Origin of the sequence: Microbispora amethystogenes (assembly GCF_016863015.1) — a bacterium.
GTDB lineage: Bacteria > Actinomycetota > Actinomycetes > Streptosporangiales > Streptosporangiaceae > Microbispora > Microbispora amethystogenes.
In genome coordinates, this window is the sequence record NZ_BOOB01000003.1 from 171,827 (window position 1) to 287,169 (window position 115,343).

Annotated in this window: 99 protein-coding genes and 1 tRNA gene (2 of these 100 running past the window's edge); 56 read left to right on the top strand and 44 right to left on the bottom strand. The window is 71.5% G+C overall.

What is annotated here, in order from left to right; genetic code table 11:
- Positions 1-158, bottom strand: the 5' end (the start) of a protein-coding gene (gene ileS, locus Mam01_RS01980; protein ID WP_204283652.1) for an isoleucine--tRNA ligase. Its footprint begins 3,016 nt before the window's first position; 158 of the gene's 3,174 nt are visible here — the first part of the coding sequence; its start codon is at positions 156-158; its stop codon lies off the left edge, out of view.
- 535 nt (positions 159-693) lie between these two features.
- Between ileS and Mam01_RS01985 the strand changes: the two genes are divergently transcribed.
- From Mam01_RS01985 to Mam01_RS01995, 3 genes are read left to right on the top strand one after another with little or no spacing between them, the layout of a single operon-like run.
- Positions 694-1,089 carry a TraR/DksA family transcriptional regulator gene (locus tag Mam01_RS01985; RefSeq protein WP_204283654.1) on the top strand — a complete coding sequence of 132 codons (396 nt, stop codon included), beginning with the start codon at positions 694-696 and terminating at the stop codon, positions 1,087-1,089.
- Positions 1,062-1,835 (top strand): signal peptidase II, encoded by a 774-nt coding sequence (gene lspA / locus Mam01_RS01990; RefSeq protein WP_204283656.1) that lies wholly within the window; start codon positions 1,062-1,064, stop codon positions 1,833-1,835. The genes Mam01_RS01985 and lspA overlap by 28 nt, the downstream gene beginning before the upstream one ends.
- A complete protein-coding gene (locus tag Mam01_RS01995) occupies positions 1,828-2,757 on the top strand; it encodes an RluA family pseudouridine synthase (protein WP_117410369.1) in 930 nt (309 codons plus the stop codon). Before lspA ends, Mam01_RS01995 begins: the two co-directional genes overlap by 8 nt.
- Before the next feature lie 126 nt (positions 2,758-2,883).
- Here the strand turns inward: Mam01_RS01995 and Mam01_RS02000 are convergent, their stop codons facing one another.
- Both Mam01_RS02000 and Mam01_RS02005 read right to left on the bottom strand, forming a co-directional pair.
- Positions 2,884-4,569 (bottom strand): serine/threonine-protein kinase, encoded by a 1,686-nt coding sequence (locus Mam01_RS02000; protein WP_204283658.1) that lies wholly within the window; start codon positions 4,567-4,569, stop codon positions 2,884-2,886.
- A 92-nt stretch (positions 4,570-4,661) separates the two neighbouring features.
- Positions 4,662-6,563 carry a serine/threonine-protein kinase gene (locus Mam01_RS02005; protein ID WP_204283660.1) on the bottom strand — a complete coding sequence of 634 codons (1,902 nt, stop codon included), beginning with the start codon at positions 6,561-6,563 and terminating at the stop codon, positions 4,662-4,664.
- Positions 6,564-6,947: 384 nt separating this feature from the next.
- Between Mam01_RS02005 and Mam01_RS02010 the strand changes: the two genes are divergently transcribed.
- Positions 6,948-9,788: a M14 family zinc carboxypeptidase gene (locus Mam01_RS02010; protein WP_204283662.1), complete on the top strand. Its 2,841-nt coding sequence runs from the start codon at positions 6,948-6,950 to the stop codon at positions 9,786-9,788.
- A 139-nt stretch (positions 9,789-9,927) separates the two neighbouring features.
- Positions 9,928-11,358, top strand: coding sequence for a M1 family metallopeptidase (locus Mam01_RS02015; protein ID WP_204283664.1), 1,431 nt, complete (start codon positions 9,928-9,930; stop codon positions 11,356-11,358).
- A gap of 6 nt (positions 11,359-11,364) precedes the next feature.
- Here Mam01_RS02015 and Mam01_RS02020 read toward each other — a convergent pair whose 3' ends face one another.
- The 5 genes from Mam01_RS02020 to Mam01_RS02040 form a co-directional block, all read right to left on the bottom strand.
- Positions 11,365-12,003: a response regulator gene (locus Mam01_RS02020; protein WP_150933100.1), complete on the bottom strand. Its 639-nt coding sequence runs from the start codon at positions 12,001-12,003 to the stop codon at positions 11,365-11,367.
- A complete protein-coding gene (locus Mam01_RS02025; RefSeq protein WP_204283666.1) occupies positions 12,000-13,151 on the bottom strand; it encodes a sensor histidine kinase in 1,152 nt (383 codons plus the stop codon). The genes Mam01_RS02020 and Mam01_RS02025 overlap by 4 nt, the downstream gene beginning before the upstream one ends.
- A 139-nt stretch (positions 13,152-13,290) precedes the next feature.
- The gene (locus tag Mam01_RS02030) at positions 13,291-15,135 is read right to left on the bottom strand and encodes a cellulose binding domain-containing protein (protein ID WP_239100960.1); all 1,845 of its coding nucleotides are present in this window, start codon (positions 15,133-15,135) and stop codon (positions 13,291-13,293) included.
- A gap of 167 nt (positions 15,136-15,302) precedes the next feature.
- Positions 15,303-15,638 (bottom strand): DUF2470 domain-containing protein, encoded by a 336-nt coding sequence (locus Mam01_RS02035; RefSeq protein WP_204283668.1) that lies wholly within the window; start codon positions 15,636-15,638, stop codon positions 15,303-15,305.
- Positions 15,614-16,009 carry a hypothetical protein gene (locus tag Mam01_RS02040; RefSeq protein WP_204283670.1) on the bottom strand — a complete coding sequence of 132 codons (396 nt, stop codon included), beginning with the start codon at positions 16,007-16,009 and terminating at the stop codon, positions 15,614-15,616. Before Mam01_RS02040 ends, Mam01_RS02035 begins: the two co-directional genes overlap by 25 nt.
- Positions 16,010-16,075: 66 nt before the next feature.
- On the opposite strand from Mam01_RS02040, the gene rpsD reads away from it, so the two are divergent.
- Positions 16,076-16,690, top strand: a complete 615-nt coding sequence (gene rpsD / locus Mam01_RS02045) for a 30S ribosomal protein S4 (RefSeq protein ID WP_204283672.1) — start codon at positions 16,076-16,078, stop codon at positions 16,688-16,690.
- A 44-nt stretch (positions 16,691-16,734) separates the two neighbouring features.
- Here rpsD and Mam01_RS02050 read toward each other — a convergent pair whose 3' ends face one another.
- The 6 genes from Mam01_RS02050 to Mam01_RS02075 form a co-directional block, all read right to left on the bottom strand.
- Positions 16,735-19,326, bottom strand: a complete 2,592-nt coding sequence (locus Mam01_RS02050; RefSeq protein WP_204283674.1) for an AIPR family protein — start codon at positions 19,324-19,326, stop codon at positions 16,735-16,737.
- Between the two features lie 68 nt (positions 19,327-19,394).
- Entirely contained in the window at positions 19,395-20,963 is a 1,569-nt protein-coding gene (locus tag Mam01_RS02055) for a class I SAM-dependent DNA methyltransferase (RefSeq protein WP_204283676.1), read from the bottom strand.
- Positions 20,960-22,438: a restriction endonuclease subunit S gene (locus tag Mam01_RS02060; RefSeq protein WP_204283678.1), complete on the bottom strand. Its 1,479-nt coding sequence runs from the start codon at positions 22,436-22,438 to the stop codon at positions 20,960-20,962. The genes Mam01_RS02055 and Mam01_RS02060 overlap by 4 nt, the downstream gene beginning before the upstream one ends.
- Positions 22,435-25,953: a DEAD/DEAH box helicase family protein gene (locus Mam01_RS02065; protein ID WP_204283680.1), complete on the bottom strand. Its 3,519-nt coding sequence runs from the start codon at positions 25,951-25,953 to the stop codon at positions 22,435-22,437. Before Mam01_RS02065 ends, Mam01_RS02060 begins: the two co-directional genes overlap by 4 nt.
- Before the next feature lie 167 nt (positions 25,954-26,120).
- Complete coding sequence (locus tag Mam01_RS02070) at positions 26,121-26,447, bottom strand: DUF6907 domain-containing protein (protein ID WP_204283682.1); 327 nt, start codon at positions 26,445-26,447, stop codon at positions 26,121-26,123.
- A complete protein-coding gene (locus Mam01_RS02075) occupies positions 26,444-26,662 on the bottom strand; it encodes a hypothetical protein (protein WP_204283684.1) in 219 nt (72 codons plus the stop codon). The genes Mam01_RS02070 and Mam01_RS02075 overlap by 4 nt, the downstream gene beginning before the upstream one ends.
- 179 nt (positions 26,663-26,841) lie before the next feature.
- Here Mam01_RS02075 and Mam01_RS02080 point away from each other — a divergent pair, with 179 nt between their 5' ends.
- Entirely contained in the window at positions 26,842-28,125 is a 1,284-nt protein-coding gene (locus tag Mam01_RS02080; protein ID WP_204283686.1) for a helix-turn-helix domain-containing protein, read from the top strand.
- Here Mam01_RS02080 and Mam01_RS02085 read toward each other — a convergent pair.
- Complete coding sequence (locus Mam01_RS02085) at positions 28,115-28,840, bottom strand: GNAT family N-acetyltransferase (RefSeq protein ID WP_204283688.1); 726 nt, start codon at positions 28,838-28,840, stop codon at positions 28,115-28,117. The two genes, Mam01_RS02080 and Mam01_RS02085, sit on opposite strands and share 11 nt — an antisense overlap.
- A 79-nt stretch (positions 28,841-28,919) precedes the next feature.
- Positions 28,920-29,723, bottom strand: a complete 804-nt coding sequence (locus Mam01_RS02090) for a PIG-L deacetylase family protein (protein ID WP_239100961.1) — start codon at positions 29,721-29,723, stop codon at positions 28,920-28,922.
- 56 nt (positions 29,724-29,779) lie between these two features.
- On the opposite strand from Mam01_RS02090, the gene Mam01_RS02095 reads away from it, so the two are divergent.
- Positions 29,780-30,553 carry a MerR family transcriptional regulator gene (locus Mam01_RS02095; RefSeq protein ID WP_204283690.1) on the top strand — a complete coding sequence of 258 codons (774 nt, stop codon included), beginning with the start codon at positions 29,780-29,782 and terminating at the stop codon, positions 30,551-30,553.
- 203 nt (positions 30,554-30,756) lie between these two features.
- Positions 30,757-31,248, top strand: coding sequence for a hypothetical protein (locus Mam01_RS02100; RefSeq protein WP_204283691.1), 492 nt, complete (start codon positions 30,757-30,759; stop codon positions 31,246-31,248).
- An 87-nt stretch (positions 31,249-31,335) separates the two neighbouring features.
- Here the strand turns inward: Mam01_RS02100 and Mam01_RS02105 are convergent, their stop codons facing one another.
- Positions 31,336-33,975 (bottom strand): serine/threonine protein kinase, encoded by a 2,640-nt coding sequence (locus Mam01_RS02105; protein ID WP_204283693.1) that lies wholly within the window; start codon positions 33,973-33,975, stop codon positions 31,336-31,338.
- A gap of 306 nt (positions 33,976-34,281) precedes the next feature.
- On the opposite strand from Mam01_RS02105, the gene Mam01_RS37580 reads away from it, so the two are divergent.
- Entirely contained in the window at positions 34,282-35,514 is a 1,233-nt protein-coding gene (locus tag Mam01_RS37580) for a chorismate mutase (RefSeq protein WP_373868674.1), read from the top strand.
- Between the two features lie 121 nt (positions 35,515-35,635).
- Here Mam01_RS37580 and Mam01_RS02115 read toward each other — a convergent pair whose 3' ends face one another.
- The 4 genes from Mam01_RS02115 to murA form a co-directional block, all read right to left on the bottom strand.
- Positions 35,636-38,128: a tetratricopeptide repeat protein gene (locus tag Mam01_RS02115; protein ID WP_204283695.1), complete on the bottom strand. Its 2,493-nt coding sequence runs from the start codon at positions 38,126-38,128 to the stop codon at positions 35,636-35,638.
- Between the two features lie 4 nt (positions 38,129-38,132).
- Positions 38,133-38,585: a hypothetical protein gene (locus Mam01_RS02120; RefSeq protein WP_204283697.1), complete on the bottom strand. Its 453-nt coding sequence runs from the start codon at positions 38,583-38,585 to the stop codon at positions 38,133-38,135.
- Positions 38,586-38,681: 96 nt separating this feature from the next.
- Positions 38,682-41,312: a transglycosylase domain-containing protein gene (locus Mam01_RS02125; protein ID WP_239100962.1), complete on the bottom strand. Its 2,631-nt coding sequence runs from the start codon at positions 41,310-41,312 to the stop codon at positions 38,682-38,684.
- A gap of 52 nt (positions 41,313-41,364) precedes the next feature.
- Positions 41,365-42,669 carry a UDP-N-acetylglucosamine 1-carboxyvinyltransferase gene (gene murA / locus Mam01_RS02130; protein ID WP_150933110.1) on the bottom strand — a complete coding sequence of 435 codons (1,305 nt, stop codon included), beginning with the start codon at positions 42,667-42,669 and terminating at the stop codon, positions 41,365-41,367.
- 99 nt (positions 42,670-42,768) lie between these two features.
- Between murA and Mam01_RS02135 the strand changes: the two genes are divergently transcribed.
- The gene (locus Mam01_RS02135) at positions 42,769-43,257 is read left to right on the top strand and encodes a hypothetical protein (RefSeq protein ID WP_204283699.1); all 489 of its coding nucleotides are present in this window, start codon (positions 42,769-42,771) and stop codon (positions 43,255-43,257) included.
- A 68-nt stretch (positions 43,258-43,325) separates the two neighbouring features.
- Positions 43,326-44,294, top strand: a complete 969-nt coding sequence (locus Mam01_RS02140; RefSeq protein WP_204283700.1) for an ArsR/SmtB family transcription factor — start codon at positions 43,326-43,328, stop codon at positions 44,292-44,294.
- Positions 44,295-44,320: 26 nt separating this feature from the next.
- Here the strand turns inward: Mam01_RS02140 and Mam01_RS02145 are convergent, their stop codons facing one another.
- The 5 genes from Mam01_RS02145 to Mam01_RS02165 form a co-directional block, all read right to left on the bottom strand.
- A complete protein-coding gene (locus Mam01_RS02145; protein ID WP_239100963.1) occupies positions 44,321-45,757 on the bottom strand; it encodes an amidase in 1,437 nt (478 codons plus the stop codon).
- Positions 45,758-45,833: 76 nt separating this feature from the next.
- Positions 45,834-46,331 (bottom strand): Cys-tRNA(Pro) deacylase, encoded by a 498-nt coding sequence (gene ybaK, locus Mam01_RS02150; RefSeq protein WP_150933113.1) that lies wholly within the window; start codon positions 46,329-46,331, stop codon positions 45,834-45,836.
- A 282-nt stretch (positions 46,332-46,613) separates the two neighbouring features.
- Positions 46,614-48,635 (bottom strand): HNH endonuclease signature motif containing protein, encoded by a 2,022-nt coding sequence (locus tag Mam01_RS02155; RefSeq protein ID WP_204283702.1) that lies wholly within the window; start codon positions 48,633-48,635, stop codon positions 46,614-46,616.
- Between the two features lie 872 nt (positions 48,636-49,507).
- Positions 49,508-50,221, bottom strand: a complete 714-nt coding sequence (locus Mam01_RS02160) for a maltokinase N-terminal cap-like domain-containing protein (protein ID WP_204283704.1) — start codon at positions 50,219-50,221, stop codon at positions 49,508-49,510.
- Between the two features lie 257 nt (positions 50,222-50,478).
- Complete coding sequence (locus Mam01_RS02165; RefSeq protein WP_204283706.1) at positions 50,479-51,243, bottom strand: DeoR/GlpR family DNA-binding transcription regulator; 765 nt, start codon at positions 51,241-51,243, stop codon at positions 50,479-50,481.
- A 213-nt stretch (positions 51,244-51,456) separates the two neighbouring features.
- On the opposite strand from Mam01_RS02165, the gene hisD reads away from it, so the two are divergent.
- The 10 genes from hisD to hisF all read left to right on the top strand — a co-directional run bounded on the left by hisD (position 51,457) and on the right by hisF (position 57,839).
- Positions 51,457-52,764 carry a histidinol dehydrogenase gene (hisD, locus tag Mam01_RS02170; protein ID WP_150933117.1) on the top strand — a complete coding sequence of 436 codons (1,308 nt, stop codon included), beginning with the start codon at positions 51,457-51,459 and terminating at the stop codon, positions 52,762-52,764.
- Entirely contained in the window at positions 52,761-53,837 is a 1,077-nt protein-coding gene (locus tag Mam01_RS02175) for a histidinol-phosphate transaminase (RefSeq protein WP_204283708.1), read from the top strand. The genes hisD and Mam01_RS02175 overlap by 4 nt, the downstream gene beginning before the upstream one ends.
- Entirely contained in the window at positions 53,834-54,439 is a 606-nt protein-coding gene (gene hisB / locus Mam01_RS02180; RefSeq protein ID WP_204283709.1) for an imidazoleglycerol-phosphate dehydratase HisB, read from the top strand. The genes Mam01_RS02175 and hisB overlap by 4 nt, the downstream gene beginning before the upstream one ends.
- Positions 54,439-54,591, top strand: coding sequence for a CG2302 family histidine operon protein (locus Mam01_RS02185; protein ID WP_204283711.1), 153 nt, complete (start codon positions 54,439-54,441; stop codon positions 54,589-54,591). The genes hisB and Mam01_RS02185 overlap by 1 nt, the downstream gene beginning before the upstream one ends.
- Entirely contained in the window at positions 54,588-55,220 is a 633-nt protein-coding gene (gene hisH, locus Mam01_RS02190) for an imidazole glycerol phosphate synthase subunit HisH (RefSeq protein WP_204283963.1), read from the top strand. Before Mam01_RS02185 ends, hisH begins: the two co-directional genes overlap by 4 nt.
- 61 nt (positions 55,221-55,281) lie before the next feature.
- Positions 55,282-55,419 carry a hypothetical protein gene (locus Mam01_RS02195; RefSeq protein WP_204283713.1) on the top strand — a complete coding sequence of 46 codons (138 nt, stop codon included), beginning with the start codon at positions 55,282-55,284 and terminating at the stop codon, positions 55,417-55,419.
- A gap of 68 nt (positions 55,420-55,487) precedes the next feature.
- Positions 55,488-55,850, top strand: coding sequence for a hypothetical protein (locus Mam01_RS02200; RefSeq protein WP_150933121.1), 363 nt, complete (start codon positions 55,488-55,490; stop codon positions 55,848-55,850).
- 4 nt (positions 55,851-55,854) lie between these two features.
- A complete protein-coding gene (priA, locus tag Mam01_RS02205) occupies positions 55,855-56,580 on the top strand; it encodes a bifunctional 1-(5-phosphoribosyl)-5-((5-phosphoribosylamino)methylideneamino)imidazole-4-carboxamide isomerase/phosphoribosylanthranilate isomerase PriA (RefSeq protein ID WP_150933122.1) in 726 nt (241 codons plus the stop codon).
- Positions 56,577-57,065 carry a RidA family protein gene (locus Mam01_RS02210; RefSeq protein ID WP_239100964.1) on the top strand — a complete coding sequence of 163 codons (489 nt, stop codon included), beginning with the start codon at positions 56,577-56,579 and terminating at the stop codon, positions 57,063-57,065. Before priA ends, Mam01_RS02210 begins: the two co-directional genes overlap by 4 nt.
- A 3-nt stretch (positions 57,066-57,068) precedes the next feature.
- The gene (gene hisF, locus Mam01_RS02215) at positions 57,069-57,839 is read left to right on the top strand and encodes an imidazole glycerol phosphate synthase subunit HisF (protein ID WP_204283715.1); all 771 of its coding nucleotides are present in this window, start codon (positions 57,069-57,071) and stop codon (positions 57,837-57,839) included.
- Positions 57,840-57,915: 76 nt separating this feature from the next.
- On the opposite strand, the gene Mam01_RS02220 is transcribed toward hisF, so the two are convergent.
- From Mam01_RS02220 to Mam01_RS02235, 4 genes are all read right to left on the bottom strand, one after another.
- A complete protein-coding gene (locus tag Mam01_RS02220) occupies positions 57,916-58,167 on the bottom strand; it encodes a hypothetical protein (RefSeq protein WP_204283717.1) in 252 nt (83 codons plus the stop codon).
- Positions 58,168-58,778: 611 nt separating this feature from the next.
- The gene (locus Mam01_RS02225; protein ID WP_165900427.1) at positions 58,779-58,946 is read right to left on the bottom strand and encodes a hypothetical protein; all 168 of its coding nucleotides are present in this window, start codon (positions 58,944-58,946) and stop codon (positions 58,779-58,781) included.
- A gap of 160 nt (positions 58,947-59,106) precedes the next feature.
- A complete protein-coding gene (locus tag Mam01_RS02230; protein WP_167521588.1) occupies positions 59,107-59,271 on the bottom strand; it encodes a hypothetical protein in 165 nt (54 codons plus the stop codon).
- Between the two features lie 91 nt (positions 59,272-59,362).
- Positions 59,363-59,998: a TIGR03085 family metal-binding protein gene (locus Mam01_RS02235; RefSeq protein ID WP_204283719.1), complete on the bottom strand. Its 636-nt coding sequence runs from the start codon at positions 59,996-59,998 to the stop codon at positions 59,363-59,365.
- Positions 59,999-60,317: 319 nt separating this feature from the next.
- On the opposite strand from Mam01_RS02235, the gene Mam01_RS02240 reads away from it, so the two are divergent.
- From Mam01_RS02240 to Mam01_RS02255, 5 genes are all read left to right on the top strand, one after another.
- Positions 60,318-62,096 (top strand): ABC transporter ATP-binding protein, encoded by a 1,779-nt coding sequence (locus Mam01_RS02240; RefSeq protein ID WP_239100990.1) that lies wholly within the window; start codon positions 60,318-60,320, stop codon positions 62,094-62,096.
- Between the two features lie 49 nt (positions 62,097-62,145).
- On the top strand, positions 62,146-63,966 hold the full coding sequence (locus Mam01_RS02245; RefSeq protein WP_204283723.1) for an ABC transporter ATP-binding protein: 1,821 nt from the start codon (positions 62,146-62,148) through the stop codon (positions 63,964-63,966).
- A gap of 67 nt (positions 63,967-64,033) precedes the next feature.
- Positions 64,034-66,085 (top strand): ATP-binding protein, encoded by a 2,052-nt coding sequence (locus tag Mam01_RS36250; RefSeq protein WP_239100965.1) that lies wholly within the window; start codon positions 64,034-64,036, stop codon positions 66,083-66,085.
- A complete protein-coding gene (locus Mam01_RS36255) occupies positions 66,049-66,729 on the top strand; it encodes a response regulator (protein WP_239100966.1) in 681 nt (226 codons plus the stop codon). The genes Mam01_RS36250 and Mam01_RS36255 overlap by 37 nt, the downstream gene beginning before the upstream one ends.
- A gap of 113 nt (positions 66,730-66,842) precedes the next feature.
- Positions 66,843-68,123, top strand: a complete 1,281-nt coding sequence (locus Mam01_RS02255) for an alpha/beta fold hydrolase (protein WP_204283725.1) — start codon at positions 66,843-66,845, stop codon at positions 68,121-68,123.
- On the opposite strand, the gene Mam01_RS02260 is transcribed toward Mam01_RS02255, so the two are convergent.
- Positions 68,124-68,330: a hypothetical protein gene (locus tag Mam01_RS02260; RefSeq protein WP_204283727.1), complete on the bottom strand. Its 207-nt coding sequence runs from the start codon at positions 68,328-68,330 to the stop codon at positions 68,124-68,126.
- 37 nt (positions 68,331-68,367) lie between these two features.
- Between Mam01_RS02260 and Mam01_RS02265 the strand changes: the two genes are divergently transcribed.
- The 11 genes from Mam01_RS02265 (at position 68,368) to Mam01_RS02315 (ending at position 76,389) form a co-directional block, all read left to right on the top strand.
- Positions 68,368-69,009: a PDC sensor domain-containing protein gene (locus tag Mam01_RS02265; protein ID WP_204283729.1), complete on the top strand. Its 642-nt coding sequence runs from the start codon at positions 68,368-68,370 to the stop codon at positions 69,007-69,009.
- A 41-nt stretch (positions 69,010-69,050) separates the two neighbouring features.
- Positions 69,051-69,410: a phosphoribosyl-AMP cyclohydrolase gene (hisI, locus tag Mam01_RS02270; protein ID WP_150933132.1), complete on the top strand. Its 360-nt coding sequence runs from the start codon at positions 69,051-69,053 to the stop codon at positions 69,408-69,410.
- Positions 69,407-70,084 carry a TIGR02234 family membrane protein gene (locus tag Mam01_RS02275; protein ID WP_204283731.1) on the top strand — a complete coding sequence of 226 codons (678 nt, stop codon included), beginning with the start codon at positions 69,407-69,409 and terminating at the stop codon, positions 70,082-70,084. The genes hisI and Mam01_RS02275 overlap by 4 nt, the downstream gene beginning before the upstream one ends.
- A gap of 150 nt (positions 70,085-70,234) precedes the next feature.
- On the top strand, positions 70,235-70,645 hold the full coding sequence (locus Mam01_RS02280; protein ID WP_191910042.1) for a DUF4190 domain-containing protein: 411 nt from the start codon (positions 70,235-70,237) through the stop codon (positions 70,643-70,645).
- Between the two features lie 58 nt (positions 70,646-70,703).
- Complete coding sequence (locus tag Mam01_RS02285; RefSeq protein WP_204283733.1) at positions 70,704-71,357, top strand: RDD family protein; 654 nt, start codon at positions 70,704-70,706, stop codon at positions 71,355-71,357.
- 17 nt (positions 71,358-71,374) lie between these two features.
- Positions 71,375-71,800: a DUF2752 domain-containing protein gene (locus tag Mam01_RS02290; protein WP_239100967.1), complete on the top strand. Its 426-nt coding sequence runs from the start codon at positions 71,375-71,377 to the stop codon at positions 71,798-71,800.
- Between the two features lie 157 nt (positions 71,801-71,957).
- Entirely contained in the window at positions 71,958-72,782 is an 825-nt protein-coding gene (gene trpC, locus Mam01_RS02295) for an indole-3-glycerol phosphate synthase TrpC (RefSeq protein WP_204283735.1), read from the top strand.
- 65 nt (positions 72,783-72,847) lie between these two features.
- Positions 72,848-74,053 carry a tryptophan synthase subunit beta gene (gene trpB, locus Mam01_RS02300; RefSeq protein ID WP_239100992.1) on the top strand — a complete coding sequence of 402 codons (1,206 nt, stop codon included), beginning with the start codon at positions 72,848-72,850 and terminating at the stop codon, positions 74,051-74,053.
- A 23-nt stretch (positions 74,054-74,076) separates the two neighbouring features.
- Positions 74,077-74,871, top strand: a complete 795-nt coding sequence (trpA, locus tag Mam01_RS02305; protein ID WP_150933139.1) for a tryptophan synthase subunit alpha — start codon at positions 74,077-74,079, stop codon at positions 74,869-74,871.
- A 138-nt stretch (positions 74,872-75,009) separates the two neighbouring features.
- Positions 75,010-75,579 carry a DoxX family protein gene (locus Mam01_RS02310; protein WP_204283739.1) on the top strand — a complete coding sequence of 190 codons (570 nt, stop codon included), beginning with the start codon at positions 75,010-75,012 and terminating at the stop codon, positions 75,577-75,579.
- Between the two features lie 60 nt (positions 75,580-75,639).
- Positions 75,640-76,389 (top strand): DsbA family protein, encoded by a 750-nt coding sequence (locus Mam01_RS02315; RefSeq protein ID WP_239100968.1) that lies wholly within the window; start codon positions 75,640-75,642, stop codon positions 76,387-76,389.
- A gap of 118 nt (positions 76,390-76,507) precedes the next feature.
- Here Mam01_RS02315 and Mam01_RS02320 read toward each other — a convergent pair whose 3' ends face one another.
- The gene (locus tag Mam01_RS02320; RefSeq protein WP_204283741.1) at positions 76,508-77,290 is read right to left on the bottom strand and encodes a phytanoyl-CoA dioxygenase family protein; all 783 of its coding nucleotides are present in this window, start codon (positions 77,288-77,290) and stop codon (positions 76,508-76,510) included.
- Between the two features lie 357 nt (positions 77,291-77,647).
- A complete protein-coding gene (locus Mam01_RS02325) occupies positions 77,648-77,974 on the bottom strand; it encodes a hypothetical protein (protein WP_191910043.1) in 327 nt (108 codons plus the stop codon).
- Positions 77,975-78,271: 297 nt separating this feature from the next.
- Here Mam01_RS02325 and Mam01_RS02330 point away from each other — a divergent pair, with 297 nt between their 5' ends.
- From Mam01_RS02330 to Mam01_RS02345, 4 genes are all read left to right on the top strand, one after another.
- Complete coding sequence (locus Mam01_RS02330) at positions 78,272-79,339, top strand: ADP-ribosylglycohydrolase family protein (RefSeq protein ID WP_204283743.1); 1,068 nt, start codon at positions 78,272-78,274, stop codon at positions 79,337-79,339.
- A gap of 223 nt (positions 79,340-79,562) precedes the next feature.
- Positions 79,563-80,666, top strand: coding sequence for a prolipoprotein diacylglyceryl transferase (lgt, locus tag Mam01_RS02335; RefSeq protein WP_204283745.1), 1,104 nt, complete (start codon positions 79,563-79,565; stop codon positions 80,664-80,666).
- Entirely contained in the window at positions 80,663-81,382 is a 720-nt protein-coding gene (locus Mam01_RS02340; RefSeq protein WP_150933145.1) for a VIT1/CCC1 transporter family protein, read from the top strand. Before lgt ends, Mam01_RS02340 begins: the two co-directional genes overlap by 4 nt.
- Entirely contained in the window at positions 81,379-82,302 is a 924-nt protein-coding gene (locus Mam01_RS02345) for a hypothetical protein (RefSeq protein WP_204283747.1), read from the top strand. Before Mam01_RS02340 ends, Mam01_RS02345 begins: the two co-directional genes overlap by 4 nt.
- Positions 82,303-82,473: 171 nt before the next feature.
- On the opposite strand, the gene Mam01_RS02350 is transcribed toward Mam01_RS02345, so the two are convergent.
- Positions 82,474-84,141 carry a bis-aminopropyl spermidine synthase family protein gene (locus Mam01_RS02350; protein WP_204283749.1) on the bottom strand — a complete coding sequence of 556 codons (1,668 nt, stop codon included), beginning with the start codon at positions 84,139-84,141 and terminating at the stop codon, positions 82,474-82,476.
- Between the two features lie 169 nt (positions 84,142-84,310).
- On the opposite strand from Mam01_RS02350, the gene gltB reads away from it, so the two are divergent.
- The 4 genes from gltB (at position 84,311) to Mam01_RS02370 (ending at position 92,864) form a co-directional block, all read left to right on the top strand.
- On the top strand, positions 84,311-88,837 hold the full coding sequence (gltB, locus tag Mam01_RS02355) for a glutamate synthase large subunit (RefSeq protein ID WP_204283751.1): 4,527 nt from the start codon (positions 84,311-84,313) through the stop codon (positions 88,835-88,837).
- 60 nt (positions 88,838-88,897) lie between these two features.
- Positions 88,898-90,382 (top strand): glutamate synthase subunit beta, encoded by a 1,485-nt coding sequence (locus Mam01_RS02360; protein WP_204283753.1) that lies wholly within the window; start codon positions 88,898-88,900, stop codon positions 90,380-90,382.
- Positions 90,383-90,608: 226 nt separating this feature from the next.
- Positions 90,609-92,345: a S8 family peptidase gene (locus Mam01_RS02365; RefSeq protein ID WP_239100969.1), complete on the top strand. Its 1,737-nt coding sequence runs from the start codon at positions 90,609-90,611 to the stop codon at positions 92,343-92,345.
- Between the two features lie 102 nt (positions 92,346-92,447).
- Complete coding sequence (locus Mam01_RS02370) at positions 92,448-92,864, top strand: DUF2784 domain-containing protein (protein ID WP_150933150.1); 417 nt, start codon at positions 92,448-92,450, stop codon at positions 92,862-92,864.
- On the opposite strand, the gene Mam01_RS02375 is transcribed toward Mam01_RS02370, so the two are convergent.
- Positions 92,788-93,537 carry a hypothetical protein gene (locus Mam01_RS02375; RefSeq protein WP_204283755.1) on the bottom strand — a complete coding sequence of 250 codons (750 nt, stop codon included), beginning with the start codon at positions 93,535-93,537 and terminating at the stop codon, positions 92,788-92,790. The genes Mam01_RS02370 and Mam01_RS02375 overlap by 77 nt on opposite strands.
- Positions 93,538-93,744: 207 nt before the next feature.
- Here Mam01_RS02375 and pyk point away from each other — a divergent pair, with 207 nt between their 5' ends.
- The 3 genes from pyk (at position 93,745) to Mam01_RS02390 (ending at position 99,015) form a co-directional block, all read left to right on the top strand.
- Entirely contained in the window at positions 93,745-95,178 is a 1,434-nt protein-coding gene (gene pyk, locus Mam01_RS02380) for a pyruvate kinase (RefSeq protein WP_150933152.1), read from the top strand.
- Between the two features lie 163 nt (positions 95,179-95,341).
- Positions 95,342-97,123 carry an ABC transporter ATP-binding protein gene (locus Mam01_RS02385; RefSeq protein ID WP_204283758.1) on the top strand — a complete coding sequence of 594 codons (1,782 nt, stop codon included), beginning with the start codon at positions 95,342-95,344 and terminating at the stop codon, positions 97,121-97,123.
- Positions 97,124-97,188: 65 nt separating this feature from the next.
- Positions 97,189-99,015, top strand: coding sequence for an ABC transporter ATP-binding protein (locus Mam01_RS02390; protein WP_204283760.1), 1,827 nt, complete (start codon positions 97,189-97,191; stop codon positions 99,013-99,015).
- A gap of 49 nt (positions 99,016-99,064) precedes the next feature.
- Here the strand turns inward: Mam01_RS02390 and Mam01_RS02395 are convergent, their stop codons facing one another.
- Both Mam01_RS02395 and Mam01_RS02400 read right to left on the bottom strand, forming a co-directional pair.
- The gene (locus Mam01_RS02395) at positions 99,065-99,832 is read right to left on the bottom strand and encodes a helix-turn-helix domain-containing protein (RefSeq protein WP_204283762.1); all 768 of its coding nucleotides are present in this window, start codon (positions 99,830-99,832) and stop codon (positions 99,065-99,067) included.
- Positions 99,833-99,882: 50 nt separating this feature from the next.
- Positions 99,883-99,965: transfer RNA gene (locus Mam01_RS02400), tRNA-Leu, on the bottom strand.
- A gap of 129 nt (positions 99,966-100,094) precedes the next feature.
- Here Mam01_RS02400 and Mam01_RS02405 point away from each other — a divergent pair.
- A complete protein-coding gene (locus Mam01_RS02405) occupies positions 100,095-100,673 on the top strand; it encodes an ANTAR domain-containing response regulator (RefSeq protein ID WP_150933387.1) in 579 nt (192 codons plus the stop codon).
- A gap of 211 nt (positions 100,674-100,884) precedes the next feature.
- Positions 100,885-102,183: an ABC transporter substrate-binding protein gene (locus Mam01_RS02410; protein WP_150933156.1), complete on the top strand. Its 1,299-nt coding sequence runs from the start codon at positions 100,885-100,887 to the stop codon at positions 102,181-102,183.
- A 57-nt stretch (positions 102,184-102,240) separates the two neighbouring features.
- On the opposite strand, the gene Mam01_RS02415 is transcribed toward Mam01_RS02410, so the two are convergent.
- The 6 genes from Mam01_RS02415 to Mam01_RS02440 form a co-directional block, all read right to left on the bottom strand.
- Positions 102,241-102,717 (bottom strand): hypothetical protein, encoded by a 477-nt coding sequence (locus Mam01_RS02415; protein WP_204283764.1) that lies wholly within the window; start codon positions 102,715-102,717, stop codon positions 102,241-102,243.
- A 120-nt stretch (positions 102,718-102,837) separates the two neighbouring features.
- Positions 102,838-103,758 carry an ABC transporter ATP-binding protein gene (locus Mam01_RS02420; protein ID WP_239100970.1) on the bottom strand — a complete coding sequence of 307 codons (921 nt, stop codon included), beginning with the start codon at positions 103,756-103,758 and terminating at the stop codon, positions 102,838-102,840.
- Positions 103,755-104,684: an ABC transporter ATP-binding protein gene (locus Mam01_RS02425; RefSeq protein ID WP_204283766.1), complete on the bottom strand. Its 930-nt coding sequence runs from the start codon at positions 104,682-104,684 to the stop codon at positions 103,755-103,757. Before Mam01_RS02425 ends, Mam01_RS02420 begins: the two co-directional genes overlap by 4 nt.
- Positions 104,674-105,663: a branched-chain amino acid ABC transporter permease gene (locus Mam01_RS02430; RefSeq protein ID WP_150933159.1), complete on the bottom strand. Its 990-nt coding sequence runs from the start codon at positions 105,661-105,663 to the stop codon at positions 104,674-104,676. The genes Mam01_RS02425 and Mam01_RS02430 overlap by 11 nt, the downstream gene beginning before the upstream one ends.
- A gap of 13 nt (positions 105,664-105,676) precedes the next feature.
- Complete coding sequence (locus tag Mam01_RS02435; RefSeq protein WP_225311317.1) at positions 105,677-106,831, bottom strand: branched-chain amino acid ABC transporter permease; 1,155 nt, start codon at positions 106,829-106,831, stop codon at positions 105,677-105,679.
- 588 nt (positions 106,832-107,419) lie between these two features.
- Entirely contained in the window at positions 107,420-107,794 is a 375-nt protein-coding gene (locus tag Mam01_RS02440) for a PaaI family thioesterase (protein ID WP_204283969.1), read from the bottom strand.
- 98 nt (positions 107,795-107,892) lie between these two features.
- Between Mam01_RS02440 and polA the strand changes: the two genes are divergently transcribed.
- Entirely contained in the window at positions 107,893-110,574 is a 2,682-nt protein-coding gene (gene polA, locus Mam01_RS02445) for a DNA polymerase I (RefSeq protein WP_204283768.1), read from the top strand.
- A 3-nt stretch (positions 110,575-110,577) separates the two neighbouring features.
- Here the strand turns inward: polA and Mam01_RS02450 are convergent, their stop codons facing one another.
- Positions 110,578-111,363: a DUF2127 domain-containing protein gene (locus Mam01_RS02450; protein WP_204283770.1), complete on the bottom strand. Its 786-nt coding sequence runs from the start codon at positions 111,361-111,363 to the stop codon at positions 110,578-110,580.
- Between the two features lie 74 nt (positions 111,364-111,437).
- Between Mam01_RS02450 and Mam01_RS02455 the strand changes: the two genes are divergently transcribed.
- The 4 genes from Mam01_RS02455 to coaE all read left to right on the top strand — a co-directional run.
- Positions 111,438-112,514 carry a polysaccharide deacetylase family protein gene (locus tag Mam01_RS02455; RefSeq protein ID WP_204283772.1) on the top strand — a complete coding sequence of 359 codons (1,077 nt, stop codon included), beginning with the start codon at positions 111,438-111,440 and terminating at the stop codon, positions 112,512-112,514.
- A 208-nt stretch (positions 112,515-112,722) separates the two neighbouring features.
- Complete coding sequence (gene rpsA, locus Mam01_RS02460; RefSeq protein ID WP_150933164.1) at positions 112,723-114,201, top strand: 30S ribosomal protein S1; 1,479 nt, start codon at positions 112,723-112,725, stop codon at positions 114,199-114,201.
- 160 nt (positions 114,202-114,361) lie between these two features.
- Positions 114,362-114,817, top strand: coding sequence for a GNAT family N-acetyltransferase (locus Mam01_RS02465; RefSeq protein WP_204283775.1), 456 nt, complete (start codon positions 114,362-114,364; stop codon positions 114,815-114,817).
- A 234-nt stretch (positions 114,818-115,051) separates the two neighbouring features.
- Positions 115,052-115,343: the 5' portion of a dephospho-CoA kinase gene (coaE, locus tag Mam01_RS02470; RefSeq protein ID WP_204283777.1), read on the top strand. The gene runs 314 nt beyond the window's last position; only the first 292 of its 606 coding nucleotides appear in the window; it begins with the start codon at positions 115,052-115,054; its stop codon lies off the right edge, out of view.

Here is a 115,343-nt window from a genome sequence, read left to right on the forward strand (position 1 = left end):
GTGGGCGGGCCCTCGTAGAACACCCAGGAGGGGCCGGCGGCGTTCTGTTCCAGGGATCGCTCGAAGATCTTCCCGTCCCGCCAGCGTTCGAGGACCTCTCGTTCGAGGGCCGGCAGGTCGACCTGCGCGGGAAGTGAGCGGAAGTAGTGGGAAGACATCGTCGGGTGTGACCCTCCACGCGGTGGCTGACAGTGCTGGTTCACGCGTGAAGGGACGAAGCCCGGGAAGGCTCCGCGGTACCACCCTTCTTGACGCCCGCTGCCGGACGCCCTCTCGTTTCGCTGCCGCTGCCGGTTCTACTCGGCCGAAGGCCTTTCTTCCGGCGGCTCCGGGGTGATCTTCTCGCCGCGGCCCGCCCCGGGCTCACACCGTCCCCGGGTCGCTGAGCGGGCGGATGCGGAGGTACTCGTCCCCATCAACGCCTTGCAGACTACGAGGATAACGCGGACCGGCCGTGCGGGCTTCCCGATATACGGGTGGAGACCGGCGACGGTGGGCGAGACCCGGGTGAGATCCGGCCTGAGGGGGGAATACGTCGGAGGAACATACGCGGACACCGGGAGGAACTGGCCGAACGTGCCATTCGGGTACGGATGGGGTAAAGGCCTCGGCGAGCCCGTTGCCGATTCGTTATCGGCGACCTATGCTTCCCAAACCTGGTCGAAGTGCTCCTGTGCGAAGGGGAGGCCCGCAATGACGATCCGCACGGCGAGAACCGCCATCAGTGACGACGTCTGGTCCGCCGAGGAGCTCGCCGGGGTCCGGGAGCGGCTGCGGCACGAGATCGAGGAGCTGCGCGCCGACATCGCCAGGGCAGAGGAGCAGCTCGCCTCGGGGGACGTGAGCCAGGGAGCGGGAGACGATCCGGCGGACGCCGGGGCCAAGACCTATGAGCGGGAGCGCGAGATCGCCCTTACCCTGAATGCGCGCGACCTGCTCGCGCAGAACGAGCGGGCGATCGCCCGCGTCGACGCAGGGACATACGGAGAGTGCGAATCGTGCCACAAGCCGATCGGCAAGGAGCGCCTGCGGGCGTTCCCGAGGGCGACGCTGTGCGTAGCGTGCAAGCAGCGGGAGGAGCGCCGCTGAGCGGCGCCGACCCGGCGAGGCCCAACCGGGCGCGGAGGATCGCCCTCCTCGTCGTCGTGGCCACGGTGATCTACGCGCTCGACCAGATCAGCAAGTTTCTCGTGGTGAAGTTCCTGGAGCACGAGGAGCCCCTGACCGTCGTCCCCGGCGCGCTCGTCCTGACCGTGATCCGCAACGCCGGCGCCGCCTTCAGCATCGGCACCGGCATGACGATCGTGTTCACGGTGATCGCGCTTACCGTCGTCGTCGCGATCGTCCGTACGGCCCGGCAGCTGCGCAGCCTGCCCTGGGCGATCACGCTCGGACTGCTGCTCGGTGGTGCCGTCGGCAACCTGACCGACCGCATCTTCCGGTCGCCGGCGCCGTTCCAGGGACACGTGGTCGACTTCATCCAGGTGTTCCCGGTCACCCGGTTCCCGGTGTTCAACGTCGCGGACTCGGCGATCGTCTGCGGCGGCGTGCTCGCGGTGTTCCTGGCCTGGCGCGGCTACCAGATCGACGGCACCCGCCAGATCGAGGAGGAGACCTCCGGGACCGGCGCGGAGCAGGGGGCTGCGGGCCGCAGCGTCGCGGAGCACGCCGCGGAGCCGTCCGGGAACGAGAGCCGCGAAGAGGTCCGTGCGGCGACCCAGGGCGAGAGCCGGGGCGAGGTCCTCGCGGACACCCGCGAACAGGCCCGGGAGCAGGTCCGGGAGCAGGTCCGGGAGCAGGCGGGGGACCGGTCGAGGGAGCGGGCCGATGGGTGACCGCCGCAGTCTGCCGGTGCCCGACGGGCTGGAGGGCGAGCGCCTCGACGCCGCCCTGGCCCGGTTGTTCGGCTTCTCCCGCACCCGCGCGGCCGAGTTGATCGCCGCCGGGGAGGTGCTGGTCGACGGCGCGGTCCCGGCGAAGTCCGACCGCGTCCACGCCGGGGCCTGGCTGGACGTCACGATCCCGCCGCCCCCCGCCGCCCCGATGCCCGTGGCCGAGCCCGTGCCCGGCATGACGATCCTGTACGAGGACGACGACGTCGTCGTGGTGAGCAAGCCGATCGGGGTGGCGGCGCACCCCACCGTCGGCTGGACCGGCCCCACCGTGATCGGCGGCCTGCTCGGCGGCGGCCATCGCGTCTCCACCAGCGGCGCGGCCGAGCGGCAGGGCATCGTCCACCGGCTCGACGCCAACACCACCGGCGTCATGGTCGTCGCCAAGAGCGAGCGGGCCTACACGCACCTCAAGCGGGCCTTCAAGGAACGGACGGTCGACAAGCGCTACCACGCGCTCGTCCAGGGGCACATGGACCCGCTGCGGGGTACGGTGGACGCCCCGATCGACCGGCACCCCTCAGGCGACGGACGCTTCGCGGTGGTGGCGGGGGGCAAGGACTCGGTCACCCACTACGACACGATCGAGGCGTTCCGGGCGGCGTCGCTGCTCGACATCAAGCTGGAGACCGGCCGGACCCACCAGATCCGGGTCCACATGGCCGCGCTCAGGCATCCGTGCGTGGGCGACCTGCTCTACGGCGCCGATCCCACCCTGGCCGCCCGCCTCGGCGTGCGCCGGCAGTGGCTGCACGCGGTGTCGCTGTCGTTCGAGCACCCGGCGACGGGGGAGTGGATGACGTTCACCAGCGACTACCCCGACGACCTGGGCCGCGCGCTGGAGATCCTCGGCGACGAGGGCTGACGCCGCCTCCAGGTCCCCCGTTCCGGCGAGCGAGGCGTCTCGCCGGGAGATGTCAGGTGCGGGGGACGTGCTGATCGATCAATGTCCGGGCGGCGGCCATGGCGCGCCCGGCGAGGCGTCCGGAAGTCAGGCGTCCCAGTCCGTCTCCGGCTGGGTGTAACCGTCCGGGAAGTCCCCGGAAACGTCGCCGGCCCCGGCCGCGTTGCCGTTACCGGTGCCCTTTCCGTTTCCCTGGTTTCCCGGGTTGCCCGTGCCCTGGTTTCCCTTGCCGGAGTTTCCAGAGGTTCCCGTGCCCTGGTTGCCCTTGCCGGTGGGCGGCTGGGCCGCGCCGGCGTTCGGGCCCTTGGCGGGCTTCCGCGTGCCGTGGCCCGCCTCGGCGGGCTTGCCTTTTGGGGCCTTGGCCTTATCGCCGGGCTTCGTCTGGCTCTTCGGCTTGGGCTTGTTCGCGGTGTTCGACCTTTCCGCGGACCTGCCGCCGTGGTTCTCCTGCGTCCGCCGCCCGTTCCCGCTGTAGGAGCCGCCCCTGGAGTTCGCCACCGGTCTGGTCGCCGTACGGCCGGAGGCGCCGTCCGTGGATCCGGAGGCCGCCGAGCCCCCGGCGTCGCCGGGCGCGGGCTTGGCGGTCTTGGTCGCGAAGACGGTCACGGTGGGCACGCTGACGACGGCGGCGGCCCGGGGGTCGCCCGCCGTCCGGGCGGTCGCGAAGGCCGCCGCGCCCGCGGCCACCCCGACCAGGGCGACGAGCGCGCCCGTTCCGACCGCCACCGCCCAGGGCCTGCGGCGCGGGTTCGCCGAGACCGTCGCGGAAGGCGGCGTGGGGGTGAAAGTGTGGCCGGTGACCGGTGCGGGGACGGACGCGGGCAGGGGCGTGGGGACGGACACGGGAACGGGGGTGGGCGCGGTCGCGCCGCCCTGGTCGAACATCGGCACGAACCGGGCGAGACGGGGCGCCTGCCGGGGACGCGGCACCACCGGGTCGGTCACCCGGCCGGTGGCCACCGCGTGCAGGTGCAGCACCGCCTGGTCGGCCGTCATCCTGAGATCGGGGTCCTTGACGAGGAGCCCCGCGATGACCTGGGCCAGCGGCCCGGCCCGGTGCAGCGGGCCCGCGTCCTCGTACATCACCGCGGCCAGCGTCGCGAGCGCGTGACCCCGGTTGAACGGCGAGCGCCCCTCCACGGCCAGGAACAACGTCACCCCGAGAGACCACAGGTCGGACGCCCGCTGCGCCTGCCGTCCCGCCGCCCGTTCGGGGGCGATGAACGCCGGCGTTCCGACGAGCATCCCGGTGCGCGTGACGGGGGAGTCGTCCTCCATCGCCGCGATGCCGAAGTCGGTCAGCACGACCCGGCCGTCCTCGGCGAGCAGGACGTTGTCGGGCTTGACGTCCCGGTGCAGCACTCCGTTCGCGTGGGCGACGCGCAGGCCGGCCAGCACCTGCGAGCCGATCTCCGCCACCCGACGTGGCGGGAGCGGCCCCTCCTCGCGGATCACCGATCCCAGCGTCCGGGACGGGACCAGTTCGAGCACGATCCAGGGGTAGCCGCCCTCCTCGAAGGCGTCGTACACCGCCGCCACGTTCGGATGGCTGAGCCGTCCGGCCGCCCGGGCCTCCCGGAAGGTCCGGACGGTGAAGACGTCCCGTTCGGTCCCGGTCATCTCGGCCGACTGGTGGAGCTCCTTGACGGCGACCTCGCGTTCGAGCACCTGGTCGACCGCTCGCCACACGGTGCCCATACCGCCCCGCCCCAGCGGCTCGATCAGGCGATAGCGTCCTGCCACGACACGTTCGGAGGTCTGCGCTTCAGCCATGGTTGTCGCGCTACCCCACTTGGGGGAACACATGCGACATCGTTACCGTTCTGGGACAAATGCGTTCCGGCCCGCACACGTCGGCTGGATCGTCAACTGGCCTGGAAGGTGCGGGCGAAGGCCTTGAAGTACGACAACCCGGAAGTCCAGCGGGTGTCCGCGACCTGCCAGTAGAGCATGATGCACCGGCCGTCGCCGAGCCGGAAGGCGCGGTCGAGCACCCGCACCTTCCCGGCGCTGACCATGTGGGTGAACTCCCAGTCGGCGGAGGGCACGCCCAGGTAGGTGCCCGGCGTGATGCCGATGCGTTCGTAGCCGCGCAGGTATCCCTTCTCGGTCGAGGCCTCCTCGACCGTGCGCACGGCGCTGACCGGGTCGTCGGTCTCCCAGGGGGTCAGGTCCACCTGGAGGTAGTCGCGGCCGTTCGGGGCGTGGAAGCGCACCCGCGTGGCCTCCCTGCCGTACGGGACCCAGCCGGAGGGCAGGGCGATCGAGAAGCCCAGCGGGTCGCGGTGGACCTTCCAGCCGGCGGGCAGCGTGGCGGGCGGACGCGGAGACGGCTTCGCGGACGGCTCCCGGGACGGCTCTGCTGACTGCTCGGGCGACGGAGGTCCGGAGGAGGTCCCGGTGTGGGGGCTCGGCTCGCCGGCGCCGTCCGACGTCGAGTCGCCCGCCGAGTCGCCAGTGGAGTCGCCCGTGGTGTCTCCGGTGGTGCCGTTCTCGGAGGCCGACGCGGAGTCCCGGACGGCCGGCCCCGTCGCGAGCTTCTGGTAGCCGAACCACCCGCCCGCGACGACGCCCACGAGCAGCACCGGGATCAGGACCAGCAGGGCCACTCTGCCCGCCGGGCCGCGCCGGGCGGGGGACTGCGGCGGAGAAGGGGGCAGGGAGTGCGGGGGGTGCGTGGAGGCGGCGCCGTACGCGCCGGAGCCGGGCTGCCCCGGACCCGGGGGCGCGCCGTGCCAGGACCCGCCGTACGGCTGGGCGCCGGGCGGTGTCTGCTGCCAGTGCGCACCGGACGGCTGCTGCGGCCCGGACGGGTTCGGCTGCCAGTGACTGCCACCCGGCGGTAGCGGAGATCCGGAGGGCGTCTGCTGCCAGGGACCGCCGGACGACTGCTGCGGGCCGGACGGGTTCGGGCGCCAGGAGCCGGGCGGAGGCGCGGCGGCCGCCGGTCCAGGGCCGGCCGCTATCGCGGCGTTGAGCAGGGCGGCGGTCTCGGCCGGGGAGATGCGGTGAGCGGGATCCTTCCGCAGCAGGCCTTCGAGCACGGGCGTGAGGGCCCCCGCCCGCAGGGGCGGCGCGGGATCGTCGTGCAGCACGGCGGCCATCGTGGCCACCGCCGAGTTGCGGTCGAACGGCGTCCTGCCCTCCACCGCGGCGTACAGCGTCGCGCCGAGGGACCACAGGTCGGACTCGGGGGTCGCGAGGTAGCCGTTGAGCCGCTCGGGCGGCAGGAACGCGGGAGTGCCGGTGATGCCCCCGGTCATGGTCAGCCCGGTCTCCTCCGGCATGGTCGCGATGCCGAAGTCGGTGAGCACGACCCGGGTCTCCCCGCTGAGCAGCACGTTCTCCGGCTTCACGTCCCGGTGCAGCACGCCGGCGGCGTGCGCGGTGCACAGCGCGTCGAGGACCTGCAGGCCGATGGCGGCCACCCGGTCGGGCGGAAGCGGGCCCTGGTCGCGCAGCACCTGGCCGAGGGAGAGCGACTGGACGAGCTGCATCACGATCCAGGGCCGGCCGTCCTCCTCGATGACGTCGTGCACGACGACGACGTTGGGATGGTCGATGCGGCCCGCCGCCCGCGCCTCGCGGATCGTCCGCCGGTTGAACGTGTCCCGGTCCTCTTCGGAGGTGGGATGGTAGAGCACCTCTTTCACGGCCACCGTGCGGGCGAGCAGGTCGTCATGGGCACGCCAGACGACGCCCATGCCCCCGCGGCCGATCGGTTCGAGCAGGCGATATCTGCCCGCCACCCGACGCTCCTCGTCCACCCGTCCCTCCTCGAAACCCCCTGAATGGTCCCACAGGCGGACGGCCGGCCGTTCGCCGTGCCGGAAATCCCCGGCACCGGAGGGCGCCGGGAGGACGGGCGGGGGTGGGGACGTGCGCACGCCGTGCCGCCGCCACCGCATGCCGGCGTGGGCGAACCCGATGCGCAGTCGTTATGGCGCGTTATAAAGGTGAATTTGGCCCTGTCTTATTGCGTTGACCTGCGAAAACGTCACATCTCACACTTTCTCTCGTTACATCGTGGCATTTTCGACACATCCTGCCACTCTTGTCCGGTCATTCCCCTCTAATACTGTCCGCAGTGACTTTGTCGTTTCCCGGACGGAACTCCCCCCGAGACATCCCGTCCCCCGCCTGGAGGCGAAATGCGGTTGCGCACGACCATGTGCGGAAGATCCCCCTATGGCATGGCGCTCGGCGCCGCGGTCCTGGTGTCGGCCGCGCTCGCGCTGACGCCGGTCCCGCCCGCGCAGGCCGATCCGGCCGCCGGAAAGAAACCCCCCGCGCCGTGCGGTGATTCGAGCGCGCACCTGGACACGGTGCCCACCCCCGAACAGTTCTTCGGCTTCCCGCTGGGCAAGGGACAGCCCCGGGTGCTCACGACCGAAGAGATCACGAAATATGTGGAGGCCGTCGGGCGCGCCTCCGACCGGGTGGTCACCGGCACGATGGCGCGCAGCGTGTCCGGCCAGGGCCTGCCCTACGCCATCGTGTCCGACGCCCACCACGTGGTCCCGGGACAGCTGAAGAAGATCACCGATCAGATCCGCTCGCTGCGCGACCCGAGGACGCTGCGGGCGGACAAGGCCGCGCGGATCGCCGAGGAGGCGCCCGCCATCGTCTGGATCGCGGGCAACGTCCACGGCGGTGAGAAGAGCGGCGCCGACGCGGCGCTCAAGACCCTGTACGAACTGGCCGCCGGCCTGTCCTGCGACGTGGTCAAGCGCAACGACAACCTGCTCACGGTCATCGTGCCCACCCAGAACCCGGACGGCCGCGACGCGAACCGCAGGCAGAACGACTTCGGGTTCGACCTCAACCGGGACTGGTTCGCCCGCACCCAGCCGGAGACCGACGCGAAGATCGACATGCTGCGGGCGTACCCGCCGCAGGTCTTCGTCGACGCGCACGAGATGGGCGGGCGGCAGTACTTCTTCCCGCCGAACGCCGACCCGATCCACCACGAGATCGCCGACCAGCCGGTGAATTGGATCAACCGAATCGGCGCGGCGAACGCCGCGGGCTTCGGCTACAACGGTGCCTGCGGCGGCGCGGTCACCACCGAGTGCTACTTCAACTACGCGACGTACGACCTGTTCTACATGGGGTACGGCGACAGCGTCCCGGCCGCGGGCTTCGGCGCCGCCGGCATGACGTTCGAGAAGGGCAGCACCTCGGCCGTCGAGGACCGGGTGCAGCAGCAGTTCAACACCCAGTGGGCGACCACCGGCTGGGCCGCCGACAACCGGCGCGAGGTCCTGGACGGCTACTTCTCGATCTGGCGGACCGCGCTCGCCGAGGGCGCCGCCGGCGCCCTGGAGCCGAACGAGGTCGTCCAGCCCACGAACACCGTCCGGTTCCCGGTGCCCGACATCACGATCCGGTCCTACTTCCTGCTGCCCGGCCGGCAACTCGGCGACGTACGCAGGCTGGTCCAGCGGCTCCGCCGCATGGACGTCGAGGTCTACCGGGTGAAGAAGCCCGTTCAGGTGCCGACCGCTCACGTGTTCGGCGGGCGCACGGCGCGCGACGTGACCGTGCCCGAGGGCGCCTACTGGATCCCGATGGACCAGCCGCAGAAGCACTGGATCCAGGCGGTCATGGGTGAGGACCCGTACGTCCCGTTCCCGTACTTCTACGACGTCTCCTCGTGGAGCAACCCGCTGCTCGCGGGGGTGGACACCATCACCACCGGCGACGCGGTGTCGCCGAAGGCCGACCCCGTCAGGGACATCGACGGCGGCGTGGCCTTCGGGGCGCAGCGCGGCGGGTCCTACACCTACCCGATGGACTCGGCCGCCGCGTCGGAGCTGACCTTCCGGCTGCTCGCCAAGGGAATCCCGCTGACACGCGACACCAGGAGCGGGCTCGTCGGCCTGCCCCTCACCGCGATCAGCCGCGACGAGCTGGACAAGCTGGCCGAATCGCTCGGCGTCACCGTCGAGGGCCGGCCCGGGCAGGTCTCCGGCCCCGCGCTGCGCACGCCCGACGTCGGCCTGTTCGCCGGCACCGGCGTCTCCACGACCTCCGGGTCGTACGGCGAGGCGCGGTACGTGCTCGGGGCCCGCTGGGGCCTGGACCTCACGCCGGTCACCACCGCCGACGTCAACGGCAACACCCCGGCCTTCACGGAGCGGACGGTCCTGCTCGTGCCGGACGGCAGCAGCTCCAACGGCGGGCTGACCGCGCAGGGCCTGGCCAACCTCCGGCAGTGGGTGGCCGCGGGCGGCACGTACGTCGGGCTGCGCAACGAGGGCACCCGGGTCGCCCGGGCGGCGGGCCTCACCTCCACCACCGAGAAGGCCAAGCCGACCGGCTACCAGGTCATCGGCTCGCACTTCCGGGTCGACGTGAGCGCGGGCAGCCCGGTCGCGCTCGGCCGTCCCGCCGAGGACTTCCAGTTCAACAACGGCGACCCCATCCTGAACCCGAGCCAGACCGGCGTGAACGTGCTCACCTATCCGTCCGGCGACACGTTCTGGTCCAACGGCTACACCGTGGGAGCCGAGGCGCTCAAGGGCACGGCCTCCCTCGTGGACGAGCCGAACGGCGCCGGGCACGCCGTGCTGTTCGCCTACAACCCGCTGTTCCGGGCGTACAACGAGAACGGCATCCACCTCCTCGCGAACGCGCTGCTCTACCCGGCCGGGGCGCCCGCCGCGCAGCAGCGCACCCTCGCGGCCCCGACGCCCGGCGGGCCGGCGGTGGAGTCGCTGCGCGCCGCCGCGGCGAAGGCGGAGGAACCGCCCAACCTGGGCGGTGAGTGGCGGCCGATCGTGATCGAGGTGGCCGGCGCCGACCTCGCCCGCACCCAGGCCGTGGTGGCCCGGTACACCGGCGCGGCGAGCACGGCGACGGCGGGAGACTCGGCGTACGTCACGATCCCGAACCCGGACGGCCTGGCGGCCGACGAGCACCCCTTCGTCCGCGACCTGGTGCGCGATCTGGGCGCGGCGGGCATCCCGCTCCGCTCCGTCGTGGCCTGATCCACCGCACAGTCACCCTGCACCCTCAACCCTGCACCCTCACCGGGCGGCCGGCCTCCGGCCGCCCGGTCCTGCCGGAAGCACCGAAGCCGGAAGCACCGAGCCGGAAACATCGAGCCGGACCATCGAAAGGACCCCCATGACATCGCCTCGTACCCGCCGGGCGGCGCGGTTCGGCGGCGCGGCGCTCGCGGCCGCGCTGCTCACCGCGACCCAGGCGACCGCCTCCCTCGCGGCGCCCGGAAACCCCGGGGAGCCGCGCTACTCCGCCGGCGCCCCCTCGCTCGGCGACCCGTACTTCCCCGACCAGGGCAACGGCGGGTTCGACGTGCGGCACTACGACGTCACCTTCGCGTACGACCCCGCCACCAGGATCCTGGACGCCACGACGGTGATCACCGCGGTCGCCACCCAGGACCTCGACCAGTTCGACCTCGACTTCCGCGGCCCGGAGATCACGTCTCTCAAGGTCGGCAAGCACCCGGCCGCGTTCCGCCGGGACGGGCAGGAGCTCGTGATCACCCCGCGGCCGAAGCTCAAGACCGGGGAGACCTTCACCGTCACGGTGGCGTACAAGGGGACCCCGCCGGTCATCACCGACCCGGACGAGTCGATCGAGGGCTGGGTGCCGACGGACGACGGCGTGTTCGTGCCGGGCGAGCCGCAGGGCGCCCCGGCGTGGCTGCCGTCCAACGACAGCCCGAAGGACAAGGCCACGTTCACCTTCCGCGCGACGGTCCCCGAGGGCGTCACGGTCGTCGGCAACGGCCGCCTGGTCTCGAAGACGACCAAGAACGCGAAGACCACGTTCGTCTGGGACTCGGCCGAGCCGATGGCGACCTACCTCGCCACGGTGACCCTGGGCAACTTCACGGTCAGCGAGACGACCACTCCCAGCGGCATCCCCGTCTACACGGCGGTGGACCCGCGCCTGGTGACGCAGTCGGCGAACGCCGTCGCCCGGATCCCCGACATCCTGGAGTACTTCTCCTCGGTCTTCGGGCCGTACCCGTTCAACACGGCGGGCGCGATCATCGACCGCGCGCCCGACGTCGGGTACGCCCTGGAGAGCCAGACCAAGCCGATCTTCTCCAGCGCGCCCAGCGTGGGCACGATGGCGCACGAGCTCGCCCACCAGTGGTACGGCGACAGTGTGTCCCTCGGCAGGTGGTCCGACATCTGGCTGAACGAGGGCTTCGCGACGTACGCGACCTGGCTCTGGACCGAGCACAGCGGCGGCGCGACGGCGCAGCAGACGTTCAACAGCTCAAGCAACTACGGCCGCGCGGCGACCTCGTCGTTCTGGCAGATCGCCACGGCCGACCCCGGCCCGGAGGACATGTTCGGCAACGTGCCGTACAACCGGGGCGCGATGACGCTGCACGCGCTCCGCGGCAAGATCGGCGACACCGCGTTCTTCAAGCTCGTCAAGGACTGGGCCACCGAGCACCGGTACGGCACCGTCAGCACCGCCGACTTCGTCAGGGCGGCGGAGAAGGTCTCGGGCCTGGACCTGAAGGCGTTCTTCGACGTGTGGCTCTACCAGAAGGGCAAGCCCACCGCCTGGTGAGCCGGTTCACGATCGAAGCCGCAGGGCGAGCTGGATCCGGTCGCGCAGGCCCAGCTTGCGCAGCACGCTGGAGACGTGGTTCTTCACCGTGCCCTCGCTGATCGAAAGGCGCGCGGCGATCTCCCGGTTGGCCGCCCCGGCGGCCACCATCCGCGCGACCTCCAGCTCGCGCTCCGACAACAGCTCCCGCCCGGGGAAGCCGGCCGAGCCCTGCAGCGGGAGCTGCCGCAGCTCGGCGACCAGCCGGGCGGCCACCGGGCTGCCCAGCACCGTCTCCCCGCGGCTCACCCGGTGGACGGCCGTGACCAGTTCCTCGGGCGAGCAGTCCTTGAGCAGGTAACCGGTCGCGCCGCCGCGCAGCGCGCCGAAGATGTACTCGTCCTCGTCGAAGGTGCTGAGCACGATGACGGCCACCTGCGGGTGCTCGGCGGCCAGGCGGGTGATCAGCTCCACGCCGTTCATGCCCGGCATCCGCATGTCCACCAGTGCGACGTGGGGGCGGCGCTCGCCGATGACCAGCAGCGCCTCGTACCCGTCGGCCGCCTCGCCCACGACCTCGACGCCGTCCTCGACTTCCAGCAGCTTGCGCAGCCCCTGGCGCATGAGCGCCTGGTCGTCGACCAGCACCACCCTGACCCGCGTCATGCCACGACCTCCGTGAGCGGCAGCTCGGCGCGCAGCTCGAACCCGCCGCGCGTCGCGTTGGCGCCGGTCAGCGTGCCGCCGAGCGCCCTGGCCCGGTCCGCCAGCGAGGTTAGCCCGAAGCCGCCGGACGACCGGTCGTCGCGGCCCTTCCCGTCGTCGCTGACCACGAGCACGACCCGGTCGTCGCCGAAGGTGAGCGTGCCCCGCACGTGCTCGGCTCCGGCATGCCGCAGCGCGTTGGTGAGCCCCTCCTGCAGCACCCGGTAGAGGACGAGCTCGACGTCGGGCGTGAGGAGCCGTTCCTCGCCCCGCACCTCGAACCGTACGCTGATGCCGGTGCCGTCGAACGACGCGGCGAGCCGTTCGAGCGCGGCGCTGCCCACCCGGCCGTCCAGCGCGAGCGGGCGCAGCGCGCGCACCCAGCGCCGGGCGTCGGCCAGCGCCTCGACGGTGAGCTCCTTGGCCTGGCGGACCTCCTCCCAGGCGGCGTCGGGGCGGCGTTCCCGGAAGCGCTCGGCGTTCTCCAGGCCCATCTTGACGACGGTCAGGTGATGGCCGACGGAGTCGTGCATCTCCGCCGCCATCCTCGCCCGCTCCTCGGCGACGGCCAGCTCCCTGATGCGTTCGAGGAGCCCCCGCGCCTCCTCCCGGCTGCGCCGCGCGGCCAGCGTGGAGGAGGTCATGCCCAGCACGAACGCCGCGAGCACCGCGCCGAGACCCATCTCCTGCAGGCCGTCGAGCACGGTCTTGTGGAAGATCAGGGGGACCGCCGCGAACATCACCACCGCGAGGCAGGACAGGATGATCGTCGCGGCCCGCATGCTGTAGATGAAGGCCAGGTTGGCCACGGCGATGAGGATCAGGGGGAGCTGGGTGCTGTAGGCGCCGCTGATGCCCAGCATGGTGGTCGCCACGAGGAACAGCGGGGCCGCCCAGCGGCGGCCCTCCGCCCGGTCCCAGGGCAGCAGCGGCCACAGCGCCACGACCAGCCCGAGGTTGGCGGCGAACAGCACATACTCCAGCACGCTGCCGACGCCGAGCAGCACCGCCTGCACGAGGCCGGCCGCCATGACCGCCGTGACCGCCCAGAACACGAGGTTGAACAGGAACGGCCGGTCGGCGTCCCGAAGCCAGTCGAAACCCGCCATGCTCCGACCCTAGATCGCCACGGTGCGGATGCAACCCGCCATCGGGACCATGACCGGAGTCATGCCGCCGCCGCAGGCACACCCGTGCCCCGCCCGCGTTCGTACGGGCGGGGCAGGGTGAGAGGCACGGCGAGCAGGTCTAAGTCGCGGAGCAGGTGACCGGCGAGGGCACGTCGTTCGCGCCGGTCGCGTTGCCGGTGAAGCCGAACGACGTGGACGCGCCGGCCGCCAGGGAGCCGTTGTAGTTCACGTTCTTCGCGGTGACCGCGGCCCCCGACTGGGACACCGTGGCGTTCCAGGAGGAGCTGATCGTCTGGCCGTTGCGGTACGACCAGCCGACGGTCCAGCCGGAGATCGCGCTGGTCCGGGTGTTCTTCACCGTCACCTCGGCCTGGAACCCGCCCGGCCAGGAGTTGGTCACCGTGTACGTCGCCGTGCAGCCCTGGCCCGGGTTGGGGGAGCCCGACGGCGAGGACGACGGCGAGACCGACGGAGACGGGGACGGCGAGGGCGAGGCGGACGGCGACGGCGACGGGGAGGGCGACGACGTGCCGCCGCCGCTCGCCTTGAGCACGGTGACCGAGTAGGGCGGGAGCGTGATCGAGGTGGCCGACGACGCGCTGCTCGTGCTGATCGAGGTGGCGCCCTTGCGCCACTGCACGACGGTCGCCGCGTTGCCGGGGGAGAAGCCGGAGTAGGACAGCGACACCGTCGTGGAGTTGTTCAGGTCCTTGTTGATCAGCACGACGTTGACCCCGTTCGAGGTCTTCACGGCGTGCGCGGCGAGCTGCGAGGTGGACGAGGACGCCTTGACCAGGGTGTCGCCCGGCGACCCGGCCTTACCCACCATCGACAGGCCGAAGTACGGCGGGAACGGCGTGTTCGCCGCGGGCTCGCCGGAGGCGCCGGAGGACAGGATGCCCTCGTCGTGGTAGTCGGGGGTCCCGTCATCACCGGTGGCCGGGCCCTGGCTGGTCCCGTTGTGCAGGTTCCACCAGTCGAGGTTCATCGCGCCGTTCTCGAACCACGTCAGATAGCTGTCGGTGGCGAACAGCGCGGCGGTCGCGGTGGTGAGCTGGTAGCTGGGGTTCAGCTCGGTCACCGAGATGCCGATGCTCGACGCCCTGCTCCCGGCGTACTTGGAGATCAGGGAGCGGACCGTGCTGGTGATCGTCGAGATCTGCGAGACCTTGCCGAGGCTGTCGGCGGCCGAGGTGGCGCCGGGGTACCAGTGGACGATGACGAAGTCGGCCTTGTCCTTCACGATCGACATGACCGTGTTGTTCCAGTCGGCGCTGTCGCCGGAGCCGACGATGCCGTCCGGCCAGCCGCCCGGGGTGGTGAGCACCACGCCGATCTTGATGGAGGAGTCGACGGCCTTCATGGCCGAGATGTACTGCAGCACGTTGTTCGCGTACGCCTTGGGGCTCTTGTCGGAGTGGTTGTCCTGCTCCCAGCCCGAGCCATAGTGGCCGTTGCCGTAGACCTCGTTGCCGATCTCCCAGTACTTGACGCCGTACCCCTTGGTGACGTTGGCGTACTTCACCCAGTCGGCGGCCTCCTGCGCGGTGCCCGAGCCGTAGTTGGCGATGATGACCGGCTGCGCGCCGGCCGAGCGCACCGTGCCCATGTAGGTGTCGAAGTCGGTGTTCGGCGCCACGTAGCCGCCGTCGGCGGTGTTGGTCTTCCAGTGGTAGATGTCGCCGTACGAGCCGCCGGGGTAGCGGACGGCGGTGAAACCGGCGTCGCGCAGCAGGCCCGCGATGGGGGCGCTGTTCATGTTCCCGTCGTAGACGGCGACGTTGACCCCGTGCCCGGCGGCGGGGATCGTGCCCAGGCTCGTGCCGGTGTTCACCGTCACGGTGGCGGATGTCGCGGCCGACGCGGGTGCGACGGTGACGGCCGTGACCGACGCGGCGGCGAGCGCCGCGGACGTCAGCAGGGCCAGTCCGACGCGCCGCCGGCCTGTGAGCGAGGCGTGCATGGAGGAGCTCCTTCGAGCGATCGCGCTGTCGCCCGTGCCGGGCGCAGATCGAGCCGCATCCTGTTCCCCGCCACCCCGCACGGTCAACGAGAAGACCCCTCGCAACCTCCTGACCTGCGGTCGATTTCGTATGGAGTTGCAACTTTCATCATGCCGTCATGGTCATGTCACGGCGACAGCAGACACGCCAGGGCGTGTTCGAGCTCCTCGGGAGTCGCGACGGGCGCCGCCCAGGGGACCCGGATGAGATGGCCGGGCCCCGGCCGCAGAGTGGCGCCGTAGCGGTCCAGCTCCCACAGCCACACCTCGCCGGGAGCCGCCTCGCCCGTCAGCCTCTCCGCCGCCTCCCTGAGCTGCTGCGCGTGGGACCCGTTGACGTGGCGCACCATGCGCTCGGCCGGTGGCAGCAGCGGGTCGGGGGCCGAGGCGAGGTACGTCTCGGCGTCGAGGACGCCCGAGTCCCCGCCGGTCAGATAGATCACGTGGCAGACGTCGACGCGCACCAGCGCGGGAGCACCGCCCTCGACGGCCGCGAAGAGGTCCTCGTCGGGGCACGCCTCCGCGATGGCGACGGCGGCGGCGCGGGCACGGGCCGCGTCCAGCCGCGCACCTTGAGCAGGGCGCGGGGCCGCTCGACCCCCCCGACCTCCCTGCTCGCGGAGAGGTCGACCGTCACCAGGGTCTCGGCGGGTGCGCCGTAGAGGACCTCGCCCGGCCGCACCAGCAGGACCGGCCGGCCCCTGCCGTCCACACCGCCGCGGGCGGCGGCCGTGGGCACGTCCGACCCGGCGACCGAGACGTGGGTGGGCGCCGACAGGGCCGCGAGAGTGCGTACGCGCTCGGGGACCGGGGGAGCGGTGACGGGATGCCGCATGGGAGCTCCTTCGATGTAGGTTAGGCTCACCTTAGTAAGGCTTACCTAACTTGGAAAGAGGGCGCCATGCGTTACACGGGACCGAAGGTGCGGCTGTCGCGCCGGGCGGGCGTTCCGCTCACCCGCAAGGCGGTGAAGTACTTCGAGGCCCGGCCCTACCCGCCCGGCGAGCACGGCCGTGCGACCAACCGCCGCACCGCCGGTGACTACGGCGTGCGGCTGCTGGAGAAGCAGAAGCTTCGCTGGTACTACGACGTGTCCGAACGTCAGCTCCGCCGCTACTGGGACCTCGCCGTCCGCCGTCCCGGCCGGTCCGGCGAGGAGCTGGTGGCGCTCCTGGAGACCCGGCTCGCCTCCCTCGTCCTGCGGGCCGGCCTGGCGCCGTCCATCTACGCGGCCCGGCAGTACGTGAACCACGGGCACATCGCGGTCGACGGCCGCAAGGTGGACATTCCCAGCTACCAGGTCAAGCCGGGCCAGTCGGTGGCCGTACGGGACCGGTCCGTCAGGATGCAGCCGTTCGTCGCCGCCGCCGAGGGCACGTACGCCGACGAACGGATCGCCCCCTATCTGGACGTCGACCACCGCGGGCTGCGCTTCACCCTGCTGCGCCGCCCCGCGCGCGAGGAGATCGTGGTCCCGGTGGACGAGCAGCTCGTGGTCGAGCACTACTCCCGCTGACGCCCCGGGCCTCTCCCTCGTTCGCGACCTCGTCGGCCGGGCCTTCAGCGCTCTTCGCCTCGATGGGCGGCCAGGAGGTCCTCGATCGCGTTTGTGACAATCTCCACACCGTTGGGGATCTCGGCCAGGTCGGCGAGGAAGAGGCCGGGCCAGGCGTTGAAGTTCCTGGTGCGAGCCGCCCTGAGCTGCGGTCTGAGCGGAGGCAGCGCCTCCAGCGACGCCGCGAACCGAGCGACCGCCTCTTCTCCCACGTACCGGACCAGAGCACCGAGGCTGAAGTACAGGTTGGCCTTTTCGACTGTCTCCGCTCCCATGGTCAGCATCGGCCGGGGAGTGCCGTCGATCGGGTAGTGGGCGGAGATGCTCGGGTATCTCGCCTCGTTCGAGACTACGCGAGCACCCGATAGTTCGGCGTGGTCCATCACGTCGCGAAACACGGAGCGAACCTCGTGCGGTGCCTCGGACAACGCGGCCTCCAGATGCATACGTGTCCACTTGGTCTGGGGCTGCAGGTCGCTGCGGTCGGCCAGCACACCCAGGGCCAGGTCCCACAGAGACCCTTCGCCCGGGACGACCCATCGCCTCGGTCCCTGGACGGAGACGGGAGCCGCCTGCCAGCCGGCAAGTTTCCAGATCAGATTGACCAGACCGGTGGGAGAGTACTGCCGCCCGTCGAGCGCCCAAAGCAGCGGCGCGGACCGATCGTTCACCCAGGATGCCTGTGCCCGGCGCGGGTCCTCACTGAGCCATGGGCCGAGAGCTCTGCGTTCCGGCCTTGTTCCGGCCTCGAAGGTAAGGAGGGTTCCCGGGGCTATGCGCTGCGCGTCGACCAGGGTCGGCACCGCGTTCGGACGACGCGTCCGCGGATTGGGCTTACTGCGCTGGTATTCGGGACGGAGCGCCGGGCTGGACACGCCACTTCGCATTGCAGTCAGCACGAGGTCGGCCAGCTGGGCACACCGCATCGGGTCGGTGAACAATCCCCTCGCGGAGGAGTCTGAGCCGAGAGACTCGTCGAAGTGATGGACCATCCAGGAAAGGGCCTCCTGCGTAAGCAGCGGGACCCGGGTGAGCTCCTTATCCTCCCAGGGATAGTCAGGGTCGTCGATGCTCTCGACGCCAAGCTGCTGGAAGACGACATGGGCGATGAGGAAGTCGCCGTACTCGGCGATGGCCTCGGCGCGGCCCTCCCGCTCCTTCTGGCCCGACTGGAGCGCGGCTCCCACCGCACGCAGCACGAGCACCGACCGCCAGATCTGGTGCGCGCTGGGTGGGCTGTCGCGGAACAGCAGGTTGTAGGCCTCCTGCTCGCCCTCCTCCCACAGCAGATCGATGCTCTGCTTCGCCCGGGCCGCGAGTTCGGGATTGCGATGCGCGCAGGCCAGGGCGGTGGCCGCGTGTACGACGGAGCAGCCCGCGTCGGGAGCGGGATCGGCCTCGCCCCTCTTGATTGTGTAGATCTTGCCGAGGTCGAGCGCGAAGTCCTGACGGATGACCGACTGCTCCCGGTGCAGGGAGACGAAGTCACGCTTCTCCACCCTGTTCTGTGTGTTCGTGCTGCGCGTTACCCGATCCCCGAAGCCCTCCGGACAGTCCTCGGTGGAGATCACTCGCACGCCGACGTATCCGGCCTGAGCGGTCTCTGGATCACGCCGCATCGCCTCGGCGATCGATACCACCGTCTGTGCGCCGTTCACGACGCTGGCACCCGTAAGACAGAGATCGATTGGCCCGTGGGTCGCCTTGCTCCATGCCTCAGGCTTCAGAGAATCGCAGAGCATGGTGATGCCGTTGTTGAAGTACCAGAAATCGGCCGGCTCCCGCAGCAGGGTGTCCACCATCTTGTGGTTCACCTCGGTGAGACCCAGCGACTTGCGGATGTTCTGCGTGAAGAGCCGGTCGCCGTGTGCCTCGAACCACTGGGCGACATCCGCCACCGAGACCCGGCCCTGGTACGCCTCGAACGGATCGCCCAAGTGGATCCACTTGTCGAGCTTCGCGACGAGGTTGATCCCAGGCTCGGCCAGGTCGTCCCGGGCGGTCTCCCAGATCCTCTTTGTTCCCCAGACCTCGAAGTCGAGCACATCCTGCATCGTGTTGTATCGCTTCTGGGCGTTCGTGAATCGCCGTTCCACATCGGGATGCAGGTCGCCGGGGCCGGTAAGCGCGACCACGAGCGTCACCCGCAGATCGAAGTCGCGCCAGACGCTCTTGATGCGCTCTACCGCGTTCTCCTGGAAAGCCTGGTTGAAGTGCGCGAAGTTGTGATCGTCGATGTGGTCCAGCCCTTCGAGGAGCTTCAACGCTTCCCCGACGCCGAATCCAGCGCTTCCCCGATCGTTCCACTTGCTCTGGATGAGCCAGACGTGGGTGCTCTCCTCGTCGACCACGACCGCGTCGATACCGATCTCGTCGCGTCCGTCGATCAGCGTCTGCGCCGCCGCGTAGCTGTCCCAGCCGGTCAGTTTCCTGGCCACGATGCAGGCCAGCGCGCGGCTGAGGAACTTCCGCTCCCGTTCGTCCGGAGACTTGTTCGTGGAATCGCTCATGTCGATCAGATCATCGAACTCCCGATGCAGGGCCTCCTTGATCTGATGGATCTCTCGGGGCATGCCCGCAGGCTTGGTGGATCCCACTGGAATTGTCCTTGTCGGCGTAACACGGAACGGATGGCACTTACATGAGGTGTGGCGTGCGCGTGTAGTCAGGAGGACTCGGCGAACGGAGGCTGTTCTCCTTCGGCACCGTGGCCCAGGGCGGCGGCGATGGCTTCGATCTGGGTGAGCGCGGCTCTCAGGTCGGCCGCGATCGAGTGGGCGATCTCCTCCGGGGTACGCGGCGCGGTCTCTCCGCCTGAGCCGTCCCTCGGCCAGGAAATGTCGAGGTTGACCTTCTCACGAGCAATTAGTTCCTCGTAGGTGAACGGCCTGAATCGGTCCGTAGCGACACGCTCGTCATGCGGTTTGCCGGGAAGGTAGGAGTCGACGAAGTCCTGGAGATGCTCACGGCGCAGCGGGCGCTGCTTGAGGGTGAAGTTCTCCCCGGTGCGGAAGTCGTACACCCACAACTGTGACGTCCACGGCGTCTCCGATGGGCGCCTGCGCTCGAAGAAGAGCACGTTCGCCTTCACACCGCCCGCGTAGAAGATCCCGGTGGGCAGCCGAAGCAACGTGTGGACGTCGTACTCCTTGAGTAGACGCCGCCGGATCGTCTCGCCGGCCCCGCCCTCGAAGAGCACGTTGTCGGGCAGCACTACGGCGGCCCGTCCGTCGATCTTCAGCAGCTTCGCTATGTGCTGCAGGAAGTTCAACTGCTTGTTCTTCGTCGTGACCCAGAAGTCGCGGCTCGCGTAGACGGCCTCGTCCTTGACCGCCTTCTTGTCGTCTCCGATCACAGTGATCGCGGACTTCTGGCCGAACGGAGGATTGGCGAGAACCACCGACGCCCTGACCTTCGGTTCGGCCAGGAGAGCGTCGCCCACCTCGATGACTTCCTGGTTCTCGCTGGGGACGACCCCATGGGTCAACATGTTCATGGCTGCCAGGCGCGCTGTGCTCCTGACCAGTTCGATGCCGTGAAAGGCGTGACCGCGACTGAGCCGGTTGCGAAGGTCGGGGTCGAGCGACTCGGCTGGGTATTCACGGCGCAGATACTCGTTGGCGGCCAGCAGGAACCCGCCGGTGCCGCAGGCCGGGTCGACGATCGTGTCCTCCGGCGTCGGACGCACGCAGTCGACCATCGCCCGGATCAGTGGGCGCGGTGTGAAGTACTGCCCGGCGCCCGACTTCACGTCACTGGCGCTTCGCGCCAGAAGCTCCTCGTAGGCGTCGCCTTTCACATCGACGCCCTCCTTCGACCATTGAATCTTGCCGATCAGATCCTTGATCAGCCGCTCCAGCAGGCCGGTCGCCTGGATCTTGTTCTGGGCGCCGAGGAAGATGAGCCGGAACATGCCGGGGCGTTCCCCGAGGACCTCCAGCACGTGCTCGTAGTACTCCTTGAGATCCTCGCCCTTCTTGCCGGCCAGAGTGTCCCAATCGATGCCGAGGGGAAGGACGCGGTGCGGCTTCCCCCTGCGCGCGTTCTTCTTCTCCTGCTCGTCCATCATCTTCAGGAACAAGAGGTAGGTGAGCTGCTCGACGTAGTCGATCGCCGGTACGCCCGCATCCCGGAGCACATCGCAGTAGCTCCACAGCCTGTCTACGAGAGAACGCGTGTGCGCCGCCGTCTCCCGCGACTCGCCTTCTGGTGCCTGATTCAGCGTGTCGGTCACGAGGACAGCCCCTCCTCTGGGAACAGCGCTTCTTGGGTTTCGGCTGAGGGCACGTCTGCAGGCATCGGCCGCATGAGATCACTGCGACCCACAGGCGCGGCATCTTCGGCCAGGCGAGGATCGGGCATCACGGCCGTCCGCCTGCTCGGCCGTCGCATTTGCTTCACTGAAGCCGTGCGTTCGGTAGCGATCCGCTGGAGAAGCTCTTCGGCCGGGGCGTCCGTTGGGTCCTGAGGCACCAGTCGGCCTTCGAAGGCGTTGGTCAGCAACCTGCCGCGAAGGGCAGCGGCCTGCACCTTCACCCGGTCGATCAACTCAGCGAGGGACTCGACTTCCGCAAGTCGCTTCGCCACTCGCCCGACAATCTCGTGCTGCTCCTCGACAGGTAAGGCAGGTATAGGTGTCCGGAGAATCGTCCCCTGGTCGATCTTCGGCATCGAGCCGGCAAGCCCCTTGGCTGAAGCTTTGAAGAAGTGGCGGATCTTGCTGGTCTGCAGAACGAGCTGCACGAAGTCAGGGGACGCCTCGCTGTTCAGTCGCACGCGTATCAGCAGGTCCGGAAAGACTGCCCACTGCTTCTCTCCGTTGAAAAGTGCCGATGTTCCGACCAGCTCTGGAGTGTTGGAGCGCTGGACTAAAATATCGCCGGGCTCTAGCCAAAGGTCGCGAACGCGTGCCGATTCGGCCGTCGCTATCTTGGTGTTGGTCTCGGTGAACTGGTTTTTTGTCACCGCCGTCAAGGTGAGAGTCCTGACGCCTACTCCGTCCGCTGAGGCCCGCCCGGAGTAGCCGTTGCGAAGAGGCTCTCTCAGGAGTGACTCCAACGGTCTCGTCTGTGTCGAAGTAGCGGTCTCGATGGCATCCGTCCTGATGCGATCGACAAGCTCTACCATTTGTGCTTCCGCTGAAAAAAGCATCTCTTGCACAGTGGACAGGTGGCTCAGGTGATTTTCCAAGGCGCGAACTATACGCTGCTGCTCGCTTTTTGGTGGAACCGGAACGGGCAATCTCTTGATTGTGGACAGGCTGATGGAAGCTAGATTGGTAGTCTGCTTCCCGTTCGATGCGAACCATTCTTGGGCGCACTCGTTTGCGAACCAGGCGAGGATCTGGGGATGCAGGACATTGCCGTGAATGCGAGCGCGGAAAACATGATTCTGGTGGATGCATTCTGAGAGCTGCCCCTCCCAAACCCATCCTCTGCCGAGCTTATCGCGGTCGCCTCCCTCGTTGAGCAACACGTCGCCGGGAAGAAGCCGGAGACGCTCGACCACCGCTGGGGGAACCCGAATTTCTGCTATTGATCCGAGATCGATTCGGCCACGCTGAACGTTGGCGACCCGTAGATAAGGAACGAGAGGAAGGGTGGGGTCGGACTGTTTCTTTGTGTCCTTGGTCACACCTCCGACGACGTCAGCTATTTCGCCAAGAGTCGTCCATGCCCAGGAGTCCGGGATCGAGGGCAATGAAGTCATGCGGTGAGGTTCCTTGTGAGGTCGTCGAGGAGGGTGGGGGCGCGGTCGCCGAAGGCATCGTAGAAGCCGTCCTCGCCGCCGCGCAGGTCGAAGGGAGCGTAGTCCAGGGCGTCTTCAGCGACCTCCGCGCTGTTGACGATGATCTCGCACAGTTTGTCCAGGAACCACCGCTGCATCGGTGAGAAGGCGCCCTCGGCTGCCTGGTGCCGGGCGAGCCGGGCCGCGTACCGCTCTTCCACGATGCTGCGGAACGGTCGCAACTCCGCGTCGAGACGCAGCTCGTACCTGATGATGGAGACGAGGTCGGTCGGCCTGGCCCGGTAGCCCCGGGTGCGTACCTTGTCCTCGGTCTTCTCGTACGCCTCCCACAGGTGCGTCACGTTGCCGACGAGGGGGACTCGTTCGATGCGGTGGGCCAGATCGCTGACCTCGGCCCAGGACAGCCGGACGGTGCCGCTCCCTTCCAGCGCCCGCATGAGGGCGATCGAATCGCGGTGGGTGCGAAGGTAGGAGCGGAAGGACTCGACGGTGTTGCGCGCGATGCGCTCGCGCGGCACGACGCTCGCGTCGGTGACCTTGTCGCGGCTGATCTCGTCGATGAGCTGGTCGTGCTTGTCCCGGATGTCGATGATTCGCTCACGCAGTTCCGGGTTCTCGGCCAGCGGGCGGGCGGCCTCCCGCAGTCGCTCGGCGACCGCGTCCTCGCCGCCCTGGTCGGCGGTGTGGGCGAGTTCGTCGGGGTCGACCGCCGTGGCGAGTTTCTGGACCAGTTCGCGCAGGGTCGTGCCCTGACCGACCTGAGCGAGTTCGTCGCGTTCGGCGTCATTGATCTTGCGGTCGAGAGCGTCCAGGCGTGCGGCCAGGGTGGCGGTCTGGGCCTCGTCCAGGGAGAGGGCGGCGGCCCGGGAGAGAAGCTGCTTGAGGCTGAGCCGGTTCTCCGGGTCCCGGTTCAACGGTGTGGCCTGGCACAGCGGATGATCGGTGACCCCGACGGCGTCCACGATGACGAAGCGGTCCTTGGTCGTGACACCCTCGTCCGGGGTGACGGCCTGGAAGTCGTCCGGGTCGATGGTGCGGCAGCCGCGGCCCTTCATCTGCTCGAAGTAGACGGCGCTCCTCACGCTGCGCATGAAGAACACACATTCCAGAGGCTTGACGTCGGTGCCGGTGGCGACCATGTCCACGGTCACCGCGATCCGCAGGTCAGCACTGGTTCGCAGCCGCCGCAGCAGGTCCTTGGGGTCCTCGCCGGCCAGTTTCGACCGGTAGGTGATCTTCGCGCAGAAGTCGTTGCCCTTGCCGAACACGTCGCGTACGGCCTGCACGATGTCGTCGGCGTGTGAGTCGTCCTGCGCGAAGATAAGCGTCTTTGGCACCGTCGAGGCATAGTGCGGGAACATGCGCGGCAACACGTGGTCGCGGTAGGCCGACACGACGGTGCGGATCTGGTCCTTGGCGACCACCGACCGGCCGATCTCCCGCGAGCCGTAGGTGAAGTCCTCGTCGAGTTCCTCGTACCGCTGCCTGCGGGTGCGCCGATCCCGCTTCGGCACGACCGTACGGGTGCCGTCCTCGTCCAGGGCCGGAATCGTCGAGCCGTCCTCGCCGATCTTCGTCTTGATCCGGAACACGGCGAAGTCGACGTTGACGCGGTCGGCGACGGACTGCTCGTAGGTGTACTCGCTGACCGGATCACCGAAGAACGCGAGTGCCTGCGCGGTCGGCGTGGCGGTCAGACCGACGACGGGCGCGTCGAAATACTGCAGGACGGCCCGCCAGCGCCCGAAGATCGACCGGTGGCACTCGTCCACCACCACGAGGTCGAACGCCTCGGGCGGCAGTGCGGTGTTGTAGACCGCGTCCACGGGCCGGGAAGGGACGAAGTCGTCCACGTCCTGCTCGTCGGCTTCTCCGGCGGGCAGCGGCTGACCGGTGAGCGCGCGGTAGAGCCGCTGGATCGTGGTGACGACCACACTCGCGGAGTCGAGCACAGTGCCGCTGGAGAGGCGCTGAACGGTGTAATCCTCGCCGAGCGTCTGCCCGCTGTCGGTGACGTACCGAGCGAACTCCCCGGCCGCCTGATCACCCAGGTTGTTCCGGTCGACTAAGAAGAGGACGCGTTTCACCCCGGCGTACCTGAAGAGCCGATAGGAGAGCGTGACGGCCGTGAACGTCTTGCCCGCGCCGGTGGCCATCTGCACCAGCGCACGCTGGTGGTTGCCGCGAAGGTGACGCTCCATCCGTTCGATGGCGTCGGCCTGTGCCGGTCGCAGCCCGTCGGCGTCGAGCGGCGGCATGGTGCGCAGCCGGGCACGGAACGTGGGGGCCTGCGGTGTTTCACCGGCCTCGGCCATCCAGCGCGCGATGGTCTCGGGCCGGTGGAAGGAGAACACCTCGCGCGATCGGGAATCGGGGTCGAGCGTGCAGGTGAAGTGCGTCTCGACCCCGGTGCTCTCGTAGCGGAACGGGAGCGGCTCGTCGCGCCGCCACACGGCCATACGGTGGCTCCCGGGCAACGCGGACGCATAGTCGTCTGACTGCCACTCCACCCCGGTCAGTGGCGTCCCCTCACGCTTGGCCTCGATGACTCCAACGATCTTCTGATCGACGTAGAGGACATAGTCGGCGCGCTTGCGGCCGATGGCGAACTCCCGTACGGCCACTCCTCGGCCCGCGCCGGGGTTGAGCTCCGGCATGTCCTGCACGATCCAGCCGGCCTCGCTGAGCATCCGGTCGATCGTGCGCCGTGTCTGGGCCTCGGTCAGCGGCGGAGCCTGACGCGCCCGGCGGCCGATGGCGTCCCGCCGGGCCGGGGAGACTTTGGCGGGCCCGGCCGTCTCCTGTTCGAACCGAGCGCGCAGGGCGTTGAGTTCCGCTGCGAGGGCCTGCACCTGTGCGGCTGCGCCATCACGGTCAGCCTGCGCTCGGTTGAGTTCCGCCTCGGCCGCCTGACGGGCCTCTGCTTCGGCCTGCTCCCGGGTACGAGACCCGTCCAGCACGAGCTTGGCCTCGGCTAGTTCTGATTTGAAGCGTTCCAGCTCCGTGGTGAGTTCGGCACTGGCGAGGAGCGCGGGCGGTGACAGGGGAACGAAGGCGACGAGTTCCCGCTCGCCCGTGATCGCGCGATGGAGCAGCAGGCCCAGTTGGAAGCAGCGTTCGAGGCAGCGCAGGGCCGTGGGAGCGCTGGCCGCGTGCGCGTGCACGGCTTCGTTCCCCGACCGGCGGATCTGATGGAACGCGTCGGCGACATTCGGCGTGATCACGTTCGCCGTGGTCAGGGCGTTGATGCGATGAACCAGGTTATGTCCGTCCACCGGAATTCCGGTGGACCGAATCATCACGGCCGTCAGCACTTCGATGAATTGGCGGCATTTGATGAGCGCGCCATTCGGGTCGGTGAAAACGATGGCCTCGGCACCCGCGCCATAGGCCACCAGAAGTGGCTCGTGCCGGAGTAGGAACCCGAAATTAGGGGAGCGGCCGGCGAGATCGCGTAAGCGTGGGTCCTCCGTCACCCCAGGTCCTTCCATGCCCGGCTTCGATCGTCGTTGCCCAGTCTGCATGATCAGGCAAGCCGTTTTTCTGGCATTCAGGACATCGGAGGCTAATCCCTGTCGACACAATCTGATCACAGTGCCCGGACCCCGCCGGTCGGGACAATCCGACCAGCGGGGTGGAGACGTCAGGCCCCTGGTACCGGGGGGTCCGGCGATTCCATGCCGCCCAGGCTGCCGAGTTCGATCAGGTGAACCCCGGCGGCGCGTGCCTGGGAAACCGTCAGTTCGGCGACAAGGTGGTCGTCGAGCTGGACCTGTACATATGGTTCGTCGTCCTCCGGTCGGAGGATCAGGTCGAGCCACAACTGTCGGGACAGGGGATCCGCGCTCAGCTCCACGCCGCGCAGCCATGCGTTGTGGATACGCTCGCCGCGCCGCTCGCCGATGTGCGCCTCCATGCACCAGGGCGGGCACCACCGAGTGCGCAGGAAGGCCCTGACGAGGCGCTTCACGGACCCACCGCCAGGTCGGCCAGGCTCTCCTGCTCGGCGATGGCGTGGCAGAGCTCGCGCAGGTCGTCGCCGTCCACGGTGCGGAAGGCGCCCGCGTCCTCCGCTCGGAGGGGGAACGGACGCTCGCGGGTCGCCCAGAAGCGGCCCGCGTCGCTCCGCATGATCCGCCACCCGGCGAACCTCGTCCCGGCGGTGTTGCCCCTATCGTGTGACATGGGTCAGGACCTCCTCCTGATCAAGGGACCCGTACGGCGCCGCGAACGCCTGCGGGTCCCGCGTTTTACCAGGTCGTGAACCCTGGACGATGTCATCATGGGGAACGGTCGGGGACGCCGGAAGCGCATCGGCGCTGGGAGCTCGGCCTCCAGCGCCCACCAGCAACCGAGAGGTGCCCGTGCCGCGTTCCTCCGAGCCGGTCAATCCGGCTGCTTCCCCCTGGCATCTGCTCGGCTCCGCCGTACGGCACTGGCGCGAGGAGGTGCGGCATCTCAGCCAGCGCGAGGTGGCCAAGGCGGCCTATCTGGACGACGGGGACCTGTCGAAGTGGGAACGCGGGCTTGCTCGCCCGCACGCGGACGTGGTGGCGAGGCTGGATACGGCTCTCGGTGCGGGTCAGCACCTTGTGGCGCTGCACGCCACTGTCGTGGAGCTGGAAAGGCTGCGTACGGTGGCGACGGGACCACGCGCGGAGGAGGAGATCGCGACGGAACGCCGACATCTTCTGCAACTCGCCATCGCCGGGACGCTCGGCGCCGGTTCCGAGCCCATTCGGCGGCTCCTCGGTGACGCGTTCGGCCAGGAGTTCCGGGCCGTCGAGGACTGGGAAATGGCCTGCGCGGACCACCTGTACGCGTTGCGGACTCGCCCCCCGTCCCAGGTGGCGTCGGACCTGCTCGTCGACCTGCTGACCGTGCGGCGGCAGTTGGAGACGGCGACTCCCGCTCAAGCCGTCGAGCTCCAGCGGATCACCGCCACGCTCGCGTCCGTGCAGGGCAACGCATTGACCCGCCTGGGCGAGCACGGCGCGGCGCTGCGCTGGTGGCGTACGGCCCGCCAGGCGGCCGACGCCTCCGGCGACCTCGGGCTGCGGCTGATGGTCCGGGGGGAGGAGGCGGGCCACGGGCTCTACGGGCAGCGCGACCCGGAGACCGTGCTGGGCCTCGTCGAGAGCGCCGAGCGGATCGCGGGCGGGCCGACCGCTGACCTGCTCACCACCCGGGCGAAGGCGTTGAGCCTGCTGGGCAGGCACGACGAGGCGCGCGACACCGTGAATGCCCTCATCGCGCTCGCGTGCGGCGGCGTCAAAGGAGAAGCGTTCGGCTTCTGGAAACCGGACCAGATCAACTTCGCGGAGAGCTGGGTGTACGCCAGCGCGGGTGACGAGGCGGCGGCTGACCGCGCCAGGCAGCAGGTGCTCGCCGCCACCCGCGACTATCAGTACGACGCGAACGTCCGTCTGCACGAGGCGCTCTGCATCGTCTCCAAGGGAGGAGCGGACACGGGCATGCGCCAAGCCGCCGCCGTGATCACCAGCCTTCCGGCCGCCTATCGCAGCCACCACATCGTGCAGACCGGGCGTCTGGTGCTGCGGGCCGTACCGGTGGACCAGCGCGGACGCAGGGCCGTCGGCGAGTTCCGCGAACTCCTCGGGGCAGGCGCTGGGACCGCTACGGCGTGATCCGCGGCGACGGGGGCCACGGCGTACGGAAGCCGCGGAAGGTCACGCGCCTGCGGACGGCGAAGCCGAGCCGCTCGTAGAGGGCGATCGCGGAGGTGTTGGCTTCGGCCGCGTGGAGGAACGGGCGCTCGTTCCGCGCGATGATGCGTGCGACCAAGGCGTTCACCAGCCGGGCGGCATACCCCCGCCCGCGCGCTTCGGGGGCGGTGCAGACGGCGCTGATCTCGGTCCATCCGGGTGGGCGGAGCCGTTCGCCCGCCATGGCGACCAGGGCGCCGTTCTCGCGGATTCCCAGGTAGGTGCCGAGTTCGTGAGTGCGGGGCCAGAACGGTCCCGGCCGGGTCCGCGCGGTGAGATCGAGCATCTCCGGCACGTCGCCGACCCCCAGTTCGACTATCTCCGAGCAGGGCTCGACGTCGGCGCGACCGGGGATCGCGGGAAAGACCAGCTGGAGGCCGTCGAGAGTGAAGAGCGGCTCCCAGTCGGCGGGCGGGGTCGCCGGGCAGCTGAACAGGTCGGCGAACCCGCCGCGACCGAGCAGGCGCGCGAGGTCGTCCCACTCCGCCGGGTCCGGCTCGGCGGACACCGTGGAGAAGCTCGCGACCTCCGGCAGGTAACCGGCAGCCCGGCCGAGCCGGCGGGCGAGGTGCGCGTGGTGGCCGCGGAGCGACTCGCCGACCGGGTCGTCGAGTGCGACGGTGTCGCGGTCGATCATCGCCCAGTGCCTTCCACTCAGTGCCTTCCGCTCAGTGCCTTCCATGCCGGGCCGCGACCTGCGTGCAGCCGCAGTCTAGTCAGGCGGGTTCCTGACCTGCCTTCCGGAGGAGGTCGTCGTGGACGCCGGAGGCCGGTGAGACGGCTGGATCGATGAACCACTCCCGCCCGAGCAGGAGGCCGAACACGGGCGCGGGAAGCCCGACCAAGATCCGGAAGACCGCCCCGGTCCGGCCGCGCCCGTACACCTGCGACCGGTGGGCGGCGAGGGCCGCCCGCTTCTGCCGGGCGAAGCGGCGCACGTCGATCCGGTGGGTGATCTCGGCCCGGGAGCTGTAACCGACGGTCTCGTGGCGGACCGGGAGCCGGAGGAACCGGAGCAGGCTGAACAGCCGCACCAGCGGCTCCCGCGGCATCGTCGCCTGCAGGACGCGCGCACCGGTCATCTCGGCGGCGAGGGCGCCGACGCGGTGCACCTTCACGTGGTCGTGGTGCCCGTAGCCGCCGTGCGCGTCGTAGCTGAGCAGCAGGTCCACGTGCTCGTCACGCAGCAGCCCGGCCAGCCGCGCGGCGGCCTCGTCCTCCGGAGCGCGGGCGAATCGCGGACGATCCGGCGGGTCGGGGAACAGGATCGGCCCGTGCCCGCTGTCGGCGTAGCCGAGGTGGACGACCCGGGCGACGCCCAGCACGCTCGCGGCGGCGCGTAGTTCGTCCAGCCGCATCCGCCCGTCCGGGCCGGTGGCCGCGCCCATGACCCCGTCGGAGGCGACCACGACGATCACCCGATGTCCCTCGGCCGCCAACCTCGCGAGCGTGCCGCCGGTGAGCAGCGCCTCGTCGTCCGGGTGCGCGTGGAAGGCCAGGACCGTCGCCACTTCGGCCACCCAAGCGGCCTTCGGCCCTTGAACCTCCCGTCGCGGGAGGTCGTAGCGTTTCCGGCGTGAGCGGGGCAGACGACGCCGGACGACGGTGGTCCATCGGAGAACTGGCGCGGGCCACCGGGACGACCGTGCGCGCGCTGTACCACTACGACGAGATAGGACTGCTCGTCGCGAGCGAGCGCACGGTCGCCGGCCATCGCCGGTACACCGAACGTGACCTGCGCCGGCTCTACCGCGTACGGGCACTGCGCGGGCTCGGGCTGTCGCTGGAGGAGGTCGCGGCCGTACTCGCGGGCGCGGCGGACGACCCGGAGTCGCTGCGTGACCTGCTCGCTGAGCAGTTGCGCAGGCTCGACCAGCACGCCGAACGGATCGGCGTGCTGCGGCAGCGGATCGGTGACCTGCTCCGGCAGACCGGCGACCCGTACGGCCCCGATCCGGATCGGTTGATGGCGACGTTGGAGGTCATGTCGGTGTTCGAGACGTATTTCACTGAAGAGCAGCGCGGCCGGCTCACGGAGCGGCGGGACGCGCTGGGCCCCGAGGGCGTCGAGGCCGCGAGGCGCGAGTGGGCCGGCCTCGTCGAGGAGGGCCTGCGGCACCTGGCCGGCGGCATCCCCGCGGACGACCCGCGGGCCCGGGACCTCGTACGCCGCTGGGACGCGCTGGCGGGCCGGTTCCACCCGGAAGGGCCCGCGGGCGCGGAGACCGCGGCGGCGGCCCGCAGGATGTGGCGGGACAACAGCGCGGAGATCGGAGCGAACCTGCCCTGGCCGGCCGAGCGGATGTCCGGCCTGGTCGCCTACCTGGAGCAGGCCCGCCGGGCGGGCTGAACCCGTCCCCAGGCCCGGTCCGGCCGCGCCGGATGCCGGAGGCGGTCGTCGGGGCGGGGTGCGGGCGGGGTGAACCTTTCACGGGGTCCGCCGCGTCTTCCGAGCCCCGGATTCAGCGGGGAAGCGGGAGCGTTGACCCGCCGGAAGGACCGGCCTACCGTGCGGGTCGCACGCCCCCGTCCCTGTCGTCCGCCGGAGGTCCCGTGTTCCGCACCGCCGCAGCGCGCCTCGTCCCCCTGGCCGCCGCCGCCCTCGTGGCGGCCACCGCGCTCCCCGCCTCGGCCGAGGTCGCCGACCCCGCTCCCGTCGCTCCCCACCAGTACTTCTACGGCTACGTCAACGGTCAGACCGGTCACGCGACCATCAAGATGGCGTGCTTCGGGCCGGTACACCCAGGACAGACCGGCCATCCGCTCGCCGGGCAGAGCGTGGAGGTGCGGCCCCTCGCGATCTCGTCGTCGGCGGCGAGCGCCGGCTACACCGGCGGTGGCGGCACCACGATCGTGGTGGACCTGGGCGACCCGTCGACCGTCTCGAGGGCGCTCGCGCTGAGCTACTACGGGGTCAAGGCCGAGATCCCGGTCACCGCGACGCTGCCGTGCTACGGGTCGGGGAAGGTGACGTTCACGCCCATGCCCACCAGCTGGACCGCCCGTACGGCGACCGTCCTGGTCGACTACGTCGGCCAGCCCTGACCCGCATCCCGCCGCCGTGCCGTGACCGCCGGACCCCCGAGGACGGGAGCCCGGCGGTCATGGGGTGGCGCGTCCGGCGGTCGCTGATCAAGGCTTGAAGGTGGCGGCGATGGTCTCGAAGGTCTTCTTCTTCTTTTTCCAGTCCTTGTCCTGGGTCTTGTAGAGCAGCGCGTAGCCGTTGTTCTTGTCGGTGACGAATCCGCGGTCGATCACGCGTGACCTGAACCGGCTGTCGCCGAAGGTGAACTCCCAGTCGGCCGCGGTCTTCCAGAAGTCCTTGACCTCCCGGATCTCGACGAGCTTGTAGCCGGGGAAGTTCCCGCTCATCCCCGGCACGTCGCGCCGCCAGGTCTTCAGGGCGTCCGACTCGGGACTGGAGGTGTGGTGGACCTCCAGATAGGTGTGCGAGTCACCGCGGAAGCGAACCTCGCCGTTGCCGCTGCCGTCGACGTGCCATCCCTTCGGCAGCGCGAGCGAGAAGCCGCTCGAGTGCTTGTACTTGTGCCAGCCGTCGGGGACGTCCCCCGGCCCGGGGGCTTCGGAGCTCTTGGAGGGCTTGGGGGACGGCGAGGCCGTCGCCTCCTCCGAGGGGGTCGCGGACGGCTCGGCGGAGGACGGCGCGGCCGAGGACGACGCCGCGGCAGTGGCCTCCTGGGTGTTCTTCCCCGTCTCGGCCGGGCCTGCGGCAGACCCGGAGGAGGGTTTCTCCTCCGAGCCGCTCCTGCCCGCCTGTACGCCGAGGTAGCCGGCGACACCCACGATGACCACCAGCCCGACGAGCATCAGCGCGGCCTTCAGCAGGCCCCCGGGCGCGCGCGACGTGCCGGGCGTCGTGGTGGTGTCGTGCTGCCAGACGGCCCCCTCCTGGGAGAACGCCGCAGGCGCCCCCTGAGCTCCGCCGATGCCTGTGCCGACGCCGGCCACTCCGGCGCCCGTACCCCGGGCGGCCGCTGCGGTGTCCGCTGTGGTGCCCGCCCTGGCGTCCGTACGGCGATGCTCGCTCGCGCCGTTTCGCGCGGTGGCCGCGGCCGCTCCGGACGCGGCGGCCGGACGTGACGACGTCCTCTTCGAGGGGTCCTTCGTGGTCTCCTCGGTGGGCTGTCCGGTGGGCTTCCCGGCGGAGCTCCCGCCGACGGCGGGGGAGATCCTGGTGCTGCCGTCGCGCGCGCCCGCCTCCTGCGGCCGTCCCCGGCCAGCGGCGGGCTCGCCGTTCTTCCCGGCCTCGTCCCGCCGGCCGGCCGAGGGCTTCGTACGCGCGGGCGGGGCGGCCTGCACGCCGGTCTCCGGCATCTCGTTCGGCCGCCCGGCCGCGTCCGAGGCCGTTTCCCCTGTACGGCCCTCGCCCCGGCCGGCCTCAGCCGAGCCAGGTTCAGCCGAGACGGCCTCGGCCGAGCCGGGAGAGTCGTCGTCCTGGACGACAGGGATGGGCGAGGTGGTCTCACCCGGGCTCGCGGTGTCGCCGGCCACTCCACGACCCGCCGACTGACCCGCCACCTGCCCCGCGCCGTCGCCGTTCCGGCCGGGCTTGGCGTCCGGCCCGTCGCCGTTCCGGCTGGACGCCGGGGAAGGGTCGTCGCGCCGCGCGGCCGGAGGGTACGGCGTCACACCCCGGGAAGCCTTGCCCGGCTCGGACCTCGATGCGGACGTCTGGGGCCGCGAAGCCTCCGGGGCCTGTGCTTCTAGAGACTGTGCCTCTGGAGACTGTGTTTCTGGAGACTGGGGCTCCCGGGTCCGGGACTTCGGGCTCGGGGACGCCTCCGGCTTCGGCGACCGCGGTGAAGCAGGCGCGGAGGAACCCGGCACGGCCGGGGAGGCGGCGGGAGAACCGGCCCCGGCAGGCGTGGCGGCCTCCGCGGGAGCGGAGGAAGAACCGGGCGCGGACGGGCCGTCGGACCGGGCGGGCGGCGGAACGAGGTCCCGCGCCGCCCGCTTGAGCTGCCGGACGAGCTCGTCGTATCCCGGCCGGTCGGCGGGCTCCTTGGCGAGCATGCGCATCAGCACCGGGCCGAGCGCGCCCGCCCGGCGGGCCGGGGCGGGGTCCTCGTTCAGCACGGCGTGCATGGTGGCCATCGCCATACCCCGGTCGTGCGGGGGCCTGCCCTCCGCCGCGGTGTAGAGCGTGGCGCCGAGCGACCACAGGTCCGACTCGCGCTGCGCGGCCTCGCCGCGGAGCCGTTCGGGGGCGATGAAGGCGGGAGTGCCGACGAGGCCGGTGCGGGTCATCGTGTTGTCGGCTTCGAGCCGGGCGATGCCGAAGTCGGTCAGGACCACCCGGCCGTCATCCGTGAGGAGCACGTTCTCCGGCTTCACGTCACGGTGCAGAACGCCCTGGCGGTGGGCGGCGCGAAGCGCGTCGAGGATCTGCAGCCCGATCTCGACGGTGCGCTCGGGGGACAGCGGGCCGTCCTCCCTGATCACCTGTCCCAGCGAGCGGGACTGCACGAGCTGCATGATGATCCAGGGCCGGTCGTCCTCCTCGATCACGTCGTGGACGACCACCACGTTGGGATGGGTCAGACGCCCCGCGGCGCGGGCCTCGCGCATGGTGCGGCGGTTGAGGTCGCTGAGCTCGTCGCCCATGGCGCTGTCGTAGCGGACCTCCTTGACCGCGACAGGGCGGTCAAGCAACTGGTCGTGGGCCCGCCAGACCACTCCCATGCCACCCCGGCCGATCGGCTCCATCAACTGGTACCGGCCTCCGACGAGCCGGCTTTCCGCACGCGCCACTCGAACCCCTTCCTGGACCCATGAATCGTCCCACGGATGGCAAAGGGATCAACCGCCCCCACCGCTCGCCATCCCGAGATCCGAGACAAATCGGTTCGAGTCGTGGCCCGTCGCTGCTAAGGTCCTAGATATGGGTAGGTACAGCTCGTTTACCAGGCCGGTTCCGGGAGGGCCGGTCGCGATCGTGAGCTAGCGACCATCCGGAGCCGGCTTGAGGCAGGGACGCCAGCGTCTCTGCCTTTTTCGTTGTCAGAACCGCTGGCCAGAGCTTTCTGGCCGGAATTTCCCGGCCTGCGAGGAGCCCGCATGTCGAAGACAGCCCAGCTCGACCGAGACGCCGTACGAATCGGCGACCTGATGATCGGTCATGGGCTCCCCGTGGTGGTGATCGGCGGGGAGAACGCCCGGTGGCTGCGTCTGCCCGCCGCCGGCGACTCACCAGAGGCCCGCTACGACCGATCCGCCCAGTCCGACCGATCCGACCGATCCGACCGAGCGGCCGGGGCTGCCGGGAAGACAGACGGGGAGACGACGGGGGAGATGGCCGAGAAGGCGGCCGGGGAGGCGAGGGCGCGCTGGGCCGGGCCGTTGCTGGTGGAGCTGTCCTCGGCCGCCGACCTGCCCGCCGTGGCCAGGCATGCCGACGCGGTGGTGATCGGGCCGGCCTGGGCCCGCGAACCCGGTCTCGTCCGCGCCGCGGCCCGGCTCGGGCTGCCCGTGATCCTCCAGCGGGGGGTAGATCAGCGAGGACGGGCGGTGACGCTGGAGGAGTGGCTGGCCGCCGCCGACGACTGCGCGGCCGAGGGCAACGAGGCGATCGTGCTCTGCGAGAACGGTGGCCGTACGGAACCGGCCGGCGCCGCGTCCCACCTGCCGCCGTCCCACCTTTCCCCGTCCGATCTCGCGCCCGCCCCCGACTCCGGCCCTGCCTCTGATTCCGCCTCCGATTCCAACTCCGATTGCAACTCGGGCGCCGTCCTCGCACTCGGCCGCGCTCCCGACGCGACCGCCCACGCGGCTTTCGATTCAGCCTTCCGCTCAGCGCCCGACCTCGCGCTCATGCGCGCCGCGCGGGAGCGGACTGGTCGCCCGGTGCTCGCCGCGCTGGGCCGCGACGGCGGCCTCGCGGGCGCGGCCGTCGCGGCGGGGGCCGACGGCCTGCTGCTCGACCCCGCCGCACCACCCGAAGCGCGCGCGGCGGCCGACGAGGCGGCGACCGTCCTCGCGGCCCTCGTCCGCCCGCAGTCCCCGCGGACCCTGACCGAGGCCCGGGGGGAGATCGACCGGGTGGACGCGGCTCTCGCCGTCCTCCTCGAACGACGGGCCCTGCTGGCCGCGCGGATCCAGCGGCTCAAGCCCGTCGGCGGCTTCCAGGGACGGGACATGGAGCGCGAGCGCCGCCTGGTCGCGGGCATGGCCCGGCGCGCTCCCCGCCTGGGCGTACGGCGGCTCGCGCCGATTATGAACGCGGTGATCGAGGCGGGCCTGCACGCGGCGGAGGAGGAGAGAGCCCGCGACCGGGACACAGACGGCATGTGATCGCCAGGGCCCCACTGCTCGCATAAGGCTCTGCTCACGTGAGGCTCTGCCTCGTTCAGCGCCGCCTCATCCGAGGGCCGGCCCAGGGAACCGGGCAGGGGCTCAGTCGGGGGGCCCGATGTCAGCCGACGAAGCGCACCTCCTGGAAACGTCCGTCGTCGCCGCGCAGCACGGCGTGGGGGAGGTCGTCCAGCCAGTCGCGCGCCAGGAGATCGCTCTCGCCCTCCATGCAGGCTTGGTCGTCCGGCGGTGGATGTGCGAGGTCGGAGAGCACACGCCGCGCGGCCTGGAGCTCGTGCTTGGCGCCGAGCTTCTCGAAAAGGGCCAGCGCCTCGGCCATGCAGCGCCTGCCCTCCTCGCCTCCGGCGGCACGGCCGAGCGCCGACAGCGCCCTGGCCCGCGTTTCGGTGTCGCCGAGTTCGTCGGCGAGCGCGACCGCCCGCCGGCCCCACTCGACGGCCGACGGCCCGTGGCAGACGGCGCACCTGTTCGCGTACGCCGTGCTGAGGTTCAGGAAGATGACGGCCTGCGCGGGCCGGTCGTCGAGGTCACGGGCGGTGGCCAGGGCGGCGCACAACTGCCACAGGATGTACGACGACGTGCTCTTCGGGCGCCACGCGAAATAAGTGAGCGCGAGGTTGATCCGCGCTTCCATGAGAGCGGCGGGATGGCCCAGCCCGTGCGTGTCGAGCTGCTGGAGCAGCCCGACGGCCTCGGTCAGCACCTTCGCCGCCTCCGCGTGACGCCGCCTCGCGCGCAACGTGTCGCCCAGTGCGACGGCCGCGTGCGCCCTGCCGCGCAGATCACCCGCAAGGGTGCATATGCGCAGGTCGCGGCGGTGGCAGTCCTCCGCCTTCGCCAGGAACCCCATCCGCATGTACGTCAGCCCGAGGTTGTGCATGATTCGGCCTCGGGTCCGCTCGTCGGTGGCCAGGGCGAGGGCCGTTCTCAGGTGGGTGACCGAGTCCTCGTAGCACCCCGTGAGGCGATAAGCGTTGCCCAGGTTCGCCTCGACCGCGAGCACGGCGCGCGGCCCCAGCCGTCTGGCCACGTCCAGGGCGACCGGTGCCATGGCGAGCCACTCGTCGGTGAGCCGGCGGAACTCGAAGTAGGCGGGAAGGCTCACCGCGAGGGCGTGTGACCGTTCCCAGTCGCCACGTCCGGCGGCGGCGGTGACCGCCGCGGCGAGAACCCGCGCCTCGGCGTCCAGCCACACCACCGCCTCCTCCCGCGAGGCGAACGACGACTCTCGCCGGGCACGCTCCTCCGGCTGGGTCAGCCACGCCACGGCGGCGGAGATTCGGGCGCAGAAATGACCGAGGAGCCGGTCGAACGCCTCGTCCTGCCGGTCGGGCCCGGACCGGTCGCGTGCCCGCTCCCCGGCGTACAGGCGGACGAGGTCGTGCATGCGCCACCGGCCGTACGCGTCGCCGCGCTCGACGAGATGCGCGCGGTGCAGGGACTCCAGCAGGCGGCGGGCCGGTCTCTCGTCGAGGCCGGCGGTGACGGCGGCCGCCTCCGTGGACAGGTCGGGGCCGGGGCAGGCGGTCATCAGCCGGAATACGCGGGCCTCCTCCGCGCCGAGCCGGCGGTAGGACAGCTCGAAGGCGGCGCGCACCGCGCGGTCCTCGTACGCCAGCTCGTCGAGCCGGGTGGCCTCCTCCTCCAGGTCCTCCGCCATCGCGCGCAGAGGACGGGCCGGATCGGCGGCGAGCAACGCGGCGACGATGCACAGAGCCAGCGGAAGCCCGGCGCACAGACGGGCGATGTCCGCCGCCTCGGCGGGCTCGCGGGCGACCCGGGTGTCGGCGTCACCCCGGGCCAGGCGGAGCCGCCGGGCCAGGAGGTCCACGGCCGCACGGGGCGCGAGCATGCCGAGGTCGAAGACGCGCGCGCCCACGTCCAGCGTGTGCCGGGAGGTGACCAGCACCTTCCCGCTGCCGGGCAGCAGCGGCCGCACCTGCTCGGCCGAGGAGGCGTTGTCGAGGACCAGCAGGACCGGGCGGCCCTCCCCGGCGTAAGCGTCCAGCACCGTCGCGAACAGCCGGGCACGGTCCTGGGTGTCCGGGGGGATGCGTTCGGGGTCCAGGCCCAGCGCCCGCAGCAGCCCGCCGAGCACCCGCCCCGGCTGCGCCCCGCGCTGGTCGCCGTGCTCGGCATCGGGGTGGCTGTGGGAGGCGTGGTCGTGGGGGTCGCTGTAGCCCTGGGGGTCGCTGTATCCGTGGAGGTCGGTGAACAGCACGCCGCCGGGAAACCAGCCGCGCTCTCTCGCGATGTGCGCGGCCTGCAGGGCGAGCTCGGTCTTGCCCGCGCCGCCGAGGCCCGTGACGAGGGCGATGCGAGGGCGGAGCGGCCCGTCGCCCGTACCGGTACCGGCGTCCTCGGAAGCGGCGTCCTCGGAAGCGGCGTCCTGGGAAGCGGTGCGCTCAGGTGGGCCGAGCACATCGAGCAGTGCGGCAAGCTCGGTGTCCCTGCCTGTGAACCCCTCAGTCGGCGGGGGCGCACCGGACAGCGCCGGGGTCACCTCCGGCGGAAGCTGAACCGTGATGTTGTCGCCCTGGGTCACCGCGTTGAGGAAAAGCCCGCCGCTGATCGTGTAGCGGTCGGCCGCCACGCGTTCAGTCCTGCCCCGCGCGCTCGCCGGGGGCGGCGGAGCCGGGACCGGAGACGGCCGGTCCCGTGATGGTGTGCCCCTGGATGACCGGTCCGTGAAACGTGCCGCCGCTGATCTCGTAGTGCGCTCCGCCGCTCATCGCGCCTGTTTCGACGCTGCTCTCAGTACCAGTACCAGTACCAGTGCCAGCACCAGTCCCGGTTCCGGCGGCAGCTCTTTTCGGGGCGTCGTTCCCCGGAGCGCCCGTGCCGCTCGCCGGGGCACGCGCATGCTCCCGGCGGGTCAGCACCTGCCCCCAGACTCCGGCGGCCAGGCTGACGAGGCCGACAAAGAGCCCGATCACGCTCGCGAGTTTGTCAGCGTTGTCCAGGCCGACCGAGGAGAGGTACACGACGAGCGCCGCGCCGGCACCGAGTGCGGTGATCCCGCCGACCCATGTGAGGATACGTCCGCGCATATCCCCACTATTGTCGGGCCGGGGCTTTCGGGTGGACGGTTCGCTGACTTTCCGCCGCCTGCCGCAGTGGCCGCCACAGGGGTGCGGCCAAGCGCTTCAGTGACCGCTTCGCGGGGTGCTTCGGGGAGACGCGGCGTGGAGGCGGGCGCGGCTCGTCCTGCCGGTGGCCGCCGGCGCGCCGACCGAACCCGTACGGCGGGGCGGGCGGCGAGCGGAGCCACGGACTGGCGAGTGGGCGGTGGAAGCTACCGCCGGGTTGTGGCCGAACATGCGGGCGAAGGTGCGGGCCACGTCAGGGCTGAACATCCGGGCGAAGGTCTGGGAGAAATCGTGGCCGGCCGCCGGGAAGCGCATCGGGGAAACGGCGGCGGCCGCCTGGTTGCCTCCCGCGGCCAAAGGAACCCGGCCGCTTCCGGCGGAGAAGGGGAGCCTTCCGGCGGCCAGGGGGTGGCTGCCGTTTCCGGGTGCGGGGGTGGCCCGGCTCCCCGGGGTCCCCGCGCCTCCGGACGCCGGCCCGCCCGCCTGGGACGCGGCGTCGTCGTGCCGCCGGTGTTCGGCCTCCCGCTTCTTCTTCTCTTTCTCCTGCTTCTTGCGTTGCTTCTCCAGCGCCTCCTTCAGGCCCGGCGTGAAGCCGCCGCCGAACCTGGACATGTCCGGCGGGGTGAAGCCGTGCGCCGGAATGCCCCGCAGGGCGGCGCGCATGGAGTCCACCCAGATCGGGCCGGGCAGCGAGGCGCCCTGCACGGAGCCGTAGTACCGGCCGCCGATGGTGACGCCGGTGAGCGGATAGCGGTAGGAGCCGCGGATGTCGCCGACGCTGACGGCGGCGGCCAGGCTGGGCGTGTACCCCGCGAACCAGGCCGAGGTGTAGCCGTTGTTCGTGCCCGTCTTGCCCGCGGCGGGACGGCCGATGGACTGCCCGCGCATCGTGCCCTTGGTGAACACCCCCGTGAGCACGTGGCTGACCGCGTCGGCGACGGCCGGCTCCAGCGCGGTCACGCAGGCGGACGGCACCTCGGTCCGGGTGCCGTCGTGCTCCACCACCGCCGCGATGGCCATCGGCCTGCAGTAACGGCCGCGCGCGGCCAGCGCCGCGTACGCCGCCGCCACGGTCGTGGGATCCATCTCGTTGGCGCCCAGCGTGAACGTCGGCACCTCGCGGAGCGGCGAGCCGTCCGCGCGCCGGATGCCGAGCGACCGGGCCGTCGCGACCACGTCGCACAGCCCCACCTCGCGCTCCAGTCGCATGTAGAAGATGTTGACCGACTGCCAGGTGCCCATCTCCAGGCTGTACGGCCCGCCGCCGCCCTCACCGCCCGCGTTGTGGATGACCGTGTGGGGGTCGTTCACCGCCCGGCCCGAGCAGTCGCGGTAGCCGTACGACGGGACGTACGAACCGGGGATCGTGAAGCCGTCGCCGAACCGCATCCCCTGTTTCAGCGCGGTGGCCAGCGTGAACACCTTGAACGTCGAGCCCGCCTGGAGGCCGAGGCCGCCGCCGTGCGCGACGTCGGCCGCGAGGTTGTAGGTGGTGTTGCGCCCGAGGGCGCGGTCGTGCGGGTTGCGCCCGTACCGCTTGCTCACCGCCATCGCGCGGATGCGCCCGGTGCCCGGCTCGATCATCGTCTCGGACGCCACCTGGTTGTCGCGCGGGCTGACCCGCGCGGCGAGGGCCCGGTCCGCGGCCCGCTGCGCGGCGGGGTCGATGGTCGTCCAGATCGTGAGGCCGCCCCGCTGGAGGCGTCGCTCCCGGTCTGCCCTGGTGTAGCCGAACGCGGGGTTCGTCAGCACCTCCCGCTCGACGTACACGCAGAAGAAGGGGTACGTGCTGCCCGCGCAGCCGCCGGGCTCGGGACGCAGGTGGAGCGCCAGCGGCGCGGCCGCCGCGTCACTGGCCTGGTCCCGGCCGATCAGCCCGAGCTCGGCCATCCGGCTCAGGACGAGGTCGCGCCGGGCGCGCAGCCGCCCTCTGTGGTCGTCGCCCAGGGACGGGTCGGTGTCGTACGGCGTGCGCACCGCGCCGGCCAGCGTGGCCGCCTGCGTCAGCGTGAGGTCGGCGGCGTCGACCCCGAAGAACCGCCGGGCCGCCGCCTGGACGCCGAAGGCGCCCGCGCCGAAGTAGGCGATGTTGAGGTAGCGCTCCAGGATCTGGTCCTTGGTGTACTTGCGCTCCAGCGCCAGCGCGTACCGCAGCTCGTCCAGTTTGCGGCGGAAGGTGCGTACGAGGGCCTGCGCGCGCTCCTGCTCCGTCTCGGCCTGGGTCAGCATGATGTTCTTGACGAGCTGCTGGCTGATGGACGAGCCGCCCTGCCGGATGCCGCCCGCCTGGGTGTTGGTGACGAGCGCCCGCAGCGTGCCCTTGAGGTCGAGGCCGCCGTGCTCGTAGAACCGGGAGTCCTCGATGGCGACGATGGCCTGCCGCATGACCGGGGCGACCGCGCTCAGCGGCACCGACTGCCGGTTCTGGTAGTAGAACTGGGCGATCTGCCGGCCGTCGCGGTCGAGCAGCCGCGTCATCTCGGGCAGCGGCTCCTCCCGCAGCGGCGCGGGCAGCTCGGTGAACGCGGACGCGGCACGCTTGGCCGCCAGGCCGGCCCCGCCCACGAAGGGCATGACCAGCCCGGCGACCAGTCCGCCTCCGGCCGCGCCGCACAGGCTCAGCGAGAGGAGGGCGCGCCCGAGACTGACACGCCCGAGACCAGCGTGGCCGAGGAGACGAGAGGTCACGGGATATCAGTGCGACCTCCGGCGTTCTCCCAAACCCGGGAGGCGGAAAGCTTTACGTCAGCCTGTTGATCTTCAACCCCAGAGAGGTGAACTGTTCGAACGGCCTGTGGTATCCGCGTTCGATGTGGTTGACGCCGCGCAGGGTCGAGGTGCCCTCGGCGACGGCGGCGGCCAGCACCGCGGAGAACCCGGCGCGGATGTCGGGCAGCGTGACGTCGGCCCCGCGCAGGTTGGAGATGCCCCGCACGACCGCCGAGTGCTTGGCGTTGGTGTCGTGGTAGCGGCAGGCCGGTCCGCCGAGGCACTGGGCGAACACCTCGATCTCGCAGCCCATCTTCTGCAGCGCGGGCACGTACACCAGGCGGTTCTCGAAGACCGTCTCGTGCAGCACCGACATGCCCTCGGCGCGGGTGAACAGCACCATGAGCGGCGTCTGCCAGTCCGTCATGAAACCGGGATGGGTGTCGGTCTGCACCGCCGCCGCGCGCAGGCCGTCCGGGGCCGAGGCGCACAGCCAGTCGTCGGTTATCTCGAACCGCGCGCCCATCCTGGCGAGCGTCGTGATGGCCGTGACCAGCCGGTCCTGGTGGCAGCCGTGCACTCGCACCTCGCCGCCCGTCACCAGCCCCGCCACGAGGTACGAGAACGCCTCGATGCGGTCGCCGGCCAGCCAGGTGGAGGCGCCGTGCAGGCGCTCGACGCCCTCGATGACGATGCGCCGGTCGGGGCTGAGCTCGATCATGGCGCCCATGCGCTGGAGGAACAGCGCGAGCTCGACCACCTCGGGCTCCATGGCGGCGCCCTTGATGACGGTCTTGCCCTCGGCGAGGACGGCGGTCATCAGGATCGTCTCGGTCGCGCCCACACTGGGGTAGGGAAGCGAGATGCGGCTGCCGCGCAATCGGGCCGCCTTGGCCGTGATGCCGTTGTCGCCGACCTCGATCTCGGCGCCCATCGACCGCAGCGCCTCGACGTGGAAGTTCACCGGCCGCCTGCCGATCGGGTCGCCGCCGACGAGCGGCACGAACGCCTCGCCCGCCAGGTGCAGCAGCGGGCCGAGCATCAGGATCGGGATGCGGTTGAGGCCGGTGTACTCCTCCGGGACCCGCGGCCGGATGTCGCTGCCCCGCTCGATGGTGATCTCACCGGGGGTGATGTCCACGTGGATGCCGAGGGCTTCGAGCATGGCGGCGGTCAGCCCCACCTCGCCGACCTCGGGCGCGTTCTGCAGGGTGCTCGGACCGGTTCCGAGCATCGCCGCCACCATGTGCTTGGAGACCGCGTTCTTCGATCCCCTGACCTCCACGTCGCCCCGCAACGGGCCCGACGGGTCGATCTGCCAAACCTCTTCGCTCACTCGGCCTCCCTTGGCCCCACCCATGCCGTGCGTCCCCCGCACTCGGTCCTGCAAGAGTACGGGACCGAATTCGATCGCTATGTGAGTACTATCGGGACGGTGCGGCATGTGAGGGGCAATCTGGCGACCGTCGTCGTGACCGTCCTGGTGCTGGCCCTCCTCGGCGTCGTCGCCGGGTACGTGTGGTCGGTGCTCGCCCCCGCCACCCGCTACGTGATCTTCGAGGGGACGCGCCAGCCCGTCGACCCGGAGACGCAGTCGCTCATCGAGGCCGATGGCTGGTTCGCCGTGGTCACCGGCGCGTTCGGCCTGGCCTCCGGCATCGTGGGTTACGTGCTGTCGCGCCGCCACCCGCCGGTCGAGATGCTCGTGGGGCTCGCCGCCGGCGGCCTGCTCGCCGGGTATGTCGCCCTGATGGCCGGCACCTCCGCGAAGGGGACCGTCCAGGCGGCGGGACCCGGCGGCTTCACCACCACGACGTCCCTGGGAGTGACGGCGTACGGCGTGCTGTTCGCCTGGCCCCTGCTGTCCACCGCGGTCTTCTGGGTCGTCGAGTTCGCCGTGAGCTACCGTCAGCGCGAAGGCTGACGCCACCGGCGGTGTGCGGCCTCACGCCCGCGGGCCGGCTCTTTCCCGGCAGTATCGTGATCAGTGTCATGCTGAGACTGGAGTTCACCGACGCCGACCTGCGCCAGATCACCGTCGCCGCCACTCCGGACGCGGTGCTGGAAACAGCCCTCAGCGTGCGGCGGCTGCGTACCGGGCCGGGCGGGGGGAGCCGGTCGAGCCCCGGCCTGCGGCGGCTGCGCCACGTGGTGAAGGGCGGCCTGGCGGCGCGGGCGGGCGTGCTCCTGGAGGTGGTCCCGCCCGACGGCTTCCTCCCGGACTTCCTGCTGCAGCCGGAGGCGCGTGACTTCGCCACCGGAGTCGAGCTGGTCGGCCAGGTGCCCGCGACGCTGCTCGCCGCCGACCTGAGCGAACTGCTCCCGTCTCCGAGGCCGAGCCGCTGGCTGCGGGAGCTGGCCTCCGGGGACGCCGCGGCGCGGCGGACGCTCACCGCCGACCTGCACGCCTACTTCGGCTCGTCACTGGCCCCCATCTGGCCGCTGGTCCAGGCCGGTGTCGCCGCCGACCGTTCCCTGCGGGCCGAGACCCTGCTCCGCGGCGGTATCGACGCGCTGCTCGCCACGATCAACCCATGGTGGCGCTGGCGGCCCCCCGTGCTGGAGATTCCCTCACCGCTCGCTTACCACGTCCCGCTGTGCGGCCGCGGGCTGCTGCTGGTCCCCTCGTACTTCGCGCCGACGTCCCTGCTGGCCTGGCGGCCCGACCAGCCCACCGTGCTGGTCTACCCGCTGTGCCACAACGACCGGACCGGCTTCGCCGACGCCCTCGGCCCGCTGCTCGGGCGCACCCGGGCCGCGGTCCTGGCCGCGCTGCGCGATCCGGCGACGACGACCTCCCTGGCCGAGCGGGTGGGGGTGTCCCTCGCCTCCGCCAGCCAGCACGCCACGGTCCTGCGCAACGCCGGGCTGGTCGCCACGACCCGGGCCGGCGGAGCCGTCCTGCACGCGCTGACCCCGCTGGGAGAGGCCCTCCTGCGGGGCGACGCCGCCGCCGGATAGCACCTGCCGGTCAGCCGTTCAGCCGTTCAGCCGGTCGGCTCGGGCAGGCGGGGAGCGGTCCGCCAGAAGCCGGTCGCCTGCTCGAAGGCGTGCCCGAGGCGCAGGACGTCCATGTCGGCCCACGGCCGGCCGACGATCTGCAGGCCGACCGGGAGCCCGTCGGACGTGAAACCGCAGGGCACCGACATCGCGGGCGCGTGCAGCACGCTGATCCAGTAGCAGGAGCGCATCCAGGCCAGGTAGTCGGGCATCTCCACCCCGGCCACCTCCGTGACGTACGGCTGCTCGACCGGGAACGGCGGCACCTGGCTGACGGGCGCCACGAGGAAGTCGTACCGGCCGAAGAAGCGCCGCATGCGGTGCCAGAGCCGGGTGCGCAGGCGCTCGGCCCGCCCGAGTTCGGCCCCGGTGACCTTCCGTCCCTGCTCCACGTTCCACGCCACGTTGGGGCCCACCTCGGGGAAGTCGCCGAAGGCGAGTGCGTAGTGCCACGACCGGTAGACGCGGAACGCCTCCTCCGCGTCGGACAGGTCCAGGTCGACCTGCTCGACCTTCACGCCCAGGCCGGTCAGCTCCTCCACCGCCCGCGCCGTCGCCGCCGCGGTACGCGGGTCGACCGGCAAGCCCCCGAGATCGGGGCTGAAAGCCACCCGGACGGATGTGAGGTCCATGTCCAGCGGTTCCGCGAACGCCGACCCGTCCTCACGAATCGAAAGCGGCGAGACCGGGTCGAACCCGGCGATGGCCGACATGAACAGTGCCAGATCACCGGCCGTACGGGCCATCGCTCCCGCCACGCTCAACGTGAACCAGGCCGCCGTCGGCGACTTCGACGGCACCCGGCCGGGAGTCGGCCGCAGGCCCGCCACGTTGCAGAAGGACGCGGGGTTGCGCAGTGAACCGCCCATGTCCGAACCGTCGGCGAGCGGCACCATCCGGCAGGCCAGCGCCGCTGCGGCCCCGCCGCTGCTGCCGCCCGCGCTCTTCGACAGGTCGTAGGGGTTGCGCGTCGCGCCGAAGACCTCGTTGACCGTGTGGGACCCGGTGCCGAACTCGGGGGTGTTCGTCTTGCCGAGCATGATCCCGCCCGCCTCGCGGATGCGGCGCACCAGGGGATCGTCCTCGACGGGCACATGGTCGGCGAACGCCCGCGAGCCGTACGTCGTCCGCACGCCGGCGGTGTCGGCGAGGTCCTTGTGCGCGACCGGGATGCCGTGCAGCGGCCCGTGCACCATGCCACGTGCGAGGTCCTCGTCGGCCCGCGCGGCCTGGTCGAGCGCCCGCTCCGCGATAAGTGTCACGATGGCGTTGACCTGCGGATTCGTCTCTTCGATTCGCCGCAGGCACGCCTGCGTCAGCTCGACGGCGCTCACCTCCCGCGCCCGCAGCAGCGCGGCCATCTCCGTCGCCGTCAGGTCCGCCGCCCCGCTGTCGTGGCCGGCCTGTTCGCCGTGTTCGCTCACACTTCCCCCGATCCCTCCGGCTATCGCCAGTGTCGAGGCGGGTGAGCCGTACCGGCGATGGCAACAGTCGACAGGTTCACAGCTTGGCGATGGGGGCGGTCACCGCCTGCGCGAGCCGGACGAGGTTCTCCGGTGCCGTCTCGATCTGCAGGCCACGCCGCCCGGCGGAGAAGTAGACGGTCTCGAAGCCGAGCGCCGACTCGTCCACCACGGTCGGCAGTCGCTTGCGCTGGCCGAGCGGGCTGATGCCCCCGACGACGTAGCCGGTGGTCCGCTCGACCTTGGCCGCGTCGGCCATCGCCGCCCGCTTGCCCTTCAGCGCCGCCGCGAACGCCTTGAGGTCGAGCTTGCCCGCCACCGGCACGACCGCGACCGCCAGGCCCGCCTCGGTCTCCGCCACCAGCGTCTTGAAGATCCGCTCGTACGGCACTCCGAGCGCGTCGGCCGCCTCCTCACCGTACGCCTGCGCGTTCGGGTCGTGGTCGTAGGGGTGGAGGGTGAACTCCGCCTTCGCCTGCGTGAGGGCGACCGTCGCCGGAGTGCTCTGGCCGCCCTTGCTCTTGGTCTTGCTCACGACCGCAAGCCTAACGGCGGCACCCCCGACGTTCCCGTCCCAGTGCCCCTGCCGTCCCGCTGTTCCCGCCACGCCGCGGTCGCTGTGATGCCCCTGCCGGTGCGGCCCCTGCCGTCCCGCGGTCCCTACTGCCGCTGCATCCCGCCGTCCCCGCCGTTTTTGCACTCGCCCGGCCACGACTGCACGCCGAGCCTGCCCGTGCCGAGCCTGCCCTGCCGAACTGGCCGAGGCAGACAGCCAGAAAGCCGAGCAGGCGGGCCAGGGCCGGCCGTACCAGCGGGTTCATTCGCGTTGCCGGAAGGAAGCGAAGCGGCCAAGGAAGGTGAAGGCCCAGCGATCTTCGCCGACCTTCCGGCGCAAGTAGCGGCCGGGACGGCGGTAGCGGTCACGGTTGTGGAACTGGCACGCCGGTCCCAGCAGCTTCAGGTCGGTAAGCCCGCCGCTGCACCAGTTGTCCGCGTGGTCGATCTCGCACATTGTGGCGGGCAGGGGGCAGCCCTCGACCCAGCAGGTGGCGTACCGGGCGAAGACCGCCCGGCGCTGTGCGGGCGTGGCGAGGCGGACCTTGCGGCCCATGTCGAGCACCTGCCCGTCGGCATCCATCACGATCCGTACCAGGGCACTGGTGCGAGCCAGACGATGCACGCTGGCAACGGGGAGCATCTGCCCGGTGGCCAGCAACAGCCCGGGCGCGGTCCCGAGCAGCGCCCACGCCAAAGCCGTCGGTGTACCCGGCCCTCCCTCCGGTTCGTCTGGTGGCCCGTCCGGTTCGTCCGGGGTTGCCTCCGACCCGGCTGGTGTCCCCTCCGGTTCGTCCGGGGTTGCCTCCGACCCGGCTGGTGTCCCCTCCGGTTCCTCCGGGGTTGCTCCTGCGGCCGTGGTCTGCTCATGCCTGCCTTGTCCAGGCCAAATTTGCTGGGCCACGGATGCACCGTCGGCGGCGGGGCTGGTCGTGGCGGGGGAAGGGGTGGCGGAGACACCGTCGGCGGGAGCGGGAACGCCGTCGCCGTGGGCAGGCTGGACGCGCCTGGTTAGGGGGCTGTCATCGGAAACCCGGCCAGCAGGATCGTCATCGGCCGCAGCGGTGCTGTCCGGGCCGCTGCACCCAGAGCAGTCGGGTTCGGCCTTCTTCACGGGAACCGGATTTCCGGCAGGAACAGGGTCGCCGTCAGGGACGGGCCCCTTGTCGGAAGCGGGACCGTCGGCGGGGGACGGCCTCTTGCCGGAAGCGGGACCGTCGGCGGGGGCCGGTCCCTTGCCGGAACCAGTGCCGTCGGCGGAGACAGTGCTGTCGGAGGGAAGGGGGTCGTCGTTGGGAAGGGACTCCGCTCTGACCATCACGAGAAGCTCAGCGGCGACCTTCTGCCCGAGGAGCGCGATGAACGCGTCCGCGTTGCGTACCCGTCGCGGCCGGTCATCTCCCTCGGCCCTGGGCTTGCCATAGGTCTGCAGCAACGTCATCAGGCGCGCGGCCGCCTCGCGGGGAAGGTAGAACTGCCCTTCCACTCCGCCGTTCTTGGTGGGGCGTACCGTCATGAAGCGCCGCTGGTAGTCGGCTTGCTCATCCTGCTCTTCCCCGTCGGGATCCAGCAGCGCCCGCAGATACCGTCCCGCCTTGGACACTTCCGCGGCGGTCGCCTTTTCGGCCAATTCCACCAGAATCGGCTCGGCCAGCGCTGCATTGTCATCCGACAGCCCGGCCGTCGCGGCGCAGATAGCCTCCGCCACCCCGGCCGCCATCTCGCCCGTGGCGAACCGCCGCGCCACCTCCGGCAGACGGGTCAGCTCCTCGCTGAGGGTCAGCATACGACTCGCTTCAGGCGTGCTCATTCCCCCAGCGGTGCGCAGCCAGGTCCGCGTCGAGGCGTGCCCATGCTGCTTGGCCTGCCCCGTTCGATGTACGCGGCCGACGCGCTCAGCCAGCGCACTCATAATCCGGTCGCGGGCGAACAGCAGGTCCTCGGCTTCGGCCAGACAGATCTCCGCCGCATCCGGGGCCGGCATCAACGCCAACGCCTGCGCCGTCTCGCGCAACGATGCCACCAGCATCCAGGACGACCGTTCCCGGTGGTTGCTACGACCGTCGGTGTCCGAGTCCGCCGAAGCCCTGGTACCCCCGAATCCGGTATCCCCGAATCCGGTGCGGTCGAATTCACGGTCACTGGATCCGCAATCCGGTCCGCTGCTGTTGTATCCGCGGCCCGTGCCAGGACCGGCCGTCCCACTGCCGGTTGCTCCGCGTTCGGCGTCGTCGCAATTATTCGAACGGTGAAGGTCGCCAGGACCAAAGCCGAACAGACCCATGGCACCTCCCCCGTTTGGAAACTCGAAAGCCTGTATGAATTCTCCCATGCCCCTGTTGGCGAGAACAGTCTTGCCAGCTACATTGTTGGAGCTGCAGGCTGTCGTCGATCGAATCAATTCTCCGGGGCATTTTTACTAATTGCCTGTTTCGCTCCACGTCGTAGCCGCACCTGGAACAGCCCGCCGGCGGGGGAGAGGCGCGTGATCGCCGCCGCATAAGTGCGTGGTAGAGCGCTGCGGCGAGTTGGCGTGGGCAGGCTGCGGCGACAAGTAAAGGGGTGGGTGGCCTGGCCTGGGAGGGCTGGATCCAGGCGCGCCGTGAAGTCGCACCTGTGCCTGAGGCGGTCACTTGGCCGGCCTCCATCGCGAGGGCCGTGAACTGGATGCGGCAGTGCGTCAGCGGACGGCGGGGACGGACACGCTGCGGGACAAGGCTGATGAGCAACGGTGCGTCGGGGCGTCACGCGCCGGACGGCGGCGAATAGGCCCGGGACCTCGGTGCCGTCCCGGGATGATGTTCAAGCTCAGGGGCGCGGCAGGGCGGTGCAGGGGCGAGGACGCGGTCGGGCGGTGTGGCCGGGGCGCGGGTCGCGTCGGGGGCGGTGCGTTCTGGGCGGCGGCAGGTAGGCGCCTGGCCTCGGTGCCGCCTGGTCAGGATGCGGCAGGGGCGAGGACGCGGTCGGGCGGTGTGGCCGGGGCGCGGGTCGCGTCGGGGGCGGTGCGTTCTGAGCGGCGGCGGGCGGTCGCCTGGCTTCGGTGCTGTCTGTTCAGGATGCGGCAGGGGCAGGCAGGCGTAGGGACAGCGGTAAGGGCGGTGTCGGCGGGTTGGTGTGGTCGGGGTGCGGGGTGCGGGGTGCGGGGCGCGGGGTGCGTCAGGGGGTTGTGGTCCGGACGGTGGCGAACACGCTGCGGGCATCGGTGCCGTCCGGCAGGCGCCAGCCGGCCGTCACGTGTCCCTGAGCCCCCGTCGTGTCCTCTTCGCCGGGCAGCAGCACACGGTTCACCCGGATCACCAGTCCTCCGTCCTGGTCGCGCTGCGGACCCTCCCCTGCGCCTTCCGTGCCTTCCGGCGCGACCGTACCTGCCCGTACGGCGATGTCGGTGCATCGCGGTCCGCTGGTCGCGGCCGTCGAGGTGACCGGGCCGGTGATCCGAGGTCCCGTGAAGCCGCTGACGACGGTGGGGTCGGTGGTGTTGCTCTCGCTCTGGGCCTGCGGCTCGGCCTCGCCCTGGAGGAGTGCCAAGAGTTGTGCGACGAGGACCGGGTCATGGGTGCCGTCGTAGACCCACCGCGGTCCGAGGACCCCGTGCTCCGTGGTGCCGATGAGGGCATGATCCGCTCCGTCGAGCGGCGCCCCCCGGTAGGTGAGCGGCACGAGGTAGGAGAGCGTCTCGTCACCGGAGTCGTCGGTGACGACCATGAACTCGATGCCGACCTCGCCCTGCGGGTCGTCGAGCCGGAAGCCGCCGGCTCTGGCGAGCTCCGGGTGGCGCTCCCCGCCTTCGTACCAGGGCTGGGAAGGAAGCCACGAGGTGAGGAGTTCCAGTTTGCCGGGCGTCAGCGTGGTCTTGTGGATGACAGCCATAGCTCGAAGGCCCTCCGTCGCGATCTCGTCACCATGCCGCCCCCAGGTCCTGGCGTCACAGGCCGGGAACGATCCGCTGGTAACGATCATCGTCTCACACGGGGGCGGCTCATCGGGCGTGCCGGGCCGAGCGCCGTCCGGACGGCAAGCCGGGACGGAAAGCCCGGAGGGCAAGCCCGGGTAAACAGCCTGGACAGTCAGCCTGGACGGTCAGCCCGATGAACGGCTCGTCGGTGTCGGGCCCGGTGGCCGGCCGGTCAGGGGGAGATCACCTCCGTAACCGCCCTGGCCAGGGCGGACGCGAGGGCGGGCGACGGTTCGGCGTCGGTGACGAGACCGGACGGGCCGTCCAGGCCGCACACCCGGTAGGCGGCGACCCTGCCGTGCTTCTCCGTGTCGGCGAGCACGTACGTCCGCGCGGTGCGGGCGAGGATCACGCGCTTGGTCGCGACCTCGTCCAGGAAATAGTCGGTCAGCCCGGCGTGCGCGTCCACCCCGCCCGAGCCGAGGAAGGCGACGTCGGCGCGCAGGTCCTCGAAGAACTCCACCGTCCGGGCGTTGGAGACGGCCAGGTCGCCCTGCCGGACGCGCCCGCCCGCCACGAGCACCTCGACGCCGGGACGGCCGGCGAGCTCGGCCGCCACCAGCAGCGAGCAGGTGGCGACCACCCCGCGGAACGACGGGGGAACGGCCCGAGCCAGGTGGACCGCGGTGGTTCCCACGTCGATGATCACCGTCTGCCTCGGCCGCAGCAGCCCCGCCGCGAGCCCGCCGATCACGGCCTTCGCCTCGGACTGGCTGGTCGAGCGTTCCAGATAGGACAGCTCCTCCCCGGTGCCCGACGGCGCCGAGGTTGCCCCGCCGTGCACGCGGACCAGCAGCGCGCGGCGCTCCAGGACCGCCAGGTCGCGCCGTACGGTCTCGTGGGACACGCCGAGCAGCGCGGCGAGGTCCTCGGTGCGTACGGTCCCCTTCCGCCCGAGGGTTTCGATGATCCGCTGGTGGCGCTGGGCGGGAAGCACACGACCCTCTTTCCGGCCATTCCAGGCCGACCGAACATGACCGATGTCGCCCGAGAGTGTGGATCGGTGCCCGAAAACCTGTCAAGTGCCGGGCCCGAATCCGGGCAACCGGCACGATGTCCCAGCTCCGGAGGGGTACGCGCGCCGGTGAAACGCCCGTCCCGAATGCTGGACACACACGGATGCGCCTGTGGTCGTCCGTAGACTGGAACGGTGATTTCCCGTATCGACCTGCGCGGGTCCCTGCCCGGCGACCTGCGCGACGTGCTGCCCCGAGCCGAACTCGACGTCGAGGCCGCCCTGGAGAAGGTGCGGCCCATCTGCGAGGAGGTCCGCCATCGCGGCGCGGCGGCCGTACGGGAGCTGACCGCGCGCTTCGACGGCGTCGAGGTCGAGTCGGCCCGGGTGCCCGCCGAGGCGATCACCCGCGCGCTCGCGGAGCTGGACCCGGCCGTGCGCGCCGCGCTGGAGGAGTCGATCCGCCGCGCCCGCCTGGTCCACCGCGACCAGCGGCGCACCGACACGACCACACAGGTCGTGCCGGGCGGCACGGTCACCGAGCGCTGGGTGCCGGTCGACCGCGTGGGGCTGTACGTCCCCGGCGGCCGGGCCGTATATCCGTCCAGCGTGGTCATGAACGTCGTCCCGGCCCAGGAGGCCGGGGTCGGCTCGCTGGCCGTGAGCTCGCCCGCGCAGAAGGAGTTCGGCGGGCTGCCGCACCCCACGATCCTCGCCGCCTGCGCGCTGCTCGGCGTCGACGAGGTGTACGCGGTGGGCGGCGCCCAGGCGGTGGCGATGTTCGCCTACGGCACCGAGGAGTGCCGCCCGGTCGCGATGGTGACCGGCCCGGGCAACATCTGGGTGGCGGCGGCCAAGCGCCTGCTCAAGGGCCGCATCGGCATCGACTCCGAGGCCGGCCCGACCGAGATCGCGATCCTCGCCGACGAGACCGCCGACCCCGCCCACGTCGCCGCCGACCTGATCAGTCAGGCCGAGCACGATGTGATCGCGGCGGCCGTCCTGGTCACCACCAGCCCCGAGCTGGCCGACGCGGTGGAGAAGGAACTGCCCGGCCAGGTCGCGGCGACCCGCCACTCCGAGCGCATCACCGAGGCGCTGGCCGGCCGCCAGTCGGGCATCGTGCTCGTCTCGGACGTCGAGGACGGCCTGAAGGTCGTGGACGCCTACGCCGCCGAGCACCTGGAGATCCAGACCGCCGACGCGGCCGCGGTCGCCGCCCGCGTGCGCAACGCCGGCGCGATCTTCATCGGGCCGTACGCGCCGGTGTCGCTCGGCGACTACATGGCCGGGTCCAACCACGTGCTGCCGACCGGCGGCTGCGCCTGCCACTCCTCGGGGCTGTCGGTGCAGACGTTCCTGCGCGGCATCCACGTCGTCGACTACAGCCGCGAGGCGCTGGCCGGGGCCGCGCCGTACGTCTGCGCGCTCGCCGACGCCGAGGACCTGCCCGCCCACGGCGCCGCCGTCCGCGCCCGCTTCGACTGGGAAGTGCCCTCATGACGACCCTCGACGACCTGCCGATCCGCGACGACCTGCGCGGCAAACACCCGTACGGCGCGCCGCAGCTCGACGTGCCGGTGCAGCTCAACACCAACGAGAACCCCTACCCGCCGTCGGCCGCGCTGATCGACGACCTCGCCCGGGCCGTACGGCAGGGCGGGGCCACGCTCAACCGCTATCCCGACAGGGACGCCGTCGAGCTGCGCAAGGATCTCGCCGACTACCTCGGCCACGGGCTGACCGCACGCCAGATGTGGGCGGCCAACGGGTCCAACGAGATCATCCAGCAGATCCTGCAGGCGTTCGGCGGCCCCGGCCGCGCGGCCATGGGGTTCGAGCCGTCCTACTCGATGCACCCGATCATCGCGGGCGGCACGAACACGCGGTGGATCGAGGAACTGCGCGAGGAGGACTTCGCGCTCGACCCCGCCGCCGCCGTGGCCGCGATCGAGGAGCACCGCCCCGACGTGGTGTTCCTGACCTCGCCGAACAACCCGACCGGCACGTCCCTGCCGCTGGAGGTCATCGAGCGGGTCCTCGCCGCCGCGCCCGGCATGGTCGTCGTGGACGAGGCGTACGCGGAGTTCGCCCGGACCGGCACGCCGTCGGCGCTGACGCTGCTGCCCGGCAATCCCCGGCTGATCGTGACGCGGACCATGTCCAAGGCGTTCGCGATGGCCGGCACCCGGCTCGGCTACCTCGCCGCCGATCCGGCGGTGGTCGACGCCCTGCTGCTGGTCCGCCTGCCCTACCACCTGTCCACGCTGACCCAGGCGGCGGCCCGGGTGGCGCTCGCGCACCGCGAGGAGCTGCTCGGCACGGTCGACGCGCTGCGCGGCGAGCGGGACGCCGCGGTGGACTGGCTGAGGGGACGCGGCCTGACGGTCGCCGACTCTGACGCCAACTTCGTGTTGTTCGGCAGGTTTCCCGATCGGCGGTCCGTCTGGGAGGGACTGCTGGAGCGCGGGGTGCTGATCCGGGAGACCGGGCCCGCGGGCTGGTTGCGCGTGTCGGTCGGCACGCCGGAAGAGATGGCGGCGTTCCGCGCCGCGCTGGAGGGGGTCCTCGCATGACCGAGATCGACGAGCGCCGCGGGCGGGTCGAGCGTACGACGAAGGAGACGTCGGTGCTGGTCGAGGTGGACCTCGACGGCACCGGGATCGTCGACGTGGCGACCGGCGTCGGATTCTACGACCACATGCTCGCCCAGCTGGGCAAGCACGGCCTGTTCGACCTCACCGTGAAGACCGAGGGCGACCTGCACATCGACGCCCACCACACGATCGAGGACACCTCGATCGCGCTCGGCGCGGCGTTCCGTGAGGCGTTGGGCGACAAGTCGGGCATCCGGCGGTTCGGCAGCGCCTCCTGCCCGCTGGACGAGGCGCTCGCGCAGGTCACCGTCGACCTGTCCGGCCGGCCGTACCTCGTCCACACCGAGCCCGAGGGCATGGCCCCGATGATCGGGCCCGACTACGACACGACCATGACCCGGCACATCCTGGAGTCGTTCGTCGCGCAGGCGGCGGTCTGCCTCCACGTGCACGTGCCGTACGGGCGCAACGCGCACCACATCGTGGAGGCGCAGTTCAAGGCGCTCGCGCGGGCGCTGCGGGAGGCGTCGGAGCGGGATCCGAGGGCGACCGGGGTGCCCAGCACGAAGGGCGTCCTCTGATGACCTTCGCGTCCGGAGGAATGATCTTCATCGCGCTCTTCCTGATCGGCGGGGTCGTCTCCGGCATCCGGCAGGGGATCAAGCTGCTGGCGGCGCTCGCCGGCGTCGGCGCGGCCCTGGCCCTGACCGCGGGAGTGATGTGGTGGCAGTGAGCAGGCGCGTGGTGGTGCTCGACTACGGATCGGGCAACCTCCGGTCGGCGGAGCGGGCGCTCGCCCGGGTCGGCGCCGACGTGACGGTCACCGCCGACTTCGACGCGGCCCTGGAGGCGGACGGGCTCGTCGTCCCCGGGGTCGGGGCGTTCGCGGCCTGCATGGAGGGGCTGAAGAGCGTGCGCGGCGACCAGATCGTCGGGCGCCGCCTGTCGGGCGGCCGGCCGGTGCTCGGCATCTGCGTCGGCATGCAGATCCTCTTCGGCAAGGGCGTCGAGCACGGCGTCCACACGGAGGGCTGTGGCGAGTGGCCGGGCACGGTCGAGCGGCTCGACGCGCCCGTGCTGCCCCACATGGGCTGGAACACCGTGACCGCCCCCGAGGGCAGCGTGCTGTTCCAGGGGCTGGACGAGGCGACCCGCTTCTACTTCGTGCACTCCTATGGCGTGCGGGAGTGGCTGCTCCAGACGGGCGACGGCTTCCGCGCACCGCTGGTCACCTGGGCCGAGCACGGCGTGCCGTTCGTGGCCGCCGTCGAGAACGGGCCGCTCATGGCGACCCAGTTCCACCCGGAGAAGTCCGGGGACGCGGGCGCCCGGCTGCTGTCCAACTGGCTCACCACGCTGTGAGAGGCGCGGCACGCGGCATCCCGGTACGGCGGTGCGACACTGGGGAGCGGCGGCGCGCGACATGAACAACAAGACAGGCAAGAAGATGGGCACCGACCTGGGAATGAGCCCGGAAACGGACGTGAATGCGACCGGGCCGGGCTATAACCGTGACCAGAGCCCTGATCACGGCTGCGACCAGGCCCGATCGCAGCCGTGAACACAGCTTGCACACAGTCGTGACCACAAGAACAGAGCCGTGACCGAGAGACCTGGGCGGGAGGCTCGATGAGCAAGGAGCGGGCCCGCCGGAGGGCGGAGCGCGAGGCCGAGCGCGAGCGCCTCGCGGCGGCCCGCGCCGAACGCGAGGCGAGAGCCGCCAGGCGGCGCGAGCTGCGCGACAGGCTCGTCGGACCCATCAGGGCCGCGGTGCTCCCGCGGCCCGCCCGCCCGGTGCGGGTCGCCCGGCAGCGGGGGTATCTCGCCCGCCGCCGCCGCACCGAGAACGGGGTCGCGGTCACACTGTGGTTCCTCGTCCAGGCGCTCGCCTGGATCCTGTTCGAGTCGTGGATGGCCCGGCTGGGCGTCTTCCTCGGCTCGATCCTGCTGCTCCCGGTGCTCGTCACCATCGTTTTCGACCGGAGGTCATGACCCAATGTCGCTCGTATTGCTCCCAGCCGTCGACGTCGCCGACGGCCAGGCCGTACGCCTCGTGCAGGGCGAGGCGGGGACGGAGACCTCGTACGGGGACCCGCTCGCCGCCGCCCTCGCCTGGCAGGAGGCCGGCGCGGAGTGGATCCATCTGGTCGACCTCGACGCGGCGTTCGGCCGGGGAAGCAACCGCGAGCTGCTGGCCTCCGTCGTGGGCAGGCTCGACGTGCAGGTCGAGCTGTCCGGCGGGATCCGCGACGACGCCTCGCTGGAGGCCGCGCTGGCCACCGGCTGCCGCCGGGTCAACATCGGGACCGCCGCGCTGGAGGACCCGGCGTGGTGCGCCAAGGCGATCGCCGAGTACGGCGACCGCATCGCCGTGGGGCTCGACGTGCGCGGCACCACGCTGGCCGCCCGCGGCTGGACGAAGGAGGGCGGCGACCTGTGGGAGGTCCTCGACCGCCTGGAGTCCGAGGGCTGCCCCCGCTACGTCGTCACCGACGTGACCAAGGACGGCACGCTGCGCGGTCCCAACCTCGACCTGCTGCGCCAGGTCTGCGCGCGGACCGACCGCCCGGTCGTCGCCAGCGGCGGGGTGTCGTCGCTCGACGACCTGCGGGCCATCGCGACGCTCGTGCCGGACGGCGTCGAGGGCGCGATCGTGGGCAAGGCGCTGTACGCCCAGGCGTTCACGCTGCAGGAGGCACTCGCGGCGGTGACGACCGGATGAGCATCCCGACACCCGCGCAGACGTCCGCGCAGACGTCCGCCCAGGCGCCCGCACAGGCGCCGGTCCAGCCACCCTCGGCGCAGATGCCCGAGGGCCGGATCTCCTCCGGAGGTCCCTGGGAGGACCGGTACGGCTACGCCCGTGCGGTCGTCGCCGGGCCGCACGTGCTCGTGTCCGGCTGCACCGCCACCGTCGGCGGGGAGGTGCAGCACGTGGGCGACGCCTACCGGCAGACGCTCACCGCCTTCTCGATCGCGCTGGACGCCGTGGAGAAGGCCGGCACGACGCGGGCCGACGTGGTGCGCACCCGCATGTTCGTCGTGAACGCCGCCGACTTCGACGCCGTCGGCAAGGCGCACGGAGAGATCTTCGGCGACGTGCGGCCCGCCTGCACGAGCGTGCAGATCGCCGGGCTCGTCGACCACCGCATGCTGGTCGAGGTCGAGGTCGAGGCGTACCGCGCGGTACGCGGCGGCGGGGGCTGAGCGATGACGGTTGCGGTGCGCGTCATCCCCTGCCTCGACGTCGACGCCGGACGGGTCGTGAAGGGCGTCAACTTCGAGAACCTCAGGGACGCGGGCGACCCGGTCGAACTGGCCGCGCGGTACGACGCCGAGGGCGCCGACGAGCTGACCTTCCTCGACATCACCGCGTCCTCCGGGGAGCGGGAGACCATGCTCGACGTGGTCCGCCGTACGGCCGAGCAGGTCTTCATCCCGCTGACCGTCGGCGGCGGCGTGCGGTCGGCCGACGACGTGGACCGGCTGCTGCGTGCGGGCGCCGACAAGGTCGGTGTCAACACGGCCGCGATCGCCCGGCCGGAACTGCTGACCGAGGCGTCCCGCCGGTTCGGGTCCCAGTGCATCGTGCTGTCGGTGGACGCGCGCCGGGTGGTCGACGGCCCGCCCACGCCCTCCGGGTTCGAGGTGACCACTCACGGCGGGCGCCGGGGGACCGGCATCGACGCGGTGGAGTGGGCCAGGCGCGGCGAGGAACTGGGCGTCGGAGAGATCCTGCTCAACTCGATGGACGGCGACGGCACCAAGGCGGGATACGACCTGGAGATGCTGCGGGCCGTACGGGCCGCGGTCAGCGTCCCCCTGATCGCCTCCGGCGGCGCCGGGCGGCTGGAGGACTTCCCGCCCGCCGTGGAGGCCGGAGCGGACGCCGTGCTGGCAGCCTCGGTCTTCCACTTCGGCCAGCTCAAGATCCACGAGGTCAAGGACACGTTGCGGGCGGCCGGTCACCCGGTCCGCTGAACACGCGGGGCCGGCCGGGCCCTCACCGCCCGGCCCGCCCCCGTACGTCCTCGCGTCCTCGAAGACCATTCGCCGGTCAGTCGTCGTCGATCTCCACGATGGCCGTGGGGAAGGCCGCGGGGCCGGTGCCGAGCGAGGAGGACGCCTGCGACTGGTACTGCCACTGCGCCTGGTAGGGGCCGTCACAGCCCCAGTCGGACACCTGGTAGGCGGAACCGGTGTGGCCGACGGGGACGACCGTCTCGGCGAACGCTCTGGGCGCCGGTTGCGCGGCCGCGAGACCGATGGCGGCGAGGACCGCGAGACCGAGCGGGCTCGGGAATCGCATGGCGGGCATACTGCCTCCTGTCCTGCTGAACGTGTCCTGACTGGCCTGCCTGGACTGGTCTGCTTGGACTGGCACGGGCGCGGCGATCCGGATCGGCATCTCCAATGGTCACCGGGCCTGCCGTGGGCGTCCAGGCGTTCAGCTATAAACAGGGCGATATGCGGATGAATCCGGCATAAGGGATTTCGTATCCCTTTCTCGTCTTGGTGGCGAGAGGTCGTGCTTTGCCGGGACGAGGCGTGAAGAGGGCCGGGCCGTGACGGCGACTCCGCCGGTCCGGCAGGTTCGAGACGGACTGGTGTAATAGCGGTCCGTACGGGTAAAGGGGGTGGACCGGTGGCGCGCGCCTCGCCACTCCCGGGTGCGGGAAGGACCGTGCCAGATGGACCGCGACTCCGGTTGCGGAGAGTGGCATGCCCGGCGCGTCGAGTGACGCGTTGAGGGGGCGGGTCGCAGAGACGGGTGGGAAGAGGCCGGCGGAGCGAGGGCGGTTGCCCTGCCGGCCCTGTGGGCCCTGTCGGGAGAGCGTGGCCGTGCCGGAACGGGTTCCTTCACGGCCCCGTGAGGGGTCTCGCGGCCCGGACGCCGCGAGGATCGGCCTCAGGACCGGGTTAGGACCGGGGTAGGACCGAGGTGAAGAAGGTCGCGAGCCGGCTGGCTCCCGTGTTGACCGTGTCGAACACACCACGGACGGCGCCCGCCGCCGCGTGCGGCTGGTTGTAGAGGTAGAAAACTACGAACGCGATGGCCGCGTACGTAAGAACCTTCTTCAACTTCATCGGGGGGGCCTCCTGCTGTCGGTTTCCCGGACGTTTGTACCCGGCGGCAGGAATGATCATAACTAGCCGCGAGGACACGAGCCCGTTCCGCTCTCATCGTGAGACGGACCGGAGGCGTGGCTGAGACGGGCGCGGCCCGGCCTCCCGCGGCCCCGGGCGGTCAGCCCGACACGAGTGAGGTGAAGAAGGCCGAAAGCCGCTCCGCGCCCGTCGTGATGCCTCCGAACAGGTTCCTGACCGCGGCGGCGGCGTTCGCCGGCTGGGTGAACAAGTAGAAGATCACAAAGGCGACGGCCACATAGGTCAGGACCTTTTTGAGGTTCATCGGGGCTCCCAAACACTCATGTCTGGATCACATGCTGCCCCATATCAAGATGTTTACGTGGGAATTCCGGGCAGTTCCCACTGTGGCCTGATCACAGGCCGAATCTGGCCTGCCGCAGCCGGGCGACCGCCTGGTCGTCCCCCTGGAAGGTCACCCGGGCGTGCTCCTGCCGGCCGAAGGCGAACAGCAGCAGCTCGGCCGGCTCGCCGGTGACCACGACGGCGGGCTCGGCCATGCGGCCCGCCGTCCTCGCCCCGTCCGGGCGCCGGAGCACGACGCCCACCGGCGCCCCGCGCATGAAGAAGCGGGCGCCGCCCCGCAGCCGCCGCCAGAACGTCTCCTGGAGGTCCTCGGGGAGCTCGCGGGGCTCCCAGCCCGGCTGCGCCCGGCGCACGTCCTCGTGGTGGACGAACAGCTCGACCGTGTTGACGACCGCGTCCAGGGCGGGCACCAGTCCGTACGGCGTCCAGCGCGGCGGGCCGTTCCGCACGAGCCCCACCAGCTCGGGGTAGGAGTGGCGCAGCGTGAGCCGCTCCTGCACGGCGGCGGTGTGGCCCGCCAGGAGCGGCAGCGCGATTCCGGGGGCCGCGTCGAGGCGGCGCTCGCGGAGCACGAGATGGGCCGCGAGGTCCTGGGTGGCCCAGCCCTCGCACAGCGTGGGCGCGCCGGGGCCGAGGTCGTCGAGCAGGTCGCAGAGCGCCGCGCGCTCCGTACGGGCGTGAGTCACGTGATCAGCCTACGGCCGGCGACCCGGCCGCCCCGAAGCGGAGCGGCCGGAATAAACCGCTTGATCAGGATGATAGGGAGTAACTAGGGCCGCAACCGCCGGGGTCTCCTCCGGGGGCAGGACTGGCGGGAGGGGCCTGGGTACTTAGGGCCAATGGCTTGGGCGGGCGTGGGCCCTGGGACCGATCCGGCGGCCCGCCCGCATGGGTATCGTCCCCGTCCGGGGCGCTCACAGGGAGCGGACCCGGACGATCCCCGACCGGAAGGAAGCACACCGCGTGCCGACGAAGGAGTCTCCCGCGCGGCCCGGCAGCTCGATCATGCTCCAGGGTCTCAAGGTCCTCGGCGTGGCGATCAGGACGGAGCCGCGGATCTTCATCGGCGCGGTCCTTGCCAGCGCCCTCTACGGAGGGATGACCGTCGCGTCGTCCTGGGCGCTCGGCTGGGCGACCGACAACGCCGTGCTGCCGGCGTTCCGGGACCACAAGGCCACCACCGGCGGGCTCGTCGCCGCGGCGGCGCTGATCGTGGGCGTCGCGGTGCTCAAGGCCGCGGGCGTCATGGGCCGCCGGATCATGGCCGGCATCCACCAGTACCGCATGCAGGCCCACTCGCGCCGCGCGGTGACCCGCCAGTACCTGCGGCTGCCGCTCGCCTGGCACCACCGCCACCCGACCGGGCAGCTGCTGTCCAACGCCAACTCCGACGTCGAGGCGGCCTGGGCGCCGCTCGCGCCGCTGCCGATGGCGGTGGGCGTGGTCGTGATGCTCGTGACGGCCGCCGTGGCGATCGTGCTGGTCGACCCCGTCCTCGCCGTCGTCGGCTTCCTGATCTTCCCCGCCGTGGCCGTGCTCAACCTGGTCTACCAGCGCAGGCTCTCGCCGCTGGCCATGCGGGCCCAGGCGCTGCGGGCCGAGGTGAGCGAGGTCGCGCACGAGAGCTTCGACGGCGCGCTCGTCGTCAAGACCCTCGGCCGGGAGGACGCCGAGACCATCCGGTTCCAGGCGAAGGCCGACGCGCTGCGGGACGCCAACATCGCCGTCGGCCGGGTCCGGGGCCTGTTCGACCCCCTGCTGGAGGCGCTGCCCACGCTCGGCGTGCTGGCCGTGCTGCTCGTCGGCTCGCTGCGCCTGGAGTCGGGCGGCGTCGCGGCCGGCGACCTGATCCAGGTGGCCTACCTCTTCACGCTCCTGTCCTTCCCCATCCGGGCGCTCGGCTGGGTGCTGGCCGAGCTGCCGCGCAGCGTCGTCGGCTGGACGCGGATCAGGGACGTCCTCGACGCCACCGGCTCCATGGAGCACGGCACGGCCCGCCTGGACGCCCGCGGCCCGGCGCGGCTGGCCGCCGAGGGCGTCGGCTTCGCGTACGTCCCCGGGAGCCCGGTGCTGAAGGACGTGACCTTCGCGGTCACGCCGGGCCGCACGACCGCGATCGTCGGCCCCACCGGCGCCGGCAAGTCGACCCTCACCCAGCTGCTCGCGCGGCTCGTCGACCCCGGCGAGGGCGTCGTACGGGTCGACGGGATCGACCTGCGCGACGTGGCCAGGGGAGAGGTCAGCCGCTCGGTGGCGCTCGTCCCGCAGCAGACCTTCCTGTTCGACGACACCGTGCGCGGCAACGTCACGCTCGGCGAGGCCGTCCCGGACGAGCGGGTCTGGGCCGCGCTGCGCCTCGCCCAGGCCGACGGGTTCGTCGGCGCGCTGCCGTCCGGCCTCGACACTCGCATCGGAGAGCGCGGCGCGACGCTGTCCGGCGGGCAGCGGCAGCGCCTCGCGCTGGCCCGCGCCCTCGTGCGCGAGCCCCGGCTGCTGATCCTCGACGACGCCACGTCCAGCGTCGACCCGCAGGTCGAAAAGCGCATCCTGTACGGCCTGCGCGACGGCGCGGCCGAGGCCACGGTGATCGTGGTCGCCTACCGGATGGCGACGATCGCCCTCGCCGACGAGGTCGTCTACCTGGAGCAGGGCGTCGTCACCGACCAGGGCGCGCACGAGGAACTGCTGGCCCGCTGCGCGGGCTACCGCGCCCTCGTCACCGCGTACGAGCGCGAGGAGGCCGAACGGGCCGCGCTCGACAGCGGCGAGGAGGTCGTGGCATGACGAACCGTTCAGGGCTTTCAGTGCGGCTTGCGGAAGGGAGCGTGGCCCGGTGACCGCCGTCACGGACACGGGAAAGGACACGGGGAAGACGGGGGAGACCTCCGCGCTGCGGTCGGCCGACCGCGGGGCGGTGGACACGCTCCGGCAGGGCCTGCGGCTGTCGCCGGAGTTCCGCCGCGGGATCGCCGGGACTCTGGCGCTGGCCGTGCTGGCCACGCTGGGCAAGGTCGTCGTGCCGGTCGCCGTGCAGCAGGTGATCGACCGGGGTCTGGGGCAGGGCGCGCCCGACGTCCCGTTCATCCGCGACGCCGTCGCCCTCTGCGCGGTCGCGGTGGCGCTGACCGCGGTGTGCGGCTACCTCATGAACGTGCGGCTCTACCGCTCCACGGAGTCGGGCCTCGCCACCCTGCGTGGCAAGGGCTTCCGGCACGTGCACGACCTGTCGGTCCTGACGCAGAACAGCGAGCGGCGCGGCGGCCTGGTCTCCCGGGTCACCGGAGACGTCGACCAGATCAGCGCCTTCATGCAGTGGGGCGGCCTGATGGTCATCGTGTCCGTCGGCCAGCTGCTGGTCGCGACCGTGCTCATGGCCGTCTACTCATGGCAGCTCACGCTGCTGGTCTGGGCCTGCTTCCTGCCGGTGATGCTGGCCCTGCCGAGGTTCCAGCGCCTGGTGGCCAGGGCGTACACCCGGGTGCGCGAGCGGGCCGGCGACGTGCTCGCCGCGGTCAGCGAGTCGGTCGTCGGCAGCGCGGTGATCCGCGCGTACGGCTCGGAGGACCGCACCGCCGAGCGGATCGACCGGGCGGTGGACGGGATGCGCGCGGCGCAGACCCGGGCCCAGAAGATCGTCGGGTTCACGTTCCCGACCACCGAGCTGGTCGCCTCGGCCGCCGTCGCGCTGGTGGTCGTCGCCGGGGTCGAGCTGGGCGCCGCCGGGTCCATCACGGCGGGGCGGCTCATCGCGTTCCTGTTCCTGATCACCCTCTTCGTCAGCCCGCTGCAGACCGCGACCGAGGTGCTGAACGAGGCGCAGAACGCGATCGCCGGCTGGCGCCGCATCCTCGGTGTGCTCGACACCCCGGCCGACGTGGCCGACCCGGAGAACGGCGCGACGCTGCCGCGCGGCCCGATCGCGGTCCGCTTCGAGGGGGTCGGCTTCGCCTACCCGGGCGGGCCGCCCGTCCTGCACGAGGTGTCGGCCGAGATCGCCCCGCGCACACGGGTCGCGGTGGTGGGGGAGACCGGCTCGGGCAAGACGACCTTCGCCAAGCTCCTCACCCGGCTCATGGACCCGACCTCCGGCCGGATCCTGGTGGACGGGGTCGACCTGCGCGAGGTCGGCTTCGCCTCCCTGCGGGAGCGGATCGTCATGGTCCCGCAGGACGGCTTCCTGTTCGACTCGACGCTGGCCGGCAACATCCGCTTCGGGCGTCCCTCCGCGACCGACGAGGAGATCACTCGGGCCCTGACCGAGCTCGGCCTGGCCGACTGGCTCGACGGCCTCCCGGCCGGTCTGGACACCCCCGTCGGCCAGCGCGGCGAGTCGCTGTCGGCCGGCGAGCGGCAGCTGGTCGCGCTGGCCCGCGCCTACCTCGCCGACCCCGACCTGCTGCTGCTCGACGAGGCCACCTCCGCCGTGGACCCCGCCACCGAGGTGCGGCTCGCCCGGGCGCTCGACGGGGTCACCCGGGGCCGTACGGCGGTCTCGATCGCCCACCGCCTGTCCACCGCCCAGGCGGCCGACGAGATCCTGGTGTTCGAGCACGGCCGGATCGTCCAGCGCGGCCCCCACGCCGTGCTCGCCGCCCAGCCCGGCGTGTACGCCGACCTCTACGCCTCCTGGACCACCGCGACCACCGCCCGCTGAGATTCGGCGCGAAAGTCCGAGGTCAGCGACACCACCGTCCGCATGCCGTGCGCGGGGCCTGATACACATGGGAACGATGGTGATCAGTGCGGCGGCGCATCTCGGCGTGATGGGCGGTCTGGCCGTACCGGCGCTGGTCGTGGCGGTCTCGGCGCTGCTGTTCGCCGTGGCGCGCGCACGGACGCTGGGCGTCTCGCTTTCGGCGATGGCCGTGGTCACGGCGGTCGCGGTGCTGCTGGTCGCCTGGGGCGGCGCGCCGGCGCGTGTGACGGCGGCGGGCGGCGTCCTCGCGCTGGGCGTGGGCGCCGGGATCTGGACGGCGGGCCGTGCGCGCCGTCGCCGCGCGGCCGCCCGGCTGGGCCGCCGGGAGTTTCTGCGGCACGCGGCGGCCGTCCCGCGCGACGCGGCACGGGCGGAGCGGGCACGCTTCGCCACCGAGTTGCACGATGTGGCCGGGCACCGTCTCACCGGGGTTGTGGTGACGGCGGGTGCCGCGCTCCGGCTGGACGCCCCGGACCTGCGGGCGGCGGCGCTCCGGCACGCCGCGGAGGCCGGACGCGCCGCACTGGCGGAACTCGACGCTCTCGGCGCGTCGCTCGACCCCGCGCGCACGCTGCACGAGCTGGACGCCCTCGCCGCCGCGTTCGCGCAGGCCGGCTACCGCCGCGGCGTCCGGGTCGTCACCCGGGAAGGCGCGGCGCTCGCCTATCGCGTACTCAGAGAAGGGTTGACCAACGCCGCCCGGTACGCCGCCGGCGCCACCGTGCGGGCACGAGTGGACGCCGACGGCGACGTTCTCCTCGTCGAGGTGAGGGACAGCGGAGGGACGGCGGCCGGCGACGGCCTCGGCGCCGGCACGGGGCTGGACGCTCTGCGGCGTGCCGTGGCCGAGGCGGGCGGACGGTTCGACGCGGGCCCGCACGAGGGCGGGTGGCTCGTCCGGATGTCGCTTCCGGGCGCTGCCGGGGAGCCGCCGGTGCGGGCGCAGGCCGCCGGACGGCGGACGCGCACGATCGCACCCAGGGCCTGGCTGCGGCTGCTGGGGCCGGCCTCCGCCGACGCCGCGCTCGTGGTCCTGGCGTTCGCACTGCCCTTGGGAGCATGCCTGATTCCGGCCGGAGGGCCGGACGCGTTCCGTGGATCCGCCGTGGCCGACGCGCTGCTGGCCGGAGTGCTCGCCGCCCACGCCGCACCGCTGGCGTGGCGGCGCAGCGCCCCGTGCGCGGCGGCGATGGCGGCCTGCGCCGTCGTGCTGGGGTGGCTGCTGTGCGAGCACTACGGCTGGACGTCGTCCCACGGGACCGACGTGCTGCTGTGGTGCTGGTGGGCGGATCTTCTGCTGGTCCATGCGGCAGCGTCGAGAGCGCGGCGTCGCGCGGCCGGAAGCTGGCCGGTGCCGCTCGTGGTGGCCGCCGTCGCCGGGGCGGCGCTGGCCGCGGACGGCGTGGGGCACCGCTTCACCGCCTGGGCGGTCTTCACCGCGGCCGCGCTCGTCCCCGCCCTGGTCTGCTGGGCCTTCGGCCTGCGCGCGGGACGGCGGCGGCGGGCCGGAAGCGACGCCTGGACCGCGCTGCACCGGGCCGTCGACGACCACGCGGCCGCTGCCGCGAACGAGGAGCGGGCGCGGCTGTTGCGGGGCCTGCGCGGCACCGCGTGCGCCCATGTCCGTGCCGCGGTCTCCGCCGCCGAACGCGAGGACCTCCAGGACGTCCTGACGCGGTCGCGGGCGGCGATGCTCGTCATGCAGGACCTGGTCACCGAGCTGCGCGCCGCACCCGCCGACGACGACCCGCCGCCAACCCTGGCCGGGATCCGCACGCTGGCCACGCGTCATCGCGCCGCCTTGCGCGTGACCGGCCCCGTCCGCCCTCTGCCCGCGTCCGCCGAGGTGATCGCCTACCGCACCGTCGAGGCGCTCATCGAGGACGAGACGCCGATCGGCCTTCACCACGTCCCGGACGGACTGGACCTGACCATCGGCCCACGCCGCCCCGGCGCCCCCGGCGTGCCGCGCCCATTGCGGGACCGGATCGACGCAGGGGGCGGGACGCTGAGCATCACCGCCGACGGTACGGTGCGGGTGTGGCTCCCACAGACCGATCCGGCGCGATCCGCGTGACGGTCGCCGACGACCAGCCGATCGTCCGCGCGGGCATCGCCGCCATTCTCGCCGCCGAGCCCGGTCTGCGGGTGGTCGACCAGTGCGGCGACGGAGAGACGGCCGTGCGGCAGGCCCTCGACCTGCGCCCGGACGTCGCGGTGCTCGACGTCCGCATGCCGGGCCTGGACGGTGTCGCGGCGACCGCGCGGGTGACGGCCGCTGCCCCCGAGGTGCGGGTCCTGCTCCTCACCAGCTTCGGCCTGGACGAGTACGTGTTCGGCGCGCTGCGGGCCGGAGCGTCGGGCTTCCTGCTCAAGACCGCCGAGCCGCAGCGCGTCGTCGATGCCGTCCGGGTCGTCGCCGCCGGGGACGCTCTCCTCGACCCAGCCGTCACCCGGCGGCTCATCGACCACTACGCCGCAGCGCCGGGCGGCTCGCCCGGCTCCGCGCCGCCGGCGACGCTGACGCCGCGGGAGACCGAGGTCCTGGTCCAGGTCGCGCGCGGACGCAGCAACGCCGAGATCGCCCGGGAGCTGTCCCTGAGCCCGGCCACCGTCAAGGACCATGTGGCGGTCATCCTGCGCAAACTGAACGTGCGCGACCGTGTCCAGGCCGCGATCGCCGCCTACGAGACGGGGCTGGTACGCCCCGGCGTTCGCTGACGGCCCCCGCCGCGCAGGGGGGACGGACCCCGCCGTCCGGCGGGGCGCGGGGCCTGTGCGATTCGTCGTCACGCAGGAGGAACGACGCGAACGGCGTACCTAGCCTGGACGGTATGCCAATGATCTTCCTCCGGCGCGCCGGCGGTGTGCTCATGATCCTGGTGGCGCTGGTCGCGGCGGTCGTCGCGGCCCTGGCCGCGTTCTTCTGCGCGGCCTTCGCGACCGCGCTCGTCCCGGTGTTGGTCGCGGCGGCCCTTGTGGCGTTCTTCGCGACCTTCTTCCTTTCGTGCTGGGCGGGACTCGCGCTGTTCGGACTCCAGCGCAGCCAGCGACCCGCCGCCGTGGCCGCCGCCGTCGCCACCGTCGTGTTCGGCGCGGCGGCCGGGGTCCCGCTGTTCCGGCCAATGCCCCGCCCCGTCGGCCCGCCCCCCGGTTCCGACGTCCGGTTCTGGGACCTGCCGACCGGCTCCCGTATCGCCTACAGTCATATTCCCGCCGTCGGCAGACCCCGTCCGGCGCCTGTGGTGTTCCTGCACGGCGGGCCCGGGACCGCCAACGACGGAATCTCCCCTGCCGGGCGCGCGCTGGCCGCCGACGGCTTCGATGTGTACGCGTACGACCAGCTCGGCTCGGGACGCTCCACGCGGCTGCCTGACATCCGCGGATATACCGTCGCACGGCAGGTCGCCGACCTGGACGCGATCCGCCGCCGGCTGGGCGCCGACAAGATCATCCTGATCGGGCAGTCGTGGGGCGGCGAACTGGCCGGACACTATCTGGCCGCACACCCCGAGCACGTGGCCAAGGCCGTGCTGAGCTCACCCGGCGTCCTGTGGTACGGGGCCTCCCGGGAACGCGCCAGCGGCGAACTGTGGGACCGGCTCTCACCGCGTCAGCGCGAGCGGGCCGAAAGCCTCGCCTCCAGCCCCCGTATGTCGGCGGCCCAGCTGCTGGCCGAGGTGAACCCGTCCGCCGCCCACGCCCTCTTGGGCGACGACGAGGCCGACGAGCTCTTCCGCCGGATCCTGGACGCCTCGGTGTCCGCCGCGCAGTGCCCCGGCCGTCCACCGGCGTCGCTGCCGGCCAACCGCCCCGGCTTCTACGTCAACCAGATGACGATCGCCGACGCCCAGACCCTGCCCGATCCGCGTCCCCGCCTGCGTACCGTGACCGTTCCGACGCTGGTGATGCGTGGCGAGTGCGATTACAAGGACTGGCAGGTTACCTACGACTACCGGCGCACCCTGCCCGGCTCGACCCTGGTCTACGTCCCCCACGCCGGCCATGCCATCGCCATGGACCAGCCGGCCGTCTATCTCGCGGTGGTGCGAGCCTACCTGCTGGGCCACCGGCTCCCGCTCCCGCCCTACACCGCCGCCACCCCGCCCACCTGATCAGGCCTGCAGCGCGGCGGCGAGGCCCATCGGATTCCAGTAGCCGCGCAGGAGGAGGATCTGAGCCTCGCGGCCCTCGACGCGCACCGGCATCTCCGGCGGGGCCCCGGACTCCTCGGACGCCTCAGGGGCCTGCGCGCGGCTGCGCAGGCTCGATGGGCGCTTCCACATCGAGGTCGCGGCCGCCTCCCAGTCCGCACGCCTCACCCGGGAGGAGATCCGGTTACAGGCCGACATCGGACCGTTGCTCTGGCTTCCCCACGAGACCCTGAGCGGGCACGACGAGACGGCGGCACAGCATCGCGCCCGTCCCGTGGCGGGCGACCTCGCGGCGCTGCGCCCGCTGCTGTGGGCCCGGCTGCGCGGCTCCCACCTGCCCGCGCTCATCGCCGGCATCGGCTTCATCGCCGCGCCCGGCCTGCTGGCCGACGCGCCGTGGTACCTGGAGTGGTGGCAGGAGAACCCCTCCGGCGGCCCCGTGCAGCTCCTGCGGGACATGGACCCGGCGAGCAGCGCGTTCTACGACTACACCCACTGGGACTGGTACACCGGTCCGTCCTCGGGCGCGGAACGCACCATCTGCGGCCCGTACGTCGACTACCTGTGCACCGACGAGTACAGCCTCACGCTGTCGGTGCCCGTGGCGGCGGGCGGGGGCTTCGCCGGAGTCGCCGCGGCCGACGTGTTCGTCCGGCGCTTCGAGGGCGCGGTGCTCCCGGCGCTGCGCGAGATCCCGGGGCCGGCGTTCCTGGTGAACGCCGAGGGCCGGGTGATCGCCTCCAACACCGCGAGCTGGGTCGCCGGGTCGGTCTACCGAGGCGCCGAGGGCTTCGGCGTACGCCGGGTGGGCGACCTTCCGCTGTCGCTCGTCACCGCCGCCCGGTAGCGGCGGCGGGGGCGGCAGGGCGCTGCGGCACAATTGGCCACATGGCCCTCGACCCGAAGATCGCCGACCGGCTCAAGCGCACCCCGGACGGCCTGGTGCCCGCGATCGTCCAGCAGCACGACACCGGCGAGGTGCTGATGCTCGCCTGGATGGACGACGAGGCGCTGCACCGCACGCTCACCACCGGCCGGGCGACCTACTGGTCCCGCAGCCGGGGGGAGTACTGGGTGAAGGGCGACACCTCCGGCCACGTGCAGTGGGTCAGGCACGTCGCGCTCGACTGCGACGGCGACACGGTCCTGCTGAAGGTCGACCAGGTGGGGGCCGCCTGCCACACCGGCGACCGCACCTGCTTCGACGCAGACGTCCTCGATGTCCTCGACGTGACCGGCGCGCCGTGACCACTCCCGCCCCCGCTCCCACCCCCGGTCACGCCGCCGCGCCCGGCCGGACCGGCCGTACGGCGGGGCGCTCGCTGCTCGTCTGGCTGGCCGCCTGCGCCGCCGGCGGCGGGCTCGCGCTGCTGGCCGCGGGCAGGCGATGGGTGACGCTCGGCACCGCAGGGGGCCCCGGGGAAGCGGGACAGGACGGCCTCACCGGCGGCGACCTGGTCGCCTGGCTCTCACCCGCCGCGCTGGCCGCGCTCGCCGCCGCGGTGGCCGTACTGGCGGCGAGGGGGATCGGGCGGCGGGCGATCGGCGGGGTTGTCGCCCTGCTCGGCGCGGCGGTCGCGGCCGGAGCCTGGGACGGCACCCGCGACGCGACGGTCGCCGCCGCGGCCCGCGCGCACGCGACGACGGCGACGATCTCCGGCGCCGCGGTCCCGGTGGAGTCGCGCGCCTGGGTCTGGCCGCTGCTCGCCGCCGTGGGCGGGCTCGTCCTGCTCGGGTCCGGGGTGGTGGCGGCGGTGCGCGGCGCGCGCTGGCCCGGCATGTCGGGCAGGTACGAACGGGACGCCGGTCACGCCCGCACGGAGCCGGGACGGGCTCCCGCGCGGGACGCCGACCGCGCCATGTGGGACGCGCTGGACGAGGGAGACGACCCCACCGACGACCCCACCCACGACCGTCGCTGAGCCGGTCCGCCCCGGCGCCGGATGGGCCGCGGGAGTTGGACCGTTCCCACCTCAGATTACAAATCGCCCACAAACTGTGGTTCCGCTCCGACCGGTCGCCCGGCTGTCGATAGGCTTCGCGGCGACTTCGTTGATCGCACAGGAGACCGGATGAGCCACGGGTACCTGCCGGGTGACTCGGGCGGCCACGGCCACCCGCCCGGCGCGGGCGGCGTGCCGCCGGTCTCCGGCTATGGCCACGGCTATGGAAACGGGTACGGCTATCCGCCACCGCCCCCTCCGTACGGGTACCACCAACCCCATGGTCCCCGCACGAACGGAATGGCCGTCGCATCGCTCGTTCTCGGCGTTCTCGGCCTGCTCTTCTGCGGGGTTCCCGGGATCGCCGGCGTCATCTGTGGTCACGTCGCGTTGAACCAGACACGGCGGACGGGGGAACAGGGCCGGGGCCTCGCGATCGCCGGGCTGATCCTGTCCTATGCCGGCGCCGCCGTCTGGATCCTGTACGCGATCGGGCTGGGTCTGCTGGCGGCGCTGAGCGTCTCGCACGTCGCCGGTTAGTCCCCGCCCCGGGTCTCCCCCCTTCGCGTTCCTTCTCCCACTTTCGCTGGAGCTCCACATGACCTACGGAAACGACCCGTACAACCAGGGCGGTTACCCCCCTCAGCAGCCTCCCCAGCAGCCCGGTGGGCAGGGCGGGTACCCGCCGCCCCAGGGCGGCTACCCCCCGCCGCCGCAGGGCTCCTACCCCTCGCCCCCGCAGGGCGGCCAGTACGGCCCCGGCGCGTACGGCCCGCCCTCCGGCGGTTACGGCGGCCCCGAGCTCGCCCACTGGGGCCTGCGCGTCGGCTCCTACCTGATCGACGCCCTGATCGTCGGCATCCCGTCCGGAATCCTCTACATGATCGGCGGCTCCATGACCGCCAGTTCCCTGCAGGTGGACCCGAACACCGGGGAGGTCACGTCGACGGGCGGCGGCGGAATCGGCGTGATCATCTACCTCCTGGGCTTCGTCGTCGCGATCGGCGTCACCCTGTGGCTGAAGTACCAGGAGGGCACCACCGGCCAGACGGTGGGCAAGAAGGTCCTCGGCATCAAGACGGTCAAGGAGCAGACGGGCGAGTACATCGGCTTCGGCATGGCCTTCGTCCGGTCCCTCTGCCACATCATCGACGGCCTGCCCTGCTACATCGGCTTCCTCTGGCCGCTGTGGGACGCCAAGCGGCAGACCTTCGCCGACAAGATCGTCGGCACCGTGGTCGTGCGCGCCTGAGCCGTTAGGCTGAGCACGTGGACGTGACCGGACGGCGCGCGCGGGACCGGATGCGGTCGCTGCGCGCGCCGTTCGGCGCCGCGGCCGGTCTCGCCGCGGCGGTGGCGTACCTGGCGGTGGTCGACCCGCACGAGCCGGGTCACTACCCCGTCTGTCCCTTCTACTACCTCACCGGTCTGTACTGCCCGGGCTGCGGCGCCCTGCGCGCCGTGCACGATCTCGCGCACGCCGACCTCGCCGGCGCCGCGCGCATGAACCTTCTCTTTGTCGTTTGCGTTCCTGTCGTGATCGCGGCATGGGCCAGGTGGACGTTACGATCATGGCAGGGGCGGCCCGTCGGCCCGGGTGCCGCACGCCCCGTCTACCTGTGGGGACTGATCGCCGTCGCGGCCGTCTTCTGGGTAGTGCGTAATGTGCCTTTCGGGCATTTCCTCGCTCCGTGACGCGACCCTGTGGCCGATCGACGCGAGACGGGCCGATACCATCGCAGGGCAGGAACGCAGAGCAGCCGACCGAGAGCAGCCGACCGGAGGGACCCTTGCGCGTGAGCGAGCGGACAGGTGATTCGCGCGAGCTCCGAGCCGAAGGCGAGGAGGACGCGTGAGTGTTCTTGACGACATCATCGTGGGCGTGCGGGAGGACCTCGAGGAGCGGCAGCGCGACGTGCCGATCGAGGAGCTCAAGCGCATCGCCGCCCGAGCCCCCGAGCCCCTGGACGCCTACGCCGCGCTCGGCGGCGACCGGGTCTCGGTGATCGCCGAAGTGAAGAGGTCGAGCCCGTCCAAGGGCGCGCTCGCCGCCATCGCCGACCCCGCCGCGCTCGCCGCCGACTACGAGGAGGGCGGCGCGCACGTCATCAGCGTGCTGACCGAGCGGCGCAGGTTCGGCGGCACGCTCGCCGACCTCGCGGCCGTGCGGGCCGCGGTCGACGTGCCCGTCCTGCGCAAGGACTTCATCGTCACCTCCTACCAGCTGTGGGAGGCCCGGGCGCACGGCGCCGACCTCGCCCTGCTGATCGTGGCGGCCCTCGACCAGCAGGCGCTCGTCTCGCTGATCGAGCGGGCCGAGTCGATCGGGCTCTGCCCGCTCGTCGAGGTGCACACCGAGGAGGAGCTGACCCGCGCGGTGGACGCCGGCGCGAAGGTCGTCGGCGTCAACGCCCGCGACCTGAAGACGCTGCAGGTGGACCGCGAGGTGTTCGCCCGGCTCGCGCCCAAGGTGCCGGACGGCGTCATCAAGATCGCGGAGTCCGGGGTGCGCGGGCCACACGACCTGCTCGCGTACGCGCGGGCGGGGGCCGACGCGGTGCTGGTGGGCGAGAGCCTCGTCACCGGCAGGGACCCCAAGGCCGCGGTCAACGACCTGGTGACCGCGGGCGCGCACCCGGCCTCGCGGCAGGACACCGGCTCCGAGAGGCACCCGTGAACGACAGCACCGCAGAAGGAGGCCGAGTGACCTCGACGGACGAGACCATCATCACCCCCGCCGACCTGGCCGGGGGCGGGGTCGGCGGCGACGATCCGGACGTCCGGGGCAAGTTCGGCATATTCGGCGGCCGGTACGTGCCCGAGGCGCTCATCCCGGCCCTCGACGAGGTGGCCGCCGAGTACGAGAAGGCCAAGACCGATCTCGACTTCGTCCGCGAGTTCGACCACCTGCTGCGCACGTACGCGGGCCGTCCCACGACGCTGACCGAGGTGCCGCGGTTCGCGGAGCACGCGGGCGGCGCGCGGATCCTGCTCAAGCGCGAGGACCTCACCCACACCGGGGCCCACAAGATCAACAATGTGCTCGGCCAGGCGCTGCTGACCAGGCGGCTGGGCAAGCGGCGGGTCATCGCGGAGACCGGGGCGGGCCAGCACGGCGTCGCCACCGCCACCGCCGCGGCGCTGATGGGCCTGGAGTGCGTCATCTACATGGGCGCCGTCGACTGCGAGCGCCAGGCGCTCAACGTCGCCAGGATGAAGCTCCTCGGCGCGACGGTCGTCCCGGTCACGAACGGCAGCCAGACCCTCAAGGACGCCATCAACGAGGCGTTCCGCGACTGGGTCACGAACGTGGAGCACACCCACTACCTGTTCGGCACGGTCGCCGGGCCGCACCCGTTCCCCGAGATCGTCCGGGACTTCGCCCGGATCATCGGAGTCGAGGCGCGCCGCCAGGTGCGGGAGCTCATCGGCCGCCTGCCCGACGCGGTCTGTGCCGCCGTCGGCGGCGGGTCGAACGCCATCGGCCTCTTCCACGCCTTCATCCCGGACGAGGGCGTCCGGCTGTACGGCTACGAGGCCGGCGGCCGGGGCGCGGAGACCGGCGAGCACGCGCTCACCCTCACCCAGGGCAGCGTCGGCGTGCTGCACGGCGCCCGCACCTATGTCCTGCAGGACGACGAGGGCCAGACGATCGAGTCGCACTCGATCTCCGCCGGTCTCGACTACCCCGGCGTGGGCCCCGAGCACGCGTGGCTCAAGGACAGCGGACGCGCCACCTACGAGGGCGTGACCGACGAGGAGGCCATGGAGGCCTTCGCCCTGCTGGCGCGCACCGAGGGCATCATCCCGGCCATCGAGTCCTCCCACGCGCTCGCGGGCGCGCTGCGGCTCGGCCGTGAACTCGGCCCGGACGCCGTGATCCTGGTGAACCTCTCCGGACGCGGCGACAAGGACATGGGCACCGCCATGAAGTACTTCAACCTCTGATCCAGCATCGATAGGGCATCCCGATGACGACACTCCAGGCGGTGTTCGACAAGGCACGCGCCGAGGACAGGGCCGCGCTCGTCGGCTACCTGCCGGCCGGCTTCCCGACCAAGGACGGCGCGGTGAAGGCCGCGACCGCGATGGTCGAGGCCGGCTGCGACGTGATCGAGATCGGCCTGCCGTACTCCGATCCGCTGATGGACGGCCCGACGATCCAGGACGCGGTGCACCGGTCGCTGGAGAACGGCACCCGCATCGCCGATGTGCTGCGCACCGTCGAGGGCGTGGCGAAGTCCGGGGCCGCGACGCTGGTGATGACGTACTGGAACCCGATCGACCGCTACGGCGCCGAGCGCTTCGCCCGGGACCTCGCCTCGGCGGGCGGCGTCGGGACGATCACGCCGGACCTGACGCCCGAGGAGTCCGGGCCCTGGCTCGACGCGAGCCGGGAGTCCGGCCTCGGCACGGTCTTCCTCGTCGCGCCCAGCTCGCCGGACGAGCGCATCGCCCGGGTCGCCGCCTGCTGCACCGGTTTCGTGTACGCGGCCTCGCTGATGGGCGTGACCGGCGCCAGGGAGTCGGTCAGCTCGGCGGCCGAGGGACTGGTCAAGAAGACCAGGGCGCACACGTCGCTGCCGGTCTGCGTGGGTCTCGGTGTCGGGAACGGCGCCCAGGCCGCCGAGGTCGCGTCGTACGCCGACGGGGTCATCGTCGGGTCGGCCTTCATCCGGCGCCTGCTCGACGCGCCGGACGAGACGTCCGGTCTTGCGGCGGTACGCGAACTCGGGGAGGAACTCGCCAGGGGTGTCCGGCGCTGAGCCGGATCTCCGGCTTTCTCCCCCCGGTACCGCCGCGAGCAGCGGAAACGCCACCGCTTACCATGCTCTTATCCCGCACATGGTGAGGTTGGGTCCCGGTACTGTTCAGTCGGTGTTGCCTACCGGGCGAGGAGTCTGATGGTTCAGTTGGCATCCGGCGCTCAGGTGTCCGGCCGGTTACCGTCCGCGAAACCGGCGCTCCCTTGGGTCACGACCGCGGCGCGCGTCGTGCTGGCGGCCGTACTGATCGTCGCGGGCGCGCTCAAGATCGGAGCGCCCGCCCTGTCGGTGCAGGCGGTTCGCGCCTATCAGCTGCTGCCGGAGTCCCTGGCGCAGGTCGTCGGGTACGGCCTGCCCGTCGTGGAGATCATCGCGGGGCTGCTGCTGCTCGTCGGCCTGTTCACCCGGGTGGCGGCGGGAGTCGGCGGCGTGCTGATGGTGGCGTTCGTCATCGGCATCGGGTCCGCGTGGGCCAGAGGGCTGCGCATCGACTGCGGCTGCTTCGGCGGCGACGGCACCCTCGCCGCGGGTCAGGACCCCAACTACTTCTGGGAACTTGTACGTGACATCGGGCTGCTCGCCTGTGCGGCGTGGATCGTCGTGAAGCCGGTGAGCCGCCTGTCGCTTGACTCGGCTCTCGGTTTCGGGGGAACCCGGGAGCCGGTGGACGAGGACGGTCCGGACGAGGGCCGGGACGACCGCGACTGAGAGGCAGGACCGCGGGTCCGGCGCAGGGTCCGGCCGCGGTGACAGCAGGGGGGAAGGTTCGTGAGCAAGCGGACGAGCGAGGCGGCCAAGGCGCGCATCGCGGCGCAGCGGGAGGCCCTGCGCAAGCAGGACCAGCGCAGGCGCGTCACGATGATCGCCACCATCGCGGTGGTCGTCGTGGTCGCGGCCGCCTTCGTCGTGTGGTCGGTGCGGCAGGGCGCCTCGGAGAAGGTCACCGGCGGCCTCGCCGCGGTGACCGTGCAGGAGGACGGGACTGTCGTGATGGCCCAGCCGGGGGTCACCACGCCCGTGGTCGACGTCTACGAGGACTTCCAGTGCCCGGCGTGCAAGCAGTTCGAGGAGACCAGCGGCGCCACGCTGAAGAACCTGGCCGCCGAGGGCAAGGCGAAGGTCGCCTACCACGTGATCACGATCTTCACGCAGGAGCCGACCAAGAGCAACTCGCTGCGCGCGGCCTCGGCCGCCCGGTGCATCACGGACGGCCGGCAGTGGGTCGCGTTCCACGACAAGCTCTACAAGAACCAGCCGAGCGAGACCTCCAGCGGGTTCTCCGTGGACCAGCTGATCTCGTGGGGCAAGGAGGCGGGCGTGACCTCCTCCGGCTTCGACGACTGCGTACGCAAGCAGGGCAACGTCCAGGCGCACCAGACGTACACGCAGCAGGTCATGAGCACGCAGAAGCTGGGCGGCACGCCGACCATCAAGATCAACGGCAAGGAGCTCGACAGCACGACCGCGTTCGTGCCGAGCGCGCTGCGCGACGCCGTGATCAACGCCGCCAAGAGCTGACCCGGAGGCGTACGCCCTGGCCGGAAGCCCCGGTCGGAAGCCCTGGTCCGGATGCTGCGCACACGGATCAGGGCACGGCTCCGGGCGCTCCGCCTGGCTTGTGACCAAAAATGGATGGTCACCGTCCAAGGCCTCGCCTGATCGCAGCCTCGACTGGGGAGAAGGCCCCGTCCGCACGGTCGAGCTGGAGCGGCTCGGCCGGGCGGAGTTTCGGCTGGCCAAGGAAACGGGGCTCTTTTCCGAGGTTCGGCTGGCCGGCGTGCACCAGAAACGGGTGACAGAGGTAGACGTCGCCCGCGCTGCCCGTGGCGTGGACGACCGGACGACGCGTGCCGGCGCTCTCCGCATGGCGGGCCAGCTCCCTGGCGTCCAAGCCGTCCTCGCCCTCAGGTTCCAGGACCCGCGCCACGTCCAGGTGAGAACCCACGCGCAGGCGAGTTGGCGCGGCGTTCTCATCGATGTCCGAGAGCAGGAAGAACATCAGCAGTGCGCGGTCCCTGGACTCGACGTTCGCACGCCAGGTCAGGTAGTCGCCCGGATCGGAGTCGTGGCCGGGGAAGCTCACATCGACGTGCCACCCGTCGACAACGGCCGGTTCGTCCCCGGGGAAGCGGATAACAAAGCCTCCCAGGCTCGTGCGGGGCAACCACCGCCCCACTCCCACGAGGTCGTCGAATGCGGCGTGCAGACGCGGCGTGTTGGCCGCGGTCTCGAACGGCGCCTGCGCGTAGTCAGGGCGTGCCGCCACCGGCCGCGGCCATGTGGCCGGATCGTCGGGATCGGCGTCGAGGTCCCGCCAGATGATCTCGCGGCACTCGTCCGCGATCTCTCTGGGGAACGCGCCCCGGATCCGGACGAAGCCGTCTGTGATGAACGTCCTCACCTGCGCGTCGCTCAACATGCTCACAGCATCTTCGCCGCGGCGCCGTCAGGCCAAAGCTTTATGGGAGTCCTGGTCCCAGAGGCAGGCCCACCGGAGCCCGGTAGCCATACCGACCCGGCCGCGAAGGACGGCTTCGGTTCAGTCCTGATCAGCGGTGTGCTCGATGAAGCCGAGTATGCGGGCAGCGACCAATCCGGGTGCCCGTTCCGGACTCATGCCAACCCCGCCAGGGCGCGACGGTTCATCCTGAGGTGAGTCTGTCCGCTGGACCGACTTGCGTCGCGCCCTGCCGCAGTCCGCCGAGCCGCAGTCCGCCGAGCCGCCACCGGCCACTCGGCCGTGACACCCCGCCGGAGCCGCGCCGGCCGGGGAAGTTCAGCCCCGGTGGGCCGGGCGGTAGGACAGGCGGTCCAGGCCGACCCGGAGGCGGTGCTGGACCTCCACGATCGCGAGGTGCATGGTCTCCGCCTCGGCCTGGGCGTGCACGGGCTGCCCGTTGACGTCGAGGACCGCCCGCGCGGCGCACCGTTCTCCCGGGCTGAGCGACGGGCTGTAGGCGAGGCTGACCCTGGCGTAGAGGATCGGTTTGGCGGTGAACCTGGACACCGACGCGATGCGTTCCCGCGCCTCGGTGACCGCTCCCGCGGGCACCTGCCCGCTCGTCTCCACCATGACCGCCTCGGGCGTGAGTGTGTCGTTCATGATCGGAGTCTGCCCGTTTCGGCGCTCGGCTCACCAGGGACCTGTGGGACCGGCCGACGGCCCGTGCGTCGCCATTTCAAGGGCCGGACGCCCCTACCGCGCCGTCGCGGGTCCAGTCGCGGGTTCCGTCGTGGGACGGCGCGCCGACGCGCCTCGCTCACGGCTCCGCTGCGACCTCGCCCTCCACGTCGATGTTCAGAGATGTCGCGTTCGGGCATCGGCGTTCAGGGGTGTCGGCGTTCGGCGGGTCTCGATGCTCGGGGGTTTTATCGGCGCGTGGCGGGTCACGATTCCGGCATGCCCCGCGACGACCGTTTAGCCCCACACTCCATACCGGTCGGTGACCCCCGGCGAGACGTCGCCGTACGGATCCACCAGGCGATGACGGCCTTCGCGGCCGGCGACGCGCTCGGCGTGCCGTGGGAGGGGCGCGGCCCGGAGCGGATCGACCCCGAGCGGGTCGTCCGGCTCCCCGTCCCGGACAGGGGGTGGCCGCGCGGGTCGACCTCGGACGACACGGCGCAGATGGTGCTGGTCGCGCGGTGCCTGGCCGACACCGGCGGCCGCCCCACCTCCCTGGAGTTCCTGACCCGCCTCGCCGAGGTGGCTCCGGCCGTGCGCGGCCTCGGACCCACCACCCGGCACGCCCTGGCGCACTTCCACGCCGTGGGTGAGCCGCCCGTACCCACGGCCGGAGACCGGCCGACCAACGGCGCGGCCATGCGCGCCGCTCCGATCGGCTGGGCCGTGCCGCCCGACCGGCCCGCTCTGCGCCGCCGGCTCTGCGAGGTCGTGTCCGCCGCGACGCACCGGGCCCCCGCGGCCGTGGCGGCGGCCTGCGTGATCGCGGCGATGGCGTCGTACGCCGTGGAGGGGGAGAGCGTGCCCGCCCTGCTGGAGGTGGCGGCGGACGAGGCCCGATGGGCGGACGGGCTTCCCGAGCCTGCGGACGCCGTGATGGACAGCGGGGCGGACGGTGTGACGGCGGGCGGGCACCGGACACCTGCCGACGCAGTGACGGGAACCGTGACGCACGCTGCGATGGAAGCCGTCGTGGACGCCGCTCACGGCCGGTGGACGCCCCCGTCCGAGGGGGTCTCGCTGGACGCCGCCGAGACCGTCGCCGCCGTGGTCCACGTGATGCGGGAGGCCCCCACCCTCGCCGCGGCGCTGCCGTACGCCGTGTCCCTGGGCGGCGACACCGACACGGTCGCCGCACTCGTCGGCGGGGTCCTCGGCGCCCGCGAACCGGAAGGGGTGGCCGCGCTCGGCTGGCTCGGGCTGGTGGACCTCGGCGAGTATCCCGGACTGCCGGCCCTCGCGGCCCGCCTGGCCGCCCTCCGCGCAGGCCCGCCCCCGGAGTGACCCCTCTGGACGCGGGCCGGCTCGGATTTCGGCGGCTCGAATTTCGGCGGCTCGGAGCGTGGCGGAGTCCCGGTCCGGACCGCCCGGGGGAGGCGGTGGGAAGCCGCCGAGGCCGTGGCGCAGGGCCGGCGGGGGACACCGTCAGGTCGGCCGGAGCACGTCCTGGTACCGATGAACGCGGCGGGCACCGGACTCGCCCCCTCTTGCGGTAACGTCACGTTACATGCCCCTCCTCGCCTCGATTCCCAGCCCGTCACAGGGGGTCTGGAATCTCGGACCGATCCCGATCCGCGCGTACGCCCTGTGCATCGTGCTCGGCGTCGTCGTCGCCGTCTGGATCGGCGAACGCCGCTGGCGCGCCCGTGGCGGCGCCCCCGGGACGGTCACCGACCTCGCGGTCTGGGCCGTGCCGTTCGGCCTCGTCGGCGGACGTCTCTATCACGTCATCACCGACTGGCAGATCTACTTCGGCTCCGACGCGCCCAAGCGGCCGATCGACGCCCTGTTCATCTGGGAGGGCGGCCTCGGCATCTGGGGCGCGGTCGCGCTCGGCGCGCTCGGCGTCTGGATCGCCTGCCGCCGCCGCGGCATCTCCTTCACGGCCGTGGCCGACACCCTCGCCCCCGGCGTGGCCGTCGCCCAGGCCATCGGCCGCTGGGGCAACTACTTCAACCAGGAGCTTTTTGGCGGCCCCACCACCCTGCCGTGGGCTCTGGAGATCGAGCCGGGCCGCCCGGGCACCGTCCCCGGCGCGAGCACCTACCACCCGACCTTCCTGTACGAGTCGCTGTGGGACCTGGCGCTCGCCGGCGTGCTGATCCTGGCCGCCCGCCGCTTCGGCCTCCGCCACGGCCGGGTGTTCGCGCTGTACATCGCGGGCTACACGCTGGGCCGCTTCTGGATCGAGGGGCTGCGGGTCGATCCCGCGCACGAGATCCTCGGCCTCCGGCTGAACCAGTGGACCTCGATCGTCATCTTCCTGTGCGCCGTCGCGTACCTGCTGCTGTCCCGCAACCGGACGGGTGAGGAGCCGGTCGGCGTCCTCGCGGGGGACGGCGAGGGCGCCGACCCCGCCCACCAGCGGGACCAGGCCGACGAGCCCGAGCTCGGCGGCGGGGAGGCCGGCGGCCTGCCCACCGCCCAGGAGGACACGACCGCGACCGACAACACCGGCCCCGCATCCGTGGACTCCACATCGGTGGACTCCGCTTCTGCGGGCTCCGATGACGCTCCGGCGGACTCCGGTGAGGGGGACAGGGCGCCGGCGGGCGCCGGCGCCACCGGCGACGGCGGGACCATGCCGGAACCGGAGGCCGGGCGGCGATGACCGAGGCCAGGACGGGGGCACGGGCCGAGGCACACCACCAGCACAGGGACGTCACCGGCGGATGGCTGCGGCCCGCGGTGTTCGGCGCGATGGACGGCCTGGTGTCCAACTTCGCGCTCATCGCAGGCGTCGCCGGCGGCACCGCCGAGACCAGGATCATCGCCCTCGCGGGCATCGCCGGCCTGGCCGCCGGAGCGTTCTCCATGGCGGGCGGCGAGTACGTGTCGGTCGCCAGCCAGCGCGAGCTGGCCGAGGCCGAGATCGACGTGGAGCGGCGGGAGCTGGAGCGGCATCCCGAGGCCGAGGAGGCCGAGCTGGCCCAGATGTACGTCCAGCGGGGCGTGGATCCGGAGACCGCCAGGGAGGTCGCGCGCCAGATCTCCCGCGACCCGGAGGAGGCGCTCGCCGTCCACACGCGGGCCGAGCTGGGCGTGGACCCCGGCGACCTGCCGTCGCCGCTGCTCGCCGCCGGGTCGTCATTCCTGTCGTTCGCCCTCGGCGCACTGGTCCCGCTCCTGCCGTACCTGCTCGGCGCGCGGAGCCTGTGGATCCCGGCCGCCGCGTCCATGGTGGCGCTGTTCGTCGCCGGCGCGGTGGTCTCGCGCGTGACGGCCAGAAGCTGGTGGTTCAGCGGCCTCCGCCAGCTCGTGGTGGGGGCCGTGGCGGCGGCGCTGACATGGGGACTGGGCTCGCTGATAGGAACCGGCGGTCTATGACCAAGCGCAAGCGCCGGTCGTCCGCGACGGCCGAGCGCTGGGCCGGATCCACCCTCACCGAGCTCGGGCTGGACGACCGGCAGCAACGCGTGCTCGTGTGGTCCGTGACCGCCGTGGGCGTGCTGGCGATCGCCCTGGTGCTGACACTGGTGGTCAACGCGCTGGGCGGAGGCGGGCCCGCGGCGCCGACGGGAGCGACGGCGGACATCGCGGGCCAGGGACTGCCGTCGTCCTTCCAGTCCTGGCCGTCCCTGAAGGAGTTCGCCCCGATCGCGGACCGCAAGGCGGACGGCGCGCCGCTGAGCGTCCAGGAGGTGTTCGGCGCCCGGACACTCAGCGCGAGCAAGATCACGCTGCGCCGCCTCACCAGCCGTCTCGACCAGGCCTGCGGGGGAGCCGTGTGGGGCGCCGACCTCGCCGACTCCCTCGCGAAGGCCGGATGCACCCAGGCCGTCCGCGGCCTGTACGCCACTGCCGACGGGGGTTACCTCGCGCAGTACACGCTGTTCAACCTGTCGTCGGTCGCCGCCGCCGAGTCGCTGGCCACGTCGCTGGCGGATCTCTACCGGGGCTCCTGGGTGCAGCCGCTCGAATCCCCCCGGGCGAAGTTCGGCACCTACAGCGAGGCCAGCGCCCAGGTCATGGGGCACTACCTCGGCGTGGCCTGGATCGGCAGGACCGACGGCGCCGAGCCGGGGGAGAACGACGACTTCGTCATGCTCGGCTTGGCCGTGCGGGAGGCGGAAAGAGCGGTCTTCCGCCGGGTGGTCGCCGTCGCCGGCGTCCCGTCGGACCCCGCGCAGCCGCCGGGCCCGGCCGACACCGCCCAGCCCGCGGAGGACCCGCCGTCCGATCCCGGCGCCTCTCCGGCCTCTTCCGCGACAGTGCCGCCGTCCCCCTCCGCCCCGGCCGCCCAGTAGTACGCCCGGTGCAAGGGCCGGCAGCCGGTCGGCGCACCGGCCGAGACCCCGGAAGCGCACCCGTTCGCACCCGCCCGCCGGTATCCCGGCGGCGACGGGCGGGGGAGGGAACGCGAAGCCTCGGCTGATCGCGGTGCGGGACTCGCCCTGCCGGTGAATCCTCGGCGAGGGTCAGGCCGGGGTGGGGCCGGTGATCTCCGCCGTCATCTGGGTGAGCCGGTGGAGTGGGAGTTCGAGCGGCGTCGCGTCGCCGGCCCAGGGAGCGGCCTCCTCGACGGCGGCCCTGGCCTGCCGCTTGGTGAGCCCGGGCGTTGTGGTGAGGCCGGCCCTGACGAGGTCGGGCCTGGTGAGGGCCTCCCGCCAGGTGTTGGCGAGCTTGCCGTGCGCGCTGTCGAGGATCGCGCGGATGATCCGGTCCGGCCCGCCCTCCGGAGGCGCGAGCCGTACGGCGTCGAGGACACGGCCCTCGGCGGTGAGTTCGTAGACCGGGGCGAGCAACGCGGCCAGCGCGGGCAGCCCGGCGACCGGGGCGGCGAGGAGCACCCGCACGTGCCGGGCCCGGGTCGCGAGCAGCAGGCGGGGCAGGGCCGCCTCCAGCCCGGCCGGCACCGCGATCGCCACCCGCTCCGGGTCGGCGGCGTACGGCTTGGCCAGCAGTGTCGCGAGCCGGGTGCGGGGCACCTGGGGCAGCAGGCCGCGCGGCCAGTCCCCGGCGAGCAGGCCCGGCCCGAACGCGGTCACCGCCGCCTCCTCCGCCGCGCTGTCGGCCGCCCTGTCGGCCGCCCTGTCGGCCGCGCTGTCCGCACCCGGGCCGGCCGCGCCGCCTGTGGCCTTCGCTGCCCTGTCGGGACGCCCGGCGGGGGCGGACTCCACGGCCTGGGGGCCCTGCGTGTAGATGGCCGTGGCGAGGCGGTCGAGCCGCGCGGCGATCGCGGGCCAGGTCTTCGTGGTGGGACGCAGCACATAGAGGTCCGCCGCGCTGCCGATCGCCTCCGCCCCGTGATACCGGTTGAAGTGCGGAAATATCGCCTCATGCAGCAGGTTGAGGTCGACAAGCGCCTTCTGCACCTTCAGCGCGAGCATCGGGGTGCGCTCGGAGGCGCCGTACGCCACGAGGATGCGTCCCCGCTCGCGGTCGCGCAGGCCCTCGGCGGCCCGGGCGGCGAACAGCCCGATCCCCTCCGGCGTGTACGGCGGGTCGGTGACCGCGAGGTCGGCCCAGCCGCGCAGCGACGGCGGCAGGCCGAGGCGCAGGTCGGCCCACCGGGTGCGCACCCCGAGGTCCTGGGCGTCGATGAACTCCAGGATGCGGTCGTCGATGTCGGCCACCGCCACCTCGACCTCCGGGTGGACCATCCGTACGGCCAGCGAGGTCAGGTCGTGGTCGCCGACGCAGAGCAGGCGGGCGCCGGGCAGCCAGAACCGCCGCCCGAGCAGGAGGGCGCGGCGCAGCACGGTCTCGGCGGTCGCGGAGACATGGTCGAGCGCGTGCCGGCCCCGGGGGGCCTCGGCGATCAGCCGCTCCAGACGGGCGAGGGTTTCGGCGTGTTCCGGCACCATTTCGGACACCGGATTCCCGAGATCGGAAATTTCCGGCTCGACCCCCGCGTTGAAGCGGTTGACCTGATCCATGGGTATACGGACACGTTCGCCGCTGTGCTCAAGGGGGAGCACCCGCAGCAGCGACTCGATCGTCCGCCGTGGCGTCGCGGTCTCCCGTACCAGGTCGGACAGGGTCCACCAGCGCCCGCCTGAGAGGAGCGCCAGTGCTCCGCGCAGGCGCAGGCCGTCCACGCCGGCCTCCGCCAGCAGTTCGTCGATCGCCTCATGACCACCCATGGACAAACCCTATCGAGGCCCTATCCACCGCGCTGACCTGTGAAGGTTCGCGAAGTGGACCGGGGGGGCACTATTCCGGCAGCGTGTTGTAATCTCTAAGCACCACAACCGCAGCAGGGCCAGCGTCGTCCCTCTGTTCCACGCAGAAGTTGACGACGGGAGTGACTACATGCCTGCTGCCCGCCTTGGCCTTCCCGGAGGTCTCCCCGAGCCTCAGGGACTCTACGACCCCGCCTATGAGCACGACGCCTGCGGCGTCGCCATGGTCGCCGACGTGCAGGGTCGCCGCAGCTACGACATCGTCGCCAAGGCACTGACGGCCCTCCGCAACCTCGACCATCGGGGCGCGAGCGGCAGCGAGCCGGACACCGGCGACGGAGCGGGCATCCTCACCCAGATCCCCGACGCGTTCTTCCGCGCGGTGGTCGAATTCGAGCTGCCGGCCGCGGGCGCGTACGCCGCGGGCACCGCGTTCCTGCCGGCGGACGAGCAGGCCAGGCAGACCGCGATCGGCCTCATCGAGGAGATCGCCGCCGAGGAGGGCGTGAGCATCCTCGGCTGGCGCGACCTGCCGGTCGACCGCGACCTGCCCGGCGCCACCGCGCGGGCGGTCATGCCCCACTTCGCGCAGCTCTTCGTGACCTCCCCCGGCGGCGAGACCGGCGTCGCCCTCGACCGGATCGTGTTCGCCTTCCGCAAGCGGGCCGAGCACGAGGCGGACGTCTACTTCTCCTCGCTGTCCTCGCGGACCATCGTCTACAAGGGCATGCTGACCTCGCTGCAGGTCGAGCCGTTCTTCGCCGACCTGTCCGACGAGCGCTACGTCAGCGCCATCGCGCTGGTCCACTCGCGCTTCTCGACCAACACCTTCCCCTCCTGGCCGCTGGCCCACCCGTACCGGTACGTCGCGCACAACGGTGAGATCAACACCGTCCGCGGCAACCGCAACTGGATGCGCGCCCGCGAGGCGATGCTCGCCACCGGCCTGATCCCGGGCGACCTGCGGCGGCTGTTCCCCATCTGCGACCCGGACGGCTCCGACACCGCCTCGTTCGACGAGACGCTGGAACTGCTGCACCTCGGCGGCAGGTCGCTGCCGCACGCCGTGCTGATGATGATCCCGGAGGCGTGGGAGAACCACACCGAGATGGACCCGGCCCGCCGGGCCTTCTACGAGTTCCACTCCACCCTCATGGAGGCGTGGGACGGCCCCGCGTCCATCACCTTCTCCGACGGCACGCTGGTCGGCGCGGTCCTCGACCGCAACGGCCTGCGTCCCGGCCGGTTCTGGGTCACCGACGACGGCCTGGTCGTGCTCGCCTCCGAGGCCGGCGTGCTGTCCGACATCCCGCAGGAGAAGGTCGTCCGCAAGGGCCGCCTGCAGCCGGGCCGGATGTTCCTCGTGGACACCGAGCGCGGCCGGATCATCGAGGACGACGAGGTCAAGGCCGAGCTCGCCGCCGCCGAGCCGTACGGCGAGTGGCTGCACGCGGGCCTGGTCCGCTTCGAGGAGCTGCCCGAGCGCGAGCACGAGCACCCCACCCACGAGGCGCTGGTCAAGCGGCAGCAGACCTTCGGCTACACCGAGGAAGAGCTCCGGATCATCCTCACGCCGATGGCGCGCAACGGCGCCGAGCCGATCGGCTCGATGGGCACCGACAGCCCCGTCGCCGTGCTGAGCGAGAAGCCGCGGCTGCTGTTCGACTACTTCAGCCAGCTCTTCGCGCAGGTCACGAACCCGCCGCTGGACGCCATCCGCGAGGAGCTCGTCACCTCGCTGCAGTCGACGATCGGCCCCGAGGGCAACCTGCTCGACCCCGGCCCGGCCTCGTGCCGCCGGCTCGTGCTGCCCTACCCGGTGATCGACAACGACGAGCTCGCGAAGATCGTCCACATCAACGACGAGGGCGCGCTGCCCGGCTTCCAGCCGTACGTCGTGTCCGGCCTGTTCGACGCCGCCGGCGGCGGCGAGGCGCTGGTGCGGCGGCTGGAGGAGATCCGCCTGGAGGTCTCCCGGGCCATCGAGGACGGCGCCCGGATCATCGTGCTGTCCGACCGCGGGTCCTCCCGCGAGCGGGCGCCGATCCCGTCGCTGCTGCTCACCGGCGCGGTGCACCACCACCTCATCCGGGAGAAGTCCCGCACCCGGGTCGGCCTCGTGATCGAGACCGGCGAGGCCCGCGAGTGCCACCACATGGCCCTGCTCGTCGGGTACGGCGCGAGCGCGATCAACCCCTACCTCGCCCTGGAGACGGTCGAGGACATGATCGCGACCGGTCAGCTCGACCTGGACCCGCGCAAGGCCGTGCGCAACCTCATCAAGGCGTACGGCAAGGGCGTCCTGAAGGTCATGTCCAAGATGGGCGTGTCCACGGTCGCCTCCTACACCGGCGCGCAGATCTTCGAGGCCCTCGGCCTCGGCGCCGAGGTCATCGACAGGTGCTTCACCGGCACCACCTCCCGCCTCGGCGGCGTCGGTTTCGACGTGCTGGCCAGAGAGGCGCTGGAGCGGCACGCGCGGGCCTACCCCCGCGCGGAGAACCCGCACCGGCGGCTGGAGGTCGGCGGCGAGTACCAGTGGCGCCGCGAGGGCGAGCCGCACCTGTTCAACCCGACCACCGTCTTCAAGCTCCAGCACTCCACCCGCACCCGGCGGTACGAGATCTTCAAGGAGTACACGTCCCTGGTGGACGGGCAGTCCGAGAAGCTCATGACGCTGCGCGGCCTGTTCAAGCTGCGTCCCGCCGGCGCGCCGATCCCGATCGACGAGGTCGAGCCGGTCGAGTCGATCGTGAAGCGGTTCTCCACCGGCGCCATGTCGTACGGCTCCATCTCGATGGAGGCGCACGAGACGCTGGCCATCGCGATGAACCGGCTCGGCGCCAAGTCGAACACCGGCGAGGGCGGCGAGGACCCCGAGCGGCTGCACGACCCCGAGCGGCGCAGCGCGATCAAGCAGGTGGCCTCCGGCCGGTTCGGCGTGACCAGCGAATACCTCGTCAACGCCGATGACCTGCAGATCAAGATGGCGCAGGGCGCCAAGCCCGGCGAGGGCGGCCAGCTGCCCGGTCACAAGGTGTACCCGTGGATCGCCAAGACCCGGCACTCCACCCCCGGCGTCGGCCTCATCTCGCCGCCGCCGCACCACGACATCTACTCGATCGAGGACCTCGCCCAGCTCATCCACGACCTGAAGAACTCGAACCCGCGCGCCCGCGTCCACGTGAAGCTGGTCGCCGAGGTCGGGGTCGGGACCGTGGCGGCGGGCGTCAGCAAGGCCCACGCCGACGTCGTGCTGATCTCCGGCCACGACGGCGGCACCGGAGCCTCCCCGCTGACCTCGGTCAAGCACGCGGGCGCCCCCTGGGAGCTCGGCCTGGCCGAGACCCAGCAGACGCTGCTGCTCAACGGGCTGCGCGACCGCATCGTCGTGCAGGCCGACGGCCAGCTCAAGACCGGCCGCGACGTGGTCATCGCGGCGCTGCTCGGCGCCGAGGAGTACGGCTTCGCCACCGCTCCGCTGGTCGTCTCCGGCTGCGTCATGATGCGGGTCTGCCACCTCGACACCTGCCCGGTGGGCGTGGCCACGCAGAACCCCGAGCTGCGCAAGCGGTTCAGCGGCAAGCCCGAGTTCGTGGTGAACTTCTTCGAGTTCGTCGCCCAGGAGGTGCGCGAGTACCTCGCCGAGCTCGGCTACCGCTCGCTCGACGAGGTCATCGGACGGGCCGACCTGCTCGACACCACCCGCGCGGTCGAGCACTGGAAGGCCGCCGGCCTCGACCTGTCGCCGATCCTGCACCAGCCGGAGCTGCCCGAGGGCACCCCGCGCCGCAGGGTCGCCGAGCAGGACCACGGGCTCGACAAGGCGCTGGACAACACGCTGATCCAGCTCGCGGAGGGTGCGCTGAACCTCGGCGAGCCGGTCACGCTGGAGCTGCCCATCCGCAACGTCAACCGCACGGTCGGCACCATGCTCGGCCACGAGGTGACCAAGCGGTACGGCGGCGCGGGCCTGCCCGACAACACGATCGACGTGTCGTTCACCGGCTCCGCGGGCAACTCGTTCGGCGCGTTCGTGCCGCGCGGCGTCACGCTGCGGCTGACCGGCGACGCCAACGACTACCTCGGCAAGGGCCTGTCGGGCGGCCGCATCGTCGTCCGGCCGCACCCCGACGCGCCGTTCGAGGCCGAGACGCAGGTCGTCTCGGGCAACGTCGGCCTGTACGGCGCGACGTCCGGCGAGGTCTTCGTCCGCGGCATCGTGGGCGAGCGGTTCTGTGTGCGCAACTCCGGCGCGACCGCCGTCGTCGAGGGCGTGGGCGACCACGGCTGCGAGTACATGACCGGCGGCAGGGCCGTCGTCCTCGGCGCGACCGGCCGCAACTTCGCCGCCGGCATGTCGGGCGGCGTGGCGTACGTGCTGGACCTGCGGCCCGAGCGGGTCAACCGCGAGATGGTCGAGCTCGAGGCGCTGAACGACGAGGACGCCGAGTTCCTGCGGGAGATCGTCGACAGGCATTTCACGGAGACCGGGTCCACCGTCGCCAAGGCGCTGCTGGCGGACTGGGACGCCGCGCTCGGCCGGTTCGCGAAGATCATGCCGTCCGACTACAAGCGGGTCCTGCTGGCACGGGCCGCCGCCGAAGCCGAGGGCCGCGACATCGACGAGGCGGTCATGGCCGCCGCCCACGGGTGACGCCGATGAACGTCGTCACCACCACCGCCATTCCCACGCGACGATAAGGGGGGTACACCGATGGCTGACCCGAAGGGGTTCCTGACACACGGGCGCGAGCTGCCGGCGCGCCGCCCGGTCGACGTGCGCATCCGCGACTGGCGGGAGGTCTACGAGGACTTCCCCAAGCCCGCGCTGACCAAGCAGGCGGCCCGCTGCATGGACTGCGGCATCCCGTTCTGCCACAACGGCTGCCCGCTCGGGAACCTCATCCCCGAGTGGAACGACCTCGTCTACCGCGACGACTGGCGCGAGGCGATCGAGCGGCTGCACGCGACCAACAACTTCCCGGAGTTCACCGGCCGCCTGTGCCCCGCTCCGTGTGAGTCGGCGTGCGTGCTCGGCATCAACTCCGACCCGGTCGCGATCAAGCGGGTGGAGGTCGAGATCGTCGACCGGGCCTTCGCCGAGGGCTGGGTCACGCCGCAGCCGCCCGCCGTCAAGACGGGCCGGAAGGTCGCGGTCGTCGGGTCCGGCCCGGCCGGCCTCGCCGCCGCGCAGCAGCTCACCCGCGCCGGGCACGACGTGGTCGTGTTCGAGCGGGCCGACCGGATCGGCGGGCTGCTCCGGTACGGCATCCCCGAGTTCAAGATGGAGAAGCGGCACGTCGACCGCCGCATCGCCCAGATGGAGGCCGAGGGAACCGAGTTCCGCACCGGCGTCGACGTGGGCGTGGACGTCACGGCGGCCGAGCTGCGCGCGGAGTTCGACGCCGTCGTTCTGGCGGGCGGCGCCACGGCGTGGCGCGACCTGCCGGTGCCCGGCCGCGAGCTCAAGGGCGTCTACCAGGCGATGGAGTACCTTCCCCCGGCCAACAAGGCCCAGGAGGGCGACTACCCCGAGTCGCCGATCTCGGCGGAGGGCAAGCACGTCGTCGTGATCGGCGGCGGAGACACCGGCGCCGACTGCATCGGCACCGCGATCCGGCAGGGCGCGCTGTCGGTCACCCAGCTGGAGATCATGCCGAGGCCGCCGGCGGCCCGTCCGGGCAGCCAGCCGTGGCCGACGTACCCGATGCTGTTCAAGATGGAGAGCGCCCACGAGGAGCTGGAGGCCGGGGCGGGCGACCGCGTGTACGCGGTGTCCACCACCGAGTTCGCCGGCGACGACGAGGGCAACGTGCGGGCGCTGCGCCTGGTCGAGGTCGAGGGCCCGGCGGCGGGGTTCGCGCAGATCCCCGGCACCGAGCGGGAGATCCCGGCCGACCTCGTCACGCTCGCCATGGGCTTCCTCGGCCCGGAGAAGGGCCCGCTGCTGAACGACCTCGCCGCCCTGTCGGGCGACCCGGAGTCGTTCTTCGACGCCCGCGGCAACGTGGCCAGGAACTCCTCGTACGAGACGTCGGTGGAGGGCGTGTTCGCGGCCGGCGACCTGGGCCGCGGCCAGTCGCTGATCGTGTGGGCGATCGCCGAGGGCCGGTCCGCGGCGGCGGCGGTCGACCGGCACCTGAGCGGCCGTACGGTCCTGCCCGTGCCGATCCCCCCGACGGCGCGGCCCCTCGTCTGATCGCTCGTCTGATTACGACGTGCGCCGCCGGCGCGGCCTCCAGGCGACTGGACCGCGTCCGGCGGCGTCACCCGGCAAACCGGGAATACCTCCATCTCGGGAGGCCAGGCCGCGCGGCGGCCGGCCCGTGCGGCCCTCGGGCCACGCGGTCCGGCGGGTTGCGGCGCGCGGCCGGCTGCCGGGAAGATGCTGAGCCCGATCACGGGCCCGGAATCGAGGAGGAGCGTTGCACGCACGGGGGCGGCTCGCCGGGGTCATCATGTCGGTCGCACTGCTCGGCGGGCTGGGCGCCCCGTCCAGCGCACCAGTGATACCGGGCGTACCGGCGGTGATCCCGTTCAGCACAGTGGACGCGCTGAGCACACCCGCTCCGCCGGGCCCGTCGGGGTCCGCGAGCGCGGCCGGGCAGGCCGGTGACTACCTGGTCTTCTACGTGGACGGCGGGCGGGCCGCCGCGCAGCGGGCGGCCGAGGCCGCCGGCGGCACGGTGCGGGCCCACGACGACCGTCTCGGCTATCTCCTCGTGCGCACCTCCGCGCCCGAGCGGATCGGCGCCGACCCCGCCGTGGTCGGCGTCGCCCGCGACCGCCCCATCGGCCGGACCGCCGGGGCGATGCCCGCGACAGGGCGTACGTCCCCTGGCGCGACACGCCCGGACGGGGCCGCGCGGGCGGGGGAAAGGCGAGCGGGAGCTGCGGAGCCGCTCGCCGGCCGCCAATGGGACATGAAGATGATCGGCGCCACGCCCACGGGCTCCTACGCGAAGGCGACGGGCAGCCACAAGGTGCTGGTCGGCGTGATGGACACCGGCGTCGACGGACGGCACCCGGACATCGCGCCGAACTTCAACCGGGCGCTGAGCCGCAACTTCGTGACCGACCAGCCCACCGACCCCAACGGCAGGAAGCTCGACGGACCCTGCGAGTACCAGGGGTGCAAGGACCCGGCCGACGTCGACGACGACGGCCACGGCACGCACGTCGCGAGCACGATCGGCTCGCCGATCAACGGCATCGGCGTCGCCGGCGTCGCCCCCGACGTGTCGCTGGTCAACCTGCGCGCCGGCACCGACTCGGGCTTCTTCTTCCTCAAGCCGACCCTGGACGCCCTGGAGTACGCCGCCGACATCGGCGTCGACGTGGTCAACATGAGCTTCTACGTCGACCCCTGGACGTTCAACTGCCCGGACAACCCCGGCGACACGCCCGCCGAACGGTCGGAGCAGCGGGCGATCCTGGAGGGGATGCGGCGGGCGGTGAACTACGCCCGGTCGCACGGCGTCACGCTGATCACCGCCATCGGGAACGCCGGGGGAGACCTCGGCAAGCCGAAGACCGACACCTCCAGCCCCGACTTCCCGAAGGGCTCGGAGAAGAACCGGTCCGTCGACAACTCCTGCCGCAACGTCCCGGCCGAGCTCGACGGCGTCATCTCGGTGTCCGCGGTCGGCCCGAGCGGCCGTAAGGCGCCCTACTCCGACTACGGCACCGAGCAGACCGACATCGCGGCGCCCGGCGGCGACGTCTTCGACGGCGGCACCGCGCTGCGGGGGAAGGACCGGGAGATCCTCGCCGCCGCCCCCGAGCACGTCCTGCGCGCGCAGGGCCGGCTCGACGCCAAGGGCATGCCGAAGGACAACTCGGTGATCCGCGAGTGCCATGCCGGCAAATGCGCCTACTACCAGTACATGGAGGGCACCTCGATGGCGGCGCCGCACGTGACCGGTGTGGCGGCCCTCATCATCGGGCGGTTCGGCAAGCCGGGCCCGGGCGGGCTCCAGATGGACCCCGCGGAGGTGGAGCGCCTGCTCTACGCCACGGCGACGCCGAAGGGCTGCCCCTCGCCGCGCACCTACCGCTACGGGACCGGGGAGACCCAGGTATGCGAGGGCCCCGCGAGCAGGAACGGCTTCTTCGGCCACGGCCTGGTCGACGCCGCCCGGGCCGCGACCGTCACGCGCTGACCCGTCTGAGTATCGGCCCGTCTGAGTATCGAACTGAGTAGGCCGCCGGATGCCCGGCGGCCGGGCGGCGATCTACCCTCGGCGTGTTCGGGAGGGCAGATCATGATCTACCGGTACGTCTGGCAGGCCACGATGGCCGCGCACTTCCTGGTCATCGCCTACATCGCCCTGGGCGGCTTCGCCGCCTGGTGGCGGCCCCGGCTGGCCTGGCCGCACCTCGCACTGTGCGCCTGGGCGCTCGTCCAGCTCACCGGGCTGGTGGAGTGCCCGCTGACGGCGCTGGAGAACTGGGGACGCGCCCGGGCGGGGGAGCGGGGCCTGCTGCCCGGCGGTTTCATCGACACCTACATCGAGGGGATCGTCTATCCCGAGGAGTACGTCGCGGTCGTCCGGCTGGCCGTGATCGCCGTCGTGCTCGTCTCCTGGGCCGGTCTGGCCGTCGTCATCCGCCGACGCCGCAGACGTCCTTCGCGTACGACAGGAACGTCTGCTGCACCGGCGCCGGAGGCGTCGCGATGAGGTAGCGCCGCTCGCCCGTCCCCACCGTCCCGTAGACCGGGAACAGGTACGCCTTCTTCGCCTCGGCGAAGGCGTGCCAGTCGCAGCGGGCGGGCGTGACCTCAACCGGGATCTTCAGGCGCGGCGTCCCCGGCTCCAGCACGGCCACCGGACGGCTGCGGCCCGACAGCGGCCGGACGGTGTAGTGCGTGGTGGCGCCCAGCTCGTCGATCGTCACGGGCTCCGCGCCCTGCCTCCTGGTCACCAGGAGCACCCCGCGCAGCGTACGGCCCGCCCTGGTCCACGTGTCGCCGAAGGTCACGTCCGCCGCCCGGCGCAGGAGGTACGCCCCGCACTCGGCCTTGACCAGCCCCGCCAGCAGCGGGTCCGGATGGCGTACGGGGAACTCCGCCCTACGCGCCGGCCCCTCGCCCGCCTGCACGGTCGCCACGACGGTGGCGGGGCGGACCGGCGGGATCGTCGCGGGGTCGCACCGCGCCTCGCCGTAGGGGATCCGCAGGTCGGTGCGCGGGGTCCGGCCCAGCGTGGAGTCCACCCGGGTCGGCGGGAGCGTGGCGAAGGAGCCGGTGACGAGCTGCACGTCGAGGAACCGGACGGGAGTGTCGCCGTCGTTGCGCACCGAGACCTCGAGCTCGTGGGCCGCCTCGTCGCTGCGCCACTGGTTCAGGGACACCGAAACACCCGGCGGAGGCGTGGGGGATTCGGTAGCCTGGCCTCCGCACGCCGCCAGGGTGAACAGCGCCGTTATCGCCCCCCATGCCCGGGTACGTTCCATGGCTGCAGGCTAGGGCACGCGGGTGATCGCGTGAAGTGTCTGAACATTTGGCGACGGCTGTATGTGCCGTCACATCGAGTGGTCTGTACCAATTAGGGTAGTGCTGTGAGTCGTCGAGCAAAGATCGTCTGTACCCTCGGGCCCGCCACCTCCTCGCCGGAGCGCCTTCGCGAGCTCATCAAGGCGGGCATGAACGTGGCCCGTTTCAACCTCTCCCACGGCAGCCACGAGCTGCACAAGGAGGTGTTCGACCGGGTCAGGGCCGCCGCCGACGAGCTGGGCTGTGCCGTCGGCATCCTGGCCGACCTCCAGGGTCCCAAGATCCGCGTCGGGCGCTTCGCCTCCGGCCCCGTCCGGCTCGGCTTCGGCGACGTCTTCACCATCACCACCGAGGACGTCCCCGGGGACCGTGACATCGTGTCCACCACCTACGCGGGCCTGCCCGGCGACGTCGGTCCCGGCGACACCATCCTCGTCGACGACGGCCGCCTGAACCTCGAGGTGACCGCGGTCGAGGGGCCGCGCGTCGTCACCCGCGTCGTCATCGGCGGCATGATCTCCGACAACAAGGGCCTCAACCTCCCCGGTGTCGCCGTCAGCGCCCCGGCGCTCACGGAGAAGGACGAGGCGGACCTGCGCTGGGCCCTGCGCACCGGCGTCGACATGATCGCCCTGTCGTTCGTCCGGTCGCCGGAGGACGCGGCCCTCGTCCACGCGATCATGGAGGAGGAGGGCGTCCGGCTCCCGCTCCTCGCCAAGATCGAGAAGCCGCAGGCCGTCGAGTGCCTGGAGGAGATCGTCGACGCCTTCGACGGCGTGATGGTCGCCCGCGGCGACCTCGGCGTCGAGCTTCCGCTGGAGCAGGTGCCGATCGTCCAGCGCCGCATCATCGAGCTGTGCCGCGAGAAGGCCCACCCGGTCATCGTGGCCACCCAGATGCTCGACTCGATGATGAGCGCCCCGCGGCCCACCCGCGCCGAGGCGTCCGACGTCGCGTACGCGGTGATGGACGGCGCCGACGCGGTGATGCTGTCCGGCGAGACCTCGGTCGGCACCTACCCGATCGAGTCCGTGGCCACGATGGACCGCATCGCGGTCGCGGCCGAGGGCACCACGCTGCAGGCCACCCACAACCTGGACCGGCTGCCCGAGACGACCGGCGGCGCCATCGCCCGCGCGGCGGCCGAGGTCGGCGCGATCGTCAAGGCCAAGGCCCTGGTGGCGTTCACGATGTCCGGTGAGACCGCCCGCCGCCTGGCGCGCTACCGCTCGTCGATCCCGCTGCTCGCCTTCACCTCCAACCCGCAGGTGCGCGGCCAGCTCGCGCTCACGTGGGGTGTCGAGACGTTCGAGGTGCCGTTCGTCCACCACACCGACGACATGGTGCGCCAGGTGGAGGCCTCGCTGCTCGCGCTCGGCGTGTGCGAGAAGGGCGACAAGATCGTCGTCGTGGCGGGCTCCCCGCCCGGCAACCACGGGTCCACCAACGCGCTGCGCGTCCACACGGTCGGCTCGCTCGTCGCCCACCCGGCGGGCTGACGCCGGCGGCCCGCGGGGCCGGCCCGCACGGGCCGGGCCTCTGCGGGAGCTGTGATCCCCGGCGGTGGAGGTAAACCGCTTGCGGGCGCGGCGTTCTTCGACGGAGCATGGCAGGAGCGAGTAATCCGTCCTGTCAGACGCCGGAGGAGCGCTGCGCCCGTTGATGGCATCCCCCCAGACCCACGGGCCCGCCCACGGCCGGTCGTCATGGCGCTCGCTGTGGCGGCTGCGGGCCTACCTGCGGCCGTACGCCGGCAGCCTAGTCGTCTCGTGGTTCGCGGCGCTCGGCGGCATCTCGGCCGGCACGGTGATCCCCCTCGTCGGCAAGGAGATCATCGACGGGCCGGTGGCCCACGGGGATCGGACCGGGCTGGTCCCGCTCGGGCTGCTCGCCCTCGCCCTCGGCGTGACCGAGGCGGTTCTCACGTTCGTCCGCCGGTGGTCGCAGGCAGGGCCGGTCCTCGGCCTCGAGACCGCGATCCGCGACGACGTCTACCGGCAGCTCCAGCGGCTGCCGATGAGCTTCCACGACGGGTGGCAGTCGGGCCAGTTGCTGTCCCGTGCGACGAGCGACCTGTCCACGATCCGGCGGTTCCTCGGGTTCGGCGTGCTGTTCCTGATCATGAACATCCTGCAGCTCACCGCGGTGACGGTCGTGCTCCTGCGGATGTACTGGCCGCTCGGGCTGCTGGTCGCCGCCTCCGCGCTCCCCGTCGTGGCCCTGTCGCTGCGGTTCGAGCGGCGCTACATCGGCATCTCCCGGCGGCTGCAGGACCAGCAGGGCGACCTCGCGACGCTCGTCGAGGAGTCGGCCGTCGGAGTCCGCACCATCAGGGCGTTCGGGCGGCGCGAGCACGTCTTCGGCGGCTTCGCCGCCGCCGCGCGGGAGGTCCGCCGCACCGCCCTGGGGAAGGTCCGCCTGGCCTCCCGGTTCTTCACCTTCCTCGAAGTGGTGCCCAACGTCACGCTCGCGCTGGTCCTGCTGCTCGGCGCGATCGCGGTCGGGGCCGGCGCGCTGACGCTCGGCACGCTGGTCGCGTTCACCACCCTGGTCCTCCAGCTCGTCTGGCCGGTCGCCTCCCTCGGCTACATCCTCGCCATGGGGCAGGAGGCGATGACCTCGGCGGACCGGGTCGTCGAGGTGCTCGACACGGTTCCCGAGATCCGCGGCGGCGTAGACGTCATCGAGCGCCCCCGCGGCCACGTCCGCTTCGAGGGCGTGGAGTTCCGCTTCCCGGGCGCGGACCGCCCGGTGCTGCGCGACGTCTGGCTGGAGGTGCGGCCGGGGGAGACCATCGCCGTCGTCGGGGCCACCGGTTCGGGCAAGACGACGCTGACCACCCTCGTGCCCCGCCTGTGCGACGTCACCGCGGGCCGCGTCACCATCGACGGGCACGACGTACGGCACCTGTCGCTGGCCTCGCTGCGCTCGGTGGTGGCCACCGCGTTCGAGGAGCCCACGCTGTTCTCCATGAGCGTGCGCGAGAACGTCACGCTCGGCCACGGAGACGCCGCCGAGGAGGAGATCAGGCAGGCCCTGGAGATCGCGCAGGCGACGTTCGCCTACGACCTGCCGTGGGGGCTCGACACCCGCATCGGCGAGCAGGGCATGTCGCTGTCGGGCGGCCAGCGGCAGCGGCTGGCGCTGGCCAGGGCGGTGCTCGGCCGGCCGCGCGTGCTCGTGCTCGACGACACCCTGTCGGCGCTCGATGTGGAGACCGAGGCGCTGGTGGAGGACGCGCTGCGCCGCGTGCTCGCCGACGCCACCGGCATCGTCGTGGCCCACCGCGCCTCGACGGTGCTGCTCGCCGACCGCGTGGCGCTGCTGCGCGACGGCACCATCGCCCACGTGGGACGCCACGGCGACCTGCTGGCCACGGTGCCGGAATACCGCGAACTGCTCGCCCAGGACGCCGGCCTCGACGCCGAGAGATCCGCGCCATGACCCAGGAAACCGACAGCGAAGCGGGAAACACCGAGCGAGCCGGAGGGGCCGATGTGAGCGCCCCGATGAGCGAAGCGGGAAACACCGCCTGGCGGGGGGTGGCGGCCGAGGACCGGGACGAGATCTCCGAGCGGGTCTCGCTGCTGCTGCGCACCCGGTCCCGCCGTCTGCTCGGTGACCTGCTCCGGCCGCACCGCCGGGCGATCGCCGTGCTCACCGCGGTCATCGTCGTGTCCAACGCGGCCGGGCTGGCCCTGCCGTACCTGGTGAAGAAGGGCATCGACGACGGGATCCCGCCGATGCTGCGGGGGCACGGCGCGGGGGCCCTGCTGGCCGTCGTCGCCGCGGTGCTGCTGGCCGCGCTCACGCAGGCGTTCACCCGGCAGGCGTTCCTGCAGATGGCGGGCCGGATCGGCCAGGACGTCCTGCTGGAACTGCGCCGCCGGGTCTTCGACCACTTCCAGCGGCTGTCGCTGTCGTTCCACGAGAAGTACACCTCGGGGCGGGTCATCTCCCGGCTGACCTCCGACGTGGACGCGATCGCCGAACTGCTGGACTCCGGCTTCGACGGCCTCGTCACCGCCGTGCTCACCCTGTGCGGCACCGCGGTCATGCTGCTGGTGCTCGATGTGCGCCTCGGTCTGGTGGCGTTGCTGCCGCTGCCGGTCCTGCTGCTGTTCACCCGGTGGTTCCGCCGGGAGTCGAGCGTCACCTACCGCCGTACGCGGGAGGCCGTCGCGCTGGTCATCGTCCACTTCGTGGAGACGATGACCGGGATCCGGGCGGTGCAGGCGTTCCGCCGGGAGCCGCGCAACCAGGAGATCTTCGAACGGCTCAACGCGGACTACCGCGACGCCAACGTGCGCGGCTCGCGCCTGGTGGCCGTGTTCATGCCCGGCATCAAGCTGATCGGCAACGTCACGGTCGCCGTCGTCCTCCTGTACGGCGGCCTGCTCGCGCTGCGCGGCACGGTCACGGTCGGCGTGCTCGCCGCGTTCCTGCTCTACCTGCGCCAGTTCTACGAGCCGATGCAGGAGATCAGCCAGTTCTACAACGCCCTCCAGTCGGCGGGGGCGGCGCTGGAGAAGCTGTCGGGGGTGCTCGAGGAACGACCGGCGGTGGCCGAACCCGCCCGGCCGGTGCCGCTGCCGCACGCCGCCGGGGGACTGCGCTTCGAAGCCGTCCGGTTCGCCTATGCCGAGGGCCCGCCGGTGCTGCCGCTGCTCGACCTGGAGATCCCCGCCGGGCAGACGGTCGCCGTCGTCGGCACGACCGGCGCGGGCAAGACCACGCTGGCCAAGCTCGTCGCCCGGTTCCACGACCCGGTCGCAGGGCGGGTGCTGCTCGACGGCGTGGACCTGCGCGACCTCGACGAGGACACCCTGCGCCGCCACGTGGTCATGGTCACCCAGGAGAACTACCTGTTCAGCGGGACGATCGCGGACAACGTGCGGTTCGGGCGGCCCGACGCGCCGGACGCGGAGATCGTGCGGGCCGTGGAGGCCATCGGCGCCCACACGTTCGTCTCCACCCTCCCCGAGGGGTATGAGACGCAGGTCGGCAAGCGCGGCGGCCGGATGTCGGCGGGGCAGCGGCAGCTTGTCGCGTTCGCCCGGGCCTTCCTCGCCGATCCCGCCGTGCTGATCCTGGACGAGGCGACCTCCAGCCTCGACGTGCCCAGCGAGCGGCTTGTGCAGCGGGCGCTGCGGACGATCCTCGCCGACCGGACCGCGCTGATCATCGCCCACCGCCTGTCCACCGTCGAGATCGCCGACCGGGTGCTCGTGCTGGAGCATGGCCGGGTCGTGGAGGACGGCCCGCCCGACCAGCTGATCGCCGACTCCGGCCGGTTCGCCCGCCTCCACCACGCCTGGCTCGACAGCCTCGCCTGACCCTGCCAGCGGCGTTTCGACACGGGGGTGCAGCGCAGTGGGGCAGGGGTCAATACTTCGGGCCCACGAACCGGTCGAGGCGGGCCACGGCGTCGCGTCTGGCGATCGAGATCTCGTTGCGTTTGTTGTGGCGCCACGCGACGCCGAGGCGGTCCAGCGTCTCGCCGCACAGCCGGAGGATGTCGGCCGACTCGTTCTTGAACAGGTATCGCGGGTACTCGTACCACTTGTCCTCCCCGCCGACCGGCCGCCGGACCCGGTTCGTCCCCCGGTAGCCGTCCGAGTGGATGAGACCGCGCACGAAGAGACCCGGATGTTCGGTGACGATCTCCTCCTGCCAGCCCGCCAGCACGATGGCCCGCTGATGCTTCTTCCCCGGCCCATGCTGCGGAAAGAGACACACCCAATGTGTGGAGTAGCTCTTCACTTCGGTGCAGCCCGTGTGCTGCCGCCGGCTCACGGAAGATGTCGGCATCACGGCGGCGAGCGCCTCGGCGGCCGCTTCGATCAGGCCCGGCCAGGTGTCGCTGCAGAAGATCGACAGCCGGTAGACCCGTTTGCGGCACAGGACGATGTGGCCGTCACCAAGATAGAGACCGAGGAGATAGGCGTATGAGCGCCGGTCGAGCGTGCGTCCGTGACAGAGCGGGCAGTTCGTGTTGCGCCTGCGGTCCTCGTCCTCCCGGGCGCGCCGGGCACCGGTCCGCCACTTCTGGACGGCTCCGAGGGAGACGCCGCAGAACGCCGCCACTTGACGGTCGTTGTAACCGAGGGCGGAGAGGCGCAGGGCGCGGTCGACGGTCTCCCGGGGGTGCATAGTCTGACCATGCCATGCGCCACCGACAGTTTTTACTTCGTCACGGAACGTGCCGGAAGCGGGATTCGAACCCGCACGCCCTCTCGGACGGACGCTTTTGAGGCGTCTATGTCTGCCATTCCATCATTCCGGCTCTTTTATCGAGTTATGTCCCGATATGTCCGCTTCGGGGGCGACCGGCCTCCGGTCGATCACCTCCACCTGGCGTGGTTCCAATGTAGCGGACATCGGTAACCTCTTGTGCGTGAGTACGCAGCGGCGAGTGGTGATCGCGGAAGACGAGGCACTGATCCGCCTCGACCTCAAGGAGATGCTCGAGGAGGACGGCTACGCCGTGGTCGGGGAGGCCGGTGACGGTGAGACGGCGGTCAAGCTGGCCACGGAACTCCGCCCCGACCTGGTGATCCTGGACGTGAAGATGCCGGTCCTCGACGGGATCTCCGCGGCCGAGCGCATCGTCTCCGAACGGATCGCCCCCTGTCTCATCCTCACCGCGTTCTCGCAGCGCGACCTGGTGGAGCGGGCCAGGGACGCGGGGGCGATGGCCTACCTGGTCAAGCCGTTCACCAAGGGCGACCTGGTCCCCGCGATCGAGATGGCGGTCAGCCGGCACGAGGAGATCGCCGCCCTGGAGAAGGAGGTCTCCACGCTGTCGGAGCGGCTGGAGACCAGGAAGCTGGTGGAGCGGGCGAAGGGCCTGCTCATGGCCCAGCACGGGTGGACCGAGCCGCAGGCGTTCCGGTGGATCCAGAAGGCGTCGATGGACCGGCGCATGAGCATGCGCCAGGTGGCGCAGATCGTGGTGAACGAGAACGGCGGCGGGGCCCCGGCACCCGCCTGACCACGCGCCTGCGCTGATCGTCGGGGAGAAGACTCCTGGTCAGGGGCGTGCGCCGCTAAGTTGAGGAGTTATTACGACTCCGCATCCAAGTGCGGACAGTTCTGATGCATCCCTGGTCGGGGGCACCCCCGGCTATGTACCTTTCAGCCATTCGATCGGGACAGTCGGCAGCGCTGACGGATTCCCGGGCCTGGATGAAGGAGATGCTTTCATGATCCGCATTGCCCCCCTCGGGCGGGCTCTGGCCGTCGCCGCAGCCGCCACGCTCGCGCTGGCGGCCTGTGGCGGTGGCGAGGACAGCGCCGCCCCGAGCGCCTCGGCTCCGGCGCCGGCGGCCTCCTCGGCCCCCGCCGCCGCGCAGGGCGACGGCGTCCTCACCATCGGCACGTTGCTGCCCCAGACCGGTTCGCTCGCCTTCCTCGGCCCGCCGGAGTTCGCGGGTGTGAAGCTGGCCGTCAAGGAGATCAACGACGCCGGCGGTGTTCTCGGCAAGCCGGTGACCGAGATCGACACGGACTCGGGTGACACCTCCACCAACATTGCCTCCCAGTCTGTCGACAAGTTGCTGCAGCAGAAGGCCGACGTGGTCGTGGGCGCCGCGTCGTCCTCGGTGTCGCTGTCGGTCATCGACAAGATCACTGGTGCGGGCGTCGTGCAGATCTCGCCGGCGAACACCTCCGACCAGTTCACCACCTACGACGACAAGGGCCTGTACTTCCGTACGGCGCCGCCGGACGTGCTGCAGGGCCGCGTGCTCGGCGACCTGATCCTCGCCGACGGCAACGACACGGTCGGCATCCTCGCTCTCCAGGACGCGTACGGCACGGGTCTGGCCGACAACGTGCAGAAGGCGGTCGAGGGCGGCGGCGGCGAGGTCGTGGAGAAGGTCATCTACGACCCGAAGGCGGCCGACTACTCGGCGGACGTCGCCAAGATCAAGGAGAAGAACCCCAAGGCCGTCGCGCTGATCGGGTTCGACGAGACCAAGAAGATCGTCCCCGAGCTGGTCAAGCAGGGCCTGACCGCCAAGAAGGTGAAGTACTACTTCGTCGACGGCAACCTGTCCAACTACGGCACCGGCAAGGACGGGTTCCCCAAGGGCACGCTCGACGGCGCGAAGGGCACCCAGCCGGGCGCCCAGGTCTCCGACGACTTCAAGGAGAAGCTGAAGTCGGTCGACCCGAAGCTGAAGGACTTCAACTACGGCCCCGAGTCGTACGACGCCACGATCGTCACCGCGCTCGCGGCGCTCGCCGCCAAGAGCGACGTGGGCAAGGACATCGCGGCGAAGCTGAAGGACGTGTCCAGCGGCGGTGAGAAGTGCAAGGACTTCAAGTCCTGCGCCGACATGCTGGCCGCGGGCAAGGACATCGACTACGACGGCGCGTCGGGCCCGATCGAGTTCAACGACGCCGGTGACCCGGCCGAGGCCACGATCGGCGTCTACGAGTACGGCGCCGACAACAACAACAAGAACGTCGCCTTCAACACCGGCAAGATCGCCGGCTGATCTGGCGGCACGACGGTGACAGGGGCGGGCCGGTCCTACCGGCCCGCCCCTGCTGCGTTATCCGGGTGAGGGACGGCCGCAGGCGGTGAGGACGGCGGCGGCCGCCGTACGGTACTCGCGCAGCAGGCGGGGCCGCCGGGAGTCCGCCGTACGGGCGAGGGAGAGGGTTCCGGCGAGGTCGTCGACGGCCGCGACGGCCGGAGCGGCCGGGGCGGGCAGCCCTGGGCCGTACATCGCCAGCGTCCCGCGGAGGTAACCGAACCGGCCGCGCACGTCGCCGTCCCAGTGCTGGGCCTCCTCCTGCCCGGCGGGCAGCAGCGACAGCCCCAGATAGCCGATGGCCGACACGACGCGGGCGCAGGGGTCGTCCCCGGCCTTCGCCCCGGTCACGTAGACGGCGCCGGCGGCGTCCGGCGAGGTGGTCGCGGCACGCGGCGCGGGCGCGCGATCCGGGGCCTGGCAGGCGGACAGGTTCACGACGAGCGTGGTGACCGTTGTGACGACCACCGCCGCCCGTGGGAAGCTTCGCGTCATACGCCTCATTGTGCGCGCGAAGGATGCCGGACGGATGCGGATCCGGTCACAGCTCCACGACGAGGACCCCGGCGGAGAAGTTTCCGCCGGGGTCCTGCGAAGGGGGTCGTGCCGCCGGGCTCAGGCCCGCGCGAGCGTGCCCAGGTAGAGCTGGATGACCTTGGGGTCGTTGATCAGGTCGCGGCCGCTGGCCATGTAGGCGTTGCGTCCCTGGTCGAGCACGTAGCCGCGGTGGCAGATCTGCAGGCAGCGGCGGGCGTTCTGCTCCACCATGATCACGGTGACGCCGGCCTTGTTGATCTGCTGGGCCTGGATGAAGACCAGGTCCTGGAGCTTGGGCGACAGGCCCGCGGAGGGCTCGTCGAGCAGCAGGACCGACGGCTCCGTCATCAGCGCGCGGCCCATGGCCACCATCTGCCGCTCACCGCCGGACAGCGAGCCCGCGCGCTGCTTGCGGCGCTCCCGCAGGGCGGGGAAGATCTCGCAGACGAACTCGAACCGCTCCTTGAACCTGCCGGGCACCTGGAAGGCGCCCATCTCCAGGTTCTCCTCGATGGTGAGGCTGGGGAAGACGTTGTTCGTCTGCGGGACGTAGCCCACCCCCCGGGACACCAGCGCGTGCGCCTTGAGGTTGGTGATGTCCTCGCCGTCCAGGGTGACCGAGCCGCTGCGTACGGGCACGAGCCCGAACAGGGTCTTGAGCAGGGTCGACTTTCCGGCGCCGTTGGGGCCGATGATGCCGATCAGCTCGCCCTTCTTCACGTACAGGTCGGTGCCGTTGAGGATGTTGACGCCCGGGATGTAGCCCGCGTACAGCTCGTCGGCGCGCAGCAGCGCGCTCTCGGCCCCGGCGACGTGCTCGGAGCGGTCGGTGACGGCCGCCCGCGAGACGCTCTCGTCACCGGCCTCCGTGTCCGTCGAGGCGTCCGACGAGGCGTCCGACGACGCGGACGCCGCCTCGGCCGGCTCCGGCTCGACGGTGCCGTCCGGTGTGACGGCGTCCTCCGGTGTGACGGAGCGGTCCGGCTCGGCTGCGCTCATGCCTTCTCCTCGATCTCGGCTTCCAGCTCGGCCTCGGCCTCCTGCAGCTGCTCCTCGAACTCCTCCGCCGACATCGGCGCGTCGTGGTGGGCGCCCAGGTACGCGTCGACCACCCGCTGGTCGGACATGATGGTGTCCGGCGGCCCCTCCGCGATCACGGCCCCCTGCGCCATCACCACGACCCAGTCGCTGATGTCGCGGACCATGTCCATGTCGTGCTCGACGAAGAGCACGGTCATGCCCTCCTCGCGCAGGTCCTTCACGTGCGCGAGGAGCGACTGGGTGAGGGCCGGGTTCACGCCCGCCATGGGCTCGTCCAGCATGACCAGCTCGGGGCCGACCATCAGCGCCCGGGCCATCTCCAGCAGCTTGCGCTGGCCGCCGGACAGCGAGCCCGCGAAGTCGTCGCGCTTGGTGTTGAGCTTGAAGCGTTCGAGAAGCTCCTCGGCCCGCTCGGTGATCTCGTCCTCCTGCTGGCGCCAGCTGCCCGGGACGAGCGCGCGGAAGAAGTTCTCCCCGCGCTGGTTCTGCGCGCCGAGCCGCATGTTCTCCATCACCGTGAGCTTCGACAGCGCCTTGGTGAGCTGGAACGTGCGCACCATGCCCGTGCGGGCCACCCGGTGCGCGGGCACGCCCTTGAGCTGCTTGCCGTTGAAGGCCCAGGACCCCTCGTCGGCGCTGTCGAAGCCCGTGAGCTGGTTGAAGAACGTCGTCTTGCCGGCGCCGTTCGGCCCGATGAGCGCGGTGATCGAGCCGCGCTGGATCTCCAGGTGGGCGACGTCGACGGCGGTGAGGCCGCCGAAACGGCGTACGACGTTGTCGACGACGAGGATGGGGTCGGGCTTGGCGACCCCCGGCTCGCGATCGAGGCCCGCGAAGGCCGCCAGCGCCGCCGCCTTCCTCGTCGTGGTGCTGTCAGCGTGCATCGAGCGCGATCTCCCTCTTGTCGCCGAAGATGCCCTGGGGCCGGAAGATGAGCAGGAGCATCAGGCCGAGGCCGACCAGCATGAACCGGACGGCGCCGATGTTGTTCACGGTGAACAGCGAGGGGAGCATTCCGGCCGAGACGGCCTCACTGAGCGTGTTCCCGACGAAGACCAGCAGCACCCAGAAGATCGCGGCGCCGACGACGGGGCTGAAGACGCGGGCCGCGCCGCCGAGGATCACGATCGTGTACGCGTAGAACGTGAACTCGGTGCTGAACAGGTCGGGCTGCACCGACGCCTGGCCGAGCGCGAACAGGAAGCCGCCGAGGCAGCCGACCAGGCCGCCGAGCACCAGCGCCTGCATCTTGTAGGAGAAGACGTTCTTGCCGAGGCTGCGCACGGCGTCCTCGTCCTCGCGGATGGCCTTGAGCACGCGGCCCCACGGGCTCTTCATGAGCAGGTAGACCAGCCCGCAGCAGATCGCGATGAGCACCCAGCCGACGGTCAGGATCCAGGTCACCCGCTCGTTGAAGCTGATCGGGCCGATGCCGTACGTGCCGGGGGAGTAGGGGTTCATCGCGAAGAAGTCGCCGGAGAAGTTCTGGCGGCCGTCCGAGCCGCCGAAGACGCTGCTGAACTTCACCGATCTGAAGACGAGCCGGACGATCTCGGCCGCCGCGATGGTGACGATGGCGAGGTAGTCGGCCCGCAGCCGCAGGGTCGGGATGCCGAGCAGGAAGGCCAGCACGACGGTGGCGGCCAGGCCGATCGCGATGCCCAGCCAGAACGGCAGGTGGAAGGTGGCCACCGTGACGGCCATGCCGTACGCGGCGACGCCGAGGAAGGCCGCCTGGCCGAAGTTGAGCAGCCCGGCGTAGCCGAACTGGATGTTGACGCCGATCGCGGCGAGCGCGTAGACGACGGTCTCCAGGCCGATCGAGGCCTTGACCGTGGTGATGAGGATTGCGTTCCAGTCCACGTGTGGTCTCCGATCAGCCGATGCGCTCGCGCCGGCCGAGAATGCCCTGCGGCCGGAAGAGCATGACGAGGATGAGCACCAGCAGCGCGCCGACGGTCTTCAGCTCGGTCGGCACCACGACGGTGGACAGCTGGATGAACAGGCCGACGACGATGGAGCCGACGAGGGCGCCGAACGCGGTGCCGAGCCCGCCGAGGGTGACCCCCGCGAAGACGAGCAGCAGGATCTGGAAGCCCATCTGGTAGCTGACGTTCTGCGACAGGCCGAGCATGATGCCCGCGAGCGACGCGATCGCTCCGCCGACGGTCCAGATGATCCGGATGACCCGGTCGACGTTGATGCCGGAGGAGGCGGCCAGCGCGGGGTTGTCGGCGACCGCGCGGGCGGCCTTGCCGATGCGGGTCTTGAGCAGCGCGAGGCCGACGATCACGAGCACGAGGAGCTCGATGCCCATGGCGACGAAGTTCTTCGGCGCGGCGGAGATCGGGCCGACCTGGATGCCCGGCTGGGCGTTGTAGTCGGCGTACGGCGCGCCCTCACCGCCGAAGAAGAACAGGAAGACGTACCGCAGGAACAGGGCCAGGCCGATCGAGATGATCATCATGGCCACGAGGCTGCTGCCTCTCCTGCGCAGCCGTCCCCAGAAGAACCGGTCCTGCCCGTACCCGAAGATCCCGCCGATCACGACGGAGATCAGCGCGGCCCAGACGAGGTGGACCCCCACGACGACGTTGAAGAAGTAGGCGCACATCGCGCCGAACGTGAGCAGCTCGCCGTGGGCGAAGTTGGTGAGGCCGGTGGTGCCGAACACCAGCGACAGGCCCATGGCGGCGAGGGCGATGATGAGCCCGAGGTTGAAGCCCTCGAAGGTGAGCTGCGCGACCCGGTCCCAGAAGGAGGTCCCCCCGTCGTCGGCGGGCGCGGCGCCGCCCTTGGCACCGGCCGGCACGAGGGCGAACAGGACGTTCCGTACGCTGCCGTCGTACACCTGCACGTCGAGCGTGGACCTGTTCTGGAACTTCAGGGCGACCCCCGCGGGGAGCGTGGAGGTGTCCAGGGTGACCTTGTACTTGCCCGCCTTGGGGACGGGCACCTCCCACTTGCCGTCGGCACCCGAGGTGGCGTCGTCGACGGGTTTGCCGTCCTCCGCCACCACACTGATCTTCACGCCGTTCACCGGCTGGCCTTGGTTTTGGAGTGTGCCCTTCAGTGCCTCTCCGTCCGCCCACGCGGGGGCGGTGAGGAGAAAGACGAGTCCACCCATGAAGGCCGTGAACGCGATCACGGCTCTGCGCAATGGTGCTCCCTCTGATTCAGGTCGTGGCGGGGTCGTGCCCCAACTGCGGACGCGCAACGTCGGACAGGTTCTGTCTCGTTGTGGCCGGAGCATAAGCCTGGGACGCCCGGTTCAGGGTTCTTCGTCACCAATCGGTGACCATGGTGTGTCACTGACGTGAGAAAAGCTTTCGCAGGTCAGCGGGCTGTCATGAGTCATTCGAGGCGACGGTGCTGGAGAACGGACGGCGCGGAGCGACGATGAGCCCGTGGGGTGACCTTTGGGACCGTACACAGCTTCCCCGGCTCCGCACGTTGTCTACTCGGTTCCCCACGGGCTCTGGAGCCACAACGCTAGCGACCGGAGCGACCCGCGTGCAAAGAGAGTCGCAAGCCGTTCCGGTTTGGCCCTCAATGCGTGCCGAAAGTCGGTTGCGCCTCTTGTCCGCATGCCGGCCTCCCGGGGCGGGCGCGGGCCCGCTCATTCAGGCCTGATGAGACAGGTGAGACGGGACGTGCACACCATCCGGCCCTCGCCGTCGGTGATCTCGATGGCGTACGTCGCGAGCGTGCGCCCGCCGTGCACCCGGGTGGCGACGGCGGTGACGTGCCCCGAGGTGGCGGCGCGGTGGTGGGTGGCGTTGATCTCGATGCCGACGACCCTGCGTCCCGGCCCGGCGTGCAGGGCGGCGCCGGTCGAGCCGAGCGTCTCGGCCAGCACGCACGAGGCGCCGCCGTGCAGCAGGCCGTACGGCTGGGTGTTGCCCTCGACGGGCATGCGGCCGACCACCCGCTCCGCGCTCGCCTCCAGGAACTCGATGCCCATGCGCCGGTGCAGGCCCGGTGAGGCGTTCATCTCCGCCACGAACTCGTCGGGATTCGTCAAGGTCAAGGGGACGCCTCCGGTGGGAAGACCACGGGTTTTCTGTCGTAGAGGGAGACTAGGCTGCGGGTGTGCCGAAGAGTGAAGCGACCCCCACCCGTCCGTGTCTGCTGCTCCTGGACGGGCATTCCCTCGCCTATCGCGCGTTCTACGCGCTGAAGGACGCCAATCTCATGACCACGGACGGTCAGCACACCGAGGCCGTCTACGGCTTCACCTCGATGCTGGCCAACATCCTGCGTGACGAGCAGCCGAGCCACATCGCGGTCTGCTTCGACCGCAGCGAGCCCACCTTCCGGCACGAGGCGTACGAGCCGTACAAGGCGAACCGGGCGGAGACGCCGGAGGACTTCCGCGGCCAGATGCAGCTCATCTTCGAGCTGCTCGACGCGCTGCGGATCCCCCGCCTGTCGCTGGCGGGCTTCGAGGCGGACGACGTGATCGCGACGCTGGCGACCCGGGCCTCGGCCGAGGACATGAGCGTGCTCGTCGTCACCGGCGACCGTGACGCGCTCCAGCTCGTGAACGACAAGGTCACGGTGCTGATGACCCGGCGCGGCATCAGCGACATGACCCGGTTCACCCCCGAGGCCGTGATCGAGAAGTACGGCCTGACCCCCGCGCAGTACCCGGACTTCGCGGCCCTGCGCGGCGACCCGAGCGACAACCTGCCGAACATCCCGAGCGTGGGGGAGAAGACCGCCACCAAGTGGATCGCGGAGTTCGGCTCCCTCGACGAGCTGGTCCGGCGGGCCGACGAGGTGAAGGGCAAGGCCGGCGACAAGCTCCGCGAGCACCTCGGCCAGGTGATCCACAACCGGATGCTGACCGAGTTGAAGCGCGACGCGCCGGTCGACGCCGAGGTGTCCGCGCTGACCATGGGCCTGTGGGACCGCGAGGAGGTCAACAAGCTCCTCGACTCGCTGCAGATCCGGGGCGAGCTGCGGGAGCGGCTGTTCAAGACCCTCGGCACCACCGAGCCGGAGGCCGGCGAGGGCTTCGAGCTGGAGGTGACCGTGCCGGAGCCGGGCCAGGTGGCGGCGTGGCTCGCCGCCCTCCCGGCCGACCGCGCCGGGCTGGCCTTCAAGGCCACGTACGGCAGCGGCACCGGGCGGCTCGACGGCATCGCGATCGCCGCCCCCGGCGGCGCCGCCTACCTCGACCCCACCCGGCTCACCGAGGAGGACGAGGCGGCGCTGGGCGCGTGGCTGGCCGACGAGAGCCGGCCGAAGGCCGTGCACGACGCGAAGGGCGCCCTGCTGGCGCTGTGGGCGCAGGGCCACGACCTGCGCGGCCTGACCTGCGACACCGCGCTCGCCGCCTACCTGGCCATGCCGGGGCAGCGGTCGTTCCCGCTCGACGACCTGGTGTTGCGCTACATCCATCGGGAGCTGCGGGCGGAGTCCGCCCCCGGCGGTCAGACGTCGCTGTTCGAGGACGCCGACGAGGGCGTGGCCAGAGATCTGGCCCTGCGCGCCCAGGCCGTGCGCGATCTCGCCGACGCGCTGGAGGGCCACCTGTCCAAGCGTGGCGGCACGCGCCTGGTGACCGACGTCGAGCTGCCGCTGGTGCGCGTGCTGGCCGAGATGGAGCGGGCCGGCATCGCCGCCGACCGGGAGTACTTCGCGGGGCTGGAGGCCGAGTTCGGCGCGGCGGTCAAGCAGGCGACCGAGGCCGCCCACCAGGCCGTGGGGGAGCAGTTCAACCTCGGCTCGCCCAAGCAGCTGCAGGAGATCCTGTTCGGCAAGCTCGGCCTGCCGAAGACGAAGAAGATCAAGACCGGTTACACGACCGACGCCGACGCGCTCGCGTGGCTGGCCCAGCAGACCGACAACGAGCTTCCGGTGATCCTGCTGCGCCACCGCGACCAGACCAAGCTGCGCACCACGGTCGAGGGCCTGATCAAGGAGATCTCCGACGACGGGCGGATCCACACCACGTTCAACCAGATCGTGGCGGCCACCGGGCGGCTGTCGAGCGAGAAGCCGAACCTGCAGAACATCCCGATCCGCACTCTGGAGGGCCGCCGCATCCGCAGGGGCTTCGTGGTGGGGGAGGGCTACGAGACGCTGCTGACCGCCGACTACAGCCAGATCGAGCTGCGGATCATGGCCCACATGTCGCGGGACGAGTCGCTGATCGCGGCGTTCGAGTCCGGGCACGACTTCCACAAGGCGACCGCGTCGCGGGTCTTCGACCTGCCGCCCGAGCAGGTGGACGCCGACCTGCGGGCCCGGATCAAGGCGATGAACTACGGCCTCGCCTACGGGCTGTCCGACTTCGGGCTCTCGGGGCAGCTCAACATCCCGGTGGCGGAGGCGCGGGCGCTCAAGGAGGAGTACTTCGAGGAGTTCGGCGGCGTCCGCGACTACCTGGAGGCGATCGTCGCCCGGGCCCGCAAGGACGGCTACACCGAGACCATCCTCGGCCGCCGCCGCTACCTGCCCGATCTCACCAGCGACAACCGGCAGCGCCGGGAGATGGCCGAGCGGATGGCGCTCAACGCGCCGATCCAGGGCTCGGCCGCCGACATCATCAAGGTCGCCATGCTCGACGTGCAGGAGGCGATCGCGGGCATGCGCTCCCGCATGCTGCTCCAGGTCCACGACGAGCTGGTGTTCGAGGTCGCGCCGGGTGAGCTGGAGGAGCTCACCGAGATCGTGCGGCAGCGGATGTGCCGGGCCTACGACCTGAGCGTGCCGCTGGAGGTCGGCGTCGGCGTCGGCGCCACCTGGGAGGACGCCGGCCACTGACGGTCATGGGCGGGCGGGCCTGTGGGCCCGTCCGGCCCTGGCCAGGCCGGCCTCCTCGACCTCCAGCAGGCTGGCCTCGTGCCGTTCCGCCTCGTAGGCCGTCCGCCCGCCGCGCAGGCCGAACAGGCGTTTGCTCAGGGCGATGTACAGGACGGCCGCGATGTTGATCAGCAGGAGCACGATGCGGAACGGGCTCACCTTCTCGGCGATCTCGTAGATCTCCACCGGGATGAACGCCGAGGTCACGATCACCGAGAAGTACTCTCCCCAGCGCTTGAGCAGCCACAGGCCGGCGCCCTCGACGAGCATCAGCGCCGCGAGGGCGAGAAGGGCGAGGACGATCCCGGCCAGGGTGCTCGTGCGCGCGGCCAGCACGGTCCGCAGGGTGTGCACCACACCCGACTGGTCGAGGTTCCACCCGAGCCGGTGGGCCAGCGGTTCGATCAGCGGGAGGTCCTCGTCGAACGCCCGCCGCACGGCGTCGTGATGCGCGCGGAACCGCCAGACGCCGTACGCGCCGCCCAGCACGAGCACCGCCTTGGCCCAGCGGAAGACGGCGATCGTCCGCAGCACGGCGGCGTCGCGCAGCGCCCGGCCGCGCAGCACGACCGGCGCGTCCCCGGCCGGTCCCGCGCCGCGCGGCGGGCCCAGGGTGAAGTCGCCGCAGCGCAGGCAGCGCCATGCCTCTCCGAGCGGGGTATCGGCGCGTAGCCGGGCCCGCAGCGCCTCCTCGTCCGGCGCGTAGGTGACGTGTCCGTGCCGTCCGCAGGCACGCAGGCTCCAGTCCACAGAAAAATTGCAACACAGATGAATAGGGACACGGCGGGCAGTAAGGTCAAATAACTGTGCGCAACCTTGCCCGGATGACCGTCGCCGCCAGTATCGCCGTCGCCACCGTCGTCATCGTCGTGGTCGGCCTCGTCGTGCTCGTGCTGCTGACCCGGTCACCGGGAGGCGGGGTCCAGGGGGACGGCCGGTCGAAGGTCCGGTCCCAGCCGCCCGCCTCGTCGGCGCAGCCCAGCGCGGCGCCCGTGCGCGCGACCGCGGAGTCGGCGAAGAAGGTCAAGGCGAACGAGGCCGGGCTGATTCCGGTGATCATGTATCACCGCATCCTGCCCAAGCGGATCGCCTCGATCGACCGGACCCCCGGCCAGTTGCGCAAGGAACTGGAGCGCCTGGCCAAGAGCGACTACGTGCCGATCACCGCGGCCGAACTGGTCGCCGGGAGGATCGACATCCCCGCCGGGACCCATCCCGTCGTCCTGACCTTCGACGACGGCCATCCCAGCCACTTCGCGACGGACCGGAACGGCATGCCGAAGAACGACACGGCCGTCGGGGTCATCTACGAGGTTGCCGCGAAGTATCCGAACTTCCGGCCCACGGCGACCTTCTGGGTCAACCGGGACCCGTTCGGCCTGCGTGACCGGGCGGAGCAGAAGAAGGCCGTGAAGTGGCTGCTCGACCACGGCTTCGAGGTGGCCAACCACACCTACTCCCACCCCGATCTCCACCGGCTGTCGAACAAGGGGGTGAGCGAGCAGATCGTCCGGCAGGAGCGGCTGCTGAAGAAGATCGGCGCGCCGCCCTCGGCCACCTTCGCGCTGCCGTACGGGTCGCGCCCGAGGAAGCTGAGCCGGGCGCACGAAGGGAAGTGGGACGGCACGCGGTACGACTTCGACGCCGTCTTCCTGGCCGGAGCGCAGCCCACGGTTTCGCCCTTCGCGAAAAGTTTCCCGCGCTACGCGATCCCGAGGATCCAGTCCAACGGAAAACGCGGGGACTGCCGGCGGTGGTGCACGACCTACTGGCTGGAGTGGCTCGGCAAACACCCAAGAGAGCGTTACACGTCGGACGGCGATCCGGAGCGGGTGTCGGTGCCGCGCAAACTCCGGGCAACGCTCTCGCCGGGCCGGGCCACGTCGGTGATCACGTACTAGGCGAACGTCCGGATGCCTCGGATTGACCCGGCTCGCCATGTCTCATATGCTGATCGCTGCGCTGTGGGCTCGCGCGCGTCACGGACGGAGCGGGCTCGCGCTCGGTCATCTGGTCGCTACCAGGAACAAACGGCACCCCGGTGAACGAAAACAGGCCCGCCGCGCTTCTGTCACAACGACATCTGTCCGGTTCGGAGCAATTCCACACATGACGAGCAGCACTGAGGCCACCTCGAGCACCCCGCAGGTAGCGGTCAACGACATCGGTTCCGAGGAGGCCTTCCTCGCCGCGATCGACGAGACCATCAAGTACTTCAACGACGGCGACATCGTTGAAGGCACCGTCGTCAAGGTCGATCGAGACGAGGTCTTGCTCGACATTGGCTACAAGACCGAGGGCGTCATCCCGTCCCGCGAGCTTTCGATCAAGCACGACGTCGACCCTGCCGACGTTGTCGAGGTCGGAGAGCACGTCGAGGCCCTGGTCCTCCAGAAGGAGGACAAGGAAGGCCGCCTCATCCTGTCCAAGAAGCGCGCCCAGTACGAGCGCGCCTGGGGCACGATCGAGAAGATCAAGGACGAGGACGGCATTGTCACCGGCACGGTCATCGAGGTCGTCAAGGGCGGCCTGATCCTCGACATCGGCCTGCGTGGCTTCCTCCCCGCCTCCCTCGTGGAGATGCGCCGGGTCCGCGACCTGCAGCCGTACGTCGGGCGCGAGCTCGAGGCGAAGATCATAGAGCTCGACAAGAACCGCAACAACGTGGTCCTGTCGCGCCGCGCCTGGCTTGAGCAGACCCAGTCCGAGGTGCGCCAGACGTTCCTCAACACCCTTCAGAAGGGCCAGGTCCGCAAGGGCGTCGTGTCCTCGATCGTCAACTTCGGCGCGTTCGTCGACCTCGGCGGCGTCGACGGTCTGGTGCACGTGTCGGAGCTGTCCTGGAAGCACATCGACCACCCGTCCGAGGTCGTCGAGGTGGGCCAGGAGGTCACCGTCGAGGTTCTCGACGTCGACATGGAGCGCGAGCGGGTCTCCCTGTCGCTCAAGGCGACGCAGGAGGACCCCTGGCAGCAGTTCGCCCGCACGCACCAGATCGGCCAGGTCGTGCCCGGCCGGGTCACCAAGCTGGTGCCGTTCGGCGCGTTCGTCCGGGTCGAGGAGGGCATCGAGGGCCTGGTCCACATCTCCGAGCTGGCCGAGCGCCACGTGGAGATCCCGGAGCAGGTCGTGCAGGTCGGCGACGAGATCTTCGTGAAGATCATCGACATCGACCTGGACCGCCGCCGCATCTCGCTGTCCCTCAAGCAGGCCAACGAGGGTGTCGGCGCCGAGGTCGAGTTCGACCCCACGCTGTACGGCATGGCGGCGACCTACGACGACCAGGGCAACTACATCTACCCCGAGGGCTTCGACGCCGAGACCGGCGAGTGGCTTGAGGGCTTCGACAAGCAGCGCGAGGAGTGGGAGCGGCAGTACGCCGAGGCCCAGTCCCGCTTCGAGGCCCACCGCTCGCAGATCGAGAAGGCCCGCCAGGAGGAGGCGGCGGCCAGCGAGGCCGCTCCGTCGTCCTACAGCGGGGGCGGCGAGACCACCTCGCAGTCCAGCGGCGGCAGCGGCGGTGGCGCTCTCGCCTCCGACGAGGCCCTCGCGGCCCTGCGCGAGAAGCTGGCCGGCGGCCAGAGCTGACACACGGTCCCGGCGGGCTGACGCGTGGTCCCAAGGGACCGATGCACGGCCTGCCGGACACCGGAACGTCAAAGGAAGGGCCCCGCTTCGGCGGGGCCCTTTCCGCTGTCCGCGCCCGGCCTGCCGGTGCCGCCGGGCCGATCGCCGATAGGGTGGCGGCGTGGTGGAGATCACGAAGGCCGTGCCCGGGGACGCCGGGGAGATTTTGACCCTGCAGCGGGCCGCGTACGTGGCCGAGGCCCAGCTTTACGGCGACCCGTTCATCGCGCCGCTCGCGGAGTCGCTCGACCAGGTGCGTACGGTGATCGAGACGGCGATCGTGCTCAAAGCGACGGACGGCGGGCGGGTGGTCGGCGCGGTCCGGGGTCAGCTGTCCGGCACGACGTGCCTGGTCGGCCGCCTCGTCGTCGCACCCGACCGGCAGGGGCAGGGGATCGGCACCGCGCTGCTGGCCGCGATCCACGAGGCCGTGCCCGAGGCGGCGGCGTTCGACCTGTTCACGGGGCATCTGTCGGAGGGGAACCTGCGGCTCTATCGGCGTCTCGGCTACCGCGAGACCCAGCGGGAGCGGGTGCAGGACCACCTGATGCTGGTCCACCTGCGCCGGGAGCCCTAGGTCGTGCCTGACAAAACATGCCCTGCTGCGCGTGGCCCAGGTGGCGCCTCGCTGCGTTGTCGCCCCACCCACGAAGATTCCTCGCAGGCTCGGAATCTCCGCGGGGCCCGGAGTCGTCGCCGATAACGCTGTTATCGGCTCCTCCTCCGCCTTGCGATGCATCCACCTGGATCCACGCTCGCGACGGGCAGCCTTTGTCAGGCACTCCCCAGCCTGCCCGATAGGCTGCGGGACGTGCTGAAGGTTGGGCTCACGGGCGGCATAGGTTCGGGCAAGAGCGAGGTGTCGCGCCGGCTCGCCGCCCGCGGCGCCGTCGTCGTCGACGCGGACAAGATCGCCAGAGAGGTCGTGGAGCCCGGCACCCCCGGGCTCGCGCAGATCGTCGCGGCGTTCGGCGAGGGCGTGCTCCGCCCCGACGGAACCCTTGACCGGGAACGCCTCGGCTCGATCGTCTTCGCCGACACCGAGAAGTTGCGGATCCTCAACGGGATCGTCCACCCCAAGGTGGGCGAGCGCAGTGAGCAAC

What these genes read in the sequence shown, in the direction of transcription:
- Mam01_RS01985 (WP_204283654.1), top strand. Translation starts at nt 694, where the DNA reads ATGACGATCCGCACGGCGAGAACCGCCATCAGTGACGACGTCTGGTCC.
- Mam01_RS01995 (WP_117410369.1), top strand. Translation starts at nt 1,828, where the DNA reads ATGGGTGACCGCCGCAGTCTGCCGGTGCCCGACGGGCTGGAGGGCGAG.
- Mam01_RS02000 (WP_204283658.1), bottom strand. Translation starts at nt 4,569, where the DNA reads ATGGCTGAAGCGCAGACCTCCGAACGTGTCGTGGCAGGACGCTATCGC.
- Mam01_RS02010 (WP_204283662.1), top strand. Translation starts at nt 6,948, where the DNA reads ATGCGGTTGCGCACGACCATGTGCGGAAGATCCCCCTATGGCATGGCG.
- Mam01_RS02015 (WP_204283664.1), top strand. Translation starts at nt 9,928, where the DNA reads ATGACATCGCCTCGTACCCGCCGGGCGGCGCGGTTCGGCGGCGCGGCG.
- Mam01_RS02020 (WP_150933100.1), bottom strand. Translation starts at nt 12,003, where the DNA reads ATGACGCGGGTCAGGGTGGTGCTGGTCGACGACCAGGCGCTCATGCGC.
- Mam01_RS02025 (WP_204283666.1), bottom strand. Translation starts at nt 13,151, where the DNA reads ATGGCGGGTTTCGACTGGCTTCGGGACGCCGACCGGCCGTTCCTGTTC.
- Mam01_RS02030 (WP_239100960.1), bottom strand. Translation starts at nt 15,135, where the DNA reads ATGCACGCCTCGCTCACAGGCCGGCGGCGCGTCGGACTGGCCCTGCTG.
- Mam01_RS02040 (WP_204283670.1), bottom strand. Translation starts at nt 16,009, where the DNA reads ATGCGGCATCCCGTCACCGCTCCCCCGGTCCCCGAGCGCGTACGCACT.
- rpsD (WP_204283672.1), top strand. Translation starts at nt 16,076, where the DNA reads ATGCGTTACACGGGACCGAAGGTGCGGCTGTCGCGCCGGGCGGGCGTT.
- Mam01_RS02060 (WP_204283678.1), bottom strand. Translation starts at nt 22,438, where the DNA reads ATGACTTCATTGCCCTCGATCCCGGACTCCTGGGCATGGACGACTCTT.
- Mam01_RS02075 (WP_204283684.1), bottom strand. Translation starts at nt 26,662, where the DNA reads ATGTCACACGATAGGGGCAACACCGCCGGGACGAGGTTCGCCGGGTGG.
- Mam01_RS02085 (WP_204283688.1), bottom strand. Translation starts at nt 28,840, where the DNA reads ATGATCGACCGCGACACCGTCGCACTCGACGACCCGGTCGGCGAGTCG.
- Mam01_RS37580 (WP_373868674.1), top strand. Translation starts at nt 34,282, where the DNA reads ATGTCGAAGACAGCCCAGCTCGACCGAGACGCCGTACGAATCGGCGAC.
- Mam01_RS02120 (WP_204283697.1), bottom strand. Translation starts at nt 38,585, where the DNA reads ATGCGCGGACGTATCCTCACATGGGTCGGCGGGATCACCGCACTCGGT.
- Mam01_RS02140 (WP_204283700.1), top strand. Translation starts at nt 43,326, where the DNA reads ATGCTGAGACTGGAGTTCACCGACGCCGACCTGCGCCAGATCACCGTC.
- Mam01_RS02155 (WP_204283702.1), bottom strand. Translation starts at nt 48,635, where the DNA reads ATGGGTCTGTTCGGCTTTGGTCCTGGCGACCTTCACCGTTCGAATAAT.
- Mam01_RS02160 (WP_204283704.1), bottom strand. Translation starts at nt 50,221, where the DNA reads ATGGCTGTCATCCACAAGACCACGCTGACGCCCGGCAAACTGGAACTC.
- Mam01_RS02175 (WP_204283708.1), top strand. Translation starts at nt 52,761, where the DNA reads ATGACGACCCTCGACGACCTGCCGATCCGCGACGACCTGCGCGGCAAA.
- hisB (WP_204283709.1), top strand. Translation starts at nt 53,834, where the DNA reads ATGACCGAGATCGACGAGCGCCGCGGGCGGGTCGAGCGTACGACGAAG.
- Mam01_RS02185 (WP_204283711.1), top strand. Translation starts at nt 54,439, where the DNA reads ATGACCTTCGCGTCCGGAGGAATGATCTTCATCGCGCTCTTCCTGATC.
- Mam01_RS02195 (WP_204283713.1), top strand. Translation starts at nt 55,282, where the DNA reads ATGAACAACAAGACAGGCAAGAAGATGGGCACCGACCTGGGAATGAGC.
- Mam01_RS02200 (WP_150933121.1), top strand. Translation starts at nt 55,488, where the DNA reads ATGAGCAAGGAGCGGGCCCGCCGGAGGGCGGAGCGCGAGGCCGAGCGC.
- priA (WP_150933122.1), top strand. Translation starts at nt 55,855, where the DNA reads ATGTCGCTCGTATTGCTCCCAGCCGTCGACGTCGCCGACGGCCAGGCC.
- Mam01_RS02210 (WP_239100964.1), top strand. Translation starts at nt 56,577, where the DNA reads ATGAGCATCCCGACACCCGCGCAGACGTCCGCGCAGACGTCCGCCCAG.
- hisF (WP_204283715.1), top strand. Translation starts at nt 57,069, where the DNA reads ATGACGGTTGCGGTGCGCGTCATCCCCTGCCTCGACGTCGACGCCGGA.
- Mam01_RS02220 (WP_204283717.1), bottom strand. Translation starts at nt 58,167, where the DNA reads ATGCGATTCCCGAGCCCGCTCGGTCTCGCGGTCCTCGCCGCCATCGGT.
- Mam01_RS02225 (WP_165900427.1), bottom strand. Translation starts at nt 58,946, where the DNA reads ATGAAGTTGAAGAAGGTTCTTACGTACGCGGCCATCGCGTTCGTAGTT.
- Mam01_RS02230 (WP_167521588.1), bottom strand. Translation starts at nt 59,271, where the DNA reads ATGAACCTCAAAAAGGTCCTGACCTATGTGGCCGTCGCCTTTGTGATC.
- Mam01_RS02240 (WP_239100990.1), top strand. Translation starts at nt 60,318, where the DNA reads ATGCTCCAGGGTCTCAAGGTCCTCGGCGTGGCGATCAGGACGGAGCCG.
- Mam01_RS36250 (WP_239100965.1), top strand. Translation starts at nt 64,034, where the DNA reads ATGGGAACGATGGTGATCAGTGCGGCGGCGCATCTCGGCGTGATGGGC.
- Mam01_RS02255 (WP_204283725.1), top strand. Translation starts at nt 66,843, where the DNA reads ATGCCAATGATCTTCCTCCGGCGCGCCGGCGGTGTGCTCATGATCCTG.
- hisI (WP_150933132.1), top strand. Translation starts at nt 69,051, where the DNA reads ATGGCCCTCGACCCGAAGATCGCCGACCGGCTCAAGCGCACCCCGGAC.
- Mam01_RS02280 (WP_191910042.1), top strand. Translation starts at nt 70,235, where the DNA reads ATGAGCCACGGGTACCTGCCGGGTGACTCGGGCGGCCACGGCCACCCG.
- Mam01_RS02285 (WP_204283733.1), top strand. Translation starts at nt 70,704, where the DNA reads ATGACCTACGGAAACGACCCGTACAACCAGGGCGGTTACCCCCCTCAG.
- trpA (WP_150933139.1), top strand. Translation starts at nt 74,077, where the DNA reads ATGACGACACTCCAGGCGGTGTTCGACAAGGCACGCGCCGAGGACAGG.
- Mam01_RS02310 (WP_204283739.1), top strand. Translation starts at nt 75,010, where the DNA reads ATGGTTCAGTTGGCATCCGGCGCTCAGGTGTCCGGCCGGTTACCGTCC.
- Mam01_RS02320 (WP_204283741.1), bottom strand. Translation starts at nt 77,290, where the DNA reads ATGTTGAGCGACGCGCAGGTGAGGACGTTCATCACAGACGGCTTCGTC.
- Mam01_RS02325 (WP_191910043.1), bottom strand. Translation starts at nt 77,974, where the DNA reads ATGAACGACACACTCACGCCCGAGGCGGTCATGGTGGAGACGAGCGGG.
- Mam01_RS02330 (WP_204283743.1), top strand. Translation starts at nt 78,272, where the DNA reads ATGCCCCGCGACGACCGTTTAGCCCCACACTCCATACCGGTCGGTGAC.
- lgt (WP_204283745.1), top strand. Translation starts at nt 79,563, where the DNA reads ATGCCCCTCCTCGCCTCGATTCCCAGCCCGTCACAGGGGGTCTGGAAT.
- Mam01_RS02340 (WP_150933145.1), top strand. Translation starts at nt 80,663, where the DNA reads ATGACCGAGGCCAGGACGGGGGCACGGGCCGAGGCACACCACCAGCAC.
- Mam01_RS02345 (WP_204283747.1), top strand. Translation starts at nt 81,379, where the DNA reads ATGACCAAGCGCAAGCGCCGGTCGTCCGCGACGGCCGAGCGCTGGGCC.
- Mam01_RS02350 (WP_204283749.1), bottom strand. Translation starts at nt 84,141, where the DNA reads ATGGGTGGTCATGAGGCGATCGACGAACTGCTGGCGGAGGCCGGCGTG.
- gltB (WP_204283751.1), top strand. Translation starts at nt 84,311, where the DNA reads ATGCCTGCTGCCCGCCTTGGCCTTCCCGGAGGTCTCCCCGAGCCTCAG.
- Mam01_RS02360 (WP_204283753.1), top strand. Translation starts at nt 88,898, where the DNA reads ATGGCTGACCCGAAGGGGTTCCTGACACACGGGCGCGAGCTGCCGGCG.
- Mam01_RS02370 (WP_150933150.1), top strand. Translation starts at nt 92,448, where the DNA reads ATGATCTACCGGTACGTCTGGCAGGCCACGATGGCCGCGCACTTCCTG.
- Mam01_RS02385 (WP_204283758.1), top strand. Translation starts at nt 95,342, where the DNA reads ATGGCATCCCCCCAGACCCACGGGCCCGCCCACGGCCGGTCGTCATGG.
- Mam01_RS02390 (WP_204283760.1), top strand. Translation starts at nt 97,189, where the DNA reads ATGAGCGAAGCGGGAAACACCGCCTGGCGGGGGGTGGCGGCCGAGGAC.
- Mam01_RS02395 (WP_204283762.1), bottom strand. Translation starts at nt 99,832, where the DNA reads ATGCACCCCCGGGAGACCGTCGACCGCGCCCTGCGCCTCTCCGCCCTC.
- Mam01_RS02410 (WP_150933156.1), top strand. Translation starts at nt 100,885, where the DNA reads ATGATCCGCATTGCCCCCCTCGGGCGGGCTCTGGCCGTCGCCGCAGCC.
- Mam01_RS02415 (WP_204283764.1), bottom strand. Translation starts at nt 102,717, where the DNA reads ATGACGCGAAGCTTCCCACGGGCGGCGGTGGTCGTCACAACGGTCACC.
- Mam01_RS02420 (WP_239100970.1), bottom strand. Translation starts at nt 103,758, where the DNA reads ATGAGCGCAGCCGAGCCGGACCGCTCCGTCACACCGGAGGACGCCGTC.
- Mam01_RS02425 (WP_204283766.1), bottom strand. Translation starts at nt 104,684, where the DNA reads ATGCACGCTGACAGCACCACGACGAGGAAGGCGGCGGCGCTGGCGGCC.
- Mam01_RS02440 (WP_204283969.1), bottom strand. Translation starts at nt 107,794, where the DNA reads ATGAACGCCTCACCGGGCCTGCACCGGCGCATGGGCATCGAGTTCCTG.
- Mam01_RS02455 (WP_204283772.1), top strand. Translation starts at nt 111,438, where the DNA reads ATGACCGTCGCCGCCAGTATCGCCGTCGCCACCGTCGTCATCGTCGTG.
- rpsA (WP_150933164.1), top strand. Translation starts at nt 112,723, where the DNA reads ATGACGAGCAGCACTGAGGCCACCTCGAGCACCCCGCAGGTAGCGGTC.